A 115,343-nucleotide genomic window follows, 5' to 3' on the forward strand; every position below is an offset into this window, starting at 1 on the left:
AAAAAGTATCTCGAAATGACTGAGTTTCTAGAATGGCGCAAGAACAGGAAAAAAGGAGATTCAAAAGTAGTTCGGATCGGCTAGACAATCTCTGACGAGGATTTTACACACAATAATGGACTTGACCGTCGTGCGGTGATTTTAGTGCACAATGTCACTAAAATTGCTGGCGTGGGTGGTCGAGCGCCGATTTTAATGCACAATGTCACTAAAATTGCTGGCGTGGATGCTTCATGCGGCCATTTTAATGCACAATGTCACTAAAAGCTTCAAGGCTTGCCAAAACCAGTTTGAAGGCCGAGCGGATTTCCCGCGCTCCTCGCTTAGAAAGCCGCAGTGGACGCAAGAAACCAAGGATTCAAGCGAGAAAAGACCGCTTAGCTCCTTGGTTTCTATGTGAAGACCGCTCTATTTTGTTATTAAGGGGTACAGAATTTTACTTGGGGATGCCCTCTTTTGTGCCGCCACAAGCTCGATATCGTCGAGTACGGACATTATTATACTGGAAGTCTATATACTCGAGCTTCATAAGGACGGAGCGTTAATTGCAGCAACTCCTGGAGGTCTATGCCGTTTTGCACCTGCTCTCCATAGTTGGCTAGAAGCAGATCAGCCTTCATCTCCCTGTTCAGCAGCTCAGGGGAAATTGTAAAGACTGCCGGAGAGGCGGAAAGGTTCGTAATGATCAGAAGACGCTCCGAATCCAGTGTGCGAGTATAAGCATATATTTGCTCGTCCTCCGCCAGCAGCAAGTCATAGCTGCCATACACTGCAGTAGCATGAGCATTGCGGAGCGCGATCAAGCTCTTGAAATAATGATAGATAGAGTCCGGATCACGCAGGGACGACTCTACATTGATATCCACATAATTCGGATTGACCTTCATCCATGGAGTGCCGGTTGTAAACCCAGCCTGCGGAGTGCTATTCCATTGCATTGGCGTTCTGGAATTATCCCGGCCGTTCTTCCAGATAACCGGCATAATCTCCTCATGGCTCTTGCCGTTCTCCTTCTCGATCCGATACCAGTTCTTCATCGAGACATCATCATAATCTTCTATGGAAGGGAATTGCACATTCGTCATGCCAATCTCCTGTCCCTGATAAATGAACGGCGTGCCCTGCATCAGAAAATACATCGTAGCCAGCGCCTTTGCGGATTCAATCCGGAAATTGCTGTCATTGCCCCAGGTCGATACAGAACGGGGCTGATCATGATTTTCGAGGAATAAGGCATTCCATCCGGTCCCTTCCAGCTCTTTCTGCCATTTGGTAAGCACCTGCTTCAGGCGAGGCAGATCGAGTCCGTTATCCAGGCTTTTTTGCCAGAGTCCCATGTGCTCAAATTGAAAAATCATATTGAACTTCCCGCGTTCTTCACCGACCCAATGGTCCGCTTCCGACGCCTTCACCCCGCTGGCTTCCCCGACGGTCATAATGTCATGCTTATCGAAGGTCGCCTGCTTCAGCTCGGACAGCAGTTCATGAATCCCTTCACGGTTCATATGTCCTGCCTCTGAAGGGAGATAGCGAAGCTTGCTCGGATTAGGCATATCGGGGAATCCCGTCGTTTTCTTGATATGGGAGATCGCATCGACACGGAAGCCGTCGATTCCTTTGTCGAGCCACCAGTTGATCATTTCGTAAATTTCCCGGCGCATCTCGGGATTTTCCCAGTTCAGGTCCGGCTGACGTCTGGAAAATACATGCATAAAGTATTGTCCAGTGTGCTCGTCATACTCCCAAATCGATCCTCCAAACAAGCTGGCCCAGTTATTCGGCTCCCTGCCGTCCTTCGGATCAGCCCAAATATAATAATCCCGCTTCGGATTATCAAGCGAGGAACGCGATTCAATAAACCAAGGATGTTCATCCGAGGTATGATTGACAACCAGATCCATGATTAACCGCATGCCTCTTGCATGCACCTCTCTCAGCAGATCATCAAAATCCTCCATCGTGCCGAACTCATCCATAATGCCCTGATAGTCCGACACATCGTACCCATTGTCATCGTTGGGTGATTTGTAGATCGGACAGATCCAGATGATCCCAATCCCCAGCTCCTTCAGATAATCCAGCTTGGAGATCATACCGCGCAGATCGCCAATTCCGTCCCCGTTGCTGTCCATGAAGCTCCGCGGATAAATTTGATAGGCTGTTGCCTCTTTCCACCATGTTCTCTTCATGCCGTTTCTTCACTCCTCAAATCTCTTTCTCTATGCCGGTATCTTAAGGGTTGCCCGCTATCTGTATCGGCATTCAATTTCGGCTGTTGTGTCCAACTTATTATAGCGGTTTCTTATGCTTTGCGCAATCGTTTGCGCAAGAGATCGGAAAGATCATTCGGCAAAGGACAAAGTAAAACCCGCCATTTAAACATTGACGGGTTTTACGAGCCTCTACTATTATTTAACTTGCTCTGGACGTTCTGCGTCGGGCTTGGTTGCTTCACTTTCTTCTACCTGAAACACACTGAGCGACTGCTTAAGGGATTCTGACAGCTCCTCCAGGCGATTAGAGAGCTTAACAAGCTCCTCACTGACTCCGTGCTGCTCTGAAGCGACCGAGGCAACCTCCTCCGTCGAAGCGTTCGTCTGCTGTACTACCGAGCTGACATTTGTGATAAAGTCCCTTAATTGCGATTGGGAACGGATTAATTCCTTCACGGAAGCCGAAGAGTTCTCGATTTCTTCGATGAAGCTGTTCATTTCCGTGCTAACATTCCGGAAGATCGACGAAGCCTCCTTCACGGACTCCAGCTGTTCCGCAAACATCGGCGTGACCTCGCCCAGCACATGCAACGTGGACGCAATCGCCTCCTGAATTTCCTCGGTTATGGCGGATACATTCTGGATAGATTCGTTGGAGGCCATCGACAGCTTCCGAATCTCATCTGCAATGACAATAAAGCCTTTACCCGCTGCCCCTGCCCGTGAGGCTTCAATTGAAGCATTGAGTGACAGGATATTCGTCTGCTTGGTCATCTCGATCATTGGCGCCAGGATATTCCGTATAGAATAGGTGCTCTTGCTCAATTTATCGGAATTGTCCTCGATGAGGCTCGTCATTTGAGAAACAGATTCCGTCTTTTCAACTAAATGCTCCATGTATTCCTGTCCCTGGCGGCTGACCTCAATGACCCGCCCTGCCGATTGATCCATCGTGGTATTAAGCTCGACAACACGGTTCATTTGAACACCAATCTCCTCGGCCAACTCGGTTCCTTTTTCCGCCTCTCCGGCTAACCCGGAGGCTCCGCGAGCAATTTCTCCGGTTGCCATGGCAATTTCTTGCGCAGTATTCGCGGTATCCCGAGAAGCCTTCGACAAATTTTCTGCGGTGGACAACAATGCTACTGTCGAGCCCTGGGTATGCTCCACCAACAACGAAATCTGCTCCAGCATCCGGTTAAAGCTATGGCCGAGCCGCCCGATTTCATCTTTTCCTTTAAAGCCAGCACGCACCTTCAGATTTCCTTGCTCCCCCTGCTCCATCAGTGTCGAGAGCTTCTGCAGCGGCTTCCCGACCATCCGGTACAAATAATAACCAATGGCCAAGGCCACCAGAATAGAGGCAACCAACACATACAGCGTAACTCCGATCAGCTTGTCCGCCGCGCTCAGGAAATCACTTTCAGGCGCATAACCGATCAGCCGCCAATTGACAGATTGCAGCTGCCGGAAGACAACAAGCTGATTCGTGCCCGCTTCATCCTTCGCGGTGAAGGATTCCCCCTTGCTGATCCGCTCCTCGCTGACCGTAATGTAGGATTGCGTCTCCAGGAGATTCTTGTCGAAAGCATGCACGATCACCTGCTCCGGGCTCACAATCCGGACCTCGCCGCCATTTCCGATCTTCAAATTCGCCAAGCTCTCGGTAACAGCTTCGCTTTTAATCTCAATGAGCAGCACATACTCCGCCTCCTGATTATTCAGGTTCTGCAACAGCCGCCCCATCGTAATCGTCGGCTCATTGGATGACTCAAAAAAGCCCTTCTGAAGCCCCGGGATCCAGACTGGCTTGCCGCCCGCATCCACGATGCTCTGAATTCGGGATTTGGTAGCCTCCGTGGTCTGAGTTCCACTGGCGCCGGAGGAAAAATAAGTCTTGGACATATCCATGCGATTGATCAGACGAATGCCTGTCAGCCTGTTATCAGAGCCCTTCAATGCATCCAGCTTGTTCTTGATTCGGGTCTCGGCGGCAGTCTTCTTGATAATGTCGATATTTGCATCCGAAACCGCTTCCAAATCGCTTTTCAAGGCTTGGTCTACCGCCAACTGTCTGGAGGAGGATTCATACTGGGCGAACAAGAAATCCAGCTTGTCCGCTGCTTGCTCAATCGCCTGGGATGACGCCAATCCCACCTGCTCGCGGATGATCTCCTTCGACATTAAGTAGGAACTGTAGCCGAGTATTGCAGACAAAAAAACAACCGTAACAAAGAGAATCATAGACACCTTCGTGCCCACGGATTTGAACTGCAGCTTCATCCTGTGTCTCCCCTTTTTAACTCTTGTAAAAAAATTTAACTAATATGGTCCCGGATCAGGCAGGCGTGTGAAAAGATCTTAATCAATATGTATTAAAAAAAGGGTATAGCTCCCTTGTAAGTAAGCTATACCCTGATGGACAAAAGGATGTTTACCCCTTGCTCGCTCCCGAAGTCAAACCTTCGACAAGGAAGCGCTGCATGATCATAAACAAGATGGTAATCGGAACAGCAATGAGGACAGCACCGGCAGCAAACACGGTAAAGTTGGAGTTCTGCTGCGAAGCCACCATATCCCACATCCCGACAGCGAGCGTCCAGTTCTCCTTGGAACGGAGGATCAGACGGGCGAAGATAAAGTCCACCCACGGTCCTACGAACTGAAGAAGAGCCAGATAAGTCAGAATCGGACGGGACAGCGGCAATATAATGTGAGCAAAGATTCGGAAATTGCCTGCACCGTCAATTCTGGCCGCTTCGTCAAGCGAGCGCGGAATCGTATCGAAGAAGCCCTTGGCAATCAGTGTTAGTCCCAGCGGCGCTCCACAGGAGTATACCAGTACCAGGGCATAAGGATTATCCAGCAGCGACCATTCCTTCAAGAGCAGGAAGATTGCGATCATACTCATGAAGCCCGGGAACATCCCGAGAATCATCAGAATGGACAGAAAATTCTGACGATTCTTGAACCGGAAACGGGACAACGCATAGCTTGTCAGGAGCGTTAATGCGACGCCGAGCAGCATGGAGAGCACCGCAATCTTGAGCGTGTTCATATACCATTGCGGGAACAAGATGATGCGGGAATTGAACAGCTCGCTATAATGCTGCAAGGTGAAGCTCTCAGGAATAAGCGTCTTGCTGTAGAGCGATTTCCCCGGACGAACGGAGCCCAGTATGATCCAGAGTGCCGGATACACCGCACAGACCGCAAGGATAATCAGCATAAGATAGCTGAGCGCCAAGCGCACGACGTTTTTTTGTTTGCGATTACTCATTGGATCATGTCCTCCTCTTTAAACGACTTGGTTCTGCGATAGTTATAAATCGAGAACGAGGCAATGATCACGAAGATAATGATCCCGACGGCGGACGCCATATTGTACTTGTTCTGGGTCAGCGTCAGCTTATACAGCCAGGTAACGAGCAGGTCCGTCGCACCTGCATATTGGTAGTCGCCCTTAACCGGATCACCGCCGGTGAGCAGGAAGATCATATTAAAGTTGTTGATATTGCCTGCAAACTGTGTAATGAGCGTCGGCGCAGTGGTAAACAGCACCATAGGCAGCGTAATAATTCTAAATTTCTGATAACCGCTGGCTCCATCAACCTCGGCAGCCTCATAGAGATCTCTTGGGATCGTGGTCAGTACGCCCATAATAAGCAGCATCGAGACCGGAATCCCAACCCACATATTGACTAGGATTACGGTGACCTTAGCCCAGATTTCATGGGTCAACCAAGGAATCTGGTCGATCCCGAAATATTGCAGATACTGATTGATCGGGCCGAATTGGCCGTTAAACATATTTCTCATGACAAGCAGCGAGATCAACTGCGGAATGGCGTAGGGAAGAATCAGGATCGTTCTCCAAAACCCTTTGAACTTGATGCCTTGCTGATTGATCAGCAGAGCTACGAGCAGACCCCCAAAGTAGGTGGTCACAGTCGACAGAACCGCCCAGATAATGGTCCAGGTCAGAACGCCATAGAACGTATGGCTCCAGGTTTTGAGCGCGAGCAGATTTTTAAAGGTATCGAATCCGACCCAATCGACAAGCTTTACCGGCGGAATATGATTAGGTGACGAATAGTTGGTAAAGGCGATCATCACCATGAAAATGATCGGCAGAATCGTAAAGCATAGAATTCCGAGCGTTGGAATGCTTAACATGGCCATCGGGAATTTGTAATCAAGCACATAACGGACCGTCTGAACGAAATTGTTCGACCGATGGCCTTCCTCACGAAGGCGAGCAACCTTTCTTGCATCGCGAATATTCTGAATGTAGACCACAAGAAAGATGATTAAGAATATAATTGTAATCAAGCTCTCGATCATAATGAAGATGGAATGGTCGCCCTCGATCCATTTTCCTTTGACTAATGTCCGGGGAACATCCCCCAAGGTGACAATGCCCCAGAAGGCCCTGCCCAAATTGTTGATAAAGTAACTGACGCAAAAAAATTCAAATACAAGAAACAGTAACCCTTTAATATATTGCCTGTTATATATCTGTCCCAGGCCCATACTTAAAATCGACAGTATCGTTGCTTTGTTCCGATGTCGGTCCATCACATATTCTCCTCTCCCTTGAAAATCAAGGAATTACCCGCCGCCAAGTGGCGGCGGGTCAACTAAATCATTTAGGCTCGCTGAAGTAAGCTTATTCTGCAGCTCCGTTATTCAAATCAGTAATTTGTTGAATTGCTTTTTCCATTGCAGTCTTAGGATCTGCTTGGTTGTTCCAGATTTCAGGCAGAGCTGCATTCACTGGAGACCATACATTAGACATTTCCGGTATCGAAGGCATTGGCTCGGAGTTCTTGGCTTGCTCAGCAAATCCCGAGATAAATGGATCGTTCTTGATTTGATCTACTTCAAGAGCTTCCAGGTTCGTAGGAATGGAACCAATCTTTTCGTTCAACAGTAATTGCGCTTCTTTGCTGGATGCGAACTGAGAATAGAGTTTGGCAGCATTCGGATATTTCGTATAGGAGCTGACAACATAAATCTTAACTCCGGAGAAGGAGATTGCTGGTTTACCTGCAACTGTAGGAATTGGAGCTACAGCCAGGTTGTCACCAAGAGCTTCCTTATAGCCGGCAAGCTCCCAAGGACCGTTAATGTCCATGGCTACGTCGCCCGTATTGAACAAGCCGCGCTTGATATCCGGGTTGATGTCGCCGCTGTTGATCGGCAGAATTTCCTTCAGGCTTTGGAATACCTTCAAGCCTTCAATCGCACCTTCATTGGCAAGACCCATGTCATCCTTGTTCGTTCCGTTGTCGCCGAACAGGTAACCGCCGGTACTTGCGATGAACGGATAGTTGAAGTACATGTTGCCTGTTTCCCACATCAATGCATATTTCTTCTTGGCAGGATCATTGAAAGTCTTCGCGAAGGCAATAACATCATCAAACGACTTTGGCGGCTCAGGAAGCAAAGATTTATTGTAGAACAACGCTGTTGTCTCCACTGCTCTCGGATAACCGTATAATGTCCCTTCGTAAGTAGAAGCAATGATCGATGCTTCCGTGTTATTCTTTGTCGTTTCTTCACCGAACTCGTCGTTCGCAAGAATCATGCCCGATTGAGCTGCGTTACCAAGGTGATCGTGCGGGATAACCATAACGTCTGCACCCAGACCCGACGGTCCGTCCGTCGTAATCTTGCCGACTTGGTCAGGAACCGCGACTTCTTCAATCTTGATCTTCACGCCATATTTCTCTTCAAATTGCTTGGCAATTTCTTCAGTGAAAGCTACTTCTTCTTTACTTTCCCATACCAGAAGCTCAGCGCCTTCTTCAGGCTGAAGTCCTTCTGTTCCGGTGTTTTCAGAGCCTGTATTGGTTTGATTGTCGGCAACCGGTGTATTTGTTCCGTTGTTTGCTCCATTGTTTGCCGTATTGTTGCCGCCGCCACATGCCGTAAGCGATGCAACCAACGTCAGGCTTGCGAGTAATACCATTGTCTTTTTCAACTTCATAAAGCGAACCCCTCCTAAATTTTGTACAAGCTGCCTCAATTAAGGAATTTAACTTTCAGAAACTTGCGCAAACGATTCCAATCAAAAGCAAAGGATTCGTGTTATTTCGCTGAATCCAGGGATCCAACCTTGCTTTTCTGACCGGAAAGCGCTTTATTTCTGAAATCATAATACAACATGAGGTCCATTTTGTAAAAACGTTTGCACACGTGCTTATTGGGTAATTCCCTTTAATTTTCTTCCATATCCTTCGATATGCTCTCTATTTCATAATAAATCATAATAATTATTTGTGCGCTCCTTTCTGTTTCATAGCTTGTACCTTCGAAAAACGAATGTTATAATGCCGTTATTTTCCCCACCCAGAATGCAATTATGCAACTTGGGGAATGCCATTGCTGTCAGCTTGATTATCAACTGAGGAGGTTTCGTTATGCTGCTTGAGGCTGTGTTTCACAGGCCAAAGCTGAATTGGTGCTACGCTTATGATCTTGAAACCATTCACCTTCGCCTGCGCTGTAAAAAGGGGGATTTGACCGAGGTCTTTGCTTGGATCGGCGACAAGTATATGTGGGATCAAAGTAAAGAATTAGTACCTATGTCTATCCTGACGTCCGACGAATTATTTGATTATTGGGAATGTGCAGTTAAACCGCCTTATCGGCGTCTCAAGTACGGATTCCAGCTGAAATCAGGCGATGAAACCGTATGGATGAACGAGAATAAGTTCTTTACGGAAGAGCCCGCCGAGCCGGACCGTTTATTTGAGTACCCTTTCATCAATCCTGCTGATGTCTACAAAGTGCCCGATTGGGTCAAGGATGCGATATTCTATCAGATTTTTCCGGAGCGTTTTGCCAACGGTAATCCTGACAATGATCCCGAAGGCGTGTTTCCATGGGGCGGCAAACCGGAGCGTGACAATTTCTTTGGCGGAGATCTCCAGGGCGTAATGGATCATCTCGATCACCTTTGCGAACTGGGAATAACGGCGATATACTTCACTCCCCTATTTCTTGCTACCACGAATCACAAATATGACACGGCTGATTATATGGAGATTGATCCGCATTTCGGCGATCTGGAGACAGCCAAGCGCTTGGTTCAAGCCTGTCATGACCGGGGAATTCGGGTTCTGTTCGATGCCGTCTTCAATCACTCCGGCAAAACCTTTGCCCCCTTTGTCGATGTACTGGAGAAAGGAGATCAATCTCAATACAAGGACTGGTTCTCCGTTCGGCAGTTCCCGCTGGAGGTAAAGGACGGAATTCCGACCTATGATACGTTCGCCTTTGAGCCGATGATGCCCAAGCTGAACACCCGGCATCCCGACGTTCAGAAATACCTGCTCGGTGTGGCGGATTTCTGGGTGCGTGAGGTTGGAATCGACGGTTGGCGGCTGGACGTGGCTGATGAGGTCGATCATCAGTTCTGGAGAGAATTCCGCCAGACGGTCAAAGCCGCGAATCCGGAGGCGTATATTCTTGGCGAAATATGGCATGAATCCTCTCCTTGGCTTCAAGGCGACCAATTCGATGCCGTGATGAACTATCCGTTCACGGACGCCGTTCTGGATTTTGTGGTTCGAGGTACTCTGGATGCGAAGGGCTTTGCAGAGAGTATTGGCAGACAACTGTCGCGTTACCCGCGTCAGGCCAGCGAGGTGGCCTTCAATTTGCTGGACAGTCACGATACTCCGCGTTTGTTGACCCTGTGCAAGGGAGATAAGCGAAAAATGAAGCTCGCTGCCCTGTTTCAATTCACTTATTCAGGTACGCCTTGCATTTATTATGGCGATGAGATCGGGCTTGACGGCGGGGCTGACCCGGATTGTCGGAAATGTATGCCTTGGGATCCTCGGGACCAGGATCTTGAACTCTACGAGTTCTACCGTACGCTGATTCGGATCCGCAAGGATTTGGCTCCGCTTCGGACGGGCTCTATTCGTTTTCTGAGCGCGGATGCCGGAGGAAGCGCCCTAGTATTTGAACGGAAGCTCGGCAAGGAACGGGTGATCGTGCTGTTGAACAATCTGGATACTGCCCAGACGTTAAAGGTGAATCACGGTGGTGCAAATTGGGTCGATGCATGGACCGGCAATCTCTTTGAAGCCTCTGAGGAGGAAGCCCCGCTGCAGGTTCGTCTTCCTGCCTATGGATACGCGATCTTGAAAAAACAAATTTAACCAAAGCCCGCTACAGGCCGTTCTGCGCGCTTCTTGCCCACGGGCAGCCTGCCCCTGGTTCTCAGTCTCATTTTTCGCGCAAACGTTTGTATTTTTAAAGCACTTTTGTCACATTCAAAGATTGATTGCCCGGTGTATCTATTTACTTTCCTGAGTCTTTAGATTAATATTACAATGTAAAGCAAACGGTTCCACAGAGGAGGTTTTTTATGGCTGTAACTATTAAAGATGTTGCTAAAAAGGCCGGTGTTTCCCCCTCTACGGTGTCCCGGGTGCTATCCAATCATCCAAGAATTAGTATCGAAACTTCGAGAAAAGTCAAAGAAATCATGGATCAACTTGGTTATCACCCCAATATCATGGCTAAGAGTCTGGTCTCCAAGACGACGAACAGCATATGCATTATGCTTCCGAAGTCTGCCGAGGAACTCTTCTCGAACTATTTCTTTATGGAATTGATTCGGGGAATTGTAACCCAGGCGAGCAAGCTTGGCTATGATATCCTGATTAGTTCAGGCGCCAACGAGAAGGAAGAGGTTGAATGTGTCTCCAGGCTGCTGAACGGTCGGCGGGTTGATGGCGTCATTCTATTGTATTCAAGAAAGGATGACCCTGTTGTCCGGTTCCTGGAAGAAAACGGTCATCCCTTCGTCCTGATTGGCCGGAGCGAGCATTATCCCGAATGTCTGTCCGTGGATAATGATAATGTGCAGGCTTCCTATGATGCCACGAAGCATCTTATTTCCTTGGGGCATGAACGTATTGGATTCGTCAGCGGTCCTCCTGATCTTGTCGTATCCAGAGATCGGCTCAAGGGATATATGAACGCCTTGAATGATTCCGGATTGGAAATGCGTCCCGAATGGATTGTCGAGGGAGAGTTTTTGCAGGAAAGCGGCTACCGGGCGATGTCCTTTTTCATGAATTTGCCTAATCGTCCGACAGCCATTGTTGTCATTGATGATGTGGTGGCTTTCGGTGTATTGCGCGGATTGCATGAGCTGAAGTACAAGGTGCCGGAGGATTTATGCCTTGTCAGCTTCAATAACATCCCGATCGCCGAGTTGTCCACGCCTCCATTGAGCAGTATTGATATCGGCATCTACAATCTGGGCTATACCGCTTCCCAGGTGCTGATCCAGGCAATTCAGAACAACAACGACAAAAAGTATCAACGCAGACAGATCATCCCTCATCGGCTGATCGTGCGAGACTCATCGATGTATTCTGTCTCCAAGAAATGACTCCATGACGAATAAAAGGAGCGACAGCCGCTTCTTTTATTTTTCAAGTATTGTTCAAACGTTTGCGCTATAAAGGGGGAAATAAATAATGACAAATTCAGTCAAGGCCTGCCTATTCGATCTTGACGGCGTATTGGTGGATACCGCCAAATATCACTACCTGGCCTGGAAGCGTCTTGCAGAGGAATTAGGCTTCGCGTTTACCGAGCAGGATAATGAGCGCCTGAAGGGTGTCAGTCGAATGGCTTCCTTGGACATACTTCTTAGTATCGGCGGAATCAGCCTTGAAGAAGCTGCCAGACTGGAGCTTGCTGAACGCAAAAACAATTGGTATGTCGACATGATCTCGAAAATGGATCGTTCCGAGATTTTACCCGGGGCCCTTGAGTTTTTGCAGGAATGTCGGAATAACGGAATCAAGGTTGCGCTCGGCTCAGCCAGTAAAAATGCAATGACCATCCTCAATAATACCGGGTTGACACCGTATTTTGACGCGATCGTCGACGGAACCAAGACCGCGGCAGCCAAGCCTGATCCTGAGGTATTCACCCTGGGGGCTGCTGAACTTGGAGTAAGCCCAGAGGAATGCATCGTCTTCGAGGACGCCGAAGCCGGGATTGAGGCCGCGGCTCGCGCCGGGATGCGCAGCATAGGCATCGGATCGGAAGAAACCTTGGGCGAAGCGAATCTGGTCATTCCGTCGCTTGAGCATATGTCCTACCGACGTCTTTCAGAGCTGCAGGCTTAATCGTATCTCTTGTTCAATACCAGAATAAATTTAAAATGCGAGGTCAAAAAGTCGGCTTTTTGAACTACCTCTAAAAGGAGCAGGTTTTCATGAGACAATACTTAAAAATGGATGAATGGTCAATTATCGAGGAATCCTTTGACCCGTCAACCCATGAGATTTCCGAGAGTATTTTCAGCATCGGCAATGGATATATGGGACAGCGGGCTAACTTTGAAGAGAAGTACAGCGGCGCGTCCCTGCAGGGTAGTTATATGGCCGGTGTCTATTATCCCGATAAAACCCGTGTCGGCTGGTGGAAGAACGGGTATCCGGAGTATTTTGCCAAGGTGCTGAACAGTACGAACTGGATCGGTATTCATGTGCTCCTAGACGGAGTTGCCCTGGATCTGGCTCAGTGCGAGGTCAAAGCGTTCGTCCGTGAATTGAATATGAAGGAAGGCTACCTCTCCCGCCGGTTCACGGCTGTCATGGAGGACGGCAAGGAGCTGAGGGTTGAGACCGTTCGATTTGTCAGCATGAAGCGCCATGAAATCGGGGCCATCCGCTATGCGGTCACTCCGCTTAATTTCTCAGGTATGATCACCTTCGTCCCTTATCTGGACGGCGATGTGAAGAACAAGGATTCCAACTATGAAGAGAAGTTCTGGCTTGAGGTTGAGAAAAATGCCGGACCGGAGCGCTCCTACCTGACTCTGAAGACGAAGAAGCTTGATTTCCACGTCACTTCGGTAATGTCCTTTGATGTAACAAAGAATGGAACGGCGCTTGAGCTTCAGCCTGTGCTTGTTGAGAACGAGAAATATGTGTCCTCCGAGGTTTCCTTTGAGACGGCTAAGGATGAGACGCTGACCCTTTATAAATATGTAGCCAATGTCACCTCCCGTGATCATGGTCTGGGCCAACTGGTTGAAGCAGGGACAGCAGCGCTGTCTGCAGCGAAATCGGCCGGATTTGATGTCCTCCTTCAAGAACAGGCTGATGCCTGGGCGGAAAAATGGAAGGGCAGCGACATCATCATCGAAGGGGACGTATCGGCACAGCAAGGAATTCGCTTTAATATTTTCCAATTGAATCAAACCTACACCGGGGAAGACGACCGTCTGAATATCGGGCCGAAAGGCTTCACTGGTGAAAAATATGGCGGCAGCACCTATTGGGATACCGAGGCTTATTGTGTGCCTTTCTATCTCAGCACGGCTGATTCGTCCATTGCCCGCAATCTGCTCATTTATCGTTACAAGCACTTGGAAAAGGCTAAGGAGAACGCCCGCAAGCTTGGCTTCACCAAGGGTGCGCTGTATCCGATGGTTACGATGAACGGGGAAGAATGCCACAACGAGTGGGAAATTACGTTTGAAGAAATTCACCGGAACGGTGCGATTGCCTACGCCATTTATAACTATGTCAATTACACCGGAGACAAAGCTTACTTGGGTCAATATGGACTTGAGGTGCTTGCGGAAATTTCCCGGTTCTGGGAAGAGCGCGTTAATTTCTCCAAGGAAAAGGGCAAATACGTGATGCTGGGCGTTACCGGTCCGAATGAATACGAGAATAACGTAAATAACAACTGGTACACGAACCGGATCGCAGTCTGGACGCTGGAATATACGTTGGAAGTGCTGGAGGAGTTAAGCAAGCATGAGCCGGCGCGTTATAAGGAATTGGTTGAGAAGCTAGGCCTTCGTGAGGAAGAAACAAGCAAGTGGAAGGATATTATCGCGAATATGTATTATCCGTTGGATAATGAGCGCGGCGTCTTCCTGCAGCAGGATGGCTTCCTGGATAAAGAGCTTGTTCCGGTCAAGGAATTGGCGCCGGAGCATCTCCCGCTGAACCAGAACTGGTCCTGGGACCGGATTCTCCGCTCCTGCTACATTAAGCAGGCAGACGTGCTTCAAGGGTTGTATTTCCTCGGAGATCGTTATGATCTGGAGACGAAGAAACGGAACTTCGACTTCTATGAGCCATTGACGGTTCACGAGTCCTCCTTGTCGCCTTGCGTCCATTCGATTCTTGCTTGCGAACTGGGTTACCAGGAAAAGGCTTATGAGATGTACCTGCGTACTGCCCGCCTGGATCTGGACAACTACAACAACGATACGGAAGACGGCTGCCACACGACAAGCATGGCGGGAACCTGGATGGCCGTTATCCAAGGCTTTGCCGGATTGCGTGTACACAATAACGAGCTGGTGCTCCGTCCTTTCGTTCCGTCGCACTGGATGTCGTTCTCGTTCAAGGTGATGTTCCGCGGCTCCCGCCTGCAGGTCAACGTCACCGAAGACAGCATCATCGTCGCCAACGAAACGGAAACGCCGGCGGCGATCCGGATCTACGACCAGAGCTATACGGTCGGCGCCATGGGCGAAGTCAGATCGAAAAAGTCGTCGATGACGGTCTGATCGGCAAAGACAAATCAAAAACAAATCAAGGACAGGTCACGAGAATTCGTGGCCTTGCCCTTGATTTCATAACCTAAAACTGAAGTCATGCATGTAGCGCAGAAGCAAAACCGCCCTTATTTTCGCGGGTAAGGAGTTCATCAACATCGCCAATTCTTCCGCCGATTCCTTTTCCTCCACCTGTTGATCTACCGCTCTGCCTTCGCTAGCTGCAAATAAAGATGGATTGGCTGATATTTTCCGCTCCAGACTGCGGCGCCTGCGCATGTAATTAAGGCAAAGGTTGACCGTAATTCTCATAATCCATGCCTTCATATGCTCGACGTTTTCCCGGTTCTGGCGAAAGAGGGTCATGAACACCTCCTGGGTCAGATCCTCGGCGTCCGCCGCATCATGCAGCATAAAATAGCATGTCCGGTATACGTCTCGACGATAGGTTTCGAACAGCTCTCGATGGCTCTCCAAATTTAAGACCTCCTCTCCTCTGGTTTAACTTTATAACAATTGGGCGGCGGAAAAGGTTCATTCATTCCGTAAGTTCGGAGGCCGGTGGATTTCCCTCGCTCATCATTTGATCAAGAAAGCCGCAGTGGACGCAAGAAACCAAGGAATCAAGCGGGAGAAGGCCGCTTAGCTCCTTGGTTTCTATATGAATATCACTCTATTTTGTTATCAAAGTGTCCCAGAATTTTACTTCGGGACACCCTCTTCTTTTATCATGCCCTATTCCGAATTCAGCAAGAAGTTTATTGCAAATTGGGCCGCTTCAGCTCTTGTTGCAGATTGTGCCGGTGCAAAATGATCCCCTTGGCCTTTAACAAGTCCAAGCTCGGCAGCAGCATGCACACTCGCGCGAGCCCAGGAAGCGATGCTTGAATCATCCTTGAAGCGGGATGAATCAGATGGTGCCGGAGCATCTACATCCTGCTGCAATTCCAAAGCGCGCATCAGAATAGTAACAATTTCCTGGCGGCTGATTTCGGCATCAGGCTCGAAACGGTCCGCTGAGCGTCCGCTGACTAAGCCGAGCTTCACTAATTTGGCAAGGTCATCCTTGTACCAAGCGTCTGAAGGAACGTCATTGAACTTCAACTCGCTCTGCTCCTTCAAGTGCAGTGCTTTGGCAACAAGGGTTGTAAATTCTGCCCTAGTAATTGTTCGGCCGGGCTCGTACTTATTACCCGGCACACCTTGCGTCCAATGCTTCGCCGCAAGGATTTGGATAGCATTTGCCGCCCAATGAGTATCCGAAACATCCTGGAAGTTGACCTTATACTCCAGAAGCGCGTAGGTCCCTGCCTGCTCAACCTCCAAGCCCATCACATTACCATTTCGGGCTCCCCCCAGATAGGTCAATGTGCCATCATTATTAATCAAGTAGATTCCCAAGAGGTCGGCATTCAGACCGGTAGTAATCGGCATCTTGATGTTCAAAGGCTGAATGGTGGGTTCCGTAATTTCTTTTACCGTCACCCCTTGATTATCGACAACCTTCAAATCCAGCTTAACTGTCGAGCCCTTGAGCGATATTTCTGAACTGGCGGTGACCCCAGCCTGATCCAAGGATATCGGTTGGATACCGAGCTGCAATTTATTTGTGGAGAGAGGAGAATCCCCCAACAAATCCTTCATTTGCTTCAGCACTTCCGGCGGAATGTCCAGGGTCAGTATATCCGTTTCAATGCGAAGAATATTTTGCTTTAACAGTTCTCCGGCATTTAGAGGCAAGTCGATGCTTGTAACTTCCGGTTTTACGGTGATGGCTACAACTCCCGCCTCGCTGGCTTTCAACAAATCTTGCCCCGAGACAATCATTTGGGACGGGTTCGCAGGAGGCAATGGCGAAGTTCCATTTTCCGTCTTTGTTCCTCCGCTATCTCCGCCCGCCCCTTCGTTCGTACCTGTGCCTGGGGATACAGGGACATATAGCTTGAGAATACGGCTCCGAGCCTGCATCAAATTCTCATACGCAGTCCGCACTATATCGGCTGGGCTATCTGCCGTTAAGGCAACAGCCGCAAGATACGCTGAACTGGACTTCAACTCGGCAATGGACTGGGCGGTATATACAGCATCATTTTTCAACGCTCTGATTTGGTTAATTAGGGAGGATAACAGACTCCATTCCGCAGATTGTTCTGTCTCCACCGTAAATAGCACTTCATCGCTTTCTTTTACTCCAATATAATCTCGTCCGTACAAGTGAATGGTATGCGTTACTTCAACCTTATAGGCACCCCCGTCGGAAGCGGCTGCACTGTCAATTGTATAATCCGCATTTGTGGCTCCCGCTATAGGAGCTCCATCTTTAAACCATTGATAGCTCAATACTCCCTCGCCGGATGCTTGCACTGTAAAGGTAACTGTATCGCCAACCTCGGCAGGATTTTTCGAAGCCGCTACCGTATGAATTACCGGATCGGCATTCACAACGAGCGGGGTCACATGCAGGAGCAACTCATTGCTAACCGCTGTGGAAGGGTTACTGCCGGCAATGCCCTGCAGCACTACTCTGAACAGAGCGCCATCGTGCTCAGCTTGAGCCGTAAAAGTATAAGTGCTGGAGCCTTCCCCTACCTGGGTCCATGTGTCGGAGTCCTTGAGCTTTGCTTCCCAGACCACTTGCTCTACATCACCGGTGGTGCTTACGAAAAGAGTAACTTCCTCATTCTCCTTCACTGTCTTTCCTGCATCCAAGTTCCTTTCAAAATCAGGAGCTACGGGATCGGCTGACGCCGGTGTGACGGTTATTGCAGTCTCGGCTTCTCCTACTCCTCCTTCCTCATTGGTGACAATTACTTTGTACTTGAATCCTTCCATGTCCAGAGTAACCCGCGGGATCGAATAGACGGTATCGGTCACGGAAATGCCGTTATAGCCGCTTCCCTCATCGACAGCCCACGAATAAGATAATGCTCCTTTACCGGTAGCAACCGCCTTTAAGGCAGCCGCGGCGCCTTCACGGAAGGAGCCCTCCTTAATAAGCACGACTTCAGGATCCTTAAGCTTCCATTTGGCTGTCAGCGTCAGATCCTGCTTCACGCTATCTGCCGCAAAGTTCCACTTGGTATCGCCATTATACCAGCCCAGGAACTCATAGCCTTCTCTGGTCATCATTGTTGAGGGTTCACTGATCTTGGCCCCAAATGCAGACTCCACGGCTGGAACTGCATGCTCTCCCCCATTCGGATCAAAGGTGACCATGTAGCGCTCCTTGCCTCGCAGATATACTGGCGCCGACTTGTTCCCCGCATAGTCCTCCATCACCACATAGATATTTTCTGCAGTGGAGCTGAAGCTCAGGCTGGCTTTGGTGGTTCGCCCGCGTATGATCCGGTCTTTATTGCCGGCAGCACCGCTGATATAGGTTACCGGGAAATTTTTCAATTCACCATCCTCATAGAAGTACATATACCGCCAATCCCTGGTATTCGGCATCGGCAGACTTAAGGTATCTCCGTTCCAGGCCCATGGTTCTGCGTAAGGCTCGGCAATCTTATCGATAAAGCTCCCGCTGGCCATTACAGACTGTCCGCCGGCAGAAGAGACCGTAACCAGGTAATCGTCGCCATTGACCGGCATATTGTTAAACACAGCAGAGGTGGAGCCGGACGGAACGACCGTTTGTTCATTGACGGGTTGTTCCGTTGTGATCCAGTTTCGGGATGTTACGCTGACGGTAATATCGCCGCTAGTACCAGGTGCATTTATCCAGCTTACCTCCAGCACCCCGTCTTCCCGAGAGTCTACAGTTATGTTCGACGGAGCCGACGTCAAGTCGTAAGGAAGCGTAGCAGCCGGGCCCTCGCGTCCATCCGCCCCAACAGCCGCAACCTTGATAACCCCTGAATCGGCAGGCAGCTGTTTTACATAAAACACTTCATCATATTTGCCGCCCATGTACACATCATTTACGTAGACATTGTATTGTTTTACGCTGGAATAATCGTTGTCCATATTCCACTTAATAATCAATTCCTTCGTGTTCGGGTGGAGCTCTGAAATGGATAATCCGGCCGGAGTGTCGGGTACAACAGCAGAACCGTCGGAAATGGAAATTTGGCCAATGTTCATTTGATAGTCATTCACGACGCCTGCGCCAGGATCGAATACTAAACCAAGAACAGCAACAGATTTACCTGTATATGCGCTCAGGTCGAGCTCTGCGGTAACCCAGCCGTTCGTTTCCTTTCCGCTATCCTGCACAGCAACCTTCACTACATTAGCAGGATCATCCTCAAAGATGAGGCCCGCCTGCAGCGTAGATCCGTCATCCTGGGATGATTTGTTATAAGTAATCGACAGCTTGGATCCCGGATTCACGCTTAGATCCGTTTTGTATAGCCGAAGAAAGTTCTCCGCATCCAAATCGCCGTTAATGACCAGAGAACTACCGCCTTGATAAGCTCCAATTTGCTGATAATTAAAACGTTGAGTTGAGGAAAGGCTATACTCCGGCCCATAATCAAAATCAACGGTCAGCCGGTTGCCATCGGTATCCTGCCACCATTGCCAGGTTACCGGAATATCCTGGAGGCTCATATTGGACCATTCGCTGTCATTCGATACATTTCCGTCAACATAGTAAGACAGCCCGTGACCGGTATTGAAATTCGTATAGAAATTGGTATCGCCAATGACTGACCTTTCCGCGATGACGGAGGCGATTCCCGGCCAATAGCGGTTGTCGGCATAGACATCGGTGGCCGTATTTACGCTCGATTTTGCCGGATTTTTCGGATCAATATTAGGGCCCGACCACCATAGCTGTTCCCGTACCTTCGTCATCCATTGATAGTCATTCTCCGCGCGATGATTGACAGGCCAGGCAAGTCCCATGTCTTCATCCAGACCGGCATGAACAAAGTCAGCTCCCAGTGTGGCAATGCTAACTTGTGGTAAGCCGTTGGAGAGCTTGTTTGACAATGCCGTTCCTTGAACGCTCTTGAAGCGGTCGCGCCCAGCCTCCAGGCCGGCAAATCCGACATCGAACAGGTCAAAATCGGTGCCGTACTGTTGGTTCAAATTATTTAGATAGGCTTTGGCGGAAGTGATCAGGGAGCTCCCCATGCCATAGTCGAAAAAGAAGGATTGCGAAACCTGCTCCCCTGCGTTCTTGTCATACAGGAAGGAAATATTATTATCATTAATCGTTCTGGCAAATGTATTGCTGCCGGTCGCTGTATTCAATGAATCATACCACTGAATATACAGTCCGCCCTTTTGCAGCGCTTTCATAAATCCGATGTAATCGGGAATATCTGCTACGGTGACATTGGGCCCTACTTCCTCTTGGTTGATGAAGTAGCCGTCATACCCGAAATACTCGGCCATTTCAATCAGCTTTTCCGCTACAGGATAATTCCCGTCGTCATCCTTCACGATCATTTGCTTGTAAGTTTGCTGACCGCGGTCATTATTGGAGAAAAAAATGCCGGCCAGCGACATTACCCCATTCTTATGGGCGGCATCGGTGTAGGTCGGATTGGGGATATTCAGCATGCCGAACTCAAACCATTTCTGCTGCCAGTCCTTTTGTGCAAGATCATCATAATATTCCGGTGGAGTATAGGCTGTAGCCGTACCATGCCAAGGAGACCAATAGTCTACATACTGCCAGAAGCCGAAGTGATATTGAGCAAATTTATTGGTGTATGGAGCATTCTCAATAAAAGCATTACCGTAATCGCCGCTGACGTTAGTCATTTTGATATTCGGATCCAGGTCGGGATTGCTTTGTGTAGCGGCCAGCGGGTCAATCCGCTGTTGCAATGGCACTCTGGATCTGAGCAGTTCAGCGCCCGGATCACTCTCGGGGCTCCAATTCAAAACATGCCCGCTGGTATAACCATGTACACTTGGCTGGTTTTCACCATGCGCGCTTTCCCCGGTAAACGGCCAAGTGTCACCCGCCTGCACGTAAAGCGGGAAACTGGTTAGCACCAAAGCAAATGTCAGTATAGTCGAGGCTATCTTTATCTTTTTCTTGTTGCCAAAATTCATTACCTAACCTCCAATTCTTAGTAGACTATAATGTCGTTCGAACTGGCCTGAGATCATCCCATGCCTGTCAGCCTCTCTTCGATCCCCCCTCCTCACCAGCAATTCTCATCAAAAATTTATCCAATGAAAGCACTTACAAATAGAGGAAAAACTAAAGATATACTGGACAAATTAAAGAATTTTAATGAAATCAACGCTATGCATGAGCAAAAAAAAGGAAAAGCCGCTAAAACGGCCCTTCCTTCCACTATTATTTCCAGTATTATTCGTTCACGGCTGTTAGCTGCCGCAGCATCAGTTCAACGCTGCCGACATTGTATCCGGCACAGGCGTATATGCCGGTCAGCCCGCCAGACAGTAGAATGAGCACAGGCAGCCGCGCCCCGTCGACGCCCATATCCATCGCTGCAGCCGCGCAAGCCTGCTGGGAATCGTAGCACACCTCGATTCCCGAGAGTGTCTTGAGCACCTTGCCAAAGGCAGCGTTGCTCCGTTCGGCCGGATTCCGCAGAACCAGCAACATACGAGCATTCGTCTCGTTCCAGCGAGAAGCCCCCGCTAACAATTCATTTAAAACATGCTCGGTCGGCTCCGCCCCCACTCCCAAAAATGCCAACAGCGTGGGGCGCTCGTCAGTCAGCTGGGAAAGCTTGATTTGCTCGCCTGATTCCGTTTGCAACGAAACATCGCTCAGCTGGCGGTTCACCAGCAGATTTGCTTCATCGGCTTGCGCCAGCAGCAGTTCTACTGTCTTGCGCTGTCCGCTCGCCAGCCGGAATACCCGCTGAGCCGCGAGCTGGTCGCCGCTAGGTAAGCGCCGCGTGGTGATCAGGCGATAGATCGCTGGATCAAGCCTCAGCTCCAGATCGCCCTGTTCAAAGGAACTGCCTGCATAGTTCAGCGTATCGAAACGGACGCCATCCAGCTTGCTGATTGTCCAGGTCTGACCATACTTCCACTCGCTCGCTTCCATTACCTGCAGCACCAGAGTCGCCGAACCACCCGTGCGCAACGCTTCGCCCTGACCGAGTTCCGCTTGATCCTCGCCACGCGGCTCGACTGCTCCCTGGGCGTACACGCCCGGCCCTATCGCGGCTACTGACTCTGCTGTCGCCCCCGCGCCAAAGCCTGCCGGTACGGCGAACTCGCCGTCCCGCCAATATTCCGGCGTCTGTGTGACCGGATTCAGTCTGGCCGGGATATTCAAGCTGCGGCAGATCGCCGCAAACAAGATCTTCCGTGCGAGCGGATTACCATGCCGCAGCTTCAGGCAGCCAATCGGGGTGGCGCAGATCGCCGGATAATCCGCATCTGAATCATAATCTATGGTATCTGTGATGTACTGCCAAATCTGATCCGGGTTCTGTGCAAACTGTTCCTGCTCTTCTTGTGAAAAATACTGCCTGATAAAGCTGCGGTAAGGGGTTAACTCCTCCAGCCAGATTCGCGGACAAAGTAGAAACCGCTCATAGATTTCCGCAGGCAAGCTGCCCTGCTCACAGCTCAAGTGATCCTCAAGAATCTCGCTGCGCAGGTCTTTGCCGTCCTTGATCACCAGGCTGTTCAGCAATTGCCGCCGGTTCGGATTGTCATCCCGGGTCAGGAATTTTCGCAGTTCTTCGGTGTTCTCACCCGCAACGCGGATCAACTCGGCGGCCTCAGGGTACGCGGCGGCCAGTTGCTCATCATAGAGAGCCGCCAAGCGCTGTTCACGAATTTGGACAGCGGCTTGCATCCGCTGCACTTTCCGCGCGGCTTGCTCCGCCGTCTCCTCACCAAGATGCAGCGGATGCTCCTGCGGTGCGTGCAGCGTCGTCTGCTCCCATTGGTCAGCCGGCCAGCCTGGATCTTCCACAGCGCGTTGAAGCGTCAGCTCGATCAGGCTAGCTGGGGCCGAAGAATCTGTCGCCATCGTCGGATACGCCTGCTGCTCGGCGAACGCCCCATCCTTCCAGGCTCTGATCCGCACATCGCCCAGCCCGATCGTCAGCCGCGCCATTCCTCCGTCGTCCGTCTTCACGGTGGCGGCGGGGTAATACTCCGCCATGTTCAGGATCTCCACTGCAACCGAGGCTCCGGAAACCGGCTGTCCGGATTCATCCTTCACCGCTACGGCGAGTTCTCCCGTACGAGCATAGAAAGCCGTATTATTAACATAACAGAGCAGCCCTTCCCGACCTATGCGCTCTTCTGTCGAGCTTAAGCCAAAATCGGAAAACATCCGGCTGTGGATCAGGATCGCACGGTTAGCGGGTACCGTGAACCACCCGCGATTCAATGCCTCCTCCGGCTCGCAGGCGCCGAGAAAATGCCACTTGCCCTGCAGGTACACCTCCACCCAGGCGTGGTTGTCATCGCAATGCGCCCAGCGCGGTGTGTAGACTTGCCGGGCCGGGATGCCGACGCTGCGAAAAGCCGTAACGGTAAAAGTCGACTCTTCCCCGCAGCGGCCCTTGCCACAGCGGAATAGAGTCATCGGCGAAACCGTGCGCCCATCCGTCGATTCATAGACGACATGCTCCGCGCACCAGTAGTTGATTTCGATCACCGCTTGCTCCGGCTCCATGCCCTCGATTCTATCCTGCAACTTCTCATAGAAAAATTGCCGGCAGTCACTGATCTCCTCCGTATTGATCCGATAATAAAGCACATGGTGGATAAAAATGTCCTCCGCCAGCTCTCGGCACCAAGGCACGTGTGCCCGCAGCCAAAGGGAATGCCGCACATAGCTCAAGAAAACAGAAAAAGTATATTCTCCCGCATCACGCACCGGCATAGTTCCATAAAGATAGCGCATCAACACGGCTTCATCTTCCGTGCATTCACCTAAGGCCGACTCGATCTCTTGCCAGAGCGGACCATAGACTGCCTTCCTGGACTGATACCGCGTCAGTGCGAATTCTTGCAATTGAGCAGACAACATACGCGAAGCTTCTCCTTCCTCCGTCTATTTATCCAGTTCTTCTCTTATGAATGGAATCAACGTCCCGGTCGGATCGGAGCGGTATTCCCAAAACATGATGCCGGCCAAGCCCCGCTCCCGGATATAGGCAACCTTGCCGGCCAGTGACTGCTGATCCTCATAGCTGATGAAGGTGCTGCCGTCAAACAAATAGGGAACTCCGGCTTCCGCATCCCAATAGCGGCGATATTCGCCACGCGGTGCATGATCCTCCGGATTGCCCCGATCCGCCGGGCCGATGTAATCGACCAGACTGCCGTAATCCGGACCATAATGACCGATCGTCTCCGCTTCCTGCCCGAGGCCGTCGCCGCCGCCCTTTACTCTGTCCCATTGACGAGAATAGAACGGCACGCCGACCACCATCTTCTCCGCTGGCAAGCCGGCTTCACCGAATACTCGAACCGCTTTGTCCACACACGCATCGATCAGATTGGTCCTGCCTTGATACAGCGCCGCGTGATGACCTGTCACAGTCTGGAACCCGCCCTGCAGATCATAAGTCATCAGCATGACATAATCGAGATAACGGCAAATTTCCGGGATATCTGTCTGTAAGGTAAAATACGTATCGCCGCCAGCGGCGATGGTTAACATCCGCCCAGGACCGGCGGCATCCAGCGTTTCCCGCAGCTGCTGCAATAGCAGCGTAAAGTTCTGTTTGTCGTCGCGGCAGGCCGCGATCCCCGCAAGGGAGGTCCCTGGATATTCCCAGTCAATATCAATACCGTCCAGGCCATATTCATCCGCCAATTCGGCCGCACTGACAGCCAGCCGCTCTCTTCCCGCCTGATTCGCCGCTGCCTGCGAGAACCCGTCCGCCCCCCAGCCGCCGACCGACAACGCCAGCCTGATTCCGGGATGGATCCGGCGAATTCGCTGCAGCGCTTCGCGACTTTCCTCGCCGCCGGGCCAGACCACACGACCCTCCACCAAGCCGGCAAAGGCAATATTAATAACATCGAGGGAAAGGATATCCTGCTCTCGTACCGTGGAAAGATCCCTCGTACCTACGTAACCAATTACTTTTTTTCTCATCTGTTTACTCATTCCGTCTCCAATTTGTAGACCCGGGCGATCGGAGCGCCTCCCTGCTGTTCGCCAGGGACGTTCACTGTAATCCCTGCCTTATCCGCAGTAAAGGGCAGCTCCTCCCCCGTATCCAGTAAGGTTATCTTGTGCACAGTTCCCAGGTAAGGGATTGTTACCACGGCGGGAACCTTCTCCGTCTCGTGGGCAAACAGCTCCAACACATAGACTGCCTTATCCCCTTTGCGGGTGAAAGCAAGGTTTCCCGCCTTGTACGGTGCGCAGACGCGGGTGCCATAGATCGCCTCGCCATAGACGGCGAGCCATTCGCCCAGCCCGCGCAACGTCGTTACCGCTCCGCGCGGCAACCGGCCGTCCGGCTGGGGACCGACATTGATTGCCAGATTGCCTCCCTTGGCTACGATATCAACCAGCAGGCAGACGACCTCGCGCGGCGACTTGTACGTATCCTCATAGGCAAAGGAGAATGAGGTGCCCAGCGTGATACAACTCTCCCAAGGCACGCCAAGCGGCTCTTCAGGTACGCACTGCTCCGGTGTAATGTAATTCTCGTAAGGACCGCCTACAGTGCGGTCAGCGCACAGCATCCCCGGCTGCCAGGTCCGGACTTGATCGATCACCTCGCCCAAACGAATGTCCTGACCGGACTCCTTGCAGACCCAGCCGGCATCAAACCACATAATATCCAGCTTGCCATACTGGCTGGCCAGCTCCTTAATCTGGTTATGCGTAAACTGAACGAATTTTTCCCATTCTTCAGGGTGCTCTTCCGGCACATAGGCCGGGCCTCTCCACATATAGTCTCCCCGCTGGTAATTCGAGGACCAATAATGCTCATTGTGCCAATCGGCCTTGGAAAAATAGGCGGCAATGCCGATTCCCTTTTTGCGGAATGCTTCAAACAAATGCCCGCAGATATCGGCATACCGATTGGTATGATAGGGACAATCCTCCGCCGTAATCTTGTAATCGGAATAAGCGCTATCCCACATGCAAAAGCCGTCATGATGCTTTGTGGTGAAAACCAGATAGCGGATGCCTGCTTCCGCAGCCAGCTCCGCCCATTGTTCCGGCTGAAAGCGGACAGGATTAAACGTTTTGTTCAATCCGAAATACTGCTGCTTGAATTCCTGTGCATTGACACCCCAGTCGATTCCCGTCCTGGACCAGTCGGCATCGGCGTCGGACAGCGCCCAGGATTCAACCACGCCAAGCTGGGCATACGGTCCCCAATGCATCATCAGAGCCAGCTTCTGATCCTGAAACCACTCCAGCTTTTTCCGAACCTCCGGATCGGTTGGCCAGACATAATCCTCTGCGGCGCTGTAATTGTGCACGCCCTGCTCAATCCGTGCCTCCATCGCTTCCTCCGCCGCTGCCGGGCCCTCCCCTTCTGCTGTATCGATGCCCCCTAATGATAGTTGGCGGCCAAGTTCGTCATTTGCCATTGTCGACTGTCCCTCCGTTATTGCAACCTTTATTTGGCGATCGTTTCAATTCCGCGGATCTTCATCCAGTCCTCCAACCCTAATGAGCTGAGACCTTTTACGTATTCCTCCCATTGAGCGTCATTGTTTACATCCTTCTCCCCGGTCACAAACAAGGCTTGCTGTTGGGTGAAATAATCCTGAAGCGCCGTACTGATATCGGCGTAGCGGTCGACATCGTCGAGGCCGATCCAGGGATTGGTGATGATGGCCTTGGTCAAATACGGCTCATAAGTTTCCTCCATCATATCCTTTTCCTTGTATGCAGGATTGTCTTCGAGGAATTCAAAGCCTGCCGGCAAATACTTCGGCAGCGCCTGCGGCCACAGATTGCTCCAGCTGAGCGCTTCCTGTTCCTCCTTCGGCAGGGTTTCAATATCAATCGACCGATATTGGTCGCCTTCCTTGAAGGTCATCTTTCCCACCGGACCTCTATTAACGCCAATCCCGTTCTCCAGCTCAAACACGTTATCAAACCAGCGAACGATGACTTCTGGATTTTTAGCGTTATCGGTGATCACGGCCTGAGTCTTAAACACGCTGAAGCCATTCGTATCCCGCAGCCAAATTCCGCCCTTATCCGTATTCAGCACCGGCAATACGTCATAGTCGCCTTTATCCTTGCCGGCATACCCGGTGAACTCCTTGCTGCCGTAAGCGATGGATACACCGTAGAGATCCTTGTTGCCCTTGCCCTCCCAGGTCGATTTGTCCTGAGTGAACAGCTCTACGTCGATCAGACCTTGCTTGTTGAGACCGGAAAACCACTTGAGGAAATTACGGTACGCGTCGCTGGCGCCGCCATATACCACCTCTCCGTCCACGATCGCCAGCCCGAACTTATCCATCGGCATACCGAACCAGCCGGCCATCGCTTCAATGTGCTTGTTGTTAGGATCAGTGGAGAACGGAATTTCATCGTTCGGATCGCCGTTGCCGTTAGCATCCTTGTCCTTAAAGGCTTTCAGCACAGCTTCGAATTCCTCTGTCGTTGTCGGCATGCTCATACCGACATTTTGAAGCCATTTACTGTTGATGTAAGGAGAATAGTTAACACTGGTGTCTCCTGTTACGTAAGGAATCGTATAAATATGTCCGTCCGGTGCCGTCATCTGCTCGCGCACACCAGGCAGATCAAGAATTGCCGAGATATTCGGCGCGTATTCCTCAAACAGATCCTCCAGAGGGATAAATACCTTTTGCTGGACACCATAGGTCAGGATCATGCTGTCCGTTAAGGTCCAGCCACCGACCACATCGGCATAATCGCCGGAATTCAGGTCCAGATTCAAGCGCTCTTTGGCTGTTGCATTGGGGAATATACGCAAATCAACCTCGACATTGGTCTGCTTTTGAAATTCATTAAGCATGTAGAACTCACCGGTAGGACTGGAATCATCGACGAAAATGGAAAATTTATACGCACCCTCATCGACGAGCGGCAGCCCTTCTTTGTACATCAGTCCGTTAACCTTGCCCTGTTCATCCACGACTGCCGGCGCGGATGTGTTGGCCGAGCCTCCGTTGTTTGCAGATTTCTTGTTGTCACCGCTGCAACCCGCTAGTGTTGCCGCACCCATGACTACGGCCAAAGACAATGCGATTATCCTTCTCTTCATGCTTAAAACCCTCCTTTTTTATCTAGCAGCCGATACGAGAACTCCGGCACACTATTCCTTACAGCATTGCACTCAACCTTTGACCGAGCCGATCATGACCCCTTTGACAAAGTGCTTCTGGATGAACGGGTACAAGACCAGCACCGGGATGCTGCTAATAATGATAAGCGAGTATTTCATCACAGAGATAAGCTGCTGCTTTTCCCGCAACGCTTCTCTTGCAGCTTCTGAGGTCGCCGTTTGCGACAGCGCTGCCTCATTCGTGATCAGAATGTTACGCAGCACCAGTTGCAACGGATACATGTCCTTATCCGAGATATAGACCAACGCGGAGAAATAGGAATTCCAATGCCCTACGCCGTAATACAGCACTAGGATGGCAATGATCGCTTTGGACAGGGGCAGCGCAACTCTGAAGAAGAATTTCCCCTGGGTACAGCCGTCGATTTCCGCCGCTTCATAGAGCTCTTCGGAGATGTTCATTTTGAAAAAGGTTCTGGCGACAATCATGTTGTATACACTCAGACTGCCCGGAAGTATAAGCGCCCACATCGTGTTGATCATATGGAGGTTTTTAATCACCAGATAAGTCGGAATCAACCCGCCGCCGAAGAACATCGTGATCATGTAGAAGATCGTGATCGCCTTTCTGCCGCTGAAGGTATTGCGGGACAGGGCATAGGCTGTCGGCAAGGTGACCGCTAGATTCACCAATACACCGGCAACCGTGTAGACAATGGAGTTCCAAAACCCGCGCATAACTGCACTATCCTTGAATACTTCGGCATATCCCTGCAAAGTAAACCCGATCGGACGCCACAGGACTTCACCGCTTGATACGGCGCCCGGATTACTGATCGATGAGATGATTACCCAATAAAGCGGGTACGCCACAATGAGCAGAACTAAGGTCAGTACGATAAAGTTGATCGTATCAAACACGACATCTTCCTTGCTGCGCTTGGCTTTAACTTCAAGCTGGTTGGCTACAACCGGTCTCAACATATCTGATCCCCCCTTACCAAAGGCTGTTGCCGGAAAGCTTGTCGGCGGCTTTATTGACCGCGAGCAGCAACACCAGATTGACTACGGTATTAAACAGGCCTATCGCCGTCGAATAAGAAATATCGTTGTTAATCAGACCGACTTTGTACACATAAGTAGAAATAATCTCGGAAACCGTCAAATTCAGGTTGTTTTGCAACAGATAAGCTTTTTCAAACCCGATAGAAAGAATACTGCCGCAGTTCAAGATCAGCAAAATGGTCGCTGTTGGCAATATGGAAGGGAAGTCAATGTACCGAATCAGTTGGAACTTTGTTGCTCCGTCACAGCGCGCCGCCTCGTGCAGTTCGGGGCTAATCCCGGCTAAAGCAGCAAAAAAGATGACGGAACTCCAACCAGCGCTTTGCCAGACGCCGCTCCACACATAAATGTGTCGCCAATACTCTTTCTTTGCCATGAAGTTGACCGCATCAATACCGAAGAATTCCAAAACACTATTGATAACGCCTATCGTAGGTGATAGAAACAGGATGATCATCCCGCACATGACAACGACAGAGATGAAATTAGGCGCGTATGTAATGGTCTGGATCACCTTTCGATAGCGCTTGTGCTGAAACGAATTCAGCAAAAGAGCCAGAATAATCGGGATCGGAAACGACACCAGCAGGCCATAGAGGCTTAAAACTAAGGTGTTCCAAATGGTAGATTCAAAATAAGGCGAATCGAAGAATCGTTTGAAATAGTACAGCCCTTGCCATTCACTCCCCCAGATGCCGGCTCTGGCATTGAACCTCTTAAACGCCAGCAGAATGCCATACATCGGGACGTAACTGAAAATGAACGTCAATATAATACCCGGAATGCAAAATAGCCAGAGAGATGCGTCTCTTTTTAGCACCCGTGCGAGGCGGCTTTTCCGTTTAATCGCCGTAGAATCCATGAACTCCCCTCCCATATTTAAGCTGCTTCATAAATCTTTCAAAAATTCGATGGCTGGTTCATTCGAGCTGCCCTTCCACCCAGTGTGAACTATGTTCTAAATTGTTCATTTTTGTTCACTGTTTTTAAGGTGATTTTATTGAACAAACTTTAACACGCGTCCAAACTATTTGTCAATGATTTTTTGAAAGTGCTTACATACCATGTTACCTCTATGTATATGTTCTGTAATCTATATATACTCCGTTTGTTTTTTCGTTTTATGTCGAGTTAACCAATGTTCATTAATGTTAACTTTTTTATTTTAATAAAACGCTTTCTGTGTTATAATTCAACTCATCATCAACTATATGCGCTGTTGGCGCAGAAGCGAGGTCCCTGTGGCTCCTGTTCGAATTCCTATTCCTGCAGTTGGTTTTAATCCTCCCGTCTATGCCTGCAATCGGGCTACCGTCCCCTTTCAATTAGATGGAAAGCTGGATAAGCCCTTTTGGCAAGACGCTCCCTTCACTGCCGATTTCCTCGATATCGAAGGGACAAATTTGCCCAGACCGCGTTTTCGCACTCGGGCCAAGCTGCTCTGGGATGATGAGCACCTTTATATTGGCGCTCAACTGGATGGCGATGAAATCTGGGGTTCCGTTACCCGGCGTGACGATGTCATTTTTCAGGATAACGACTTTGAAGTCTTCATTGATCCTGATTCTGATACGCAACAGTATTACGAGTTTGAAATGAATGTACTAAATACCGTATGGGATTTATTTCTCCCGGTCGCATATCGCGATAACGGCAGCGCCTTGAATGGTTATGATATCCGGGGGTTGCGCACTGCCGTATTCGTGGACGGGTCGATCAATCAGCCATCTGCCGCTAATCGCAGCTGGTCTGTGGAGATTGTCATCCCTTTTGCTGCCATCACCGAATGCTTGCCTCAGCAGCGTCCTCCGCGAGCAGGCGATTATTATCGAATCAATTTCTCGCGAGTGCACTGGAAAACCGATATCGTCGATGGGCAATACAAGAAGCAAACCGATCCGGTGACCGGCCGGGCGTTGCCGGAAGATAACTGGGTGTGGGCGCCGACCGGTGTGATCAACATTCACTACCCGGAATTATGGGGCTTCGTTTTTTTCGTCGACTCCAGTCAGGAAGCGTCCACGGTCGTCATCCCGGAAGATGAATACTACAAATGGGAGCTGAGAAAGCTCTACTATGCTGAGCAGATTCATCTCGATCTGCACGGATGCTATTGCGATCAACTGGAAAAGTTGACGGATATTTTGACAGTCTACGCGCCGAGCGAGGAGAACCGATCGCTGCTACCATTACCTTATGTCATCGAAACGACGTCCCGCACCTTCGTGATCTCCTGCCCGACTGCTGATCGGCAGAGAACGATCTTAATCTATTCGAATGGAAAAGTAGAAATAAAGTGAGGATTCCAGATTCATGAGGAAGGTTTGGAGGAAAGTATGAGGAAGGTTACAATTCAAGAAATCGCCGATTCACTTGGCGTTTCCCGCACCACAGTCTGGAAGGTCTTTGGCGGTCAGGCAGGGGTTTCCCAGGAACTGCGGAGTAAAGTGATCGCCAAAGCCCGGGAATTGAACTATACTGTCCCGGAAAGCTCCGGTCTGGCTACAGATTCGGTTGCCGACGCGCCGATCAATATCGCCCTTGCCGTATGTCGTCCCGAGACCTCGACGTTCTGGATGACGATCATTCATCAGATTGCCAAGGAGCTGTCCCGGCATGATGTGAACTTGATCTACACGTACCTGCCCCTATCTGTTGACGCAGGTTATACCTTGCCCGCTTCGCTGACCAGCGGCGGTACGCATGGGATCATTATCATCAATGTCTATGACGAACAGCTGCTGCGCCTACTGTCAGCATCACCCATCCCCAAAGTGTATCTCGACACTTCCACCGCAGTTCCTCCCTCAGAGCTGAACGGAGATCTAGTTCTGACGGAGAATCGATTTAGCGTCTCCCGGATTACGGAGCAGTTGATCGCCAGCGGGCGGCAAACCTTCGGGTTTATCGGTGATATCGATTATGCCCAGTCCAACCACGAGCGATTTGAAGGGTTTAGCAAAGCGCTGTTGCTACATGGCCTGTCTGCGGATCCGGAATTTAGCCTGACCGGTCCTATCGGCCGAGATACCTATAAAGAAGAAATATCCGCTTTTCTCGCCGCACTTCACGACCTGCCGGATGCCTTTGTCTGCGCCAGCGATTATGTAGCCTGCATTGTCATGCAGCTGCTCCTGGGGCGCGGCGTGCGTATCCCCGAGGATGTGGCCGTATCCGGATTTGATGCCAACCAGGAGGATTCACTGGCCGAAGACCTGACCACCGTACAGGTATTCAATCCGCATATCGGATTTCGGCTGGCACAACAAATTTTGTTCCGGATCGAATATCCGAATATCCCCTACGAAGTCATCACGATTGCTTCTCAGGTCATTTTTCGGGGTTCAACAGCCGCTTCTTCTCGCGGTAATTGAGCGGAGAGTATTGAGCGGAGAGAGTGATGGCCTCCATCTCCCGGAGCGCCGGGTGAAGGCTTCACCACACATTTCCAACGACTGTCCAGGTCTACTTTGTATTCCATAAAAAAAAAGAGCGGGCTATCTTTTCGATAGGCTGCTCTTTTTCCCTTTTCTTTGATTTCTGTGTATTTTTCTAGTTCAACTTATATAGTTACTCGTCCTTAACACAACCATACCAATTCCGTTCACTCGGAGGATCCCCTTGCCCGCATCCAGGGCCTCCACCCATTCGCTGCCATAGCACACTTCCCATGCTCCCAGATCAGGAAGCTTGAGAGACCGGGACTCCGCATTGGCGTTGTAGAGCACATACAGATGGCGTGCAGGATCTCCGCCTGCATGGTTGCGTAAGGTATAAGCTACGGCATGCTCCGGGGCATCTTCAAAGAATAAATGCTCCCGAATCTCTTGAGCTGTCCGCAGCCGGAATGCCGGATGGCTCTTCCGCAGGTGGATCAGGCTGGCCACATACAGCACATCATTTTGATGTTCCGCACACCGCTCCCAATCCAGCCAGTTTACCTGTACCGGAGATTTATAGCTATTCTCATCGCCATTCTTCGTGCGCATAAATTCCTGGCCGGCATGCAGGAACGGGATGCCTTGGCTGGTGAGCACGATCGCCGATGCCAGCCGATGCATCCAGCGGCGCTGCTCCTCCGTCTTCTGGCTCGAAGACAACTGAAGCTTATCCCAAAGGGTGTGGTTATCATGGCATTCGACATAATTTACATTTTGAACCGGTTCCTGAGCAAATTGTCTGATCGAGCCGCCGTAATCAATTCCACCAACAACTCCCCGCTTCACGCCTTCTTCCATTCCGGCTCCCCCGCTAATGAAGCCTTGAGATCCATGAATAAAGGTGCTGCCCTTCACACTATCCCGAAGTCCATCATTGAAATGGGCAATTCGCGGCATTTTCCAGGCATTTCCTTGATGAGCCCTCTGTTCACCCGGCAGCACAGTCTCCATATTCCAGCCTTCACCGATCATTAAGATCGTCGGATCGATCTCGTCCAGCCTGCGGCGGATTTCATTCATCGTTTCCGTATCCATCAGACCCATCAGATCAAAGCGGAAGCCATCCATATGGTACTCCTGAACCCAGTGGACAACAGAATCTACAATGAATTTCCGCATCATTTTACGTTCTGTTGCGCACTCGTTGCCGCAGAACGATCCGTTTGAGAAGGAACCGTCCGCTTGATAGCGGAGATAATATCCTGGAACCAATTTAGTAAAGTTTACAAGGTATCCGTCGTATACATGGTTATAGACTACATCCATGATGACGCGGAGCCCGCGGTCATGCAGCGCCTGAACGCAGCGCTTCAACTCGGTAATCCGGGTTGCCGGCGTATATGGATCTGTTGAATACGAGCCCTCAGGCACGTTGTAATTTTTAGGATCGTAGCCCCAATTGTAATGAGGCAAATGTAGCTTTGTCTCATCAACACTTTGCGTCGAGTAATCATATATAGGAAGCAACTGAACGTGTGTCACGCCAAGCCCGGCAATATAATCAATTCCTGTTGGAATGTCGTTCGGTCCGCGGGTATCCTTTTCCACAAGACCAAGGTACTTGCCAGGATACAGAATTCCGCTGTCCGGATGAGTCGACAGATCGCGAAGATGAAGCTCATAGATTACTGCATCCACTGGTGAATCCAGTTGAGGCTTCTCCATGTTCCAGCCTTTCGGATCCGTACTCCGCAGATCAAGCACTACCGCTCGATCTCCATTGACTCCAACAGCCTTTGCATAAGGATCGGCCGCCTCGTTCCAATCCAACCCTACTCTGACCTTGTAGGTATAATAAATGCCTTTGCAGTCCCCGGTCGCTTCATGCACCCAGGTTCCTTGAATATCACGGGTCATCGGCATTTCTCTGACCGGCCCGTCGTTCCAGTTATTATAGAAGACAATTTTTGCTTCGGACGCAGTCGGCGCCCATAGACGAAAGAAGGTTTTCTCCGGAGAATAAGTTGCCCCTAGATCATTTCCTCCATAATAGAATGCCTCATCAAAAGCAGGATCAAATACGGAAATCCCGTTCGTTACGGCAAGATCGCCATAATCCGTCACTACCTCAAGCTCTTTCTGTACCGACATGTGATCACTCCCCCATGTACAGATGAAGTCTTTTCAATACTCCCACTGTAATCGCTTCCTTGAAAATGGCTTCCGATATATCATATGGCATGGATTCCTTGAAACGTTCCACGGCCTCCGCGCTGAATACAGGGATTTCTCAGGCAGGACAAGCCCTTCCCTCCTGTATGAGCGCATTATATCATCGTTCTTTTCTATAGGTCAATCGTTTGCACAACAGATAATCCCAGTCGGTACATTTGCTCGGGGGGAAGGAGGGGGACTTGCTCTAACGGACATTACGTCTCATTACAGCCCAATAATGATCAGCCCAGAACTGTAACGGACATTTTGGCTGCTAAGAGAGTAGATTTGAGTCAACCGGAGCCGTTTGAGCGTCCTAAGTGCCGAAAATGTCCGTTACCCTCTAAAATGTGTGAAAAAGTCGGCTAAGAGTCTTAAATGTCCGTTAACGAATCCCAGATATTCCATGGCGAGTCCGGGATTATTCCGTTGGCCAATCCAAGATATTGAATCGGTATATTTGCCTGGCCGTCCCTCTCTTCTCTTACAATCCCGCCTGTTCCATCATGCCGCGTGCAATCCAGACCCCGGCTGCGCCGGCCTGAGCGAGGCCGCGCGTAATTCCGGCGCCGTCTCCTCCGCAGTACAGTCCTTGAATTTCCGTCTCCAGAGAAGCTGACAGCTTCGGGCGAGCCGAATAGAATTTAGCCTCCACCCCGTAGAACAGCGTGTGCTCCGAAGCAATCCCCGGTGTAACCCGGTCCAGCGCCTCAACCATTTCAATCAAGCTCTTCATCGTGTTATAAGGAAGGACAAGGCCCAGGTCCCCCGGAACAGCCTCCTTCAAGGTCGGTTCAAGGAAGCCTTCAGCAATACGTCCGGTCGTGGAGCGTCGTCCCCGTAAAATATCTCCATACTTCTGAATAATGACTCCGCCGTTCGACAGATCATTAGCTCTCCGGCAAATTTCCCGTGCGTACTCGTTCGGCTTATCAAACGGATCGGTAAATTTATGAGATACGAGCAGAGCAAAGTTCGTATTTGCAGAGCCCAGTGCAGGGTCTTTATAGGAGTGTCCGTTAGCAGCCATCACGCCGCTATGATTTTCGACAACTACATGCCCGGAAGGATTACTGCAGAATGTACGAACCTGAGTACCCACCGACGTATTAAATATAAATTTCCCCTCATATAGATGCTCATTAATTTCCCGCATAACCACGTCGGATGTCTCAACCCGGACACCCACATCGACTTGATTATTCGTCATTTTCAGGCGGCGACGCTTCAGGATATCCGTCAGCCATGCCGAGCCATCGCGTCCCGGTGCCACCATGACCTGATCGGCTTCATAGGTGTCCCCATTCTTCAGGACAATCCCGCGCACGGTGTATTGATCTTCCGACTTTTCAGTGATCAGGTCCTCTACCTCAGCCTTATAAATCATGTCAACCCGGGTTTTCAGATATTCATATATCGACTTCAAAATCTCCAGGTTCTGCTCCGTCCCCAGATGGCGCACCTCGGCCCGCAATAGCTTCAGCCCGGCAGCATAGCCCCGTTGCTCAATCCCGCGAATGACATCTGTCATCGGATCGGTAATGACCTCTGTAGCCCCATGCTCCAAATTAATGCTATCCACATAACGGATAAGCTCCAGCACCTTCGATGGTGTAATATAATCGGTCAGCCATCCGCCGAATTCCTTGGTAATGTTGAATTTCCCGTCGCTGTACGCCCCGGCACCGCCAAACCCCGCCGTAATAGAGCATGCCGGCAAGCAGCCTGCAAAGTCTTTTTTGCCTGCGGCAGGCGGACAAAGGGTGATTTTCTCTTCAAGAATCGGACAACGTCTGCGGTAGATGTCATGTCCTTTATCCACCAGCAATACCTTCCAATGCGGAGCCTTTCTTGTCAGCTCGTAACAAGCAAAAATTCCGGCAGGTCCAGCCCCAACAACGATCACATCATACTTACTCATACGGTCGCAGTTCCTCCTAAAGATTGATTTTCAGCAAAAAAAATCCCGGCTATGAACAGGTATGCGAAACACCCCGTTCGTAGCCAGGAATTTATGGTTCCTTGTAGAGACCCTCAAACCGTATCTTTGAGGTTATACGAATCGATCAAGCTATTTGTCATTTGTTGCATTACGGATGTAATATTATCTCTAAATGGCGAATAAGTCAACTCTTAAATTTCTTTTCGTTCGTGTTTAACAAGCTTATACGAGCTATTTTTCCATAATAAAATGTATATATCGACAAAACACGAACGTTGTTTAACCTTTTTTGACGTTCTTGCCCGTTCGCTTTCTCTATCCACATGCTATATAATGAGCATATGTTTTTATATTTTAAATATCTTAATCGACAAAAGGAGTAGATGGTAAGAATGGACAGTGACAGGCTTTTGGTATTAAATTTGGTTTTGGTCGTCGTTTTGATCGCCCTGACGGCATTTTTCGTAGCGGTGGAATTCGCTATTGTTCGCGTGCGGGGCAGCAGAGTCGATCAACTCATTGCCGAGGGGCGCAAAAACGCGCTGGCTGTAAAGCAGGTAACCTCCAATCTTGACGGTTATTTGTCGGCATGCCAATTGGGCATAACGATTACAGCACTCGGACTTGGCTGGCTCGGTGAACCGACGGTTGAGCAAATTCTGCACCCGGTGTTCCACAGCCTCCAAATACCTGAAGCAGTAACCGGTATTCTTTCGTTTCTGATCGCATTTATTGTGATCACTTATTTACACGTGGTAGTCGGTGAGCTTGCGCCGAAGACTATCGCAATTCGCAAGGCGGAAGCCGTAGCCATGCTGACGGCAAAACCGCTGATTCTGTTCACCAAGATTATGCGCCCTTTTATCTGGACACTGAATGGCTCCGCCAACCAGCTTGTCAAGCTGATCGGAATCAAGCCGGCTTCTGAGCATGAAGAAGCCCATTCCGAGGAAGAAATTCAGATTATTATCAACGAGAGCTACGAGAGCGGTAAAATCAATCAAAGCGAATATGGCTATGTAAACCGCATTTTCGCATTTGATAATATGCTGGCAAGAGAAATCATGGTTCCCCGTACCGATATGGTATGTCTTTATACCGACAAGACTCGGGATGAGAACCTTGAGATTATCGTGGAGCAGCAATATACAAGATTCCCGGTTATTGAGGAAAACAAGGACAATGTCATTGGTATTATCAACACGAAGCAATTTTTCCTGGCGCTTAGAAACAATCCGGACCTGGATGTCACCTCGATCCTGCAGCCGGTCATGGCTGTATCGGAAGTAACTCCGGTGAACGAGCTCCTGCAGCGGATGCAGAAGGAAGGTACGCATATCGCGATCCTGATTGATGAGTACGGCGGTACGGCAGGCCTGGTGACCATCGAAGACATTCTGGAAGAGATCGTCGGAGAGATTCGGGACGAATTTGATAAAGAGGAAGAGCAGCCTATCGTGCAGTTGGGCGATAATCATGTTATCGTCGATGGCAAGGTGGGTGTCAATCAGATCAATGATCTGCTATTGTCCGAACTGGACACCGAGGACGTGGACACCATCGGCGGTTGGCTGTACGGTACACATCCGGAGATGAACGTCGGGGAGACACTTGAGCATCAGAACCTGATCTTCAAGCTGCTGGACAAAGAGCCTCACCGCTTCAAACGGCTGGAGATCGTCAAGATGATTCCTGAGACAGAGCAATAAGATAAGCTTGATTGGATAGGAGGCTACTCAGTACTGAGTAGCCTTTTCCAGTGTACTACTCCCATATGCACTATTTGGTATACGGCACTTCAATGCAATGGAACAAGGCTCGCACAGGCAGAACGTGCAATTCCGTGCTTTTCATAACAAAACAGGACCGATGCATGGGATGTATCTGCATCGATCCTATAAAGATAGCTTACAGGTTAAGTTTATCCTCTAGCAAAAAGCTGTAGCCACTCGAGTTGTTACCCGAATGATCAACTGACTGTATGGTTATTGTATAGCCTTCATGACCAGACACACCCGGCAGCAGTACCGTCTGTACCCCGCGCTCGACTTCCAGTGTTGCGCCTGTCTGCTGATTGCACAAATACAATGAAATCAGCACCTTGGAACCGTCCAGATCATATGGGCCATCCCAATACAGGCGAACCTGATTGCCATCGAGTACCGCCCTCACATTCTCAACCTCACCTGGAGGCACGGTATCGGTGACTGGCTCTGGCTCCGGTTCTGGCATTGTGAATACCGCTGGATCACCGAACGTATACTTATCCACATTGAACAGCCAATCCGAGCCCTTGAACAGGAAGAATACGACATGCTCACCTGTGACCTGTGTCTCAAGGTCTGCCGAGAACACCTGGAAATTCTGCCAGCCGCTCGTTCCGGTCACCGGAACATTTGCAATGACAGGCCCCTGCATACTGTCAATTCTTACTTCAACTACGCCGCCAGAGGCATCACTGGCTGCTTGAATGTAGAGCTTCTGCGGACTGGTTGCTCCGAAATCCACATAGTTGTACATAGCGTAAGGATTATTAGGCCCATATAATCCTGCAAGATAAGTCTGACCTCCGCCTGTCTCTTTGCCCAGACTAGCAGCATTCGTGTAGTCTTCAGCTTCTATTTTGCCGGAAGCCTCCCACTCTCTGCCCTTGACCGTTGTGAAGTTGAACCAGTCCAGGTTGCAAGGGAAATCATTGCCATCCTTCCCCTTGAATACAAAGTAGACATCATGCACTCCGACAGCCGACTGATCATCCACAATCCCCATCAGACTCACCCAGCTGTTCCAATCATCTAGCGCCGGAACGGGAATCTTGCTGATGACCGGACCTGTCAGACTATCCAGACGAATCTCAACGCTTCCCCCCTGGTGACCACTGGCGGCGAATAACGTAACGCCTGCAGCCCCGCTGCCGAAGTCTATATCCCGATACAGCGCATAGGCTCCGTTCATCACATGATCCACATATGTTCCGCTTCCATTTATGCTCAGGCCTACCCCATCATCCAGGTTCTCGGCCTGCAATTTCGTATAGGCATTACTTCGTGTTGGATCATTCTTCGTGAATTTGAACCAGTTCAGATTAAATAGGTAGTCATCCTGCGTCTTCTTGAACAGGAAATACACATCATGAACGCCCGTAACCTGTACCGGATTCCCCGATTCGTCCTTCAATAAGGCTGCGGCATCCATAAAATTGCTCCAGCCGCCAGTGCCTTCCACCTGAATCGTACCGACGACAGGTCCCGTCAATCCATCCAGCCGAACCTCTATCGTGCCTCCGCCGGTTCCGCTGGAAGCTCGGGCAATTACGCCGGAAGCCCCATCATTGCCGAAATCCACATTTTTATAAGCCGCATAATGTCCATCCTGAACTCCTCCAAGCTGCAGAGAGCCTTCCGGACTTCCTTCTAATACAAAGCCTTTTCCAATGTTATAGGTACGTACTTCAATCTTCTCATACGCATCCCTGGAGACATAGTTCAGGCTTGCTTGCGCAGGAGCGAATACCGTCAGAGCCTGCACAACATTGGAGGCCGTCCATGAATCATAAGTTCCGGATACCTTCTGACCAATCCAATTGCCATCGACAAGGCCATCTGCATTCCGGTGACTCCAGGCCATCTCCGTATTGAAGGCAAGCCAGTCACTCAGTTCCTCGCCAAACTGCAAATGCGCCGCCGAAATTCCACTTCCCTCCAGAGCCGTCAACAGATACGCAAAATTGCGAAGCAAAATGGTCTTGCCGCCCTTTAAATCTACGTTCGGTCCCTCGTAATTAAGCATACCGTTATCGTCCACCTGATGCTCCTTGACGAATTGAGCTGCTTTAATCGCATCGTCCAGGTAGACCACATCGCCCGTTATTTCATATAAACCTACGGCAGCGCCAATGAAGGTTCCCTGATTGTAATGGGTTGCGTGAGGGATAGGACCCGCTACCGGCTCGATCCGGTCAAATATCTTGCCATTGCCATCGGACAGAATTGTCTTGCCCCAGCGATAGATGTCTGTTGCTGCATCCAGATAATGTGAATCACCAGTAATGTTATACAAGAATACGGCAGCTTGGGCGGCCGGGAAATTGACACAGGCATTCTTGGTCACATGCTCACTGTTCAACCACCAGATTCCCCCGCCGAATTCATCGTCCCTCTGGGTATCATACACAAAGTCAAAATAGTATTTCGCTTTGTCCAGATACTTGCTGTCATTCGTGATCTCATAGGCTCTTGCACTGCCCATAGCCCACCACATAATGTCATCATTAAAGGGGTTATCAAGCCAGTCGGAGCCATACTTCGCCACTGCGCCATCAAAGACATCGTCAATCTGGGCGCGAAGCTCCGTCTTTAGCACCGGGTCAGAGGTGTTAAGATACGCATCCATCACCAGCTCCCATAGCTCCGCCTCAATCCAGAAGCTCTGATACGCATCGCCTTGATTCGTATTCTCCCAGAAATACTTTGCTTGCGGGTCCCAGAACTTCTGATTGAAAGCCTTCATTGCCGTATCGGCATCTGTACTTTGATACGCCTTGACCGGAGCTGCACCTCCGCTGAAAAATGAAGTACCAACAAGCGCTAATGCCAGCAGACAACTGGATACTCGGGGGAACAACCATTTACCCTTCTTCCGATTCATTCGCAACCTCCCGGGACTCGTATTATTTATTTCATTTTAATAGCCAGCCCACACAGACTGAGTACAAATTCAACAAACATGGCATTCGACCAGGAGAACCACTCCCGGGTATACTGGTGCGGATCATCCTTATGGAAGCCCTCATGCACAAGATTGGTGCCCGCATCGGAGCGTTCGAAGATGTCCAGTAATGCCTCCTGTTCGGCTGCATCCGTTGAAGTAATGCCTTGAATCGACAAGGCAATATGCCAGATATAATCCTTCGGTGTATGCGGACTTCCGATTCCCCGAGCACAGCTGCCCTGATAGTAATAAGGGTTCCGTTCGCTAAGAATCATACGACGAGTATTCAGATAGATTGGATCGTCCTTCAGGCAGTAATCAAGGTAAGGCAGGGACAGCAGACTGGGAACATTGGCATCATCCATGATATTGATGCCGCCCAATCCATCCACCTCGTAGGCGTACACCTGTCCGAATTCTTGATCCTCAATAAGAGCATAATCTTCAATCCCTTGACGGATTTCTCCCTGCAAGGAGTCAATTAGCGCCGACATGGCTTCATCCTTATAGAACAGCTCATTAATCTCGCGCAAGTAACCCAGGACAACCACCGCAAACATATTGGAAGGAACCAGATAACCATACTCGCAGGCATCATCGCTGGGACGGAAGCCAGACCAGGTCATGCCGGTATAACCGACCTCCCCGGGAAGCGTATTCGTCTTTCCTCCGTTCGGTCGCTCGAACGAATAAGGGGATAATTCGGCATGGCGTTGCTCGACACGCCAGGTTTGCAGAATCAACTCCGCAGCCTGCTTGAATTCTTCGGAGAAATGGTGGGTAACGCCGGTGTTTTTCCAATATAAATAAGCAAGCTGAACCGGATAGCAGAGGGAATCAATCTCATATTTTCGCTCCCAAATCCAGCCTGTCAGTTCCGTGATATCCTGATGATGACCGTGATAATTATCGAACTCGTTGAAGGCATTAGCGTAAGGGTCCCGCAGAATCGATTGACATTGATAGCGGAGCACGCCCTCTATCACTGCTTGCAGTTCGGCATCCTGGCCAGCCGGGATCAGGTAGGGTCTGAGCTGATTAACCGAATCCCTCAGCCACATGGCCGGAATATCTCCGGTAAGCATGAAGACAGTACCATCCTCGTGACGGTGAATCGTCGTCTCCAGCGTATTTTCATAGCAGTTCTTGAACATCGTTACAATCTTCGGTCTATGGCTCATTTTTTGCTCAACCAGTTGTATAATATCGCGTTGGCTTAATCGTTCAGTCATGCGTATTCTCCTTTATCAGTCTTCATTCTCCGCTATTCCTTCACCGAGCCCAGCACAATGCCGTGGATCAAATAGCGTTGAAGGAAGGGATAGATCATCATGATCGGAATCATGGACACCAGAATTTTTGCCGAGTTCAGTGTCGTATTGGAAATTTTATTGTATTGCTGCAATTGCTCCACGGACAGATTTTGCATCTGATCCCGGGTCAGACTGAGCTGCTGCAAATAGGTCTGCAACGGAATCTTGTTCTGATCGTTGATGAGCACAATCCCATCGAAGAAATTGTTCCAGTGCCCGACAATCACGAACAGTGTGATCGTGGCCAGGCTGGGCAAGGATACGGGCAGGAAGATTCGGAGCAATATGGTAAGCGGACCCGCTCCATCCATAAAGGCCGCTTCCTCCAGTTCCTTCGGAATGCCCTTGAAGAAGTTCATCAGCAAAATAACATTAAATACAGGAACTGCTCCCGGGAGCACCAGCGCCCAGATCGTATTAATCAGCTTCAATTCACTGATAACCATATACCAGGGAACGATCCCCCCGCTAAACAGCATCGTGAATATAATGACCCACATGTAAACGTTTCTTGATCTGAATTGACCTACACTTCTCGACAATGGATAAGCCATCAGAATGGTCAGCACCATATTTATGGCTCCGCCGAGAACCACACGTTCCACTGAGATCAGAAAGGAACCCCAGAACTTGGTATCGTTCAAGATTTTCTCGTAGGATGAGAAATTAATGTCGATCGGCACAAAATTCACTCGTCCTGCATTGACCGCCGTACTGCTGCTAATCGAGATGCTGATTGTATTGAGTAGCGGCGCCAGCGACATGAACGCGATAATAATTAACAAGGTCGTGATGATGACGTTAACAAGTCTTGATGCCAAGGTTTGCGACTGTACCATATAGTCCTCCTAGAAAATCCTGTACCCGGCGTATTTGGAAGCCAGCTTATAAGAGATGATGATGAGCACAAAGCTGATGGCCGATTTCATTAATCCGATAGCCGTAGCAAATGAGTATTGCATGTTGATCAGACCCATTCGATAGACAAATGTATCAATGATATCTCCTGTCTCATAGACCAGCGGGTTATACATGTTGAATACCTGGTCAAAGCCTGCGTTAAGCACATTGCCTAAGCTAAGCGTGCCCAGCAGCACAATGGTCGGGAAAATGCCCGGCAGGGTGATGTGAAGCATCTGCTTCCATCGGTTCGCTCCATCCAGAGCCGCCGATTCATATAGGGCAGGATTAATGGCTGTCAGTGCCGCCAGATAAATGATTGTGCCGTAGCCAAACTCCTTCCAGGTATCCGTGAAAATCAGCAATGGCCGGAACCAGGTGTTACTTGCCAGGAACATGATTCGTTCCATTCCCAGCCATTCCAGCAAATTGTTCACCATGCCATCATAAGAGAAGATCATCGTCAGCATTGTCCCCAGAACGACCCAGGACATAAAGTGCGGAAGATATACGATCGTCTGGACGGTACTCTTGAACACCTTTAGCCGAACCTCATGCAGCAGCAGTGCGAAAATGATCGGGACAATCAATCCCAGGACAATTTTCCCGACTGCAATAACCACCGTGTTGATGAAAATTTGCGTACTGTCCGGAAGCTGGAACATATACGTAAAATTGTCCAGCCCTACCCAAGGGGATCTACTGATCCCCTTGGCAGGAATGAACCGCTGAAATGCCATGACAGCACCGAACATAGGAACAATCGAGAAGATGAACAACATGATCATGCCTGGAAGCAGCATCGCATGATAGGCGAGCCCATTCATCCGTTTCCGGATGCGGCTGTTCCGCAGTGGTATTTGCGTTTTGTGTGTTAATTCAGTTTCGGTCTGAGCCATGCTTATCACATCCTGCGTTCAAAGTCATTAACCATTGATTTCCGCCAAAATCTCGTCTCCGCCTGTGCGGTGCCAGGTCTCAACGAACTTGTCGAACTCGCTGATCGGCGCTTCGCCCATAATAATCTTCAGGATGGTTTCCTCCTCCATCTTCTCCAAGTTGGCCCACTTGAGCTTCATCGTCTCCGTCGTGCCATAGAATCCGCCAAGAATGACTTCAAGGTTCGGGTTATTGGCTTCACGCTGTCCTTCAATACGCGAGATATATTCTCCGTACGTATTCACATCAACGTCATTGCCCTTTTCCTTGAATTCCTGATATGCGCGAAGGGATACGATACGGTCAGCCTGGATGATGGACTCATCGCCAGCTTCGTCAGCCTTGATAATATCCTCGTAGTATCTTTTTAGAACATCGTTATAGTCAACCTGCATTGGAATTTGTGTCGGGTCATTGTTCCAGCGGCTGTTGTCTGTCAAAAGCTCATCCGGATGCTCCTTTTTGTAGTTCACTGCATCATCTGTCAAGGAATATAAGAAATCGGTTGTCAGGTTAATTGACTTCATGATCGCTTCCGGATGTGGATAGCTCTTCTTCACAACTACAATTCCGCCCCCAACCGGGTCCTGACGAATGGTCTTGAACTTGCCATTGTCATCCACAGGAGCCGATACCGCTACCCATTCAGCCTCGGGCGTTTGCTTGATCGAGTCTTTATAGTTCGTATAGCCGATCCACCAAGGGTTGAACAGCATGCCCACCTTACCGTCGATTACTAAAGCTTCCTTCTCTTCATTGGAACGAATAACGAACTGCTTGTCGATCAGACCTTCCTTGTAACGATCGCTCAAATCCTGAAGTGCTTCCTTCATTTCAGGCTGTACAGAGCCATACACAACCTTGCCTTCTTCATTTGTGATCCATTGGGTCGGGAAGGCATTGTACACTGCGAACACCGGAGAGAAGTTCATCGCGTTCTGATCCATAACGAAGCCGCCAGTTTCCCCTGTTCCTGAGACATCCTTCTCAATAAAGGTCCGTGCCAGATTCCACACATCATCCAGAGTCTTAGGAAGCTCTGCGCCTACTTTATCCACCCAGTCCTTTCTCACCCACAGCAGCTGATGCTGGTTACCGATGTTGGTCATTGGCAGACCCATAATCTTGCCATCCACTGTCACCTGATCAAGCAGCAAATCACCATAGGAGCTGTAGAATTCCTTTACACCACTTGAGGCTGTCTTCTCATATACCTCGGTCATATCAGCAATTAGATCGTTATCAACCAACTGATTGAACAATTCACGGTCAACCAGCATAACATCCGGCAAATCTGAAGTTGTCATAGACAGGGACAGCTTTTGCTTCATGTCATCTGTCTCCCAGGCTACCTTCGCTCTAACATTGACTCTGCTCTCTACATAGCGCGTAGCCAGGTTGTTCTCAATCGTGTCGCCTTCAGGCAAATTGTTCACATGGTTGGTGTGACGGCCAATCGTAAATTCAACGGTCTCATCATATTTTCCATAAGGCTCATAATTGACCCCGGAATCTGTCGAGGCGTTCCCCCCGGAAGTGCTCCCTCCAGAAGCATTGCCGCTATTACTGCCTCCACCGCAGCCGCTGACTGCCAGCATACTGAGGCAAATAGAAAGAGCCAAAGCCAGTTTCCACTTTTTCTTCATGTCACTAACCCCTTTATCAGTTGATGCCCTAATTGTAATCGGTTTCAAAAGAGGTTCCTATGCAACGTTTTTTTGATTTATAGCAAGATTTATATCCCTTTTCCAAACCCGCTCATACAGACCTGTACTCTGCATCATAAGGAAGACGAATGATCACCGAAGTCCCTACCATGGCTTCACTAATCAGCTCCAGCCCATAGGCAGAGCCATAATATAGCTTGATGCGTTCATTAACATTGCGAATCCCATATCCGCTGCTCTCTGCAAGCAACAGCCTTTGCTGCTGTGTCACAGACATGCCCATCCCATTATCCGTTACCTTCAAAAAGAGGGCATCATGCTCTGCATGAACAGAGATCACCAATTGATGCTCGTCCTCTCCCGGCTCTGCAAAGCCATGCTTGATCGCATTCTCCACGATCGGCTGCAAAATGAAGTGAATAATGCGATATTCGAGCAGCTCGTCGTCAATCTGATAGTCCACTTCAAAGCTGCCGTCATGCAGTATCAGCTGCAAATCAATATAAGCCTTAATATTCTCAAGCTCATCCTGAATCGTTACCTGCTTCTTCCCTTTATTCAAGGCCGTCCGATAGAACTTGGCCAGAGCGTTAACCATATAGCCAGTCTCGATATCCTGCTTCTTGACCGCTCTCCAATTAATAAAGGACAGGGTATTGTATAGAAAATGCGGGTTGATCTGGGCGATAAGCTGGTTGTATTCACTTTCTTTCTTGGAAATTTCCGCTCGATATACTCGACTGATCAGGTCATTAATGCGTTGCAGCATCTTCCCGATTCCATTCGTCAATTCCCCAAATTCATCTCTGGAATGGCTCTGGATGATGATCCCCAGATTGTTCTGCTCCACCTTGTCTACTTTGTTTTTCAGATGAACAATCCGTCGTGTAAAGCTGCTGGAGAAAATGTAGATCAGGCTGAATGTGATCAATAGACTTAATAAAATGACAAAAAAGGTGATCTGAAAAAACGTTAACGCATTCTTGTAAGCATTGGCATGGGATACTGAAAAGTTCAGAGTCCAGTCATTATTGTTCAGACTCTTCTGCAATTCCGTTGTCCGTTCAGACCGCATAAGCTGATCGCTCGTCTCCGGAAAGATCAACTCCTGCTGATCATTCCGAATAGAGACCGCGATATGATCGGAGATTCCCTCCAGACTGGAGAAGATGCTGTCATAGCTAATGGAGATGACCATATAGCTGCTTGTCTTTCGATTGCCAATTAGTTGTTGCAGCAAATACACCTGCTTGTCATATACAATCCAGCGCGTACTGTCATTCTGATCGAACCAGGGCTTGTTCTGTAAATCACTTAGCGGGTGAATATCGCCCCGAATACCCAACAAATCGCCCGAGGTGTAAAATTCGACCTCTTCAATATCACTATCCATGAACTTGATCTGCGAGATTATCGGGTCCAGCACATCGCGAAAATCCAAATAAATATTAAAGTAGTTGTCCTCGTAGTTCTTCAGAAAAATCCGGGAGAACTCGCGGTTCAATACGATAAACTCACTAAGCATATTGTAGCGATTGATCTTGTAATCGAGAATATTTACCGTCTGTTCCAGACTGGACGTAGCTTCGCTGTTCATTTCTTTCATCTGAATATTGTAGGATTGCGAGAAGGATAAGATCCCCAATAGCAGGATTGGAATTAGTGCGATGATAAGGTGGGATAGCAGCAGCTTGTCACGAAATTTCAGGTCATTGAACACGCCTTTAATCAGCCTGATCATTAAGCATCAGCCTTTCTGTACTGAGCAGGGCTAACACCAAATTTCGTCTTGAACAGCTTGCAAAAGTACGAGGGGTTATCAATGCCTACGAATTCGGCAATATCGTTAATCTTCATATTGGATTGACTGAGCAAATAATTGGCCTTACGCAACCGATAATCCGTCAAATACTTGGAGAAATTCACACCGGTCTCTTTTTTGAACAGAATGCTCAAATACCCCGGAGAGAGATATACCTCATTGGCCGCATCTGATAATGAGATATTCTGTTGAAAATGATTCTTTACAAAGTCCTTTACCTGCTGAATCACCTTGGATTCCTCTGTAGTTCTGTCCGGTTCCACAAAGGCCTTCACTTCTGAAATCTCCTCCAGCACTTCCAGAAATTCATCGTGAATTAGAGGCTTTAACAAATAGTTAACTACCCCGAGCTTGATCGCACTTCTTGCATATTCAAATTCCCCATAGCCGCTGCAAATCACAATCTTTAAATTCTCCTGTACCTTTCTAGCCACCTGGCACAATTCAATGCCGTTCATTAATGGCATCTTCACATCCGTAATCAGGATGTCGATGCTGTTGCGGTTCAATATCTTCTCCGCTGCCTGACCATTCTCTGCCTCCAGAATGCGGAAAGGAAATTTATGCTGTTCAATCAAATTTTTGATTCCTTCTCTCTCTGTGCTTTCGTCGTCAACCACCAATACGTTCATCATACAATCGCCCCCAGAAGATAATGTGAAATTAGAGTTTAATACCAGGTCTCACCTTAAGTTAAGCGCTTTCAGTTGATATAGCATATTATATATTTATTTGTATAATGAAACCATAATAGGAGGCCTCTCATTCAGGCCTCCTGCTCTATTGGCAATCACGTCATGCCATCTATACGGTCGCTACGGCTGTATCTTATCTTTAAGCAATTTAACTTCTTCATCTCCAGGCTGCCGATCACCATAGCGTACCCGGTAATACGCCTCCAGAAGGGGCTCCATTACATCGCGGTTCGTGTACGCCGCTGAAGTTCGTCTTCCTTTTCCATCAGTCAATGATACCCGCCGCCGAAGCTCCTGCTCCTGCTCTCTCGGCGTGAGCGAGAGTTGCTGCGATAGTCCTCTCGCTTCATCCAACTGCCGTTGCTTTCGATAGAGGTAGCGGATCCGATCCCGATTATCGCGAAGCTTATCCCAGGCCTCCCCTTGCTTGAAAAGGCGTGCGGTCCATTTGCCCGCCCATTGTCCCCGGTTCTTTCCTGCCTTCCCCCGGATGGTGAGACGAACTTCTTCATCCTCATATTCCTGCCTGGCAGGCTCTATCCCCTTGCGCAGGAAAAATTTCTTTAACATGCGCAGCAGCCTGGACAACGTTGGACCCGCATATTTATAGATTCCGTATCCTATTAGAGCAAGCACTAGCAGGAACAACACTCCTGCAACGATATTGTAGAGAATGTCCAGCACTTGGGATAACCAGCCTGGCGGTCCCGTCTCCTCCGGCAATACCATTTCAGCAGGCGGACCCTGCGAAGAAGGCGGCTCCGGTTCATTTGCCGGCTCATCCGATGGGCGCAGCAGCCACTGCACGATTCTCCTCAATAAGCCTAACAGCAAATTTCCCGCCCAACGCCCAGCACCAGCAGCCAGTAATAGCGCCACTACAAAAATAGATACAATCCATACGGTATTGTAGCGGCGCACTCCTTTGGGAATTGCGCTTTTCTCTGAACTAGAGGCAAGCGAACTGTAATTCAGAAATTGCCGGTTTGTGGTGAACAACAGGATGGCCAGGCTGAGAATTCCGCATACGGTCACTATCGGTATATTTTCCGAGAGCTTCTCGAAACGCGGAAAGGCTATCCCGGCTATAAAGTAGATGGTGATCCCAATCCAATACAGCTTCAACCGATTATCCCTGCTCGGAGCAGTCATGGCCTGCATAGCCAGAATACCTCCAAGAACCGCATGAAGAACAGGATTGCCGCCCGAAAAAATCACTAGCCCTGCATAACCCAGACCCAGCAAAAGTGCCGCAAGTGCCTGTTTCCATCTAACTCTGAGTCCCAGCACATACCCTCCTGCCCCAAGCAAAGAGACTACAGGGAGCAGCCAGACTGCGGGCCAAGAGTAGTATTCCGGAACCGTGTAGGTGTATATAAGGAGCGCTAAGGGCAGAAAAAATAAATTTTCTGTTAAAGCGGTTATCCAGCCCCGAAACCATGCGGACATGCCACGACGAATACGGATAAAGTTATTCATATCCCACCTCAGATTCACATTCGGCCATTATGCGTTTCCTCCTTCATGAGCGGGAGGCGCTTCCTGCCCCGGCTTACCCGGTAATTCGGGGATATCCATCCATTCTACTCCATTTCCCAGCTGCTCCAGCTTTCTCACGACCTCCTGGAGCTTCTCGCCACGGTGACAGGATATAATTAAATAATCCATATCCGTAGTCCCCAGCTCCACTTCTTCTTCAAGAAGCTTCACCATTGATACAGTACGCTCCAGTATCAGGCCCGCCATAGTCTCAAGCAGCCATTCCTGCTGTCCTGCATGTCCGGACGGTCCAATTCGGACGGAATCCCGTTCTCTCCCCTGAACCCATCCGTTGCATAGCATCCCGGTCTCAATGCCGTTCTCCAAAGCATAAGCGGCAACAGACACTGCATAACGGATACCCAGCTCAATGCGTTCCGGCTCTAGAATGGTACGCCACATGGATTCCGCTGATTCCACGTTCAGACAGATCATCAGCCGATGATCCGCGGTGTATCCGCGTTGATGCACCTGAAGACTTCCTGTTCGAGCCGTTGCCTTCCAATTGACACTTCGAAGCGTGTCTCCGGAACGAAAAGCACGCGTTCCCTGAATCAGAAAGGGATCCTCAACAATCCATCGCCGTACAGCCAGATTTCCGAGCCAGCTGTGATTCGGGAGCGGCAGCTCGGGAATGGCAAGAATCTGCGGATATACAAGCAGCTTCAAATTCAAGGTGAACTGCTTCGCTTTCGAGCTGAGACCCAGGGGATCCCCTCCAGTCATCGTTGCCGTCTCCAGCGAATAATGACCACGTCTTACGCAAGTCAGCCGATGTCTCCGGGTAATTTGTCTGTAAGATCTCAGATGAAACAGGCTGACATGATTCTGATAGATATTCCCTTCGGACACCCCCAGGTTGTCCTGCTCTCCGAATCGAAGAGCCACAGGCATGCTGGACTCCAAACGAAGCCAGGGCAGCGGCAGCAGCTTGGCATTGGAGATAACCTCCACCATATCCAGGGATTCATGCTCAAATATTCTCTGCTTAGAAAAAGTACGGGAATAAGCAATTCCTTTCAGCCCCCACTGGTCATAAACCAGGATCAGAAGGCCTGAAATCAGCAGAATGCTGATGATCATCCAGGTAAGCATGGATCAGTCCACCTGCTTCCCCTTTGCATTCTCCTCCGCAGGTACCGTTACTTCGTTTAAGATCTGGCGAATGATACCTGCTTCTCTGGATTCCCCCAGATTGAGGCCTTGCCGCAGCAATAGACGATGTGCCAGCACCGGAACAGCAATAGCTTTAATATCATCCGGTACAACATAGTCTCTGCCTTGAACGAACGCATAGCCTTTGGCGGCACGTAGAAGAGCTCCGCTTGCACGAGGGCTTGCCCCCAGACGCACCTCCGGATGCTTGCGGGTCGCTTCGGTAAGAGCCACGATATAACCCAACAGATCCCGGGTCACATGAACCTCCGAGGCTCTCTGCTGAGCTTCCGAAATCTCCTTGGCGGAGGCTGCAGGAGTCAATTCCAGCAGCGGATTATGACTGCTATAACGCTCTAAAATATCAATGCCTTCCTGATGGCTCGGATACCCCATAGTGATCCGCATCAGGAATCGGTCCAGCTGAGCTTCCGGCAAGGGGAAGGTTCCCTGATTATCAATCGGATTCTGAGTCGCCATGACAAAAAATGCGCCTGCAAGCTCATGGGTTACACCATCAATAGTAACCTGACGCTCCTCCATGCATTCAAGCAGACTGGACTGTGTTCGCGGGGTTGCCCGGTTGATCTCGTCTGCAAGCAGGACCTCTGTGAACAGGGGGCCGGGCCGAAATTCAAACTCTCCTGATTTTTGATTGTAGAAATTAATTCCGCTCAAATCAGAGGGCAGCAGGTCCGGGGTGAACTGAATACGCCGGAATGATCCGTCCATCGAACGAGCAAGCGCTTTCGCAAGCAGCGTCTTGCCCGTACCGGGTACATCCTCAAGCAGCACATGTCCGTTACCCAGCAAGGCCGCCAGCAGCAGGTCGATCACCTCTTCTTTGCCTACGATCACTTGAGCGATATTAGTGCGAATTCGTCTTGCCATCTCCATAGCATCCTGCATCTTCATGTAGACTGGCACCGCCTTTATGTAATTTTGGTCTATCTAGTTATATATTAATCATATCAAAAAAGTAGAGGTGGACCCAAACGCATTACTTCAACTCATATAGCATTACTAAAAAAAGAGCCGAGCAGGGTGCCGTGGCTTCCCTGTCTCGACTCTTCTTTCGTGTTTCATTTGCTGTTCATTGCATTATGAGAGTCTATAGCAACGTACTAAAGATATCCTCCAACGGAATATCCGCGAACGCCATCACTTCATCTGCCGCTCCATAGTACATACGGATGGTATCTCCGTTCACTAATGCCCCGCAAGAGAAGACAACCCCGCCGAAAAATCCCTTCACCTCATAATCCGCCTCGGGTTCCAAGAATGGACGGGACGAACGGGCGAGCACGATCCCCGGATCGTTCAGATCGAGCAATGCCGCTCCCATACAATAACGATGCTTGGAGTCTGCTCCATGATACAGCACCAGCCAGCCGCGTTCTGTCCGGATTGGGACTGCGCCGCCGCCCATCCGGGCTGAATCCCAGCCCTGCTCGCCCAGTCCCATCAAGAAACGATGGTTACCCCAATGAATCAGATCCGGCGATTCTGCAATCCATATCTCGGGGGCCCCGAACGACTTCGGCACGGGACGGTGCATGGCAACATACTTGCCGTTAATCCGCTCGGGGAACAACATGACATCCTTGTTCTCAGGCGCCAGCATCATGCCGTGCTTTTTGAAGCTGCGAAAATCCTTCGTCTCGGCCAACCCTGCGCCCACGCCCCGGCTAGAGGCCGAGCTGTACGTGATATAATACGTATCTCCGATCTGGGTTACCCGGGGATCTTCGATCCCCCAGGCTTCCAGCTCATGCTCCGGGAACAGCGCCGGCTCGCGCTCAATCTCGAAGTGCACGCCATCCCTGCTTCGTGCTACCCGAAGATGGGATATCGAAGTCAGCATCACCGTTTGCCCGTTTACCGCCACAAACCGGGAATCCGAGAAATCATAACGGGAATCGGATTTATCGTAATGGTGCACGACCACCTTGCCATCTGCATCCAGCAAAGGAACAAGCACCTCGTCCTCCCGCTCAGAGACCGGCGCCTCAGCTACGCGCAGCAACAGGATGGTGTCCTCCCCAACCTTTGCAACACCGGCATTAAACGCACCTAATACTTTAAAATCGGGCCGTGAAGGAGCTACATCTTCGGTCCGGATCACCGGATTTTTCTCACAGCGATATACGTTCATTTTCCCAAATCTCTCCAATCCTTTTCTTATGCTACTTGCCGGCAGTTATCGCATCGATTTGAGCCTGAATTTCATCGATCACCTTCTGGCCGCCGACGCTCATGATCTTGCTATCCAGTTGCTCCTTGCCTTTGTCAGCTGGCAGCAACCCTTGTGCAAGCGGTAAAAATAAGGAATCATGGAACGGCGTGATCTTGGCATACTCGGTCTTGACCTTCTCTGCATCAAATGTAAAGCCGGCGGTCGGACTCAAGGTGAAATTAGCCGGGTCGGTAGAGAAGTCGAACCACTTCTTGTCATCCTCTGTCATCGTATCCGGCGTACGATTCAGCGTCGGGCGCCAGGTCAGCGTATACCCCGGGAAGGAGTAATTCGAGAGCACTTTATAACTGCTGTCGCCGATGGCCTCCCAATCTTTACCCGGAATGCCGTATTCCATCAAGTCATGGTTCTCCTTAATCGACAGCCAGTTGGACACGTCCATCGCCAATTCGGCGTGCTTGGACGATGCAGGAATACAAAGGAAGTTCCACTGCTGGAATGCTGTATATGGCTTGGCCTGATCTCCGTTTGGAATGAAAACCTCAAGCTTGTCGCTGCCATCCTTGAGCATTTCACTATATTTCAATCCTTCAACCCCGTCGGCGGCGTAGTAAGTGGCAGCATATTTTCCTTGTTTGAATAACGTCTCTGCATTTTGTTCTTGAGCGATATTTTTAGATAGAATGCCGTCTTTGTAGTACTTCGTCACCCGTTCAAAAGCATCCGCAATCATCGGGCTCTCCCACTGGCCAACGACCTTCTTGTCCTTGACCGAATAAGCAAACATGTTGACCCCGATCTCCAGCACTTCGTCCAGCGCCATATTTGCCGATTCACTCAGGATGAACGGCAGCTTATCGGCCTTGATCCCGTTAATAACGAACGGTCTGATATCCGTCTCCTGCTCCTTGACGGTGTACAGGAACTTCTCCAAATCCTCCAGCGTCTTGATCTCGGGCAACCCGTACTTCTCGCGCAAATCCTTGCGGATCAGCAAGCCGTATACCGGTCCTTGAGTCGTGCCGAGCGGAATGCCCATAATCTTGCCGTTAAATTTGTTATATTCCCACATTTCCTCCGGGATCGACGACTTCAGCTCCTGGCGCTCCGCTACCATCGCATCAAGCTCCAGAATGGAATTGCTCGCGATCATCTGGTTCATGGACAGCCACGGCGCATCCAGATACATATCGAATTCTTCGCCCGCAGACATTTTAACTGCTACTGAGTTGCCGTAATCGGACCACGGCAGGAAATTGATGTTTAGCTGCGCCCCGATGTTATCATTTTTCAGCTTCTCATTCACCGCTTGCAATACTTCATCGAATCCTACCGGCTTATCGCCGGGAAAATAAGCCTTCAATGTGACCGTTTCTTTAGGCTTTGATGCCGCGGTTTCGGCAGCATTTCCCCCATTGTCGCCATTGCTCTGTCCGGCGTCTCCTGTCTTGCCGTTGCCGCTATTGCCGCCGCAGCCTGCCAGCAGTAATGACAATGCCAGAACCAAAGATAGAGCCATCCCCATAAACTTGTTTGATTTCATTCTTATAACCTCCCTTTCATGTATGAATGCATCTATGCTTAACCGGAGGGTTCCGGCTAATGCCTGAATCCTTGCCTATCCTTTTACGGCACCAACAGTAAGTCCTTTGACAAAATACTTCTGCAGCATCGGATAGAGCAAAATAATCGGTCCGATCGTCAATACGGTCGTTGCCATCCGCACCCCGTAGGTCGGCGGAGTAACCGAGATGGCTGCGCCAGAAGGAATGAGATTCTTGGCAGCCTCCATGTTGGAGACCATTCTGCGCAGGATCAACTGTAAGGGGTACAGCTTCTCGTTGTCTATAAACATCAACCCCATAAACCAGTCATTCCAGTAATTCAGCGCATAGAACAAACCGACCGAAGCCAGAATCGGCTTAGAGATTGGAATCATAATCTGAAAGAAGATCCTCATCTCATTAGCCCCGTCAATCCGCGCCGCCTCTTCCAGCTCCTCCGGAATGGTGCGGAAGAAGCTAACCAGCAAGAAGACGAGAAACGGCTGGCACAACATCGTCAGAATCAGCACCCAGATAGAGTTTTGCAGATCTAGCCATTGACTGACTACGATATAAAACGGAATGATCCCGCCCGAGAAAAGCATCGGCAAGTAACAGAACAGCAAAAATGGCGTTTGCAGCACATTCCGTTTATTAGCCAGAGAGTAGGCCAGCATCGCAGAGATGCATAGTGCGCCCAAGGTGCCTACGAGCGTAACAAACACGGTGACCATGTATCCGTTATACAATACGTCGGATTGAAGTACGGCTTCATAAGCGGCGAGCGATAGTTTTTCAGGAAATAAAGTATAGCCGTGTGCGATCAGTTCTCCTTCATCCGTAAACGAACCTATGACCATCAGCAGGAACGGAAACAGGCAGAATAAGGTGAACAGGATTAGGAATATATAAGCGGTGCCCGTAAAAGCGCGGTCCGAAGCACTCTGTTTCTGTCTCATGATTACCTCCTAGAATAAAGCTGATTCTTTGGATACTCGGCGGGTCACCCAATTGGCAGCCAGCACGAACAGCAGCCCCATTACTGACTGGAACAACCCAACGGCGGAAGACATTCCGAAATCGTGTAACTGCCGCATTGAGCGGAACACAAAGGTATCGATGACATCGGTTGTCGGATACAGAAGAGAATTGTCCCCGATAATCGCATAGATCATCGCAAAATCGCCATTGAAGATTTTGCCCACAGACAGCAAGGTCATAATCATGATGGTCGGAACGAGCAGAGGGAGCGTGATCCGCAGCATAATTTGCAGCTTGGACGCCCCGTCGATCCGGGCCGCCTCATACATATCTTCCGGGATACCGGTAATGGCGGCAAGGAAGATGATAGACAAATATCCTGCCCCCTGCCAGACTCGGATCACCGTCAAAATAGCCGGCCACAGCTTCGCTTCAAACATCCAGTTAACCGGCTCCATTCCCAGCCCCTGCAGCCACGCGTTAATCATGGGTTCTTCCCCGCCGAACAGCGATTGGACGATCATGCCGACTACGATCCAAGACATGAAATAAGGAAGAAAAATGAGCGATTGGGAGATCCGCTTGAAATACTTGTTTCGAATCTCATTGAACATGAGCGCAATCAATACCGCCGTAATGGTCGTAAATACAATAAACAGCAGATTTAGACCGAGCGTGTTGCGCAGGACGATCCAGAAATCGTCAGACGTAAAGAAATAGTCGAAATTTTTAAAGCCAACCCATTCGCTTCCTGTAATTCCTTTGGAAAAGTTGTAATCCTTGAACGCAATCGTAATCCCATAAATCGGGAGGTAACTGAAGATCAAGAAAAACAGTAAACCCGGTACGGCCATTACATATAGAAAAGGATTATTTGCGATTTGTCTCAGCTTCGATCCTCTCCTGGCCTTTCGTTCAGCTTGCATGGTTGTTCAACCTCCTTGTGTCAAGTTGCCTCTAGAAGGGAGGCGTGCGTAAAGCACAGGCTCCCGATGACGCAACCATATCAAGCCCGGGGAAAGCCGGCAATTCCAGCATGCTTCACCCTTTCCTATAAACGCGGATTTCTGCCTTCCCAAAAACAACACGATCCCGGAAATGAACGATTTCTCTGATGAAATCATCCTGTATGCTACAATAATGTGGCTATAGATCTATCAAGTGCAGGGGGTTCCTGTAGATGAAATTCCGATTTCCACTTTTAAAATCATTCAGAAAGCACCCGACTTACATGCGGATTATTTTTTACTTTGTCAGCGCCAACGTGCTGGTTCTGGCTATTTCGTTCCTGGTGCTTTATTCGCAATCCTCCCGTACGCTCGTTGAAGAGATCGGAGAGCATTCAGAATCTCTCCTCGTGAACGGAGCCCGAAATACCGCCCGGTTGATGGAGTGGTCCCTGGACTTCGCGTTTTCTTCCAGCAACGACAGCGAACTTAAAGTATACGCTCTCTCTGACCACTTTAGCGATTATGAGACCTATGAGGTATGGAACCGCCTGCTTGGCATCAAAATGTCCAATCCTTCCATTGATTCCGTCTATCTGATCAATGACTATACAGATACAGTGATCGATTCCAGGCTTGGCCTGAACGAGGCTTCGGGCTTTTATGACCAGGACATTCTGAATCGGCTCCGGGATCCGGCGCAGTCCGACCAAACCGTGCTGATCCCAAGAAAGCTGCCTGAACCGCTCAGCGAGGGCGCCTTTAAGGATGTCATTACAATTGTCAGACTTTATGAAAAAGGCAGCTCCATTTCCGCATTTGTGCTCAATGTCGATACCCGGGAGCTGATGACACTGCTCCAGAACAATTCTCAATACCAAGACCGGATCATCATGGTGCTTAACGACCATAACGAACGAGTGTACAGCAGTATTCCGTTGGATGGAGATCAAATTCAGGAATACAGAGATCGGGCCGATGGCATGAGCGGATGGGAAATATACAAGCCGCGCGATCAGGAGAATCAATTGATCGTGTATTCTAATGCTTCCATTAAAGGGATTCAGAACTGGAGCTTTATCGAGAGCATCCCGAGGGATCTGATTCTGAAGAAGATCGATGTGCTTCGCAACCTCAGCATACTTTTATTTTCGGGGCTGTTCCTGGCCTCGCTTGCTGTCACTGTCTTGATCTCCAAGCGGGTCTACTCTCCGATTCAGGACCTGGTCAGCAATGTCATGAGACAACACCAAGCCGAGACCTTCGGTCATGGACGGTCTGCCGATGAACTGGACTATCTATCCAGCGTCTTTACTGCGCAGCAAGAGCAGATTATCGAATTGACCGACCATTGGAGACATAGCAAGATATTGGGGAGAGAACGATTTTTGCGTGAACTTCTCGGCACGGGGGCACTATCGAGAGAGGAAATAAAGGGGCAATTCGAGGAATGGGCTATTGAGCTGCCGGAGGAGAATGTATCGATCGTCATTTTTCGGATCGACTATTTCCCGGAGTTTATAGACACCTATCCGGAAAAGGATCGCCGATTGCTTCGGTTTGCCATGGGCAATATCGTCCATGAGTCATTGAGAATGGCCGAGCATCACCTTCAAACGGTCGACATGGGACATGATCATATCGCCGTTATCATCTCCGTAAACAGTCAGGCCGAGGATTTTATTGCAAATCTGAAGGTCGCTCAGCAGCTTGTACAGCAATATTTATCGATCGGTACTACTGTTGCTTGGGGAGAAATTCAGCGGTGCCTAAGCGACATCCATGAAGCCTATCTGGAAACCTACGAATTGACACAGGAGCGATTCCGGTTCGGCCACGGAGCCGTAATTGCCAAGACAGGTCTGGAGGGGAATTCAGGAGAGGTTTATCACTTGCCGATTGATAAAGAACGTCAATTGGCCCAAGCGATTCACAAAACGAATGCACCTGCCGCCCTGGAGATTATTCATCAAGCCGTGGATGCGCTGCGGCTGCTGCCTTATTTTGAATGCAAAATGTCACTGATTACGCTGTTCATGGATATGCGCCGGCTGATTCAGGATCAGTCCGCCAAGCCGCTGCCGAGCTCCTTCGGGTTAACGTCGGTGGAGAACCAGATTATCCAGCTTGAAACACTGGACAATCTGGTGCCATGGATAGACCATATGCTGACGAAAGCATTGGACGATCTAGCTGCTGCCCGCAGTCAATCCAAAAATGCCGGCTTTGTTGAGGACGTGGAGAGAATTATCGCAAGTCAGCTTAGCAATCCGAATCTGTCTTCCAAAATGCTGGCCGACGAGCTTGGCTTGTCCGTCAATTATTTGCGGAGTCTGTACAAATCGGAAACCAATCGATCCATCACGGATACGATTTCACAAAAGCGACTGGAGTGCATTTGCCGGGAACTGCTGGCATCCGACTCTCCGATTGAGCCGATTATTTCAGCCTACGGGTTCTCCTCCTTAAACACCTTTTACACGGTATTCAAAAAAGTCTACGGGGTCACACCGGCTCAATATCGAAAAATATATAAAAAAGATGGCAACAAGCTCACTTGAATTTGTTATTCCCGCTTCATGTGATCTAGCAGATGCTCTCTCAACAAATCGCGCAGCCATAGGGTATCCATCCGCAGCTCTCTCAGTCCTGCCGCCTGCGTTACAATCTGAGCCCGCAACACTTCGGGAGCATCTGTCCCATTCAAATATCGACTCATGAAATGAAGGAATACATCTACCTTGCGCAGCCGAAGCAGCAGCGGAATAACGGCAACCTCTTGGGAGGGCAAGCGAAGACGGCTGCCGAAGCCCGCGCAGAATTGTTCCGCCTGCTCTTTTCTGCCGCTGCCAATAAGATCGGCAAGGACGACTGCCGGCTCCATGACCCGGATATCCATCGTACAAAATTCAAAATCTAACAGTGCGCACACTTGTTCAGGATGATGCTCATCGACCAGGAGGTTCGAAGGATTCAGATCCCCGTGAATTAGCTGCTTTGGCAGCTGCTCCAGCTCACTCAGACGGTCAAATACTTCCATGCAAGCCTCGCGCAGCAGTCGAAGCGGCTCTCCAAGATCTGCAAATGCAGCCTCAGGCTGCTCGCAGAAGGATTTGACCGTTTCAGGACTGCATAAAGGATACGCTTTGGTTATCTCGTAGTAGGGCGGATAGGCCGGCTCTAAAGAGGGAACGGTCCGCGCCAAGGTCTCGGATAACTCAGCTGCCGCCAGGCCAAATGAATATGCGCCCCGGAATGCTTCAGGCTTCGGAGATACGCCTTCAATATATTCAAAGAGGCAGGCAAATCTGCCGCTTCCGTCCTCCATGCGAATAATGGTCGTTCCCTCCGGCGTCTTTACGGGCGAAGGAATCTGAAAGCTAAGCGGTTCTGATGCCAGCTTCATCAAAATGTCGTGCTCGAAGGCAACCTTCTTCTCCTCCCGATGCGTCTCATAAATGCGCAGCACGCAGTTCAGTCCATTATTTTCAAGGTAACGGGTTGTATTGTTCCAGCCGCTCGCCCCTTCGCGTGCCTCTCCCTCCCATTCCGGCCAAAATTTCTTTACCGTCTTCTCCGCCATTCAGGCCCACTCCGTTTCTATCATATGTATGTTCAGTATAGTACAAGTTCAAAAGATTAGCTGTTCAAAACAACCTCTATAATATAATCTGTCCAGGAACGCCCGTTCAAGGCCCTACCCGATTCCGGTATTCCCTTGGCGCCACTCCTGTGATTCTCTTGAATATACGAGAAAAATAAAACATATCGTGATACCCTAAATGCTCGGCAATTTCCTTGACGGACAGCTCTGTGTTCAACAAGATATTCCGCGCCTCGGCCACCTTCAGGCGATGTATAAATTCATTGAAGGGATAACCGGTATATTCATGAATGATCCGGCGAAGCGTCGATACTGAAATATGATGCTTGGCTGCGGCAGCAGCTGCAGTTATCGAGGTATCCAGAGACTGGCCCAGATCCTCTATAATTCTCAGCGCAAATTGCTCCCGGTTGCCTGCTGCATGGCCTTCCTTTAGTGAAACAAGCTCATAGAGGAACATTTCCAGTTGCAGCACCGCCCGATCCAGATTATCGGGAGCCCCGCTATCAATCAGTCTGAACAAGCCTTCCATCCGCTGAATCAGCATCTCATCCACCACAACCGGCTGCACCTTTCCATCAGGAAACAACCAGTCCCTGAGCCATTCCTCCAGTCGACTTCCCTCAACGGTGAAATAGTACTCATCCCAATAGCCGCCTTCATCCGGACCATAGTTGAATTCACTGCCTGGATAAAGGCAGAACCAGGAGCCTGCTCTTACCGGCTGAACCTCTCCTTCATCGACCTGATAGTATCCCTGGCCTCCAGTAATGATGACAACCGCCCAGTATTTAAAGACAGCCTTCTCCCTTTGCAGCGTCCGTCCTGGCAGATGCCCTGCGTTTACCATGGAGAGGGTTCTGATTCTTCGCCTCGCTGAATCCACCGCCGGAGCAAATACCCGAATCGGACTTTTGCTGATCATATAGTCCATATACTTTACCATTCTGCACATTCTCTCCTTCAACAAGCTGTGCTAGATTAATCTTAGTTGAATAAATATAACATATTTATATGGAAAGGATGAATCCCGTCATGAAATATGTACACATTGGATTAATCGGCTGCGGCTCCATATCCGAATCTCATTTGAAGGCTTATGCAGCCAATCCCCTAGTTAAACTGGTTGCCGTATGCGACCTCAAGCCGGAACGCGCTCAGGCCATCGCCGAACGCTACCAGATTCCTCATACCTATACGGATTACAGAGAGCTTTTGGCAAACCCTGAAATCGAGGCTGTTAGTATCTGTACCTGGAATAATTCCCATGCTGAAATCAGTATCGCCGCCTTGCAGGCAGGCAAGAACGTGCTCTGCGAGAAGCCCCTGTGCAAGACGGTCGAAGAGGCGCTCGAGATCGAGCAAGCAGTGAGACAGAGCGGAAAGCTCCTTCAGGTCGGCTACGTGCGCCGGCATGCCTCCAACATCGAAGTGCTGAAGCGGTTTATTGATGCAGGCGATCTTGGTGAAATTTATTATGCCAAGGCCAGTCTTGTTCGGCGTCTGGGCAATCCAGGCGGTTGGTTTGCAGACCGGGAACGCTCCGGCGGCGGCCCGTTGATCGATATCGGCGTGCACGTCATTGATCTGTGCTGGTATTTAATGGGCAAGCCTAAGGCAGTGTCTGTAAGCGGCAACACTTACAGTAAACTCGGCAATCGCTCGAACATCGAGAACTATGACTTCTACCAGGCTGCCGATTACGATGCCTCCAAGAATACAGTAGAGGATATGGCCAATGCCTTGGTCCGCTTCGAGAATGGCGCCTCTCTCATGGTCGATGTCAGCTTCTCCCTCCATGCCAGAACCGATTCGGCCCAGGTCAGCATCTTCGGAGATCGCGGAGGAGCAGAAATTGAACCCAAGCTGTCGATTGCGACGGAACAGCACAATACCATCATCAATATTGACCCGCAGATTACCCGTCCCGGATTTGACTTCCAGGACAGCTTCAACCGGGAAATCCATCATTTCGTAGATAATTGTCTCGGCAAATCTCAAAACATTTGCCCTGTCGAAGATGGAGTTGAGATGATCAAGATACTGAATGCGATTTACCGTTCCGCAGCTGAAGGACGGGAAATCCGCTTGGATGGGGAGGATACAAATGCAACTGAACAATAAAATCGGTGTAATTGTAGACAGCTTCGGCCTTGGCGTAACTGAAGGCTTGAGAAAGGCACGCGAGGTTGGAGCAGACGGCGTTCAAATCTATGCCGTCTCCGGCGAGATGGATCCTGCGGTATTGACCGCAAGCAAACGGCGTGAGCTGCGAAGCTTTATCGAAGGCCTGGGCTTGGAGGTGTCCGCCCTATGCGGAGATTTGGCCGGACACGGCTTCCAGGATGCTGCGGCCAACCCGGCCAAGATCGAGAAATCGAAGCGGATTCTGGAGCTTGCCCTGGATCTGGGGACCAACATTGTTACGACGCACATCGGTATTGTTCCAGAGGACAAGAACGGACCGATCTACGCAGCCATGCAGCAGGCTTGTGAAGAGCTGGGCACTTATGCGAAGAGCCTGGACGCTTACTTCGCCATCGAGACCGGACCTGAGCCGGCCGCTCATCTGAAGAGCTTCCTGGATACGCTCAGTACGAACGGCGTCTCCGTTAACTTCGATCCGGCTAATATGGTTATGGTTACCGGAGATGATCCGGTACAGGGCGTGCATTTGTTAAAGGATTATATTGTGCACACCCATGTGAAGGATGGCCGCCGTCATCGCCCGATTGATCCGAAGGAGGTTTACGGCTATCTCGGTTATACGCCCATGGATCATGAGGCCATTGCCGACATGGCTGCTTCCGGCTCTGCCTTTGAGGAGCTCCCGCTGGGTGAAGGAAATGTAGACTTTAACGCGTACTTTCAGGCGCTGCAAGCTATTGGCTATCAAGGATACCTGACGATCGAGCGTGAGGTCGGCGCAGACCCTGCTGCCGATATTTCCAAGGCAGTCCAATTCATTCGGAAATTTCGTTAAGTGAGCCGATCCTGCACGGATCCATAGATGAACGAACAGGGAGATGAGCGAGAATGAAGCTGGGAATCAGCTCGTACAGCCTGTATCAGGCTATGCATCAAGGGCGCATGAATATCGAGGATGTGCTTGCTTGGGCAGCGGAAGTCGGAGCACAGCATGTTGAAATTGTGCCCGGACTAGGCTTTAGCTTCGAAGAAACACCGGAGCTGGTAGAGAAGCTAGTCCAAAAAGCAGCAAGCTTGTCGATAGACATATCCAATTATGCCATCGGAGCCAATTTTATTACTGACAGCGACGAAGCCTATGAAGCAGAGATTCAACGAGTGATCTCTGAGGTTGACCGTGCGGCCCGCTTGGGCGTCAAGCTGATGCGGCATGATGTTGCATCAAGAGAAGACACGTCCATCCTCCGGTTCAATGAAGACCTGGAGCGGATCGCGTCGGCCTGCCGGCGGATCGCCGATCATGCGGCAGGCTATGGAATCACGACGAGCGTCGAGAATCACGGCTATTATGTTCAAGCAAGCGACCGGGTTCAAGCGCTTATCCATGCGGTAGGGCGTCCTAATTTTCAAACGACGCTGGACGTCGGCAACTTTGTCTGTGTCGATGAAAATCCGGTCACTGCTGTGAAAGCCAATTTGCCGCTTGCCTCGATGGTGCATATCAAGGACTTCTATATTCGCCCTTCCCGCCATAATCCTGGCGAAGGCTGGTTCCGAAGCGCAGGAGGCAACTATCTGCGCGGAGCCATTGCCGGTCACGGCGATCTAGACTTGCGGGAAATCCTGCGGCTGATCAAGCGCTCGGGGTATAACGGATATCTGTCGATTGAATATGAAGGCATGGAGGATTGCCTGACCGGCACCCGGATCGCCTTCCAGAATGTGCAGCGCCTCTGGGACGAAGCCTAGCATCTATATAAGTTGAACTATTGATTTTTACGTTTCGGGGCAACGTGTGAAGTGTGCTTACGATCGCTGTTATTCGTAGGTTTCTCTGATTGAACTGAGATATTATAAGGCTGAAATCCACTCACAAAGGCGAACGCTTTCGCTCTATGCTTTCGAAGTGAGAGTGTCCCAAAAGTACACTTTGGAACGCCCACAAGTATTAATAAAAGCCAAGGAGCTAAGCGGTCTATCTTCGCTTAATTCCTTGGCTTTCGGCGCCCGCCGCTGATTTTTTGAGTAGATTGTGGTCAAGAGAAAGCACCCGACCTCAAGGCTTACTTTGGATAAGCCTCGAGGCAGGAACCTTCGATAATGAATTGATGCTCAGTGCCGACCTGGACAGTATAGCCTGGCTTTAGTTGGCCGTTTCGCATGTGGTCTCTTTCATTCGAAGAAAGGTAGCGTCATGATCCGTTTTGCGGTAGCTGTTTCTCTTCCCTAAAGTCGCTGTCGGATATTTTAAACTCGCTAACGGACATTCTAGATCCTTAGCAGACTTATTCTTATGATTCGAAGGGTTAACGGACATTTCGGGCGCTTAGGACGCTCAAACGACTCTGGTTCACTCGATTCTACTCTCTAAGCAGCCAAAATGTCCGTTACAATTCTGGCTCATCCAAAGGCGGATTGTAAGGAGACGTAATGTCCGTTAGACCAAGTCCTTCCTTCCCTTAGATCAAATTTACCGCATTGCCTATATTGGGAAACAGAGTTGATCCTTGTATATCGAATGTGCAAAGAAACCGTCTCCTTTGGGTTTATGGTTGGGTGGTACCTCCATTTTCCCAGAGAGCGGTTTCCTTTTGCTTAACGAAATGAAAGAGGGCAAAAAAGCAAGGGACCTATCCTTGGCAATCATGCAGGGATGGTCTCTTGCTTTTCTTTTTGTCGTATCACATTATTTAGCGGCTCCGTTAATGCCGAGGGTGACAATTTCACAACTGCCGACTGGCAGGGACAGACCGCCGATTGCATTGACTGCCAGCGGCTTGCCTGGTTCCTCCAGAATGGTTGTTTTGTAGATATGATCCGAAGGGATCTCCAGCTTCAGGCTGAGCTCTGTGCCTTGACGGCACATATTGTACCAGCGAAGCAGAAGGTCTCCGGTCTCTTCATTCATTTTCATTGAGGAGAAGGCAAGCTCCGCACTTTCCCAGTACAATGGCGAATAGTTCGGAGCGACCTTTCCTTCATGAACATCCGTCTGGCACACCGTCCAAGGAATCTGGAACTGATAAGCCTCCGTATAAGCACCCAGTGCTCCGCGCTCGCCGCCGCTGTAGGGGATAACTTCCATTTGGAAGGTATGCTCGCCAAGGCATTGCGCCTCCGGCGTCGGGAACAATCCCCAGTCTCCAAGCTCGCCAACAGCGCGCAGAAGAGTGACAGCAATCGTATTGCGTCCGTCACGCAGCACCTCGTATTCATTCAAGCCGAGGTTGGCGACAACCAGCCCTTCTTTTCCGTTGCCAACTTCAACGAAGGCTTGCTGGTGCTGCGTATTGCTCGGATTCTCCCATTCCGGCGCCGGCTTGTTATCGCGCTCAGCGATTTCAAACATCGAGTCCACACGGTGCTGCGAGACCTGGAGATCCGTAGGGAACAGCATGCGTACCCGATGATCCTTCGCTTGATTGTTCAGCTTGGTTTCAATTTGCAATCCCTTGCCGTCTGCCTCCAGCGACAATACCGTTACGATCTCCATCGGAACGAGCGTCTTGCTGCGCTGTGCCTTGCGATTCGGATAATAAACCAGCTCGCGCTGCTCTTGATCCAGCAATTCATCCGCAGAAGCCGGGATGAGCCATTGATGAGCTATTTTCACAGATGCACGGTATGGCTTATCATCCAGCACTGTAATGTCTGCAGGCAGGCCCTTGGTTGTCAGCGGGGACTCCCCTTCCGGCTGTCTGTACATATATTCATTACCAATATCCCCGGTGTTCTCGTAAACCCCGAGATCCCGGTAGACCCGGCCTGAGATCTTGTCTGTCAGTACAAACGATCCGTCTTCGGAAATTTCTATCTTCAGCGAAGTATTCTCCAGTGTCCGGTTACCGGTCAGCAATGTTGAAGCAGCTGATGCCGAACTTTTCGCACTGCGTACCCAGGCATATGCCCGCAAGCCCAATGCCGGAACATCCGCCGCGCGGAAGGTAATCCGAACCTTGCGGCACATATAAGGCTGACGGAACCGGTCATCCGGCAGATCATAACCGAACAGTAAACCGAGGTCTTCTACCGTGCAGTCAACGACATTGCCTTGCTCATCTACCAGTACCCGGCCGCTCAGATCCGTCTCCTTCATTCGGCGGGCGGTTTCTTCAATGGTAAAGCCCTCGCGCAGGTACAATCTTGCTGCATCCAGCTCCAATGTAATCACGCCGCTGCGTGTCCAACCGGTTGTGTTGAAGGCAAGTACCGGAAGCGGGTCCTCCCCATAAGCGGCAAATCCGGAGGTATCAACAGCATCCGCGATAACGGTCTTGCTGTCGTCGATAATTGTCTCCGCCACATCCTTGCTCTTGGCGAACCGCGTAACCATCTCGCGATGCACCTCATCCACGCTGCAGCCGCAAATGCTGTCATGAGGATGGTTCTGCATCAGGGTCTTCCACGCATAGGTGAACAGATGATGCGGGTACTTCTTGCCCAACAGATGCGCCATCGACGCTAGCGGCTCCGCTACTTTCTCCAGCACCGCCTGGCCTTCCTGGTTCATCTGCTTCAAGTAAACCCGCGCCGAGGCGGTATTCACCAGGGTTCCCCAGCCATCCGTTCTTTGGCTGCGCAGCTCTCCTTGTACCGTAGACAAGGTTTTGCCTTCGGATGCCTGTTCCAGCGCCTTTAAGTAATCCGGCAGATTGGAATGGATGAACTCGGTATCCGGATACAGCTTCTCCGCCATAGCAATCGCCTCAGGCAGATCCAGCTGGATCGGCTGATGATCGCACCCGTTCATATACAGCAGCTCGCCAGTCGACGCATATTTCTCCGCATCAGCCAGCTTCCGGTCCCAGTAAGCTCTCGCCGCCTCTTCTTCAACCGGCACTTCATTCCCGTTGGAATACCAGTTCGCGAATAGAATGCCCAATACCTTCGAGCCATCCGGCCCTTCCCAGATCAACTCGGAGAAGGAGGATTCATAGCCCCCGTCCGCTACGGTATTATTGAAGCCCGTAGGCTTTACGCCGCGTCCAAAGAAGGCGTTGCCGATGCCGGATTGCTGCATCAATTGCGGAGTCTGTCCAACCAGCCCGAACGTATCCGGGAAATAACCGATTTTCGCCGGCTCCCCATAGCGTTTGGCGTCCTGATGCCCGATTTGCATATTACGTACATTGGCTTCACCGCTCGTCAAGAAGGCATCCTGCAAGATATACCATGGACCGATTAGAATCCGTCCGTCCCGGATGTGCTTCTCCAGACGCTCCTTGTTCTCCGGACGAACCTGGAGATAGTCCTCCAGAATAATGGTCTGTCCGTCGAGGTAAAAGCTCTTGAACTCTCCGCCCTGATCCAGCTTGTCCAGCAGGGCATCCACCAATGCGATCAGCCGGACATGGTGCTTCTCATATGGCAAATACCATTCCCGGTCCCAGTGTGTATGGGAAATAATATGTGCTCTTCTCTTTTTGGTCATGTCTACGCCTCCCACCCTTTGATTAGTATGCAAATTGCTTTTTTGCGCTCACAAATACACGCGATCACGCAGGGAGAAGCCGCCCTCTTCCTCCGGATGAAGCAAGACAGCGGCTCCTCTAAAGTCCGGACAGGCTTATGCCTCTTCCAGCGGGAACTTCTCCATATATTCGATCAATTCATCTGCAGTTGTGAAGGCAATGCCTGTCACTGTATCTGCACAGCCGTAATAAATAGCGATACGGCCTGTATCGGCATCAGTCAATGCCGCGCAAGGGAACGTTACATTCGGTACGTCGCCTACGCACTCATACAGCTCTTGAGGCCCGAGGATATAGTTCCGCGAACGTCCCAATACCTTCCAAGGCTGATCCTTGTCCAGCAGGGCAACACCCATGCGGTATACAAAGCCATTGCATGTATTAATAACCCCATGATAAATCAACAGCCATCCTTTATCCGTTTCGATCGGAACGGGTCCCGGTCCGATTTTCTTGGACTGCCATGCCGAAGCATCGCCATTGATGGTTCCCATCACATAGCGGTGTTTGCCCCAGAATGTCAGGTCAGGGCTCTCGCTGTAGAAAATGTCGCCGAACGGAGTATGCCCTGTGTCGCTCGGACGGCTGACCATCGCGTAGTTATCCCCGATTTTGCGCGGGAACAGCACGCCGTTACGGTTGTACGGAAGGAACGCATTTTCGAGCTGATGGAAGGTCTTGAAATCTGTCGTATACGCCAGGCCGATTGTTGGGCCATGGTAGCCGTTACACCAGGTAATGTAATAGCGGTCCCCGATTTGGCACACCCGAGGGTCATAACGATACTCCCTTTTGGTGATATACTCGTCGCCTTCGAACTGGATCGGCTCATGATTGATTTCCCAATTGATGCCATCCTTACTGAAGCCTGCAAAAATATCCATGCTGACGGATTTGGAATCACAGCGGAACACCCCTGCAAAGCCTTCTCCAAACGGAATAACCGCGGAGTTGAATACACTGTTCGAGTTCGGAATCGCATCCCGCGGAATGATCGGATTGGCGGAATAGCGCCAAACCGGCGAGTTGGTGCCTGCCGGCTTCTCTTGCCAAGGAATGTTTGGCAGTGCGTTGCCAATAATTTTAGCCATGTTCATATCTCCTTTTTTAAAAAGTTGAACTAATGAATTTACGTTCAGAGGGCAACGTGTGAAGTGTTCTTACGATCGCTGTTGTTCGCGGATTTCTCTGATTGAACTAAGATATTCTAAGGTGGAAATCCACTCACAAAGGCGAACGCTTACGCTTCTTCAGCACACTTCACACTTATGCCCTTTTCAACGTAGCTTTTTATTTCAACTTTTAGATTCAAAAATTCATCTTTTGATCATGAAGCAGATCATCCTTATTACAAAATGCCGTCCTTCATCGCCCGATAGACGAGCTGGGAGAACAGACTGTTCGACCAGGCGAACCATTTGCGGGTGAAGACGGTTGGATCGTCGGCATGGAAGCCTTCATGCATAAAGCCCGTATCCGCATCCGTCGCTTCCAGCATCGAGATCATTTCCAGCTTCTCTTCCGCTGTCGTCGCCGTAATTCCCTGCATCGACAAAGCCATGTGCCAGATATAATCCTTCGGTGTATGCGGACTGCCGATTCCCTTGGCTGCTTTACCTTCAAAATAGAATGGGTTCTCCTTGCTCAGTGCAAAACGTCTGGAGTTCTGGTAAATCGGATCATCCGCTGTGACATAGCCGAGGTAAGGAATCGACATAATGCCGGGCGTTCCTGCATCGTCCATCAGGCAATAGTTGCCGAAGCCATCTGTCTCGTAGGCATAAATCGGTCCGAATTCCGGATGGCGATAAATACCGTACAGCTTGATCCCGTGATCCACTTCCAGCTCGAGCTGCTTCAGCTCCTCCAGGAATTCCAGGTCACGGAATACCCATTCCGCGAACTCCTGCATTTGACGCAGGGCGACTACGGCAAACATATTTCCAGGGATGTTGTAATGGAAATCGCAAGCATCGTCGCTGGAACGGAAGCCGGACCAGATCATCCCGGTATAGTTCACCGGCATGCCGAGTCCCTGGTTCTGCAGCGAGTCCTCCGGAATGCCATTGTTCCGCATGAAGCGGTATGGCGATTGCTCGGCATGATGCTGCTCAGTCCGGAACACGTCATAGATCGTGCGCATCGCTGCCTTGAAGCCGGCATCGAAAATATCGGCGCGTCCGGTCTCCTTCCAGTACGTATAAGCAAGACGAACAACAAAGCACAAGGAATCGATCTCGAATTTGCGTTCCCACACCCAAGGCGACATGTCCGTCTTGTCTGCGGCGTTCCAGTGCCAATCATTAGAGGTTTCATTGAATGCATTCGCATATGGATCGATCTGCACGTACTGAATATGTCGCTTGATCAAGCCTGCTATAATACGCTGCAAATCCGCATCTTCCTTGGCAAGCGGCACATAATGAATGACCTGCTCCACGGAGTCGCGCAGCCAAGAGGCCGGGATATCCCCCGTGATGACGAAGGTCGTGCCATCCTCCATCAGCTTGGTCGTGGTCTCCAGTGTGTTCGGGAAGCAGTTCTTGAACAGCTTGAGCAGCTTAGGGCGATGGGCCAGCTTCTCCTCTGCTTCGGACAGAACGGATTGAACGGCTGCCGGCAACTCCAATGCCGGCATATCTATCTTAGGAAGTCTGAATTGTTCCATGCAGGTTCCACTCCTTTAATCCATAGTTTCCGCTTTTCTTTGTATTACAAATAAATTTTGACCGTCTTGATCTCAAACGGAGCGAAGCTCAGCTCTATACGGCCTTCTGTCGTCGACAGTCCTTCCCCGTCCTCTTCCAATGCATTGGACAGACAAGCTTGCTTCAGACCTGGCCAGCCCAGCGAAACCTGCTCGCGTCCGCCAGCGGATTCATACAAGCGAACAATCACAGCGTCTCCGTCTTCTGCCGGCTTGACCGTATCCAGTACAACATGCTCGCCGGTAAAGTCAATTAAAGATGCTGCAGAAGGCAATTCGCCTGCATGGGGCTCGGCTGCCAGGACAACCGGCGTGTGATTCAGCTCCGCCGCCGCACGCAGGGTATGAGCCGTCTGCCAGTCCCCTTGGTGCGGATACAGCGAATACGTAAACTCATGCTCGCCCAGATCGGCGCTGATATCCGGCCATTTCGGCGCACGCAACAGGGACAGACGCATCGTGCTGCCTTGAATATCGTAGCCGTATTTGCAATCGTTCAGCAGGCTGACGCCATATCCCCGTTCGGAGACATCCGCAAAGCGGTGTCCGCATACTTCGAACTGGGCTTGCTCCCAGCTGGTATTGCGATGCGTCGGACGCTCCAGAGCGCCGAATGGAATCTCATAGGTTGCTTTATCCGTGACAACGTCAACGGGGAATCCGACCTTCAACAGCTTATGGGATTCGTTCCAGTTCACTTTCGTATGGAAATCGATCCGCCGGTCATGATGATACAGAATCATATCCTGAACGATCTCTGACTGCCCCAGACGATAGCGGAATCGCAGCACGTCTTGAACAGGTCCTTTTGCTGCTACTGCACTTTCTATCAGCTTAACATCGCCAGCCGGCTGCTGCTCGTAGCGAGGATCAATATCCCAGGCATCCCACAGCGTCGGACGGTCATGATAGAAATGGAATCGGTTAGCCGCTTCGCCGGCTTTCACAATCTCACGCCGGGCGGTCTTATCCCACAAGCTGACGATTTCGCCGCGCTCGTTGAACTTCAGGCGGTAATAGGAAGTCTCCCATTCCCCCTTTAGCTCCTGCTCCGCCGCTGCTGTCGCAGCTGGCGAAGATGCTCCTGCAGGCTCCTCTTTTCGCAGCCAGACCGTTTTGTAGCCGAGAGCAGGCACGCCAGGCACACGCAGTCTAGCCGTTACATCCCCATCGAGATCTGAACGTACTTCGTATGGAAGACGTACTCCCTGCTCATCATATACAGCCAAGCCGCTTTCGGAAGATAATTCACGAAGGGATACGATCATATCCCGGGACCAGCCAAGACTGTTAAAGATGATATAAGGCTTGCCTTCGCCTGCTGTCGATACTTGGGCTGCCAGTGCTTCCAGACCATGTTGCAGACCGATATTTCCCTTTTCGAAAACCTCCGTATATTCCTTGGTGGAAGTTTCATAGGCTTCGGTAATCGCGGAGCCAGGGATAATGTCATGGAACTGATTGAGCAGAATCAGCTTCCAGCCGTCATGCAGCGAGTCCCGAACCTCGATTTGACGCTCTCCAGACATGGACGGAGCTGCCAGCGTGTTCCAGACCTCGGCTTCACGGTACAGAATTTCCGCCTTCCGGTTGCTGCGCTTGTTGCGTCCGTGCGTTGTATACGTGCCGCGATGCAGCTCAAGATACAGATCACCGTGCCAGGCGGGAAGCTTTGGCTTAGCGGCTTCAATGCCGGCGAAGAATGCTGCGGCTGTACTGTATTCGCTGCCCGGCTGGCCCACCATCAGATCGGCCCGGTCAATGTATTCCAGCATTTCGCGCGTAACTCCGCCGCCGCCGTCTCCATGCCCGTATAAGAGCATCTGCTCCGGATGAACAGCCTTCTCGCGGAAGGACTGCCAGTGCTCGTGCACATCCTTCGGCAGCGTATTTTCGTTAACGCCGTGGTTCAAGTAGGACAGCATCGGCGTTCCGTCAATGCCTACCCAATGGAACAGGTCGTAAGGGAATATGTTGGTGTCATTCCAGCCCAGCTTTGTGGTCATGAAATAACGGATGCCCCCGTGCTGCAAAATTTGCGGCAGCGAAGCGCAGTAACCAAACGTATCCGGCAGCCATTCGATATCCGAGGTCAGCCCGAATTCCTCCCGGTAGAAGCGTTGTCCATACAGCATTTGCCGCATCAACGATTCTCCGCTCGGCAAGTTCAGATCCGGCTCGACCCACATTCCGCCGACCAGTTCCCAGCGTCCTTCTTTGATTCTCTCCTTCACTCGTTCATACAGCTCGGGATCGTTATCCTTCAGATAGGCAAATAGCTGCGGCTGGCTCTGCGCATACCGGTACTGCGGATATTCCTTCATCAGGGCATCCACGGTTGAAAAGGTCCGGCTAGCCTTACGCACTGTTTCCCGAATCGGCCATAACCAGGCGATATCAATATGGGATTGACCCACCATATGAATCAGGCCCTCGGCATTGCCGCCAATTTCCTTTACCCGGGCCGACAGCCGCTGCTCAATCCCGGTTAGCGAGCTGCCTTCGCGGATCGCCGCCTCGTCGAGCGCAACAAATTCATCCATAGCGGTGTACAGCGCCTCGATCAGGCGCGTACGGCGGAAATCTTGCTCAGGCAGCAGAACCGCCGAATCGCGAATAACCGTCGCCGTGTACATTAAGCTCTGTACCGCCCGATTGACGAGCACAAGCTGGCTGTCAACCCGAGTGATCGGAGGCTGAATGACAGCCTGCTTATTCAATGGGTCAACCGGCTCCGGAATCGGGTCATACAGCTCGATCTCCAGCTCCAGGGATTGCCCTAACTCTGCTGTGTTCAAGGTAACAAAGGTATGATTGCGGTCCAGGCCCTGTGCCGATTTGCCGTTGATGCGCAGCAGCCCTTCTCCGCCCGAGGCGAAGACCAGTCCGACATGGCCGGCCTGCCATGGTTCCGGAATGTCCAGCTTCGTCCGGAAGAAGTAGGTTGTGCCCTGTGTACTTGGAAATCTATCCAGTGTTCCGTCCTCGAGATACGGCTTCTCCTCCGTATACTTGCCTGGAATCAGGTAAGTATTGGCGGTAATCTTCCAATCAAGGCTGCGTTGCTCCAGCCACTGAGCCTCTGTCAGCTCCCGGATAAAACGTCTGATCCGTTCCATATAATATTAGTCCTCCCGCACAATAAAATTGGCGCTCAGTAATTCATTCACATGTTTGCCGACATGCACTTGGAACTCTCCAGGCTCGACCACCGGCTCGTAGTTCGCTCCGATGTATTGCAGTTGTTCCGGCCCTACGGTAAACTCAACCGTCTGGGTTTCGCCCGGCTGTAAAAATACCTTGCGGAAGCCTTTCAGCTCTTTGCCCGGCCGAGTAACTGTGCTCGCGACATCCGTCACGTACAGCTGAACCACTTCGGCCCCTGCGCGTTGCCCTGTGTTCTTCACTTCAACCCGCACCTGAACCTCTTCATTCTTATGGATGCTGTCTGAAGAGACACTTAGCTTGTCGTAAGTAAACTCCGTATAGCTGAGTCCGAAGCCGAAAGGATATCTTGGCTGCGAGTCCGCTTCCAGATAGCGTTTGCCGCGCGAGCGCTTGCCGTTGTAGTACACCGGAAGCTGTCCAACATGCTTCGGAATGGAAACGGTCAAGCGTCCGGACGGGTTCACATCACCGAACAAAATATCCGCCACGGCATGGCCGCCCTCTTGGCCTGGGTACCAGGCCTCCAGGATCGCATCCGCATGCTCATCGATCCAAGGCTCGGCGATTGGCCGGCCATTGATATAGACGACAACCAACGGTTTGCCCAGCTTATGAATCTCCTGAATCAGCTCCAACTGAACTCCCGACAGTGACAGCGACAAGCGGTCAATACCTTCGCCGCAGTCCATATCACTCTCGGAGTTGCCGGTTACTTTGGAAGCGCCTGTCTTGAGATCAATACTGCCCTCACCGAAATCCCGGGCACTGGAGCCGCCAACGACCATAACTACCGTATCTGCCTGCTCTGCTGTAGATAAAGCAAATTCAAAGCCTTCCCGGGAATCGCCCTTGATCCGGCAACCCGGCGCATACAGCACTTGCTCAGGCGTATCAGCCAGCTTGGTGCGGATGCCTCCAAGCACCGTCGTCACCTTGTCCCGCGGCTGTGGCGACGTGTAGTCTCCAAGCTGATTATAACCCACGTCGGCATTGGGGCCAATCACAGCGATCTTGCCGGCGCCCGGCGCCAGCGGCAATACCCCTTCATTTTTCAGCAGAACAATACCTTCCCCGGCCAGCTTGCGGGCCAGCTCCACATGCTCTGCACTGCCGATCACCTGCTCGGCCCGATCCGGGTCAGCATAAGGCGACTCAAACAGACCCAGGCGGAATTTCAGCGTCAGGACGCGGCGTACCGCGCGGTCCAGCACTTCCTCTTCCAATTGGCCTGCATGGACAGCCTCGACAAGATGCTTGCCGAACATTTCACCGGACATTTCCATATCGATTCCTGCCCGGATAGCCTGAATGGCCGCGTCACGGCCATCGGCCGCTACATCGTGCCCGGAGGCCAGCATATCAATGGCACCGCAATCGGTGATGACCATGCCGTCAAAGCCCCAATCGTTACGCAATACATCCTCAAGCAGTTCCTGGTTGGTCGTACAAGGTACGCCGTCAATTTCGTTATACGCCGGCATGATCGAAGCCGCTCCTGCCTCTACCGCCTTGCGGAATGGCAAAAGATCCACCTCGAGCAGCTCTCGGCGCCCCATATGCACCGGACCGGCATTTCTGCCGCCCTCGGAGCTTCCGTAGCCGACAAAGTGCTTCAATGTCGCGGCTACGCTATCCTCTCCGTCCAGCTTCTCGCCCTGAAGACCCTCTACGGATGCCACGGCCATTTCACTAATCAGATGCGCATCCTCGCCGAAGCATTCCTCGGTCCGTCCCCAGCGGGGATCCCGAACCACATCAAGCACCGGAGAGTAGGTTACCGCTCCGCCCTGGCTGCGTGTCTCGCGGCCAACAACACGGCACATTTCACGGTACAAATCTACGTTCCAGGTACTACCCAGCGAGAGGGGGACCGGAAAGACGGTCGCACCAATGGCCATGTGACCATGCGAGCATTCTTCTCCGATCAGGATCGGAATGCCCAGCCGCGAATTCTCGATCGCGTAGCGTTGAATTGTGTTGACCGCTTCGGCTCCCTCACGCGGCGAGAGGCCGCTTTCCAGCGTGACCCCTGTCCAGGGATCGGCGCGCAGCACACCGTAAAGCGAACCAACACCCGCTTGCTCAATTTGCTTTTTAAAAGCTTCGGTAAGACGAATTTCTCCGTTTATATGTTCATAGGTCTGCCAACCGAACGGTTGAACCAGCTGGCCGGCCTTTTCTTCCAAAGTCATTAGTCCAAGCAAATGCTCTACTCGTTCCGGAATCGGTTTTGTCCTGTCCTTGTAGATCAACGTCCTCGCTCCTTTTTATTCTTTAACTGCACCTACCGTCAGACCTTGCACGAAGTAGCGTTGGAAGAACGGGTAGGCGAAAATAATCGGCAGTGTTGCAAGCACGACCATCGCCATCCGCGAAGTATCCTGCGGAATAGATTGCAGCGCGGTCAAGCTGAGCGAGCTGTTCTGCGAGTTTTGCTGAATAAAGGCAATGCTTGATTCGATACGCATCAGCATCGACTGCAGCGGTACAAGGTTTGGTACATCGATGTAAAGCAAGGCATTAAACCAGTCGTTCCAATATCCGAGGGTACTGAACAGACCGATCGTGGCTAACCCAGGGAGCGACAACGGAAGCACGATGCGCAAGAAGATATAGAAATCTCCCGCTCCATCAATCCGCGCCGATTCAATGACCGCCTCAGGGACGCTAGTGCTGTAGAACGTCCGTAAAATCATAATATAGAAGGCATTCATAGCCAGTGGCAAAATCAGAGCCCACACCGTATTTTTAAGCCCCATAAGCTGGGAGACTACCATATAGGTTGGGATCATACCGCCGTTGAACAGCATGGTTACGATCGCAAACACCGAGAAAAAGCGCCGGTACCGGAAGCTGTTCCGTGAAATGGCGTAAGCGTACAAGGAAATCATAATCAAACTGATAACTGTTCCGACCAAGGTGACAAAAATGGTCACTCCATAGGAGCGAAGCAGCATATCGCCGCTCTGGAACACATACCGGTAAGCTTCCAAGCTCCATTGAGCCGGAAGGATACGGTAACCATCCGTTGCCAGCGTCTTCTCATCGGTTAACGAGATGATAACGACGAACAGGAACGGAAACACACACAGAAATGCAAATATACCTGCAATCAGGTTCAGCACAACGTTCCAACCTGTACCTACCTGATGAAAGTCCTTATTTCTTCTAATTACTCCCGCCATTGTCTGACACTCCTTTCAGCTGTTTTAGAATAGGGCACTGTCTTTATCGATTTTACGTACAACATAGTTGGAGACCATGACGAGTGCAAAGCCGACTACCGATTGATAAAGGCCAGCTGCCGTACTCATGCCGATTTCCCCGGATGTCTTCAGACCACGGTATACATAAGTATCGATAACGTTTGTAACGGCATACAGCGGACCGGAATCTCTTGGTACTTGATAGAACAGACCGAAATCGGCGTAGAAGATCTTCCCTACCGCCAGCAAGGTCATAATGATAATAATCGGGGACAGCATTGGAATTGTAATATTTTTCACTTGCTGCCATTTGTTGGCGCCGTCAATCATTGCTGCTTCATAAAGCGATTTGTCGATACCCATAATGGATGCAAGGTACACGACGCTGTTGTAGCCAATAGACTTCCACAAGCTTACAAAAATCAAAATATAGGGCCAGTATTTCGCTTCGGAATACCATTGAATTGGATCTCCGCCAAACCAGCTGATAATTTGGTTGAACATCCCGCGATCCATGCTCAGGAAGCTGAACGCAAAATAGCCGACAATAACCCATGACAGGAAATACGGCAGAAACATACCGGTTTGATAAACCTTCGCCAATCTTTTGTTCACAAGCTCGGATAACAGTACGGCCATGGCTACCGACAGCACCAATCCGATAAAGATAAATGCAATGTTATAGAGCAACGTGTTTCGTGTAATTAAAAGCGCGTCATTAGTACTGAACAAAAACTTGAAGTTGTCCCAGCCAACCCATTCACTCTTTGCAAGGCTAGCCCAGAACCCTTCTCTGCTGAAGCGGTACTGTTTGAAGGCAGCGATGGTCCCTACTAGAGGCATGTAAGAAAAGAAGAAAAACCAAAGCGCGCCGGGCAACACCATGAAGAGCATGACTTTGTTTTTGAGCAGATTTCTAAAAAATGCGGCCACCTTATTCCCCTCCTGTCAAAAAATAATGAAAAAGGATCGGGCGATGTTATCACCCGCCCGATCCCGAAACTTCTTTAATTATTACTTGTTGTTCGCAGCTCTCCAGGCATCGAGCTGGGTTTGGGCCTCAGCAATTACCTTGTCAAGACCTGCTTCTTTGAACTTTTCAATCGCTTTAGGCAAGAACTCATCAGGTTCTACAGTACCTGTCATCAGGGAAGACCAGTATTGTTCCTTCACGTTCTGTATAGCCGCCATTTCCGAAGCAACTTTCGTGCTGTCAAAGTTAAAGCTCAGAATCGGCGAGTCAACGCCAGCAGCGTTAAAGGTTTTGAATTGCTCCCATTTATCATCAGGATCGTTAGCATTCAAGTAAAGGAGCATGTTGTTACCCAAGGAGTACGAAGGCATATCGTAGTTCTTCGACTCAGGCAGGTTTTCATAGTGTGTCTCATCCGTCTTGTTGTAGTGAACGCCTTCGATACCGGAGTCAACCATGTTGCGCAATACCGGATCGGTGTTCAGCAAGTTCAGGAATTCCATCGCTTTTTCCGGATATTCGGAGTTAGCGGAGATTGCCATGATCGAACCTTGTACCGATGTGTTCGTGATGATTGCATCACTCGCTGGTGTGGAAACAACTGGGTAGCCATAGCTTTGGGACCAGAGGTTATCCGCAGACGGTTGAGTTTGCGCACGGTCCATGAACCACATCGAAGAAGTCATCAGGTCACTGGTGGAGCCGGTAGTTGCAGCTTCAGGAGCAATGTAACCTGCTTTGTAGTACTTACGCATCAAATCAAGAGCGTCTTTCATTTCTTGGGTTTCAAGGATGTTGACGATTTTATAATCTGTTGTATCAAGCTTTACAGCCATTGGCAGATTTTGAACTACATAGTCGTAAGGGACATAAGGAACGTAGTTCTTATCCATAGCGAACGCTGTGATCGTTGGCTCGTTTTCCTTGATGGTCTTCAACAGCGGCTCAATGCTTTCCAAGGAGCGGACGTTCGAGATGTCCAGGTTGTATTTATCAAGGAATTGCTTGTTAAAGCGCCATACTTCTTGTTGTGGCAGCTCTTTGTTAGCAGGAATACCATAGTTATGTCCATCAACCTTGGATCCTTCGAGGAAGGCAGGGTCGATCGTGTTCTTCAGATCTTGTCCATATTGCTCTAACAGATCATCGAGAACCATGAAGGCTCCCTTTCTTGCATTTTGTACATAGTCAAAGCCGCCGGCGGAAGTGAAGATGATATCCATTGGCTCACCGGAAGCAACGTTTACTTGCATTTTTTGCTGGTAGTCGCCCCAGTCGACCATTTTCATAGTGATCGTTGCGTTAATTTTCTCTTTCGTATACTTGCTGACTTCCTCCATAACGCGATCCACATCTTTTTGCGGTGTCCCGATGGTGTACCAAATCAGGTTAACTGTCTTTTCCGAACTGCCGCCTGTCGACGTGCCCGTGTTACCTTCGGCAGCGTTGTTGTCCTTGCCGCCGCAAGCGCTCAATACGAGCACCAGAGCCATCAGAGTAGCGAGTACGAAAGAAAAGCTTCTTTTACTATTTCTCATGATGATCCTCCCTTTTAGATTGTTTCGTCTAACTTACAATTCAACCTTACCGAATGAAAGCCGTTACAAAAAGAATACAAACTAAATAAATCGAGGTACAAATTAAAGAAAAAAAGCCTACAAGGTATGGAAGACCTATTTTATTAGTGAAGCGCTTTAAAATCGGTCGGCGATATGCCCACGTATTTCCTGAATTGCTTGTAAAAATATCCAATTTCCCAATACCCCACATTTCGGGCGATCTCATGCACTTTATAGTTGGTCACTTTCAAAAGCTCCTTGGCTTTTTCAATACGATATTTGTTGATATACTCCGCGAATGTCCCCCCTGTCTCCTTCAGAAAAAGCTGTCCCAAATAAACCGGATGAATATGATAATGCGCTCCAAGCGTTTTAAGTGAAAGCTCCTCCGCATAGTGACTATGGATATAATTCAATACCTGATGGACAACCGGGCTTTTCACGTCTCTCATCAGTGAGTTGACCGTGATATTCGCCACTTCCTCCAGAATCTCTAGCAATCCGTCAAAGGACTGGCTGTTCTGGATTTGTCCGAGCGCTTGCCTGAAACTATCGGCTTCCTCGGTAAGCTTAATCTCTTGAAGCTCCATCTTGAAGCGAATAATCAATTCCATCGCAGCGCTCTGCAGATCGTCCGGGCGCACACCCTCCCCTTGCTTAAGCTGCTCAAAATCATCTCGAATATTCTTCTTTAGCTCCTCTATATCTCCGGATAAAATCAGCTTGCTGTATTCCGCCCATGGCATAGAATGGCTGGAGAAGGCCATTCCCCGATTTCGTTCCAATTGTCCGTATTCGATAAACAGCCGTTCTGGATAGACGATATAGTATTCCAGCGCTCGTTTGGCCTCTTTATAACTAATCGAGGCTGCTTCCGAGACGGGTTCGACACGGCCCACTCCAATATGAACCGGACGGCTCATGACAGACAGTTCCATTGACAGGTCCTCTACCAAGCGAATAAAGGCTTTTCTCCCATCCTCTTGACCGGACAAGGAAGCAATGAGAACCAGATCTCCATCCACATCCCGGCAAAGGGTGGACTGTTCGTCCCGGGTCTCCAGAAACCCGGCTACCCGCTCAAACAAGACGGACAGGCTTGCTTTTGTCCTCAGGACGCAGACAGCAAAATACGGAGCTCGGAGCTTCAGGTCCAGCAACCCTGCACGCTCGGCGAATTCCGGCGCTGCGATCTGACCGTTCAGCCAACGGTACAGTGTATTATCCTTAAGAATCTGGACGTCATAATCATCGTACTGCTCCTTCGGTTGAATCCGGTCCAGCTTTTGCACGGTATTGCGAAGGGTGGACTCAAGCTCCTCCACATTGATCGGCTTCAACAGATAGTTCTCAATGCCCAGGCGCATACCTTCTTTGAGGTAGTCAAATTCGTTGAATCCGCTTAAGATGACAACCTTCATTTCTGTATGGAGCTTGCGCACTTCAGAAATCAGGCTCAATCCATCCATAACCGGCATCGAGATATCGGTGATCAGCAAATCGGCTGGCGTGGTCTTTAACGCCTCCAATGCCTGCTGTCCGTTCTCCGCGTGCCCTACAATTTCAAGGCCAAACAAGGGCCAGTCCACAATATCGTACAAGCCTTCAACAATAAAAGGCTCGTCATCTACAATGAATACTTTATACATCCTGAGCCTCAGCCTCCATTTCTTCCCGAACCGGGTAGCGTACGATAACGACAGTTCCACTCTCCGGCGAACTCTCAATTTCAATTCCGTACTCAGGTCCGTACAAGAAGCGCAAGCGGCTATGGACACTTCTCAGACCAAACATGCGGCCGGTCTCTTCCTCCCGTTCCAGCTCCTCCCGGATCTCGGCCAATTGGTCAGGCTCAATGCCCTTTCCGTTATCTTGCACCACTACCGTCAAAATATCCCCGTCCTCCTGCACCTGAATCGTTAACCGATTGTCATAGCGATCCGTCCGGATTCCATGAACAATGTAATTCTCAACGATCGGCTGCAAGGACAGCTTCACTACCGATTGTCCGTATAATTCGGGAGCAGCCTGAATCTCATATTCGAAGCGGTCCTTGTAGCGAATCCGGAACAGCTCCAAATAGAGTCGACAAGCCTCCAGCTCATCCTTAAGGGTGTAGACTCTCTTTTGCTGCACCAGGCTTTTGAATAAGACAGATAGACTGTAGATCATCTCCGCAACATCCTTGGCCCCTTGAGAGACTGCACGCATTCGAATGACCTCCAATGTATTGTAAAGGAAGTGCGGATTGATTCGGGCCTGCAAAGCGACAAGCTCTGTCTGCTGCTGCTTGATTTCCGCTTTGAATACCCGGTCGATATACTCATTCAGCTCTTCCAGCATATCGTTAAAGCTTTTGGAAATCTGGCCAAGCTCATCGTCTCTTGTATCCGCAATCCGGGTTGTGAAGTCCCCGTCACGAACCTTTCGGGTAAAGCGAATAATGTTATACATTCTTTTTGCAAAATTGCTGATAAAAAGCGCGGGAATCAAGATGGCGAACAAAATACAGACGGAGCTGATCAGTAGGATCGTATTCCGCAGTCCTTGATAGGTTTTGGCCAATTCCTTTTTCGGCACAGTACTTAATACCGTGAATCCGCCCTGGCTATGGGTTATTTTGGTCGCAATCAAGTCATCCCCCAGTTCATCATTGTCATACACGGTGTTAAGCTCCTCGAAATAGGGATATTTCTTTCCTTGATAAAAGCCCGTGGAGTCAAACAGCACGCTTCCGTCCTGTGACAAAACAAGAATGGAGCCTTTGAGATCCTCTTTATATAGCGCCAGGCTATTCCACACCTTATCCGTATCGTAATAGACCACCAATTGGCCTATATTTTTGAGCGTTAGGGTATTGTTCACCGGAAAACGTACCGAGTAGGTCGAGGTATTCGTCGTCTCAATAGCTCGGCTGACCCAAATATTGGATGGTCCTACCCCAGGGCCTTCCTGCTGATACATCACTTCCGGGATATAAGAGCGAGCTAGGTTGGTCGGGATGATCTTGAACTGCTGCATGTAGTTGTAAAACACATAAAGCTGATACTGATCCACACTGTATAGCATGAGACTGCGGATATCCGGATCATCATCCACCTTGCCGCGGAAGAACGTAACCATATCAGACGAGGAAATACCGTTATCCGTGTAAAACCGCTCCAGGCGATAGTTCACATAGTCCTGGTACGGATGCTCCAGGAAGTAAGACATATTCACAGCCAGCACATCATCACGATAGACCTCGCGCACCGTGGACTGAATAGAATCATACTTTCCGCTAAAATAGTTGCTGACCCTCTCGACCGCTCCTTTCTGGATGTCGAGTTGCCTTTGCACGGCAGATTCGGACATCACCTTGAACATCAGATAGGAAAAGGTAATGATCGTAACGATCGTGATCACCGAGAAGAACAGGATAATCTTCATAAACAAGTTGTTCTTGAAATAATTACGGTAAATGTATCGGATATGCATATCTTTCCTCCTTGGAAGCCTTGTCTCAATTATAGCATTGCCTCTCAAGGAGTTCATGGCACTCCCTTTTGTTGCACGTCTATAAATATCGAACAGCCGGCCTGCCCCGTGAAGAGCAGCCGGCTGATGTTGTTAACTTTTCTTGATTACAGGAATCCAGATCTCGCTTGTATAGTCGGGAACCGTTGTGTCCTTGCCTTCGTTCCAGAGCAACTCCGGCCCTCCCGTCAGTTCGTAGCCTGATGAAGGGAACCATTCTGAATAGATTCTTGCCCAGGTATCCTGCAAGGCTCTCGGGAATTCTCCTGTCGCAGTAAACACCGCCCAGGTGGAAGCTTCTACCGGGAGCACCTCCCAACGGTCAGGAACCGTTTCTGTTGTGGCGACCCCGATATATTGATCCAACTCTCCGCCTTCCTGACGTCCCTCCGCGAAATTGGCAGATACACATACGATGCCTCTAGGTTCCGTATTGGAGATCCGCTTTAATTCAGCATAATCCTCCATCGTCAAACGGGTCCACATCTCGTCGATCTGAGGATTCGTTCCCTCATAAATCAGCGTGATGCGTTCCATGATGCCTGCAATCTGAAAAGGTCCCTTTTCAACAATCCGATACTCCATGGGGTTACCTCCCTTAATCGTTAATTGAAAGGTCATGGGCGGAAAAGACTTCAGCCTGGAAGAACCCTTCCGGGCTTCTGATGGCGTAGTCCCGTGCCAGGCCTGAAACGCCCTGGTGAAGGAGTCCGGTGAATCATAGCCATATTTCAGGGCAATATCAATGACCTTTTCCGTCCGGTTAAGCAGATCCATGCCGGCCAATGTCAACCTGCGGTAACGGATATATTCGCCCAGACTCATCCCCGACAAGAAGGAGAACATCCTGCGGAAGTGATACTCCGAGCAGCCTGCAATTCGAGCGACACTGCGCATATCGATCTCCTCGTCCAGCAAACGCTCTTCAATATACTCCATGGCCTGATTCATTTGCTTCAGTGCTTCCATGCCCTCCAGCTCCTTTCCAGCGCTCCCATAGCTCCAGTTCCTTTCTAGTGTTCACACAGGTCCAATCCATTCCAGTGCCTCCAAAGCTACGATCCATTTCCAGTGCCTCCAAAGCTACGATCCATTTCCAGTGCTCTCGCGGCCCCAGTTCCTTTCCACTGCATCATAACATCCATTATTCGGGCTCCACCCGACATTCCCTCTACGGAATTTGCAGGATCGAAGACAAAAGTTACCTGCGCAGCCCGGATGGAATTAAGCAATGGAGAGTTTATATTCGCATTAATTCGTATTAAATAAAAGCGCATATTCGTATGAAATATTGGATGTTAATCGTCCATTAACAAATCACATTCATACTTAACCTAAGCCGCACAAATTCATACTTCATCTCAGCCACGCAAATTATCACGGGTACAGAAAGGGATTCACATATGGGAATTCACACCTACTTCTATTCATTAAACGACTTGGAGCGGATCATTCGCTGCCCTGGCCGATTCAAGCTTCAGGAGCACAGTGTATCTGCGCATTCCTGGAAGGTTGTTCAATACGCCAAGACCTTGGCCGATATCGAGGAAAGCCACGGGGTAACGGTGGACTGGAAAAAGTTATACGAAATTACCAGCAGCCATGATTATGGCGAAATTTTTATCGGAGATATCAAAACTCCTGTGAAGCATTATTCGTTGGAGCTTAGAGCCATGCTGCAGCAGGTTGAGGAGGGCATGGTCGCTCACTTCATCGACGAGCATATTCCGGAGGAATTCCAGGCCATCTTCCGCAGACAATTGCGGGAAGGAAAAGACGACTCGGTGGAGGGGCGTATCCTGGAGGTAGCCGACAAGATGGATCAGATCTACGAGGCCTTTGCAGAACTGCAGTTAGGCAACACGGAAAAAGAATTCATCACCATGTACCGAAATGCGCTTATCAAGATCAAAGGCATCAAGCTGCACTGTGTAGATTACTTTCTGCAGCATATTCTTCCCGATATCGTCCGAGAGGGGTCGCGCTCCCCGGTCGACATCGAGAAAATCACCAACGAAGCGTTATCGTCTTGATGCTCGGAAGAAGTTGCTGTCCATTAAGGCCCCAAAGCTATCCAACACGTTCCCAAATTAAAAAGTCGGGCGAGAAAAGTGGCGATCCCCATCTTACAATCAGGGGTCAGTCCCAGGTTTTTCGTCCAACTTTTATTGTTCCTTCTCTTTTGGCTTTCTGCGATTAATGCCTTTCTGCACTATAATCGCCGCACGAGCACCCGCACCTGCAATTATAGTGACTTTCTGCACTATAATCATCGCATGAGCACCCACGCCTGCAATTTTAATGCCTTTCTGCACTATAATCGCCGTATGAGCGCCCACGCCTGGAATTATAGTGCTTTTCTGCACTATAATCATCGCACGAGCACCCGCACCTGCAATTATAGTGACTTTCTGCACTATAATCATCGTATGAGCGCCCACGCCTGCAATTTTAATGCCTTTCTGCACTATAATCATCGCATGAGCACCCACGCCTGCAATTTTTAATGCCTTTCTGCACTATAATCATCGCATGAGCGCCCGCACCTGGAATTATAGTGACTTTCTGCACTTATTTCCGTAGCGCACGATGTGGCTTTGGTGAAGAAGGGGGACCCTCTTCTACTCCAACTGCAAACACTCTTGGGTCCCCACAGTCTGCTATGCGGATTAGCCGCGGAACTCTTGCAGCCCTTCATTCAGCGAACGGGTAGCCGCATACACTTGCTGATAAAGCTTGAACAGGCGGCTATAGGTTTCAACATTGGCCGGTACCGGCTCATAGGTTTGCGCATAGCCGATAAATTGATCGGCGCAATCCTTGAGGCTGGCGAACCAGCCGCTGCCGACCGCTGCCATCATGGCTGCGCCCATCGCCGGGCCTTGTTCGTTCTTCAGCGAGACGACCGGTATGCCGAAAATATCGGCTTGCATTTGCAGCCAGACCGGATTCTTCGCACCGCCGCCGATGGAGATCATCCGATCCACCTCGATGCCCGCCTCGCGGAACAAGGCAAGGGATTCAGCCAGCGAGAAGGTGATGCCCTCCATCACGGCGCGGGCCAGATGCTCCCGGCGATGCGTGCCGGACAGCCCGATGAAGCTGCCGCGAATGACGCTGTCTGCATGAGGCGTGCGCTCGCCGACCAGGTATGGCGTGAACAGCAAGCCGTCCGCTCCAGGAGGTAGCGAGCCCACGGGCGCAAGCAGCTCATTGAAGCCAAGCTCCGGCGCCAGCGAATCCTTGAACCAGCTCAGGGAATAGCCTGCTGCCAGGGTAACCCCCATGGCATAAAAGGCTCCTGGATGAGCATGGTTGAAGAAGTGCACCTTGCCGCCGAAGTCCTTGCTCTTGTCCTCCTCGTAGGTGAGGACAACGCCCGATGTGCCGATGCTGCACAGCGCATCGCCCTTGCGGACAATGCCGGCGCCTACTGCGCCGCAGGCATTGTCCGCGCCGCCGCCGAACACACGGGTGTTCGGCGAGAGGCCGCTCTGCTGCGCGAACTCCGGCAGCACCGTGCCGGTGTCCTCCGTGCTGCCGACGAGCGGCGGGCAAAACCCGGCCGGAAGTCCGAAGGCCGCGGTGATCTCTTCGCTCCACGCCCCTTCCGGCACATTCAAGAGCAGCGTGCCTGCGGCGTCGGAGATTTCCATCGCGACCTGCCCGGTCATCCGATAGCGCAAATAATCCTTCGGCAGCACAAAGCGCGCCGCCTTCGCAAACAGCTCAGGCTCATGCTTTTGCACCCACAAAATCTTCGGCAGCGTAAAGCCCTCCAACGCCGCATTCCGGGTAATCTCCAGCAGGCTGTCTCCCAGCTTCGCCTCGATCTCCCGGCATTCCTTCGTCGTGCGGGTATCATTCCACAGGATCGCATTGCGAAGCACCTGGTTCTGCTCATCCAGCAGCACCAGACCATGCATTTGCCCGGAGAAGGATACGCCTTCGATATCTTCGGCCGCCGCCTGCTTACTGTCCAGCAGTTCCTTCAGACAACCAAGCGTTCCCTTTACCCATTCCTCCGGATCCTGCTCGCTGTATCCCGGGCGTTCCTGAATCAGCGGGTAAGAAGCTGTAGCCTCGCCCACAATATCTCCCTGCTTGTTCACCAGCACCGTCTTTACCGAGCTGGTTCCCAAGTCGATTCCAATTACGTACTTCATCGTCCGATACGCCTCCCTTAATCATGTATATAATTCAAAGCTATCTGAATTGAACAAAAGAAGATAAATAAAGGGCATAAGTGTGGAGTGTTCCTCCATCGTACAATTATTAGTCCAACTTATTATGAACCGAAAAAAGGGGACGACCAGGCGCCCCCTTTTTTTAACGTTCATTCACTTGCAGCTTAGCACCAGCTTATTTGGTAGTGAAGATCAATTCGTTCAGACGCGCCTTCACCAGCTCAAGGTGGTTGGACTTGTTGCGGATGTCGCTATGCTCCAATGCATAAGCTTCCAAGGTCTTGAAGTTCGCTTTGCCGGACAAAATGTCTGCACCGATGCCGGACTTGAAGCTTGCATAACGCTCGTCGATCAGACAGTCGATGAATTTCTCTTCCTTCATGCGGGCCGCAACCTTTAGACCCTTCGCGAAGGTGTCCATGCCGGCGATGTGGGAGTAGAACAAATCCTCAGGCTCAAAGGAAGAACGTCTAACCTTCGCATCAAAGTTCACGCCGCCGGATCCCAGTCCGCCATTTTCAATAATTTCGTACATAGCCAAAGTTACTGCATACAGGTCTGTAGGGAATTCATCTGTATCCCAGCCCAGCAGCATGTCGCCTTGGTTCGCATCGATCGAACCGAGCATATTGTTGATGCGCGCTACGCGCAGCTCATGCTCGAAGGTATGTCCTGCCAGTGTCGCATGGTTCGCTTCCAGGTTAAGCTTGAATTTATCTTGAAGACCATATTTTTGCAAGAAGGAGATCGTAGTAGCTGCATCAAAATCATATTGGTGCTTGGTTGGCTCTTTTGGCTTAGGCTCGATCAGGAATTGGCCGGTAAATCCGATTTCCTTCGCATAATCAACAGCCATTTGGAAGAAGCGAGCCAGGTTATCCAGCTCCAAGCCCATATCTGTGTTCAGCAGGGATTCATAGCCTTCGCGGCCGCCCCAGAACACATAGTTCTCTGCGCCAAGCTCAACTGCAGTTTCCAGGCCCTTTTTCACTTGCGCAGCTGCATAAGCAAATACGTCGGCATTGGAGGTTGTTGCCGCCCCGTGGACATAACGCGGGTTAGAGAACATGTTGGCTGTATTCCACAGCAGCTTCACGCCGGATTGCTTCATACCTTCCTTGATCTTAGCAACGATTACGTCCAGGTTCTCATTGGATTCCTTCAACGTAGCACCTTCCGGAGCAATGTCCACATCATGGAAGCAGAAATAAGGAGCGCCAAGCTTCTCCAGGAACTCGAAATTCACTTCCACGCGTGCCTTCGCCAGATCCAGACCGGATACAGTCTCCCACGGGCGAACCATGTTGCCTTGACCGAAAGGATCGCTGCCGTTCATTGTCAGCGTATGCCAGTAAGCTACTGCAAAGCGAAGATGCTCCTTCATCGACTTGCCGAGCACCACTTCATTCTCGTCATAGTGCTTAAATGCCAATGGATTGTTCGAACCTGCACCTTCAAATTGAATCTTGCCAATGTTCTTGAAATAACTCACGTTACGTCCTCCTTACAATATAATGATCTTTTTAGTAAGCCCTTACATCAGTCTTGCCTTAATGATTTTGTCTCATGCTCTTTTCAACTCAATCCTATCACGTTATACTTAGTTTGTCTAGTCAACTAACTAAGTAATTTAGTAAGCATTTTTTATCTATATAAAGTTGAACTAAATAAGATGGCTTCGTTCAATTAGAGAATTCCGCGGACAACAGCGATCGTAAGAACACTTCACACGTTGCCCAGAACGTAACATTCATTAGTTCAACTTATATATGATATGATGGCGAATAGAAAAGCATGTTACCGGAGGAACTTCAATGAAAATTACGGGCGATCAGCAACTGATCAAGAAGATGAATAAAGGCATAGTCCTGGATACTATTCGGCAAATGCAGCCGCTCTCCCGGGCAGATATCTCCGCGGCGATCGGATTAAATAAAGCTACGGTATCCTCCCTGGTCGCAGAGCTGATTGACAGCCAGCTGGTTACCGAGATCGGGCCGGGCGAATCCAGCGGCGGCAGGAAGCCCACCTTGCTGCTTTTCAACAAACAAGCCGGCTATGCGGTCGGCGTGGACATTCGCGTTCACGATCTTCTTGTCGTTATTGTTGATCTGGAAGGCCATATCATTCGCGAGCAGAGCACCCCGCTTGCTGACTATACCACAGAAAGCGTAACGAATCAGATCAAATCCACGATCTCCAAGATCTGTGTTGATCTTCCCGCTACCCCTTACGGGGTCATCGGGATCGGGATCGGAGTTCCCGGGCTTGTAGATGAGACTCAGCAAGTCGTCTCCGCTCCCAACCTGGGCTGGAACAATTTTGATCTGGCAGGACATCTTCAGCAAGAACTTGCTCTGCCGATTTATATCGATAATGAAGCAAATGCCGGAGCCATCGGGGAAAAGCTGTACGGTGCCGGGCTGCATACCAGTGATCTCGTCTATTTAAGCATCGGGGTCGGAATCGGCTCCGGGATAGTCGTCGGCGGCCAGCTATACCGCGGTACGTCTAATTTTTCCGGTGAGGTCGGCCATATGACCATCGCCGAGAATGGACCGCTCTGCCGGTGCGGCAACCATGGCTGTTGGGAGACGCTGGCTTCCGAGAAGGCCCTGCTCGATCAGGCTGCAGCAATTTGGGGCGAGCAAGTCTCCACGATTGAAGAAGTGCTGGCAAAAGTAGAAGAGGGCAACAGCCAAGCTGTCACCCTCCTGAATGAGATCGGCACTCAGCTCGGCATCGGGCTGGCGAATCTCGTTAATATTCTGAACCCCGAAATGATCGTCATCGGCAACCGGCTGTCTCTGGCAGGCAAACAGCTTGAGCAGGCCATGCTGCACTCGATCAAAAACCGCAGCCTGTCTTATCATCGGAAGAAGACTCAAGTCGAATTTGCCAAGCTGGGAATCCGCTCCACCGCTCTGGGGGCGGCGTCCATGCCAATTACGGCCTTCCTGGCGGATTCCGACGTCTCCGTGCAAGCGGAAGCCTGAAATAAGTGCAGCGGCAGCATGATGCGCTAAATATCCAGTCGCAGACTGCTGCCGGCAAGCGCCAATGCATCTTGCTCCGGCACAGGCCGGCTGATCAAGTAACCCTGAATCACATCACATCTCGAACGCTTGATATACTGGAGCTGCCGCTGGGTTTCCACCCCTTCCGCAACGACCTTCAGCCCCATTTTTCTTCCGATCAGCACGATGGCTCTCGCCAAGGATCGACTATCCCCCTCGTCCGGAACCTGCTCAATGAAGGATTTATCAATCTTCAGAGTGGTGATCGGCATCTGCTTCAGGTAACCAAGTGAAGAGTAGCCTGTCCCGAAATCATCCAGCGCAATGCTTATTCCAAGCTCCCTCAACACGGTCAGGCTAGCCACCATCTCGTCAAAGGACTCCATGATCGTGCTTTCCGTAATCTCCAGCTCCAGATACTGCGGTTTTAACCCGGTCTCTCTTAGCACTTCCTGCACATGATCTGCAAAATCATCCTGCAGCAGCTGAATCACGGAGATATTAACTCCGATCAGGAAATCTCCATATCCTTCATCCTGCAATCTTTTCCCGAACCGGCACGCCTCCTTTAACACCCAGGCCCCGATCGGAATAATGAGCCGGCTGTCCTCGGCCACCTTGATAAAATTTAAGGGAGAGACAAACCCAAGCTCCGGACTGTTCCAGCGAACCAGCGCCTCAAAGCCGGAAATTCGCTCGGAATTCAGATCGACCTGCGGCTGGTAATGCAGCAACAGCTCCCCGTTCTGCACTGCTTGACGCAGATACTTTTCTAATTGTACACGTTCATAAAAGGCATGCTGGAAAGCCGGAGTAAAGACCATATACTTCCCTTTTCCGGCCTCCTTCGCTGCATACATCGCCATGTCCGCATTTTTCAAGAGCTCCTCCGGATCGGTTCCATTCTGCGGATATAGAGAAATCCCGATGCTCACCGATATATACAGTTCACTGCCCTGGATATAGAACGGCTCCTTGAACATCTCTATCAGCTTCTCGGCGTAGCGTTCCGCCTGGGCAGCCTCTCTGATGCCCTCCAGCATAATTACAAATTCATCTCCGCCCAGGCGAAACAGCATATCTCCACTGCCAATCACCTCGGACAAGCGTTTGCTGGTCGCTGCCAGCAGCAGATCTCCTGCCTTATGCCCCAAAGTATCGTTCACATACTTGAAATTATCGGTATCGATGAAAAATAAGGCCGCATGTCGATCAGGTGTCTCGGAGAAATTCTCCAGCTCTCTCATAAAGTAATGACGGTTCGGCAAACCGCTTAATTCGTCATAATAAGCCATATAATGCAAGCGATCCTGGGAAAGCTTCAATTCATGAATGTCAATAATCGAGCCTGTCATTCTCTGCGGTTCTCCATTGGTATCGAATACAATTTTTCCACGGGCAAGGAACCAATGATATTCTCCATGTTTCATCCGAAGACGGAATTCGCATTCCAGGAGAGAACGAAGCTCCGCACAAGCCTTCCCGATCTCGCTCGCATAGACCACTGCATCATCAGGATGAATGAGATCCGAGAGCATATCCCGATTTACCTGGTCTTCCTCCTCATAGCCCAACAGTTGAAACCATCTAGGGGAGTAGTAGTTCTTGTTATGTATTAAGTCGATCTCCCAAATGCCTCCGTTCGAGGCCTCAGTTACCAGTCGATATCGCTCCTCGTTCCGCGCCAGCAATTCCTGATTATCAAGCAGCTTCTTGTAATTATCGGCCAGCTCCTCCTGGGCTGCTGTCAGTTCCTCGTAAGTTGCCTCCAGCTCCTGGTAACTGTTCTGCAGCTTGATCTCGGATTCCTTTCGCTCTTGAATATCCATCCCCGCAAGAACAAAGACATCAAGATCACCTTCCAGCCCTTGAATAGAGGTGGTTCGGAACAATAAGGCAATCTTTCCCTCTCCTTCCGAACGCTTCAGGATCACTTCCCGGTCGACGGCAAATTGCATATTCAATGCTTCATCCAGCATTTGCAGCAGCTCCGGATAGTTGTCACACATGCCCTCCAGCTCATCATATGGACGATCCTCTGCCTGTTCCTCTGTAATCCCGATCAGTCGTTCGGCATATTGATTCAACCTAACCGTCCTGCCGTCAGCCTTGACCGCCCAGATAAACAGATTTGCATGCTTCAGCACATCATTTGAGAATTCCCGTTCGCCTTGCAGGGTTCTTCGCAGCCGATTGATATACAATCTGATCAGGATCGAGCCAACGATAGCCGAAATTACGATCAGGACGGCCGCCGTTATATATCGGTTGCGGATTTTCTCATTATAGTGATCGGAATGGGTAAAGAAATATCTCTGATATAGCTCCTCGAACAAAGGATCGCCTTGAACCTGAGTTATCCGCGAATTCAAATAAGATACAAGCTCGGGAGAATCCTTCCGGATTCCATAAGCGAAGTCAACCGGATAGAGTCCTCCCAGCACCATCCGGATCTCATCACTCATGGCTTCCCGAATCATCAGATAGTTAACCACATGCTGATTCTCAAACAGTAGGTCGATCTTCCCTTCTCTTAACGCATGCATCCCTTCCTGAACGGTTAGGAATGTCGAATAATCGGTAATTCCCAACTCACTCTTCAACTGCTGCTCCGTATATTGTCCGGCACCTACACCAATCCTGTAGCTGGACAATGTGTTCAAGGTGACTTCTTCCTCAAAATGAGTCCTGGCAAAAATACCTGTCGTTGTCTTCATGATCGGCTTGGAGTAACTGACCTCGCCCTTTCTTTCATCCAGAACGGCCATGAGGCCTACCGTGTCTAGTTCCTTGTTGTTCAGCTTTGCGTAAACCTTCTCCCAGGCATCAAAGGAATAATAAATCGAGTATTTGTCTTCTTCAAATAAAAGGCGGGTCAGATCGAGGTCAAATCCGGCAGGATAACCATTTTGGTCATACTTGAAGGGCGGGTAGTCCAGCTCGGATTGGTAGAGAATATTTTCTCGAGAGGCGTTTGCGGATTCGGGGTTTAGCAGAAATGAAGTTACCACACTCATTAACAGGAATACTGAGCTTACGAGCTGTTTCATCCTTAACCCTCCCAGGCAAGATCGTCGTGGCACTTTGGTCATAGATTAAAATTTAGTTATATTTTAACATAAATCCCTAACCCTACATAGGTTTCTTATCCTAATTTGTCGAAGAGTGCAGCGCTTGAAGACTCATTCTCCAATCTTAAGTCATTGATTTTTTCTCCAAATAGTCTCCTTGTATTTACAAACCAAAAATTATTGTGCATAATGATAAATATCACATTTGATAATGATTATCATTATTATCTTGTCCTCATATTGGATATAAGTTTATTTAATAAGGAGTATGAAGCCCATGAAAGTATCTGCCCGCAAATCTTCCCTGCAAATCGATGACTATCTGGACCTTCTGAACTTGGCTACCAACCTCGGTGATCTGAAGTGGCGGAAGGAAATTCTCCGCAAGCTGGAATGTCTGCATACCGAATTACAGCTTCCCGAGCCATTGTGTGAGTTGTCCGAGTAATTGACATTTAAGGGATTTTAAAGTATATTTTTTGAAAATAGAATTCTGGAAATTTGGGAAGCACCCGTAAGCTGGCAGTGAATGCCGTCTTGCAGGTGCTTTTTTCTGTATCTCCAGGTTCTATGCCTGCTCAATCCCTAAAAACCATGTAAACAAAGGAGCGATAGGATGAAGAAGTTTCTAATTTTGCTGGTGACCGGATGTCTCTTGTTTGGTGTACCTCCAGTCTCCATACTCGGAGCCTCCCCGGAATTTACGGATTCTGTGAAAGACCAGTTGAAGCTCGCCGTAGAAGACGCAGGTACCGCCCGAAAGAAATCGTTGATCAAATCGTATGATTCACTGTCAGCCCTGCAGAAGGAGCACAAGACTTGGGAGAGCAAGAACACTAGCCTCCATAATACCAATGAGGCCAAATTAAGCGGCGTAAAGAAGAAAATTACCGAACTGGATTCCGCAAAAATCCGCCAATTGGAGCAAAAGGTCAGTACGGTTAAGCAGAAATATCAGCCCCTATTCGATTCATCGGCATTAGCGAATAAGCAGCTCGCCTCTGCCAAGAAGCTGAAGGATAAAGCGTTAACTAAACTGCTGCAAACACAAGCCAACGGATTGAAAACAGCATGCACGCTGGCACGGCAGGAGATTCGAACGAGAGAGGCGGAGCTAAAGGAAGCAAAGGCAGCACGAACGCGGAAAAGTGCAGAAATTCGTAAAATATTGGGAGAAATCGATACGTGGAAAGCCAGGATCAAAACCGAAAAAAGCTCCATCTCAGCAGCGAATAAATCCTCAGCCACCGAGTGGAGCAATTTCAAAGCTGCCTTGAAGAAAAAAGATACCGACCGGATTGCCGGTGCGCTGACCCGGCTGGATACCTTATTCTCGCAAGGATTAAAGTCCCGTAAAAATATACATGTCTACGAGGTTAAAATTGCAGAAATTCTGACCAAGGCGGAGGCAAAATTGAAGTGAAAATTAGGCGCGTAGCAGCCGGTCTGCTGTCAGGTATCGAGTAACAGCCTTGGCCGCTTGCCGGCCCTCTTGAATGGCCCATACAACAAGACTCTGGCCGCGGCGCATGTCTCCTGCTGCGAACACACCTTCCACATTCGTGGAATACGTCCCCTCCGCCGCCTTTACATTGGACCGTTCATCCCTTTCAATACCAAGCTGTATCAGCAGACCATCCTCCGGGCCGGTAAATCCAAGCGCAAGCAGCACCAGATCGGCCGGAACCCTACGCGCCGTCCCTTCGATCTCATGAGGAACGAGCCTGCCCTGAGCATTATGCAACCACTCGATCTCTACAATTTCTAACCCGGTAAGTTGCCCGTTATCATCACTCAGGAATTGGCGGGTGGAAGTTAAGAAACGGCGCGGCTCCTCACCAAATACTTCGACTGCCTCCTTCTGTCCATAGTCCGTCTTCATTACCTTGGGCCACTCCGGCCATGGATTGTCCGGCTGACGGGATAGCGGAGGCATCGGCATAATTTCCAATTGATTCACGGAATTACAGCCATGCCTGATTGCTGTCGCCACACAGTCCGTCCCGGTATCGCCTCCGCCAATCACAATTACATGCTTATCCTTGGCAGAGATGTGTCGTCCATCCTCCAGACCGGAATCAAGCAAGCTGCGGGTATTCAGGGTCAGAAACTCCATAGCTTGATAGATGCCGTCGGCCTCTCTTCCCGGTATAGGCAAATCACGGGCAAGGGTAGCTCCCCCGCACAGCACAACAGCATCATAATCCTTCTTCAAGGCATCGACCGGAAGATCTTTGCCTACCTCACAACGAGTCACAAACTGGATTCCCTCCGCTTCAAGCAATCGCACACGTCGTTCCACGGAACTCTTCTCCAGCTTCATGTTAGGGATGCCGTACATTAGCAAGCCACCGATTCGATCGGCCCGCTCGAAGACGGTTACCATATGCCCCGCCTGATTCAATTGGTCTGCGCAGGCCAGACCGGCAGGACCAGATCCGACAACAGCAACCTTGTAGCCCGTCCTTCTCTCCGGTGGCTCAGGCTGAATCCAGCCTTCCAGGAATCCACGGTCAACGATCGACTTCTCGATATTCTTAATCGTCACCGGCGCTCCATGCTTGCCAACCGTACATGCGCCTTCACAAGGTGCCGGACACACTCTGCCAGTAAATTCAGGAAAGTTATTTATCTTCTGCAGCCGCTTGAGAGCCTCCTTCCAGTTCCCCCGGTATACAAGGTCATTCCACTCGGGAATTAAATTGTGGAGCGGACAACCTGAAGCCATCCCGGAGAGCATGCGTCCAACATGGCAAAATGGGGTCCCGCAATCCATGCAGCGCGCTCCTTGAGTTCTTAGCTGCTCCTCATTCATCGGAACGGAGAACTCCGCCCAAGAGGATATCCGCTCCAAGGGTTCCAATTCCCCGGGAACCTCCCTCTCATATTCCATAAATCCAGTTGCCTTGCCCATACGATTCATCCCCTTATAGATTCGATGTTTAAAGTTCCAGCCTCACTGTCGCTTCCTTGCTATAAAGCGTTAAAATATCAGGGTGCAGATAGACCCGTTCCTTCTAAATGTAATTATGGTAGCATCGCAGCGCTTCCCTGAGTAATGAAGAATATCACTGTTCTTATCCGCTCTGCCGGCAATCGCCCTATAATCTATATAACTGTACTTGCCAAAAACGACTTCCAATTTACTGGAACAAACAAGAGCTAGAAGCATGGTGAACCCTGGGAGCCTGCGTCCGGTATGGGCTTACACTCGCTGTTAAACCCGGATTTTTTGAACGATTTGAACCTGACGAGGTGAAAATCCGGGTTTAAAGGCGACCGCTGTCGCTGTTTCAGCTCCATACCGGACCTCCGGCTACTTGTTCACCACTCTTCCAGGCGATCCGTAATTGTTGTTGCACCTACTCAAACGGAATTCCCTTTCGCCCTTATTCATAAATCCAACGGGCTTGGTGGGCAAGATGCTCTTGGTGAAAAGCTTGTAGGCCTTCAAGAAGCTTGCCCTCAGAGTGGTAGAGAAGAAAGGTGCACGCAAAGGCAAGCACCGTCCAAAAGCGATCCAATGAAGTTGCAGATCGGACCTGATAGTGGTCCAGCCCCAGCTTTATTTTAGTGGTTCGAAAGGTATCCAAATGTGCTACCTTGAACGTATGAGACATGTCTTGTTCTCCTCTGCGTAATGGTGGGTGGTACTTCCATTGTACAAGGAAACACGAGACTGTCTCTATTTTTTTACAAATTATGGATCGAATATTGGCAAGTACAGTATATAAGTTCAACTAAAGAGTGCACAGAAAAGGCATAAGTGTAAAGAGTTCTGAAGTAAAAGCTTTCTGAAAGAAAGCTGCTTCGGGAGCATACGCTCGACAGCGTTCGCCCTTGAGAGCGGATTTCTTCCTTTACATGGCCTAGTTCAATCCAAGAAATTCGCGAACAACAGTGATCGTAAGAACACTTTACACGTTGCCTCCAGTGCATGTTCATCAGTTGAACTTATCTAGACCGGCATTTTCGTGGTCTGCTCATTCGTCTTCTGGTACCTCGCGTTCCCCAAAGCGTTCATTGCCTACAAAAAGCTTGCCGCGATATTCAAAGGGAGAAATACCTTCCAGCTCCTTGAACACCCGTGAAAAATGCCGTGTATTCTCAAAGCCGACTGCTGCACTGATCTCCGACAGCTTGAGCGAGCCCGTTCCGATCAGTTCCTTTGCCTTACGAATTCGGACCCTCTTCAGATAAGTGACAAAGCTCTCGCCGGTATAAGCCTTGAATGCCTCACTGAAGTAGGAATAATTCAAGGATACATAGTTGCTGACAATGGCCATGTTCAAGGGACGATGATAGTTGTTCTCGATATAGTCCACCGCATCCTTCATGTCCCCATTCTCGCTATGTGCGGAACGAATCTCCTTGATATACTCGTTCAGGCTGAACAGCAGCTGCTCCAGCGAACGAAAATAATCATGGAAATGACGGAAGTTGAACAGATCTCCCACTTTGCGGTAGAGCTTGATGACCTCCACCGATGCCTCTCCGTACATCCGGAATACCTCATCAAGGACCTGTTCGTTAATTCGTTTGCTAACCGCGGATAAATAGTCGATGTCTAGCCCTGCCAGTTGATCAATCCGGAAAATCTCATGGAGCAGCAGGCCGATATCCTTATCCTGATTTGTGCCCAGGATATTACCCAGCTTCCGGATATCCTCCTTCGGAACACTATAGCGAGGCCGTTCCGCAGGCAGCTCTTTGAACCAGATCAAGCGCGTCTTCGGAAATACAAAGGTGTAGCTAAGAGATTCGGCAGCCTGACGGTAACACTCGGCAAGGTCCTCCAACCGGCTTCCTTCTTTGCTGATTCCGATCAGCAGGCCGTCAAGCTCCTTTTCGGCAGCCAGATTGGACAGTTCCGCAAACTTAGACTGCGGCCCGCCTACCAGCACAACCCTTCCTTCCCGATCGAGCAGGCAAGCGTTCAGTTGACCATTGACACTCTCAAACATATGCTCGGCCAATGACTTCAGCTCATCTTTCTTCATACGGGTGCCATCCTCGTATTTATAAGTCAGCACCGCCACAGTGAATGGTGAGATATAACGGTCAAAGCCTATTTCCGCGCTCCACAGCTTTACTTCCTCATCCGTGAAGTCCTTCAACAGCATTAAGTCAAGCAAAATTCCCGACTGAACCTGCTGCCGATAGCTCTCCGTTACAGAAAGCTGCTCGGCCATCTGGGAACGCTTGGTTAAAGTATCCTTACATTTACGCAGCGCTCCGAACAATTCGTCCCTGCGAATCGGCTTCAGCAAATAATCTACCGCTTGATACCGGATAGCCGCTTTAGCGTATTCAAAGTCTTCATATCCGCTCAGGATAATAACCAGCGGTCTTCCGGCTTGGGCATTCGGCAATGGTTCGGAAGCAAGCCGCTCAATCAGCGTAATTCCATCCATGATCGGCATGCGGATATCGGTCACAACAATTTCCGCTCCTTCAGTCCGGTATAATTCAAGTGCTTCAGCCCCCTGGGCCGCGGTAATCAATTCAAATTCCTCAGAGAACTCACGTTCAATCATCGTCTTAAGTCCGAGACGGATATTTTTTTCGTCATCAACGATCATCAGTTTTGTCATTCGTGCCTACCCTCCCTGTTAACAGCACTTTCGGCAAAGTCATCTCAACTCGTGTAAATTCACCTTGCTCACTAAATACGCTCAGACCATATTCTTGACCGTAAAAAAGTCGGATTCGCTCCTGTACATTGCTCAGGCCAATTCCATATGGGCTTGGCTCCGGTCGGAAGCCTCTCGGTACCTTATCGGTAAGTCCGACCATTTCCAGCTCCTGGTTCAACTCCTTCAGCACCTCTTGTTCAATCCCCACGCCGTTGTCTGTCACGATCATCCGTACCGCATTCTGCTCCCGGCTCTCCACCCGGATTTTGATCTCTCTTGTTCCAGGCTCTTCTCCGGTCCAGGCATGTTTAACGGCGTTCTCAACAATAGGCTGAAGGGACATCTTTAGCATTTCCATCTCCATGTACTCTTCCGGAATATCCAGCTGAAGCTGGATCGGCTCATCAAAGCGTATATTCATGACCTCGGTATAATTCTCGATATGTCGAATCTCATCGTAAAGCTTCACATACTCGCCAGACCATTTAAAATTGTATCTCATCATTCCGCCAAGCGAGGTCAGTGCGTCTGATATTGCCCGCTGGTTCTCGATCTCCGCTAGCATCTTTATATTCTCCAAGGTATTGTACAGAAAATGCGCATCAATCTGATTATGCAGCGTGCGGAGTTCCGCTTCTTTGGTTAGAGCCTGCTTGTATACAGCTTGGGCTACCAACGTATTAATCGTATTCATCAGCTTGGAGAAATGATGCGCCAATTCTCCGACCTCGCCCCCGCCACGAATAACAATTCCACTGTAAGTTTCCCCTCTGCGAACCTTCTTCATCTCTTCGGTCAGCAGACGCAGGTTTTTCAAAATAAATGCATTTGAAACATAAGCAATCAGGGTTACGAGCGTGATAAACCCGATATTGGCACCGATGAGTATATTTCGTGTATGTGATATTTCCTCTAGTACACTGTCCATCGAGACGATATTCAGCAAATCTGCATTAATGCGTTCAATCGGCTTATGCAGCAGAAGAAATGAGTTTCCGTTTTCCGTGTAATTGATATCCCAATTTCCTGTAGCTTTATATTGTTGCAGCCTTTCCTCAATGACCGCGCTCATCTCGGGATTAGCAGCCAGGAAAGAATCCTGAGCCCGAGTGAAAATTTGGAATTCGTTATCCACAATAAGCATTTGGGACTGGCTGTCTTGAATCACGGAGTATGTCCTTGGACTGAATTTTTCCAACAACATATCCACCTGCACCATCCCGACATGATGAATATTCCTCGGAATACTCATTTCACGAAGCAACGACACCTTAGGCGTCTCCGCCGGGGTCTGCCCATGATATCGATAGATGATGTCCGCATCATTATATAGAAAAGACCACGATTCCATTCCCTTCATCTCGATGGCCTTTTGATACCAAGGCTCATTGACAACACGGCTTTCCCTGAAAAAGATCGGCCAGATCTCGGTTACTTTGCTGCTGGAGAACAGACGGAGATGCTCCACATTCGGATTGTAATACTGGATACGTGTCAAACTTTTAAAGACGTTATTATTGAAATTAACCAATTCTTCCGCATCAGGCTCATTTGTATTGGACAAATACTCTTGTACATCGATATCATCGTAAGCAACCTGAACTGCTCGGACCATCGATTCGATCTGGGTTTGAATATGGAGCTCTTCCATATCCAGTAAGGACTCATTCTTTTCTCTGGCGTCACGTATGTACATATTATTAATCAATCCAAAGGAATAATAGGACACCAAGACGCTGGGTCCTAAAATAATAAAAATATAGGCAGCAATAAGGCGGCTCTGCAAGGAGCGGCGTCCAAACCAGTATTTAAATGAATCCCACAATGATATCGAGCGCTTGGTTCTCTTCATGGACCTAACTCCTTTTAATAAACACCCAAAAGCCCGCGAACCGCGGGCGTTTTGGGAAGAACTATAGAATTGATATTTACATACCGAGCTTCGTTTTGTTCTCTTCGTATTTCGTTTGTTGGAAAGCCTCAACTTTTGCGAGTCCCAGATCTTCTTGTTTCTTGATGTAGTCTGCCCAGATCTTGTCGAACTCTGCTTCGGAAGAAGCCATCAGGAGCTTAGGCAATGTCTTGCCGCGCAGATCCTTGATCTTGCTCAGAATGATACCCTCATCAGAGTTAGCCAGTGGATCGATTTCGTTGTATTCGGAGATACTTACCGTCTTGCCACGAGTCCAATCTTCCAACTGTTTGTAAGGCTCAACCGATTGAGGAGTCCATTGATACGTAATATTCGTATCTTGCATCATCCAGAAGGTGAACGAGGAACCGTATTGCTTGTCGAACGCGGAACGGTCTGTGTTCATCAGATCAAATACTTCTGGCTTGAATTGATCTTTGCCGTCAATTGTATCATAGCTTACGCCTTTTTCTCCAAGGTAAAGGTCTTTCTGTCCTTCTTCACTCATCAGGTAGCTCAGGAACTTGATGGCACGCTCTTTATCCTTAACATCCTTGGAAATCAGAGTTACTGTCCATCCGGAAATGGCTGGGCCGTTAAGTGTTGGAGCATCCAGGTTTGTATTTGCAGGACCGTCTACAGCAATGTAGATCTTATTAGGATCCTGTTGGTACAACGTACCCAATTGAGCTGCAAAGTCAGTGCGTTGGTACAACATCGCAAAGTAACGTCCCTGCACGATTTTTTCTTCCATTTGAGCGCGCTTGTCAATGAAGATATCCTTCGCCAGCAAGCCTTGCTCGTTAGCATCGCGCAATGTCTTCAACCAGCGAACATATTCAGGATCGGTTTCACGATTATACAGCTTGCCGTCTTTTTCTCTCGGAATAGCCAGGAAGTTTTGAATGTAGCCTTCCAGAGAGTCGTTGCCTGTTTGAGTGAACTCATGCAACCCAAGTGGAATGATCGGTTGCCCATCGATTTCCGGGAACATTTCTTTAGCTTTCTTCAGTGCTCCCACAAAGCCTTCTGGAGTCCGCATATCCGGGCTGCCGATGGCTTCATAGATGTCCTTGCGAACTACGAATGTTTGGTTGGATACATAAGTGTCTCCGTATTTCTCGTAGTCTTTAGGGGACGAGGAAGAGTTAGGGTATCCATATACATTACCGTCTGCTTGTGTATACCAGCCCAGTTTGTCAGGGTCTGCCACTTTGAAGAAGTACGGATCATATTCTTCAGCAAGTTTGTTCAGCGGCTCAACGAGACCGCCTTCGATCATTTTCTTCACACCATCTTCATACCAGCCGAGCGTAATGAAGTCTGGCAGTTTACCGGAAGCAATCAGTGTGTTTAACTTTTCGTTCTCGTTACCAGCTGGAACGATGAAGTCAATATTAACACCCGTCTTTTTAGTCACATATTGGGATGTCGGGTCAACGCCCCATTTGTTAGGGAACCAAGCAAAGTTCAGGTACCATTCAAACGTAATTGGAGAAGTGTCGGATTTCCAGCCCGGTTCATCAGCCGATGGTGTAGCAGCCGGCTCGGACGGAGTATTTGTATCCGTCGTTGCTGCGTTGTTAGCGTTTTCTGTTTTGGCCGTGTTATTGCTGTTGCTGCCACATGCCGCCAGAGAAAGAACCATGATACATGCCATCAGAAGCATCATCATTTTTTTGGACTTACTTTTCATGCCCATGCTTTTTACCCCTTTTCTGAACTTATATAATGTAGTGCTATAATGTGCAACTCCAAAGCCGCCGCAAGGCGGCCCGGAGGAGTTACTGAAGGTATTCGGGCCTTTCTAATTAGCCCTTGATGGAACCGATCATCATTCCTTTAACAAAATAACGTTGCAGGAACGGATAAGCAAACACAATCGGCATTGTTGTAACAACCATGGTTGCTAGCTTAATTGATTGCGAGGTAACCGTCTTGGTTACCGCACTTCCTTGAACCGCTGTGGTCATAATGTTAGAGCTGGACTGAGCCACGACCCGGTACAAGAAGGTCTGAATCGGTTGCAGTGATTCCTTATTCACGTAGATAATCCCTGCAAAGTAGTCATTCCATTGGTATACCCCGTGGAATAGGGCAATCGTAGCGATAACGGGCATCGATACTGGCAATACAATTTTCAAGAAAATGGTCCAGTCGTTGGCTCCGTCGATTCTTCCCGCTTCCTCGAGACCATCCGGAATTTCCCGGAAGAAGGTCATGAAGATAATCAGATCAAAAAAGCTAAACAGTACCGGTATAATATAAACCAAGAAGTTATCTAGCAGGTTTAAGTCTCGAATCAGCAAGTAAGTTGGAATCAGACCGCCGGAGAAGATCATCGTGATCGTTCCCATGATAATATAGAAGCGCCCTGCAATCAGCTCTCTGCGCGAGAAAGCATAAGCAACCATGGCGGTGAAAAATACGTGTGCTACTACTCCAAGAATCGTCTTCGCAATGGTAAGCCCCATGGCGGTCATGATCCCCGGGTTAGCGAATACCGCCTCAAAGTTCTCAAGGCTGAACACCCGCGGCCACCAATAAATACCGCCCAGCATCGCATCCTTACCATCATTGAAGGCATTAATCAGTACGTACCAAATGGGATACAATGTGACAAAACAGATCAGAAGCATCCCTAAATTATTAACGAAATCGAAGACAACTTCGCCTTTTGTTCTGCGGCTAGATAAAAACATGTGCGGATCCTCCTTTGCCTAAAACAACGAAGTGTCGTTGAGTTTTTTGGATACTTGGTTTGCTATCAGCAGCAAAGTGATTGCGATAACTGACTTGAACAATCCCACAGCCGTTGAATAGGAGAATCGGCCCTGTGAAAGTCCCGTATAGTATACGTAGTAGTCAATAACGTTACTTGCGCTGTCATTCAATGAATTTCGCAATACCAAGATTTGGTCAAAGTTGGAATTCATCACACCGCTGACGGCGAGAATAAACAGGATGCTGATCGTTGCTTTAATTGCCGGCAGCGTAACGTACCACATTTGCTGGAACCGTCCGGCACCATCAATTCTTGCCGCTTCATACATTTCAGGAGAGATACTCGTAATCGCCGCCAAGTAAATAATCGCGGACCAACCAAGCTCTTTCCAGATATCCGAGGTAATGACGATCGTCCAGAAATATTTAGGCTCGGCCAAAAACGAAATCGGCTGATCGATGAGATTCAATGCCATAAAGATCTTGTTAAAGATCCCTATATCCGAGAGCCATGTTGCTAAAATTCCGCCTAATACAACCCAGGACAGGAAGTGAGGCAGGTAAGAAATCGTCTGAATGGACTTCTTGAATCGTAGGGAACGCACCTCATTCAGGAAAAGTGCAAAAATAATAGGAAGAGGGAATGTCGCTAGCTTCAGCAAGCTGATCCCGAGTGTATTCCTCATAACGTAGCCGAAATTTTCATCAGCCAGAAACTCTTTAAAATGCTCTAGCCCCACCCAAGGAGCTTCTGAAATTGTTCTGATAATGTCATAGTCCTTAAATGCAATAACAACGCCGTACATTGGAATGTAGTTAAAAATAATCATCCACGCGATGCCGAGCAGCGCCATAATTTGAATATGCCGCTGTGTGTAGAGCTTTCTCAGCCATTTCCGCCTCTTATCGGGCGGCGTATTTGTTTGTATCGCGGCTGTGGGCTGTGAAGACTGTTGTATGTCCATCCCCTTTGACCTCCAAGCTGTCTATTTCTGATTTGAAAGCACTTTCACCTATCACACTAATATTGTACTTGGGATGGATTGCTAGGGTAAGGCATCAGATTTCGTATCCAAGGTATCATTTTTCGGGTTGACTTCATAAAAGTATCATTTGATTTCCTGAAGAAGCAGCATGTATGATGGGTACAAAGATGTACTCCCATACCGGACAGCATCAGAATTATACATATTCGGTCTCATTTTCAGGGGGTCTTAGATTGGAAAAGGAACTCAACTACTCACAAATTGAGAGTATTCTCAACTCTTCCGCATTGCTCCGTTCCATCGATTTGATGGGCGTCGGGCTTGCCGTAACCAATCCGAATCTTAAAGACAACCCGCTTGTTTACGTGAATAAAGGCTTTGAGATGATCACCGGTTATACCAAGGAAGAAGTTATAATGCGCAATTCACGGTTTCTCCAGGGTGAAGAGACCGATAAGGATCACTTGGATGTTATTAGAAATGCAATAAAACAAGGAAAAGCCGCTACGGTAACTATTAAAAATTACCGGAAAGACGGCACAACCTTTTGGAACCAATTTATTATTAGTCCTGTCTATGATTCCGAAGACAAGCCTGCTTACTTCATCGGGCTCCAATTCGATGTGACGAACGAGGTTGAGGCGCAGCAGGAATCCAGACAGCAGATCCGTCAACTCTCCTACTTTGATCCTGTTACCGGACTTTTGAATATGGGACGGTTTCAGGAAGCGGCGCAGGAGGATCTCGCTATCCTTGAACACGAACATCGAAGCGGCGCTGTGTTACGAGTTAACTTGAATCGCTTCCGTTACATAAATGAAAGTTATGGAGAAGCCGCAGGTAATGAATTGCTGATCGGCGTAGCCGAGCGAATCAGCAGCGAGGTCGACGAAGACGCGCTTGTATGCCGCAGCTTTGCAGATGAATTCATTATTTTTCTCAATCAAATTAGCAATCCCCTTCAAATACATACTATAGCCAGTAAATTATACGACTCTTTGAAGCAGCCGTTTATCATGGCCGACGATGAAATGAGCATCAGTTTTGCTATGGGCATCAGCATCTTTCCGGACGATGGGGCAGATGTCTCCCTATTGCTGAAGCATGCGGAGCTCGCCATGAAAGAAGCCAAGACCGAAAATATAAGCAACCCTCATTATTTTGACTATTACTTAATGGACAAGCTGAACGAACGGGTAAATATGGAGAAGAGGCTGCCGCGCGCGCTTGCCGAAGGAGAATTCGAGCTCTTTTACCAGCCGAAGATCCATGCGGTCACGATGGAGATTATCGGGATGGAGGCTTTGCTGCGCTGGAATGATCCGGAGGAAGGAATGATCTCTCCCGCTTCCTTCATTCCGGTTGCCGAAGAATGCGGCTTCATTGTCGAGCTTGGCGAATGGGTGCTGTGGGAGGCCTGCCGAACCAATAAGCGCTGGCAGGATCAGGGACTGCCGAAGCTGCCTATCTCCGTCAATGTATCCGCCGTCCAATTCAAGCATCCGCAGTTTGTACAGACCGTGGGGACTGTACTGGAGAAGACCGGACTGGCTCCGGAATTTCTTGAGCTTGAGGTTACGGAATCGCTGCTCAACGAGCCTGCGCTAATCAAGGACCGGCTGGATTCCTTAAAAGGGCGCGGCATAAACTTGTCCATTGACGATTTCGGAACAGGCTACTCCTCGATTTTTTACTTAAAAGAACTGCCCTTGCAGATTTTGAAGATTGACCGGACCTTCATACAGAATACCCCGCACTCACAGCGCGACAGCTTGCTGCTCCGTTCAATCATTCAGCTTGGCAAGTCCTTGGGCTTGACCGTCCTCGCAGAAGGCGTGGAGACAGAACAGCAGCTCCAATTTTTGCGGGAAAATGAATGTGATCAAATTCAAGGCTATTATTATAGTCGACCGGTAGATTGCACGGCGATGACTCGGATGCTGGAAGACGAAAGCACGAACCATAATCTTTGCTAAATATAATAGATAGTTCTCTCAGACAGACATTCTGATCTGCCATGGACGACTGGAGGTAATTGAAATTGATTGAGCTAAAGGCGGAAGACTATAGTCAGGCAACCGCGCTTCTGAAGCAGGTGCCGTTCAACACCTGGTTTGCCCAAGCTGTGCTTCAAGGGTTAAGCCCAGGCCGGGTATTTGTTGATCAACTGGAGCATCCGGAAGCCTGCTACATCCAATCGGCCTACGGCATGTCACTCTTGTGCGGCGAGAGTCATACCCCTGAATTTCTGGAAGCCTTGACCGGGTATCTCGGAAATGAACACAAACAGCGGGTAGAACGGGAATGGCTGCAGGTTTACCCTGATTCATGGAACGTTCTGCTTCGGCGTCTTGCCGAGGATGGCCCAGTCGAGGAGAATACCCGGGTCAACTTTACGTTTAATCGTGCTTTTTTTCAGAGCTTAGTAGACCAAAGCAGTTCGATTCAATGCGAGATTGTAGCTATTGACGAGAAGCTCTTCCATGAATTCGATGGAGCGGTGGTTCCCCGCCACTTCTGGAAGAACGCCGATCAGTTCGTTGCTGCGGGAGCCGGATTTTGCGTCCTGCAACAGGGCCGTCCGGTATCCGCGGCCTTCTCCGCTTATCGGGTGGAGAATTGTCTGGAGATTGGAATCGAGACCGTCAAAGAGGCTCGGGGTAACGGCTACGCTATCCAGGCCAGCATTGCGCTGATCCATTATTGTCTGGAGCATCACCTTGAACCGGTCTGGGCCTGCCGTAGGGAGAATGAGGGCTCCTACCAATTAGCCCAGAAGCTCGGATTCGTTCCAACCTTATGTATTCCTTATTATCTTCTTAAGCCATAGTTAAAAGCACCAAGCTTACCATTGGCAGGCCTCGTAGCTTTAGTGACATTCCGATTATAATCGCCTCACGAGCACCCACGCTCGTCGCATAAGCACTCACACCAGCAATTTTAATGCCTTTCGGCACTTATTTCGCAACGCACGGCGTAACCTCACATTGAAAAAGGTGTCCCTAATCATCTACGATGACTTCGGGACACCTTTTTCTCTACTTCTTATTTATTTGCTCAGACGTTGTCAGGGCTTGTCGCGCCACCGTTAGTCTCGGTCTCTGCCGGTTCGACAGGGGCTGGACTGATCTTGAATTGAGCAGTTGGTGCGGATAGTGCACTGGTATAACCTGATTTCCCTACAGACAGGACAAAGACCTGGTAAGTCTTATTAGCTTCAATCGTTGCACCGAAGGCATCCTGGCTTTGTACCGGCTGATTGGACACATTATTGCCGGTTGCAGCAACTGGCGTGTAATTACCGGCCATAACGTTATTCGCACTGGACAAATTGAAGTTATTTACTTGTTCAGCTGGAACAACTAAAATCCGATAATGGTCAATATTTGTTTCATTAGCCGGCTTCGTGAAGCTTACCTTAATATCACTTGCTTGGCCTGTGCTCGTATCCGTTATCGCAGTTACATTCGTAACAGCCTGCACTAAAGAGCTGTCAGTCAGCGTAATCAATGCCGGGTTAGATAATGCATTACTACCGGCGTAACTGCCGCTGCCCAGAGAAAGTACATAGACACGATAGGCCGTATTATTTTGAATAGTATCTCCGTCAGTATCTCTTGAAGAATAGCCAAAGGCCGCTGTCAATGGATTCGTACTGCCTGATTTGCTTACTGTTTCATAATATCTGTTATCTATTGCCTGCGCAGTTGTTAATGTCTTCGATGCCTTTACAACATACACGCGGTACTGACTGATATTCGATTCTTCTGTGGCGCGATAGAACTGAACTTGAAGATCTCTTCCGTCACCGTAATCACCGATATCCGCAGCAGTCAGTCCACTCACCGTACCCACGCTGAAATTGTTAGTCAATACAACGGTCGAAGAGGATTCGGACAAGGTATACTCGCCAGTATAGCTTCCTCTACCGACGGATAGTACAAACACACGGTAGCTCACTCCGGTCTGGATCTTCGCGCCATCTACATCGCGCGCACCGGAAGGAAGCACATCGCTGAAATCCCGTCCTACACTTGCCTGGATATAGTTGCTGCCGGATACGTTAATGGCCTTGGCTAGCGTAAAGCTGTTTGCGTTGGCAGCCTTCACCACCATGATCCGGTAATGGCTAATATTCGATTCATCCGAAGCCCGTTTGAAGGATACGAACAAATCCCGGCCATCATTATAGTCATTCACATCGCTAGCATACAGATTGGATACGGCACCAACACTGTAGTTATTCATAAGTGTAATCAGATTGGAAGCATACGATAATGCATTGCTTCCGGTGTAAGCGCCGCTGCCAACCGCCATAACGAACACACGGTAATTTACTCCGTTGCGAATTGTAGCACCATCTACATCGCGCGCGTTGGAGGACAGGATTTCACTCTGATTGTATCCGGTTTTGCTCACTTCTTTATAATTGGAGCTAGATACTGCATTGGCACGGGCAAGTGTAAAGTTGCTGTAATCATTTGCTTTGACGACAAAGATCCGATATCCCGAGATCTTCGATTCATCAGCAATTTTCGTGAAGCTAACCCGCAAATCCCGTCCATCTCCATAATCTGTTATATCCTGCACCAGCGTAATGACCGGTGCTGCCACGGTACCAGCAGCCAGAGTTACAGATGGGGAAGCTGTTGACAGCTTATTCGAAGCCAAGCTTGTATTGCTGACCGACAGAACGAATGCCGTATAGGCCACATTGTTCTTGATCAGGTCGCCGGCAGTGTCTCTTGATGACGCGGAAAAGGTTCCGGTCAGTGTCGATCCGCTGCTTGATGTCTTGCTAACCGTGGTGTAGTACTGATTCGACAGCGAGTTTGCCCGAGACAGGCTGAAGCTGCTTGCATCCTTTGTTTTCACCAAAAATACACGGTATTCAGAAATGTTGCTCTCATTCGATGCACGAGTGAATGTTACTGCCGCATCGCGTCCATCCGCATAATCGCTAACGTCGTTGATTCGTACATTTGTCACCGCCGAGACGGAAATACCTGTATCCAACGTTAACGAGTTAGAAGACGTTGATAGTGCGCTGCCGTAAGTGCCTTTCCCTACTGTTAATACATAACCTACATAAGCCTGATTCGATTGAATCAGCGCTCCGTCCACATCACGGGCTGACGAGGACAGCGTGACTGCCTGATCGGTGTTGTTCGGTTGTACAGTTGTGTAATTTGCCGAGCCAACCTTCAGCGCCGCAGTCAGGTTGAATGCAGATGCATTCGATGCCTTTACAATCAACAAGCGGTAGTGATCCACCAGCGATTCGGTTGTCGAACGAGAGAAGCTGACCTGCAGGTCGCGGCCGTCTCCCGTATTGGCCACATCCCGGAGTGTTACATACTGCGCAGCTTTTAAGCTGGAGGTATCTGTTCCGCCGGATCCGGAGAAAATAGTGACCGACCTCGAGGAGGAATTCCAGTTCACTGTAGCTCCAAGAGCTTCACTCACGAAGCGGACAGGAACCATAGTTCTTCCGCCAATCGCTTGGGCAGGAACATCCAGCGATACCGTCTGATTATTAATCGTTGCCGTTCTTGACTTCATCTTCAGCACAACGGTCGTATTGCCCTTCGTTGCCGTTACCGTCTGCTTGGACTGGTTCCAGTCCACCGTCGAACCGAGGCCTTCAAATATGGCCCGTAATGGCAGCAGTACACGTCCTTGCACGGCTACCGGAGCCTGATCAGTCGACAGTCTCGCACCATCGATGTAAATGCTAATGGCTGTCGCAGCCGACGCTGAAAGCGGGGCTTGAAGAAGCATAGGCAGAGCTAGAATAACAGCCAAAAAAGTTATTCCGATTTTTTTCACAGTTTCATCCTCCCTAATATGATGGATCAGTATAAATCCTATTGTCATTACAGACGCGGCGGCAAGGGAAAAAGTTTCTAATGTGCGAAGCTTATTTTACGGAGCCGCTTCAACATGATTAAACCAAATACCCGCCGTATAAACGAAATTCGTCCCAATTCCCCTATAGTGAGAACTATTTCCGTTTCGGGAGCAGCTTTACATACTCGTCCGACAGCTTCATTAACTGAAGCACGTATTCATAATCATTTCGATAGGCGGAAAGATCGGTGACCGGCTCCAGTGTATCCAGAGATACCGCGGTCCCATCCTCAAAGCCCTGACCCGGAATAAACATAACCTCATTGTTAAAGAACGAACCGGTCGGCAAATAATACCGCATCCCGATCACATTCTGCCCGATGCTCAGCAAATCCTGGCCTAAGGCAGTGAAGGATTCCTGCTCCAGCGAAATCCCCAGCAAGCCTGCCATGGTAGGCAGCAAATCCACTTGTCCGCCCGTCACTTGAGAGACTACTCCACCCTGCCTGCCTGGAATATGCGCAATAAATGGAATATTAAAGCGGCTAACCCGGTCATCGTATGGAATTCCGAGCTTCTCCGTGATCTCGGCCGCACTCGTCTCGCTAGGCTGCAGTCCAAAGTGATCCCCATACACAACGAGCATCGTCCGCTCCCACATGCCCTCCGCCTTAAGCCGTTCGATCAGTTGTCCGATCGCATAATCCGTATAATTTACTGCGGTCAAATAATTGCCCAGATTAGTCCCCTTCAGGTTGTCCGGAAGTTGAAGCTGAACCTTATCCTCCGGCACAATAAACGGTGAATGGCTGGAAGTCGTTACAAACTGGGCATAGAAGGCAGTTCCTGCCTGATCGAGCTGCTTGAGCTCCTCTACGCCAACCCGGTACATTTCTTCATCCGAGGCTCCGAAGTCATTAAAATGATCATTCGTAAAGGCCGGCTTATCAAAATACTTATCAAAACCCAGCGCAGGATACAGCCTGTTGCGGTCCCAGAAGGTCACATCGTTGATATGGAATGTCGTCGTCGCATAGCCCTTCTCTTGCAAAAGACGCGGCAGACTCGGAAGCTCCCGGCTTCCAAAGCCGGTGGACATCGCCACGGAAGCCGTCGGATAGATCGAGGTGTTAGACATGAATTCCGCATCGGAGGTGTTGCCCGGACCGATCTGTTGATAGATCTTTGGAAAATAAAAGCCTTCATCCGCCAGCTTGTTCAATACCGGTGTTATTTCGGTCTCCCCTACTTTCAAATGAATCGGGAAGTTCTGGAAGGACTCCATCTGAATGACGATCAAATTCCTGTTTTGAGCAGCTCCGAAATAGGACGCCTCTGCTCCATCCGACTTCACATAAGGATAGCTCGCCTGAAGATGATGAATCTCCTGTGCTACCTCCTGCAGGTTTCCTTCCGCAATCATCCGCTCTTCCTCCTGATTTCTTAACAGGGCGTCTCCCTGAAAATTGAGAAATCCGATCGATTGCGCCCGAACCAGTTCATTATCGATGCCCTTACCGGAGGACAGGAACAGACCTGAACCCCCAAGGGACAGCACCAGCAGGGAAGCAATAATCACCTTCCAGCGGGTACTTGTTCCGTGTGATCCACGACGGTCTGTCCGGAAGCTGAGCGTCCTTCTCCTTCTTCTCCAACCGGCGGTAACCGCCAATATCAGTCCATATAGCGCCCACAGCGCAAAATCCGAAAAATAAAGAAATTGCTCCGGACGAATCAAGGCGTTCACACTTGCTCTCACCTGCGGAATCTGGTTAAGGCCGCTGAGCACCGCATAAGTGGGCACCGTACCAAAATGAGCAAAATATAAGGTGACAGCAAACAGCATGAAAGAATAGATGGCATTTACAATCCCAAATACAAGCCGGAACCTCCGAACCGGAAGCAGCAGCTCAACTAGACAAAGCAAAGCGAGCACCGACAGCCCTTCTGCCAGCATGCCTCGGCCATGTAGCCCGCCAAACATAAAATGCTGCAATAGGGCTATTTTCAGAATCAGGACAAGCCATGTATAGAAAAAGACTCCCTGGCGGGAGGTACGGAAAACTCTCAACATCTGAAACATCAACTCTTCTCTAGGAAAATTTACAGTTTCAAGGATACCCCGTTTGCGCCAGGGATGCAATATTGCATCTATTCTATTCGATCAAACAATATAATCACACATCGATGTAACTGTCACTTCTCCTGCAGTACCAGGACGATAAATCGGGCCGCCGCTCTTTTCGCTTCGATAGAATTCAACCGTGACCGGAAGGCCCGGAATCAGATCAAAGTAATTGTCAGAGAAAATCCCTTCCGTCTCCGTATGCAGCCAGACCTGTCTAGCCACAGCCGTTGTCTCAACGATATAACGAGTTCCCTCGCTGCCTGCTTCCTCCCGAATGGTCACCGAGGGTTTAGGCCAGGAAATGTCACGGCCTGGGGCAAAGTAAGCATGCGCCTTGGCAATCTCGGCACCGTTCTCTTCAAGTGTAGCGAGCAGGATAACCGATTTCGGATCTGCCCCGCCTAACAGGTCAGAGGCCGGCAGCGTACAGATTATCCGTGCAGAATCGGCCGGCATTGTAATGGATTGCGCTCTCGATGCAAGCAGTTCCCCATTAAGATCATATAGAGCCAGCTTCAGTTCCCCTTGTACCGGGCTTTGACGGTCTGATACCGCATGCACCTTAATTTCTCCGTTCACATCGCTGTCCACAGATAAAATCACTTCTGCAAATCCGCGCCGCACGGTGTATTGCAGGGACTTCCATCTTCCGTAGTAATCAATCCCTGCCCAGGATGCAACCGGCCAGCAATCATTCATCTGCCAGTACAAGGTACCCATGCAATAGGGCTTGCGCTTCCGATGGGCCTCAATTGCCGTCTGGATCGCCTCTGCCTGAAGCACCTGGCTCATATACAGAAAAGAAATAAAGTCTTTCGGCTCCGGCAAATATTGATCCATATATTGCTTGATCAGCCGATTCCCTTGGCCGTTCTTCTGATGAGCAAGCATCACCTTCGACTCCAGCTCAAGCTGATCCCGGTCTGCGTATTTCAGGACCGAAGACAGCTCAGGGAACGACTGGAAGCCATATTCGCTCATAAAGCGTCCGACACGCTCGTTATAATTGGAGAAGGGCTCTACCGCATGCCATACTCCCCAATAATGAATGTCTCCTTCTCCGGTTACCGTAGTCGCATGCTGCCGCTGATCCCCGGTTACTTCCCGGATTGGCGATGATGGCCAGTAATCAATCCCTCCGCCAAGACGTTCTACTACCTCTGGAAGCAGATCATGGAATATAGCTTCATAATCAGCCCAGATTTTCTCCCGTTGCTCTAAAGTATAGTCCTTCTTCCAGCCCCAGCCGCCGTCTTCCACATAATGAGCCCAAGCCGAATCGATCTCATTGTTACCGCACCAAAGAGCAATACAAGGATGATTGCGCAGGCGAACCACATTATATTCCGCTTCGCCCTTTATACTCCGGAGGAAATCTTCATCACCAGGGTACATGCTGCAGGCAAACATAAAGTCTTGCCAGACCAGAATGCCGTGCTCATCACACAGCTCGTAGAAAATATTCTCCTCATAAAATCCCCCGCCCCAAATGCGAAGCATGTTCATATTGGAGCGAACTGCAGATTCAATCTCCCGGCGATAACGGGCTTCCGTGACATCGGGAATGAAGCTGTCGTTAGGAATATGATTGGCTCCCTTGGCAAAGACGGCGACTCCATTTAATTCAAAACGGAACGAGACCCCCGTCTCATCCTTCTCCCGTACCAGCTTGATCGAGCGCAGCCCAGTTGTTACGGAACGAGCAGCAATCTCCTTTGCATCCTGCTTCAAGCTTGCTTCAAATGTATAACGTTCCGGACTTCCAAGACCGTTGCACCACCACAGACGCGGTTCGCTAATCTCAAGCTCCACTTCAACGGTCTGAATCCCCGAATTCAAAGCAAGCTCCTTCTTCCAGTTGAGTTCTTCCGTTCGAATCTCAAGCGCGCCTTGCCAATCAGCTGTCACATCCACTTCCACAATCGCTGTCAACCGAGCCTTCTCAGATGAAATCTCATTTTGCCGGATAAATAAATCTGTTATTCTCGGACCTGACCACGCCTCCAGCCTTGCTTCTCTCCAGATCCCGCTAGTCACGAAGCGCGGGCCCCAGTCCCAACCATAATGATAGGGCGCTTTACGGGCAAAAACGCTAACCCGGCGATCGCCGAGACCGCCCAATTCGGATTGGTCATTCGCCGCCGGAAGACTATAACCCAGCGCCTCCAATTTGGGCAGATCCTCATTTACCGGAGAGCGGAATCTGATCCTGATCGTGTTATCTCCAGCCTGAAGAACATCCTTCACCGGAACCGACCAGGCACGAAACATGTTGTCGGCCGACAACACTCGAGTCCCGTTCACATAGACATCTGCATAGGTGTCCAACCCGTCGAAGGAAAGCTCCACCCGTTCCTGCTCCTGCCAAGCCGGAGGAAGTGAAAGGACCGTCTCATATTCCCAATCCTTCTTATCAATCCATTGCAGATCATGCTCATTCGTCCCAAAGAACGGATCAGGAATGAGTCCATTCCGCAGCAGATCCGTATGCACATTTCCAGGCACAATCGCCGGATACCATCTCGATTCATCACATGC

Annotated in this window: 74 protein-coding genes and 1 riboswitch (1 of these 75 running past the window's edge); of the genes, 17 read left to right on the forward strand and 57 right to left on the reverse strand. The window is 49.8% G+C overall.

Annotated features, from left to right (window positions below):
• Nucleotides 1-497 precede the first annotated feature (497 nt).
• The 5 genes from KI362_RS04775 to KI362_RS04795 form a co-directional block, all read right to left on the reverse strand.
• Nucleotides 498-2,189, reverse strand: a complete 1,692-nt coding sequence (locus KI362_RS04775) for a glycoside hydrolase family 13 protein (protein ID WP_301625290.1) — start codon at nt 2,187-2,189, stop codon at nt 498-500.
• A gap of 219 nt (nt 2,190-2,408) precedes the next feature.
• Nucleotides 2,409-4,496, reverse strand: a complete 2,088-nt coding sequence (locus tag KI362_RS04780; RefSeq protein ID WP_301625292.1) for a methyl-accepting chemotaxis protein — start codon at nt 4,494-4,496, stop codon at nt 2,409-2,411.
• Between the two features lie 151 nt (nt 4,497-4,647).
• Nucleotides 4,648-5,493 carry a sugar ABC transporter permease gene (locus tag KI362_RS04785; protein WP_301625294.1) on the reverse strand — a complete coding sequence of 282 codons (846 nt, stop codon included), beginning with the start codon at nt 5,491-5,493 and terminating at the stop codon, nt 4,648-4,650.
• Nucleotides 5,490-6,791 (reverse strand): carbohydrate ABC transporter permease, encoded by a 1,302-nt coding sequence (locus KI362_RS04790; protein ID WP_301625296.1) that lies wholly within the window; start codon nt 6,789-6,791, stop codon nt 5,490-5,492. Before KI362_RS04790 ends, KI362_RS04785 begins: the two co-directional genes overlap by 4 nt.
• A 91-nt stretch (nt 6,792-6,882) precedes the next feature.
• A complete protein-coding gene (locus tag KI362_RS04795; RefSeq protein ID WP_301625297.1) occupies nt 6,883-8,205 on the reverse strand; it encodes a sugar ABC transporter substrate-binding protein in 1,323 nt (440 codons plus the stop codon).
• Between the two features lie 433 nt (nt 8,206-8,638).
• On the opposite strand from KI362_RS04795, the gene KI362_RS04800 reads away from it, so the two are divergent.
• From KI362_RS04800 to KI362_RS04815, 4 genes are all read left to right on the forward strand, one after another.
• Entirely contained in the window at nt 8,639-10,390 is a 1,752-nt protein-coding gene (locus KI362_RS04800) for an alpha-glycosidase (protein WP_301625299.1), read from the forward strand.
• Nucleotides 10,391-10,599: 209 nt separating this feature from the next.
• Nucleotides 10,600-11,634, forward strand: coding sequence for a LacI family DNA-binding transcriptional regulator (locus KI362_RS04805; protein WP_044480361.1), 1,035 nt, complete (start codon nt 10,600-10,602; stop codon nt 11,632-11,634).
• Between the two features lie 88 nt (nt 11,635-11,722).
• Nucleotides 11,723-12,382, forward strand: coding sequence for a beta-phosphoglucomutase (gene pgmB, locus KI362_RS04810; RefSeq protein WP_301625302.1), 660 nt, complete (start codon nt 11,723-11,725; stop codon nt 12,380-12,382).
• Between the two features lie 89 nt (nt 12,383-12,471).
• On the forward strand, nt 12,472-14,790 hold the full coding sequence (locus KI362_RS04815) for a glycoside hydrolase family 65 protein (RefSeq protein ID WP_301625304.1): 2,319 nt from the start codon (nt 12,472-12,474) through the stop codon (nt 14,788-14,790).
• Between the two features lie 66 nt (nt 14,791-14,856).
• Here KI362_RS04815 and KI362_RS04820 read toward each other — a convergent pair whose 3' ends face one another.
• The 8 genes from KI362_RS04820 to KI362_RS04855 form a co-directional block, all read right to left on the reverse strand.
• Nucleotides 14,857-15,255, reverse strand: a complete 399-nt coding sequence (locus KI362_RS04820; protein ID WP_301625306.1) for an RNA polymerase sigma factor — start codon at nt 15,253-15,255, stop codon at nt 14,857-14,859.
• Between the two features lie 258 nt (nt 15,256-15,513).
• Nucleotides 15,514-20,793 carry an endo-beta-N-acetylglucosaminidase gene (locus KI362_RS04825; RefSeq protein ID WP_301625307.1) on the reverse strand — a complete coding sequence of 1,760 codons (5,280 nt, stop codon included), beginning with the start codon at nt 20,791-20,793 and terminating at the stop codon, nt 15,514-15,516.
• Between the two features lie 262 nt (nt 20,794-21,055).
• Nucleotides 21,056-23,716, reverse strand: a complete 2,661-nt coding sequence (locus tag KI362_RS04830) for a transglutaminase domain-containing protein (protein WP_301625309.1) — start codon at nt 23,714-23,716, stop codon at nt 21,056-21,058.
• A 24-nt stretch (nt 23,717-23,740) separates the two neighbouring features.
• Nucleotides 23,741-24,793: a glycoside hydrolase family 18 protein gene (locus tag KI362_RS04835; protein WP_301625311.1), complete on the reverse strand. Its 1,053-nt coding sequence runs from the start codon at nt 24,791-24,793 to the stop codon at nt 23,741-23,743.
• 8 nt (nt 24,794-24,801) lie between these two features.
• The gene (locus KI362_RS04840) at nt 24,802-26,166 is read right to left on the reverse strand and encodes an alpha-L-fucosidase (protein WP_301625777.1); all 1,365 of its coding nucleotides are present in this window, start codon (nt 26,164-26,166) and stop codon (nt 24,802-24,804) included.
• 116 nt (nt 26,167-26,282) lie between these two features.
• A complete protein-coding gene (locus tag KI362_RS04845) occupies nt 26,283-27,911 on the reverse strand; it encodes an extracellular solute-binding protein (RefSeq protein WP_301625312.1) in 1,629 nt (542 codons plus the stop codon).
• 72 nt (nt 27,912-27,983) lie between these two features.
• Entirely contained in the window at nt 27,984-28,916 is a 933-nt protein-coding gene (locus tag KI362_RS04850; RefSeq protein ID WP_044480367.1) for a carbohydrate ABC transporter permease, read from the reverse strand.
• 13 nt (nt 28,917-28,929) lie between these two features.
• Nucleotides 28,930-29,859, reverse strand: a complete 930-nt coding sequence (locus KI362_RS04855; RefSeq protein WP_301625314.1) for an ABC transporter permease — start codon at nt 29,857-29,859, stop codon at nt 28,930-28,932.
• Nucleotides 29,860-30,238: 379 nt separating this feature from the next.
• Between KI362_RS04855 and KI362_RS04860 the strand changes: the two genes are divergently transcribed.
• Nucleotides 30,239-31,297, forward strand: coding sequence for a carbohydrate-binding family 9-like protein (locus KI362_RS04860; RefSeq protein WP_301625316.1), 1,059 nt, complete (start codon nt 30,239-30,241; stop codon nt 31,295-31,297).
• Between the two features lie 36 nt (nt 31,298-31,333).
• Complete coding sequence (locus tag KI362_RS04865) at nt 31,334-32,371, forward strand: LacI family DNA-binding transcriptional regulator (protein WP_374705621.1); 1,038 nt, start codon at nt 31,334-31,336, stop codon at nt 32,369-32,371.
• A 183-nt stretch (nt 32,372-32,554) separates the two neighbouring features.
• Here KI362_RS04865 and pulA read toward each other — a convergent pair whose 3' ends face one another.
• On the reverse strand, nt 32,555-34,528 hold the full coding sequence (gene pulA, locus KI362_RS04870; protein ID WP_301625318.1) for a type I pullulanase: 1,974 nt from the start codon (nt 34,526-34,528) through the stop codon (nt 32,555-32,557).
• A 547-nt stretch (nt 34,529-35,075) separates the two neighbouring features.
• A complete protein-coding gene (locus KI362_RS04875; RefSeq protein WP_301625320.1) occupies nt 35,076-36,512 on the reverse strand; it encodes an NAD(P)/FAD-dependent oxidoreductase in 1,437 nt (478 codons plus the stop codon).
• Between the two features lie 60 nt (nt 36,513-36,572).
• Nucleotides 36,573-36,672, reverse strand: a riboswitch (purine riboswitch).
• Nucleotides 36,673-36,925: 253 nt separating this feature from the next.
• On the opposite strand from KI362_RS04875, the gene KI362_RS04880 reads away from it, so the two are divergent.
• Nucleotides 36,926-38,242, forward strand: a complete 1,317-nt coding sequence (locus KI362_RS04880; protein ID WP_301625321.1) for a hemolysin family protein — start codon at nt 36,926-36,928, stop codon at nt 38,240-38,242.
• Between the two features lie 199 nt (nt 38,243-38,441).
• Here the strand turns inward: KI362_RS04880 and KI362_RS04885 are convergent, their stop codons facing one another.
• The 14 genes from KI362_RS04885 to KI362_RS04950 form a co-directional block, all read right to left on the reverse strand.
• Nucleotides 38,442-41,180, reverse strand: a complete 2,739-nt coding sequence (locus KI362_RS04885; protein ID WP_301625323.1) for a carbohydrate-binding protein — start codon at nt 41,178-41,180, stop codon at nt 38,442-38,444.
• Between the two features lie 26 nt (nt 41,181-41,206).
• Complete coding sequence (locus KI362_RS04890; RefSeq protein WP_301625325.1) at nt 41,207-42,475, reverse strand: glycoside hydrolase family 125 protein; 1,269 nt, start codon at nt 42,473-42,475, stop codon at nt 41,207-41,209.
• Between the two features lie 32 nt (nt 42,476-42,507).
• Nucleotides 42,508-43,395, reverse strand: a complete 888-nt coding sequence (locus KI362_RS04895) for a carbohydrate ABC transporter permease (RefSeq protein ID WP_044480376.1) — start codon at nt 43,393-43,395, stop codon at nt 42,508-42,510.
• Nucleotides 43,396-43,404: 9 nt separating this feature from the next.
• Entirely contained in the window at nt 43,405-44,283 is an 879-nt protein-coding gene (locus KI362_RS04900; protein ID WP_301625780.1) for an ABC transporter permease, read from the reverse strand.
• Nucleotides 44,284-44,382: 99 nt separating this feature from the next.
• Nucleotides 44,383-46,041, reverse strand: coding sequence for an extracellular solute-binding protein (locus KI362_RS04905; protein WP_301625327.1), 1,659 nt, complete (start codon nt 46,039-46,041; stop codon nt 44,383-44,385).
• 112 nt (nt 46,042-46,153) lie between these two features.
• Nucleotides 46,154-47,803 carry a sensor histidine kinase gene (locus KI362_RS04910; protein WP_301625329.1) on the reverse strand — a complete coding sequence of 550 codons (1,650 nt, stop codon included), beginning with the start codon at nt 47,801-47,803 and terminating at the stop codon, nt 46,154-46,156.
• Nucleotides 47,803-48,519: a response regulator transcription factor gene (locus tag KI362_RS04915; RefSeq protein ID WP_301625332.1), complete on the reverse strand. Its 717-nt coding sequence runs from the start codon at nt 48,517-48,519 to the stop codon at nt 47,803-47,805. Before KI362_RS04915 ends, KI362_RS04910 begins: the two co-directional genes overlap by 1 nt.
• A gap of 180 nt (nt 48,520-48,699) precedes the next feature.
• Nucleotides 48,700-50,058, reverse strand: coding sequence for a DUF4129 domain-containing protein (locus tag KI362_RS04920; RefSeq protein WP_301625334.1), 1,359 nt, complete (start codon nt 50,056-50,058; stop codon nt 48,700-48,702).
• 27 nt (nt 50,059-50,085) lie between these two features.
• The gene (locus KI362_RS04925; protein ID WP_301625336.1) at nt 50,086-51,201 is read right to left on the reverse strand and encodes a DUF58 domain-containing protein; all 1,116 of its coding nucleotides are present in this window, start codon (nt 51,199-51,201) and stop codon (nt 50,086-50,088) included.
• Nucleotides 51,202-51,216: 15 nt separating this feature from the next.
• The gene (locus KI362_RS04930) at nt 51,217-52,188 is read right to left on the reverse strand and encodes an AAA family ATPase (protein ID WP_301625337.1); all 972 of its coding nucleotides are present in this window, start codon (nt 52,186-52,188) and stop codon (nt 51,217-51,219) included.
• 196 nt (nt 52,189-52,384) lie between these two features.
• Nucleotides 52,385-53,428: a glycoside hydrolase family 130 protein gene (locus KI362_RS04935; RefSeq protein WP_301625339.1), complete on the reverse strand. Its 1,044-nt coding sequence runs from the start codon at nt 53,426-53,428 to the stop codon at nt 52,385-52,387.
• 31 nt (nt 53,429-53,459) lie between these two features.
• Nucleotides 53,460-55,013 carry a DUF3502 domain-containing protein gene (locus tag KI362_RS04940; protein WP_301625341.1) on the reverse strand — a complete coding sequence of 518 codons (1,554 nt, stop codon included), beginning with the start codon at nt 55,011-55,013 and terminating at the stop codon, nt 53,460-53,462.
• A 75-nt stretch (nt 55,014-55,088) separates the two neighbouring features.
• Nucleotides 55,089-55,973 carry a carbohydrate ABC transporter permease gene (locus tag KI362_RS04945; RefSeq protein ID WP_044480397.1) on the reverse strand — a complete coding sequence of 295 codons (885 nt, stop codon included), beginning with the start codon at nt 55,971-55,973 and terminating at the stop codon, nt 55,089-55,091.
• 9 nt (nt 55,974-55,982) lie between these two features.
• On the reverse strand, nt 55,983-56,921 hold the full coding sequence (locus KI362_RS04950) for an ABC transporter permease (protein ID WP_044480398.1): 939 nt from the start codon (nt 56,919-56,921) through the stop codon (nt 55,983-55,985).
• A gap of 254 nt (nt 56,922-57,175) precedes the next feature.
• On the opposite strand from KI362_RS04950, the gene KI362_RS04955 reads away from it, so the two are divergent.
• Nucleotides 57,176-59,503 (forward strand): helix-turn-helix transcriptional regulator, encoded by a 2,328-nt coding sequence (locus KI362_RS04955; RefSeq protein ID WP_301625345.1) that lies wholly within the window; start codon nt 57,176-57,178, stop codon nt 59,501-59,503.
• Between the two features lie 5 nt (nt 59,504-59,508).
• Here the strand turns inward: KI362_RS04955 and KI362_RS04960 are convergent, their stop codons facing one another.
• On the reverse strand, nt 59,509-60,525 hold the full coding sequence (locus KI362_RS04960; RefSeq protein WP_301625347.1) for a phosphotransferase: 1,017 nt from the start codon (nt 60,523-60,525) through the stop codon (nt 59,509-59,511).
• A gap of 106 nt (nt 60,526-60,631) precedes the next feature.
• Complete coding sequence (locus KI362_RS04965) at nt 60,632-61,492, reverse strand: helix-turn-helix transcriptional regulator (RefSeq protein ID WP_301625349.1); 861 nt, start codon at nt 61,490-61,492, stop codon at nt 60,632-60,634.
• An 89-nt stretch (nt 61,493-61,581) separates the two neighbouring features.
• Between KI362_RS04965 and KI362_RS04970 the strand changes: the two genes are divergently transcribed.
• The 3 genes from KI362_RS04970 to KI362_RS04980 are packed head-to-tail and all read left to right on the forward strand — an operon-like array spanning nt 61,582 to nt 64,443.
• Nucleotides 61,582-62,670, forward strand: a complete 1,089-nt coding sequence (locus KI362_RS04970; RefSeq protein WP_301625351.1) for a Gfo/Idh/MocA family protein — start codon at nt 61,582-61,584, stop codon at nt 62,668-62,670.
• The gene (locus tag KI362_RS04975) at nt 62,654-63,529 is read left to right on the forward strand and encodes a sugar phosphate isomerase/epimerase family protein (RefSeq protein WP_301625353.1); all 876 of its coding nucleotides are present in this window, start codon (nt 62,654-62,656) and stop codon (nt 63,527-63,529) included. The genes KI362_RS04970 and KI362_RS04975 overlap by 17 nt, the downstream gene beginning before the upstream one ends.
• Before the next feature lie 53 nt (nt 63,530-63,582).
• Nucleotides 63,583-64,443 carry a sugar phosphate isomerase/epimerase family protein gene (locus KI362_RS04980; protein ID WP_301625356.1) on the forward strand — a complete coding sequence of 287 codons (861 nt, stop codon included), beginning with the start codon at nt 63,583-63,585 and terminating at the stop codon, nt 64,441-64,443.
• A gap of 937 nt (nt 64,444-65,380) precedes the next feature.
• Here the strand turns inward: KI362_RS04980 and KI362_RS04985 are convergent.
• The 12 genes from KI362_RS04985 to KI362_RS05040 form a co-directional block, all read right to left on the reverse strand.
• A complete protein-coding gene (locus KI362_RS04985) occupies nt 65,381-68,125 on the reverse strand; it encodes an alpha-mannosidase (protein ID WP_301625358.1) in 2,745 nt (914 codons plus the stop codon).
• 135 nt (nt 68,126-68,260) lie between these two features.
• A complete protein-coding gene (locus tag KI362_RS04990; protein WP_301625359.1) occupies nt 68,261-69,256 on the reverse strand; it encodes a glycoside hydrolase family 130 protein in 996 nt (331 codons plus the stop codon).
• Nucleotides 69,257-69,513: 257 nt separating this feature from the next.
• Nucleotides 69,514-70,833, reverse strand: a complete 1,320-nt coding sequence (locus KI362_RS04995; protein WP_301625361.1) for a glycoside hydrolase family 125 protein — start codon at nt 70,831-70,833, stop codon at nt 69,514-69,516.
• Nucleotides 70,834-70,877: 44 nt separating this feature from the next.
• The gene (locus KI362_RS05000; protein ID WP_301625362.1) at nt 70,878-73,991 is read right to left on the reverse strand and encodes an alpha-mannosidase; all 3,114 of its coding nucleotides are present in this window, start codon (nt 73,989-73,991) and stop codon (nt 70,878-70,880) included.
• A gap of 6 nt (nt 73,992-73,997) precedes the next feature.
• Entirely contained in the window at nt 73,998-76,232 is a 2,235-nt protein-coding gene (locus tag KI362_RS05005) for a glycoside hydrolase family 3 N-terminal domain-containing protein (RefSeq protein WP_301625781.1), read from the reverse strand.
• A 75-nt stretch (nt 76,233-76,307) separates the two neighbouring features.
• The gene (locus KI362_RS05010; RefSeq protein WP_044480411.1) at nt 76,308-77,225 is read right to left on the reverse strand and encodes a carbohydrate ABC transporter permease; all 918 of its coding nucleotides are present in this window, start codon (nt 77,223-77,225) and stop codon (nt 76,308-76,310) included.
• A 24-nt stretch (nt 77,226-77,249) separates the two neighbouring features.
• Complete coding sequence (locus tag KI362_RS05015) at nt 77,250-78,179, reverse strand: ABC transporter permease (protein ID WP_101781173.1); 930 nt, start codon at nt 78,177-78,179, stop codon at nt 77,250-77,252.
• 81 nt (nt 78,180-78,260) lie between these two features.
• Complete coding sequence (locus KI362_RS05020) at nt 78,261-79,757, reverse strand: ABC transporter substrate-binding protein (protein ID WP_301625365.1); 1,497 nt, start codon at nt 79,755-79,757, stop codon at nt 78,261-78,263.
• 143 nt (nt 79,758-79,900) lie between these two features.
• The gene (locus KI362_RS05025; protein ID WP_301625367.1) at nt 79,901-81,427 is read right to left on the reverse strand and encodes a response regulator transcription factor; all 1,527 of its coding nucleotides are present in this window, start codon (nt 81,425-81,427) and stop codon (nt 79,901-79,903) included.
• Nucleotides 81,420-83,255 (reverse strand): sensor histidine kinase, encoded by a 1,836-nt coding sequence (locus KI362_RS05030; protein ID WP_301625369.1) that lies wholly within the window; start codon nt 83,253-83,255, stop codon nt 81,420-81,422. Before KI362_RS05030 ends, KI362_RS05025 begins: the two co-directional genes overlap by 8 nt.
• 132 nt (nt 83,256-83,387) lie before the next feature.
• Nucleotides 83,388-84,263, reverse strand: a complete 876-nt coding sequence (locus KI362_RS05035; RefSeq protein ID WP_301625370.1) for an AraC family transcriptional regulator — start codon at nt 84,261-84,263, stop codon at nt 83,388-83,390.
• Nucleotides 84,220-84,360 (reverse strand): hypothetical protein, encoded by a 141-nt coding sequence (locus tag KI362_RS05040; RefSeq protein WP_301625372.1) that lies wholly within the window; start codon nt 84,358-84,360, stop codon nt 84,220-84,222. The genes KI362_RS05035 and KI362_RS05040 overlap by 44 nt, the downstream gene beginning before the upstream one ends.
• Before the next feature lie 337 nt (nt 84,361-84,697).
• Between KI362_RS05040 and KI362_RS05045 the strand changes: the two genes are divergently transcribed.
• Entirely contained in the window at nt 84,698-85,327 is a 630-nt protein-coding gene (locus KI362_RS05045) for a YfbR-like 5'-deoxynucleotidase (RefSeq protein WP_044480417.1), read from the forward strand.
• Between the two features lie 132 nt (nt 85,328-85,459).
• On the opposite strand, the gene KI362_RS05050 is transcribed toward KI362_RS05045, so the two are convergent.
• The 3 genes from KI362_RS05050 to xylA all read right to left on the reverse strand — a co-directional run bounded on the left by KI362_RS05050 (nt 85,460) and on the right by xylA (nt 88,973).
• Nucleotides 85,460-85,771, reverse strand: a complete 312-nt coding sequence (locus tag KI362_RS05050) for a hypothetical protein (RefSeq protein ID WP_301625374.1) — start codon at nt 85,769-85,771, stop codon at nt 85,460-85,462.
• Nucleotides 85,772-85,963: 192 nt separating this feature from the next.
• Complete coding sequence (gene xylB, locus KI362_RS05055) at nt 85,964-87,460, reverse strand: xylulokinase (protein ID WP_301625375.1); 1,497 nt, start codon at nt 87,458-87,460, stop codon at nt 85,964-85,966.
• Between the two features lie 196 nt (nt 87,461-87,656).
• Nucleotides 87,657-88,973 carry a xylose isomerase gene (gene xylA / locus KI362_RS05060; protein ID WP_301625377.1) on the reverse strand — a complete coding sequence of 439 codons (1,317 nt, stop codon included), beginning with the start codon at nt 88,971-88,973 and terminating at the stop codon, nt 87,657-87,659.
• 322 nt (nt 88,974-89,295) lie between these two features.
• On the opposite strand from xylA, the gene KI362_RS05065 reads away from it, so the two are divergent.
• Entirely contained in the window at nt 89,296-90,477 is a 1,182-nt protein-coding gene (locus tag KI362_RS05065; RefSeq protein WP_301625378.1) for an ROK family transcriptional regulator, read from the forward strand.
• Nucleotides 90,478-90,503: 26 nt separating this feature from the next.
• Here the strand turns inward: KI362_RS05065 and KI362_RS05070 are convergent, their stop codons facing one another.
• Nucleotides 90,504-93,548: an EAL domain-containing protein gene (locus KI362_RS05070; protein ID WP_301625380.1), complete on the reverse strand. Its 3,045-nt coding sequence runs from the start codon at nt 93,546-93,548 to the stop codon at nt 90,504-90,506.
• A gap of 298 nt (nt 93,549-93,846) precedes the next feature.
• Here KI362_RS05070 and KI362_RS05075 point away from each other — a divergent pair, with 298 nt between their 5' ends.
• On the forward strand, nt 93,847-94,017 hold the full coding sequence (locus tag KI362_RS05075) for a hypothetical protein (RefSeq protein ID WP_187375166.1): 171 nt from the start codon (nt 93,847-93,849) through the stop codon (nt 94,015-94,017).
• A gap of 168 nt (nt 94,018-94,185) precedes the next feature.
• A complete protein-coding gene (locus tag KI362_RS05080; RefSeq protein WP_301625382.1) occupies nt 94,186-94,992 on the forward strand; it encodes a hypothetical protein in 807 nt (268 codons plus the stop codon).
• A 3-nt stretch (nt 94,993-94,995) separates the two neighbouring features.
• Here the strand turns inward: KI362_RS05080 and KI362_RS05085 are convergent, their stop codons facing one another.
• The 7 genes from KI362_RS05085 to KI362_RS05115 all read right to left on the reverse strand — a co-directional run bounded on the left by KI362_RS05085 (nt 94,996) and on the right by KI362_RS05115 (nt 104,806).
• Complete coding sequence (locus KI362_RS05085; protein ID WP_301625782.1) at nt 94,996-96,483, reverse strand: glutamate synthase subunit beta; 1,488 nt, start codon at nt 96,481-96,483, stop codon at nt 94,996-94,998.
• Between the two features lie 475 nt (nt 96,484-96,958).
• Nucleotides 96,959-97,189 carry a hypothetical protein gene (locus tag KI362_RS05090; protein WP_301625383.1) on the reverse strand — a complete coding sequence of 77 codons (231 nt, stop codon included), beginning with the start codon at nt 97,187-97,189 and terminating at the stop codon, nt 96,959-96,961.
• Between the two features lie 363 nt (nt 97,190-97,552).
• Nucleotides 97,553-99,163 carry a response regulator gene (locus KI362_RS05095; RefSeq protein ID WP_301625384.1) on the reverse strand — a complete coding sequence of 537 codons (1,611 nt, stop codon included), beginning with the start codon at nt 99,161-99,163 and terminating at the stop codon, nt 97,553-97,555.
• Entirely contained in the window at nt 99,141-101,057 is a 1,917-nt protein-coding gene (locus KI362_RS05100) for a sensor histidine kinase (RefSeq protein WP_301625385.1), read from the reverse strand. The genes KI362_RS05095 and KI362_RS05100 overlap by 23 nt, the downstream gene beginning before the upstream one ends.
• A gap of 76 nt (nt 101,058-101,133) precedes the next feature.
• A complete protein-coding gene (locus KI362_RS05105; protein ID WP_044480495.1) occupies nt 101,134-102,819 on the reverse strand; it encodes an extracellular solute-binding protein in 1,686 nt (561 codons plus the stop codon).
• 109 nt (nt 102,820-102,928) lie between these two features.
• Nucleotides 102,929-103,819, reverse strand: a complete 891-nt coding sequence (locus KI362_RS05110) for a carbohydrate ABC transporter permease (RefSeq protein WP_301625387.1) — start codon at nt 103,817-103,819, stop codon at nt 102,929-102,931.
• Nucleotides 103,820-103,837: 18 nt separating this feature from the next.
• Nucleotides 103,838-104,806 carry an ABC transporter permease gene (locus KI362_RS05115; protein WP_044480497.1) on the reverse strand — a complete coding sequence of 323 codons (969 nt, stop codon included), beginning with the start codon at nt 104,804-104,806 and terminating at the stop codon, nt 103,838-103,840.
• 254 nt (nt 104,807-105,060) lie between these two features.
• Between KI362_RS05115 and KI362_RS05120 the strand changes: the two genes are divergently transcribed.
• Nucleotides 105,061-106,803: a GGDEF domain-containing phosphodiesterase gene (locus KI362_RS05120; RefSeq protein ID WP_301625389.1), complete on the forward strand. Its 1,743-nt coding sequence runs from the start codon at nt 105,061-105,063 to the stop codon at nt 106,801-106,803.
• Between the two features lie 65 nt (nt 106,804-106,868).
• Nucleotides 106,869-107,657, forward strand: coding sequence for a GNAT family N-acetyltransferase (locus tag KI362_RS05125; RefSeq protein ID WP_301625390.1), 789 nt, complete (start codon nt 106,869-106,871; stop codon nt 107,655-107,657).
• A gap of 227 nt (nt 107,658-107,884) precedes the next feature.
• On the opposite strand, the gene KI362_RS05130 is transcribed toward KI362_RS05125, so the two are convergent.
• The 3 genes from KI362_RS05130 to KI362_RS05140 all read right to left on the reverse strand — a co-directional run.
• Nucleotides 107,885-110,656 carry a copper amine oxidase N-terminal domain-containing protein gene (locus KI362_RS05130; RefSeq protein WP_301625392.1) on the reverse strand — a complete coding sequence of 924 codons (2,772 nt, stop codon included), beginning with the start codon at nt 110,654-110,656 and terminating at the stop codon, nt 107,885-107,887.
• A 175-nt stretch (nt 110,657-110,831) separates the two neighbouring features.
• Nucleotides 110,832-112,760, reverse strand: coding sequence for an LTA synthase family protein (locus KI362_RS05135; protein ID WP_301625394.1), 1,929 nt, complete (start codon nt 112,758-112,760; stop codon nt 110,832-110,834).
• Nucleotides 112,761-112,841: 81 nt separating this feature from the next.
• On the reverse strand, nt 112,842-115,343 hold the 3' portion of the coding sequence (locus tag KI362_RS05140; protein ID WP_301625395.1) for a beta-mannosidase. The gene runs 36 nt beyond the window's last position; only the last 2,502 of its 2,538 coding nucleotides appear in the window; its start codon lies beyond the right edge, outside the window; it ends in the stop codon at nt 112,842-112,844.

Source organism: Paenibacillus apis, assembly GCF_018333295.1.
Taxonomy (GTDB): Bacteria; Bacillota; Bacilli; order Paenibacillales; family Paenibacillaceae; genus Fontibacillus; species Fontibacillus antibioticophila.

Excerpts from the sequence above, each read along its gene's own strand:
- KI362_RS04855 (WP_301625314.1), bottom strand. The coding sequence starts at position 29,859 with ATGGATTCTACGGCGATTAAACGGAAAAGCCGCCTCGCACGGGTGCTA.
- KI362_RS05010 (WP_044480411.1), bottom strand. The coding sequence starts at position 77,225 with ATGGCGGGAGTAATTAGAAGAAATAAGGACTTTCATCAGGTAGGTACA.
- KI362_RS04815 (WP_301625304.1), top strand. The coding sequence starts at position 12,472 with ATGAGACAATACTTAAAAATGGATGAATGGTCAATTATCGAGGAATCC.
- KI362_RS04945 (WP_044480397.1), bottom strand. The coding sequence starts at position 55,973 with ATGAGACAGAAACAGAGTGCTTCGGACCGCGCTTTTACGGGCACCGCT.
- KI362_RS04875 (WP_301625320.1), bottom strand. The coding sequence starts at position 36,512 with ATGAGTAAGTATGATGTGATCGTTGTTGGGGCTGGACCTGCCGGAATT.
- KI362_RS04800 (WP_301625299.1), top strand. The coding sequence starts at position 8,639 with ATGCTGCTTGAGGCTGTGTTTCACAGGCCAAAGCTGAATTGGTGCTAC.
- KI362_RS04840 (WP_301625777.1), bottom strand. The coding sequence starts at position 26,166 with ATGGAGGCACGGATTGAGCAGGGCGTGCACAATTACAGCGCCGCAGAG.
- KI362_RS05025 (WP_301625367.1), bottom strand. The coding sequence starts at position 81,427 with ATGTATAAAGTATTCATTGTAGATGACGAGCCTTTTATTGTTGAAGGC.
- KI362_RS04850 (WP_044480367.1), bottom strand. The coding sequence starts at position 28,916 with ATGTTGAGACCGGTTGTAGCCAACCAGCTTGAAGTTAAAGCCAAGCGC.
- KI362_RS04830 (WP_301625309.1), bottom strand. The coding sequence starts at position 23,716 with ATGTTGTCTGCTCAATTGCAAGAATTCGCACTGACGCGGTATCAGTCC.
- KI362_RS04805 (WP_044480361.1), top strand. The coding sequence starts at position 10,600 with ATGGCTGTAACTATTAAAGATGTTGCTAAAAAGGCCGGTGTTTCCCCC.
- pulA (WP_301625318.1), bottom strand. The coding sequence starts at position 34,528 with ATGTCGGTACAGAAAGAGCTTGAGGTAGTGACGGATTATGGCGATCTT.
- KI362_RS05090 (WP_301625383.1), bottom strand. The coding sequence starts at position 97,189 with ATGTCTCATACGTTCAAGGTAGCACATTTGGATACCTTTCGAACCACT.
- KI362_RS04980 (WP_301625356.1), top strand. The coding sequence starts at position 63,583 with ATGAAGCTGGGAATCAGCTCGTACAGCCTGTATCAGGCTATGCATCAA.
- KI362_RS04900 (WP_301625780.1), bottom strand. The coding sequence starts at position 44,283 with ATGAATGGGCTCGCCTATCATGCGATGCTGCTTCCAGGCATGATCATG.
- xylB (WP_301625375.1), bottom strand. The coding sequence starts at position 87,460 with ATGAAGTACGTAATTGGAATCGACTTGGGAACCAGCTCGGTAAAGACG.
- KI362_RS05040 (WP_301625372.1), bottom strand. The coding sequence starts at position 84,360 with ATGGATCGTAGCTTTGGAGGCACTGGAATGGATTGGACCTGTGTGAAC.
- KI362_RS04835 (WP_301625311.1), bottom strand. The coding sequence starts at position 24,793 with ATGAGAAAAAAAGTAATTGGTTACGTAGGTACGAGGGATCTTTCCACG.
- KI362_RS05005 (WP_301625781.1), bottom strand. The coding sequence starts at position 76,232 with ATGACTTTGGAAGAAAAGGCCGGCCAGCTGGTTCAACCGTTCGGTTGG.
- KI362_RS04915 (WP_301625332.1), bottom strand. The coding sequence starts at position 48,519 with ATGATGAACGTATTGGTGGTTGACGACGAAAGCACAGAGAGAGAAGGA.
- KI362_RS04955 (WP_301625345.1), top strand. The coding sequence starts at position 57,176 with ATGAAATTCCGATTTCCACTTTTAAAATCATTCAGAAAGCACCCGACT.
- KI362_RS05115 (WP_044480497.1), bottom strand. The coding sequence starts at position 104,806 with ATGGACATACAACAGTCTTCACAGCCCACAGCCGCGATACAAACAAAT.
- KI362_RS04920 (WP_301625334.1), bottom strand. The coding sequence starts at position 50,058 with ATGAATAACTTTATCCGTATTCGTCGTGGCATGTCCGCATGGTTTCGG.
- KI362_RS05085 (WP_301625782.1), bottom strand. The coding sequence starts at position 96,483 with ATGGGCAAGGCAACTGGATTTATGGAATATGAGAGGGAGGTTCCCGGG.
- KI362_RS04795 (WP_301625297.1), bottom strand. The coding sequence starts at position 8,205 with ATGAAGTTGAAAAAGACAATGGTATTACTCGCAAGCCTGACGTTGGTT.
- KI362_RS04845 (WP_301625312.1), bottom strand. The coding sequence starts at position 27,911 with ATGAAGAGAAGGATAATCGCATTGTCTTTGGCCGTAGTCATGGGTGCG.
- KI362_RS04975 (WP_301625353.1), top strand. The coding sequence starts at position 62,654 with ATGCAACTGAACAATAAAATCGGTGTAATTGTAGACAGCTTCGGCCTT.
- KI362_RS04885 (WP_301625323.1), bottom strand. The coding sequence starts at position 41,180 with ATGAATCGGAAGAAGGGTAAATGGTTGTTCCCCCGAGTATCCAGTTGT.
- KI362_RS04995 (WP_301625361.1), bottom strand. The coding sequence starts at position 70,833 with ATGGAACAATTCAGACTTCCTAAGATAGATATGCCGGCATTGGAGTTG.
- KI362_RS05050 (WP_301625374.1), bottom strand. The coding sequence starts at position 85,771 with ATGATTATAGTGCAGAAAGGCATTAAAATTGCAGGCGTGGGCGCTCAT.
- KI362_RS05075 (WP_187375166.1), top strand. The coding sequence starts at position 93,847 with ATGAAAGTATCTGCCCGCAAATCTTCCCTGCAAATCGATGACTATCTG.
- KI362_RS05135 (WP_301625394.1), bottom strand. The coding sequence starts at position 112,760 with ATGTTTCAGATGTTGAGAGTTTTCCGTACCTCCCGCCAGGGAGTCTTT.
- KI362_RS04890 (WP_301625325.1), bottom strand. The coding sequence starts at position 42,475 with ATGACTGAACGATTAAGCCAACGCGATATTATACAACTGGTTGAGCAA.
- KI362_RS05105 (WP_044480495.1), bottom strand. The coding sequence starts at position 102,819 with ATGGGCATGAAAAGTAAGTCCAAAAAAATGATGATGCTTCTGATGGCA.
- KI362_RS04790 (WP_301625296.1), bottom strand. The coding sequence starts at position 6,791 with ATGGACCGACATCGGAACAAAGCAACGATACTGTCGATTTTAAGTATG.
- KI362_RS04960 (WP_301625347.1), bottom strand. The coding sequence starts at position 60,525 with ATGGCGGAGAAGACGGTAAAGAAATTTTGGCCGGAATGGGAGGGAGAG.
- KI362_RS04990 (WP_301625359.1), bottom strand. The coding sequence starts at position 69,256 with ATGGCTAAAATTATTGGCAACGCACTGCCAAACATTCCTTGGCAAGAG.
- KI362_RS04930 (WP_301625337.1), bottom strand. The coding sequence starts at position 52,188 with ATGAAGATGCAGGATGCTATGGAGATGGCAAGACGAATTCGCACTAAT.
- KI362_RS04950 (WP_044480398.1), bottom strand. The coding sequence starts at position 56,921 with ATGCAAGCTGAACGAAAGGCCAGGAGAGGATCGAAGCTGAGACAAATC.
- KI362_RS04965 (WP_301625349.1), bottom strand. The coding sequence starts at position 61,492 with ATGGTAAAGTATATGGACTATATGATCAGCAAAAGTCCGATTCGGGTA.
- KI362_RS04910 (WP_301625329.1), bottom strand. The coding sequence starts at position 47,803 with ATGATCAGGCTGATTAAAGGCGTGTTCAATGACCTGAAATTTCGTGAC.
- KI362_RS05100 (WP_301625385.1), bottom strand. The coding sequence starts at position 101,057 with ATGAAGAGAACCAAGCGCTCGATATCATTGTGGGATTCATTTAAATAC.
- KI362_RS05045 (WP_044480417.1), top strand. The coding sequence starts at position 84,698 with ATGGGAATTCACACCTACTTCTATTCATTAAACGACTTGGAGCGGATC.
- KI362_RS05080 (WP_301625382.1), top strand. The coding sequence starts at position 94,186 with ATGAAGAAGTTTCTAATTTTGCTGGTGACCGGATGTCTCTTGTTTGGT.
- KI362_RS04895 (WP_044480376.1), bottom strand. The coding sequence starts at position 43,395 with ATGGTACAGTCGCAAACCTTGGCATCAAGACTTGTTAACGTCATCATC.
- KI362_RS04775 (WP_301625290.1), bottom strand. The coding sequence starts at position 2,189 with ATGAAGAGAACATGGTGGAAAGAGGCAACAGCCTATCAAATTTATCCG.
- KI362_RS05065 (WP_301625378.1), top strand. The coding sequence starts at position 89,296 with ATGAAAATTACGGGCGATCAGCAACTGATCAAGAAGATGAATAAAGGC.
- KI362_RS05110 (WP_301625387.1), bottom strand. The coding sequence starts at position 103,819 with ATGTTTTTATCTAGCCGCAGAACAAAAGGCGAAGTTGTCTTCGATTTC.
- KI362_RS05020 (WP_301625365.1), bottom strand. The coding sequence starts at position 79,757 with ATGAGAAATAGTAAAAGAAGCTTTTCTTTCGTACTCGCTACTCTGATG.
- KI362_RS04925 (WP_301625336.1), bottom strand. The coding sequence starts at position 51,201 with ATGATCATCAGCATTCTGCTGATTTCAGGCCTTCTGATCCTGGTTTAT.
- KI362_RS04905 (WP_301625327.1), bottom strand. The coding sequence starts at position 46,041 with ATGAAGAAAAAGTGGAAACTGGCTTTGGCTCTTTCTATTTGCCTCAGT.
- KI362_RS04985 (WP_301625358.1), bottom strand. The coding sequence starts at position 68,125 with ATGACCAAAAAGAGAAGAGCACATATTATTTCCCATACACACTGGGAC.
- KI362_RS05095 (WP_301625384.1), bottom strand. The coding sequence starts at position 99,163 with ATGACAAAACTGATGATCGTTGATGACGAAAAAAATATCCGTCTCGGA.
- KI362_RS05000 (WP_301625362.1), bottom strand. The coding sequence starts at position 73,991 with ATGGAACGGATCAGACGTTTTATCCGGGAGCTGACAGAGGCTCAGTGG.
- KI362_RS04785 (WP_301625294.1), bottom strand. The coding sequence starts at position 5,493 with ATGAGTAATCGCAAACAAAAAAACGTCGTGCGCTTGGCGCTCAGCTAT.
- KI362_RS05070 (WP_301625380.1), bottom strand. The coding sequence starts at position 93,548 with ATGAAACAGCTCGTAAGCTCAGTATTCCTGTTAATGAGTGTGGTAACT.
- KI362_RS05035 (WP_301625370.1), bottom strand. The coding sequence starts at position 84,263 with ATGGAAGCACTGAAGCAAATGAATCAGGCCATGGAGTATATTGAAGAG.
- KI362_RS04935 (WP_301625339.1), bottom strand. The coding sequence starts at position 53,428 with ATGAACGTATATCGCTGTGAGAAAAATCCGGTGATCCGGACCGAAGAT.
- KI362_RS04865 (WP_374705621.1), top strand. The coding sequence starts at position 31,334 with ATGAGGAAGGTTACAATTCAAGAAATCGCCGATTCACTTGGCGTTTCC.
- KI362_RS04970 (WP_301625351.1), top strand. The coding sequence starts at position 61,582 with ATGAAATATGTACACATTGGATTAATCGGCTGCGGCTCCATATCCGAA.
- KI362_RS05030 (WP_301625369.1), bottom strand. The coding sequence starts at position 83,255 with ATGCATATCCGATACATTTACCGTAATTATTTCAAGAACAACTTGTTT.
- KI362_RS04880 (WP_301625321.1), top strand. The coding sequence starts at position 36,926 with ATGGACAGTGACAGGCTTTTGGTATTAAATTTGGTTTTGGTCGTCGTT.
- KI362_RS04780 (WP_301625292.1), bottom strand. The coding sequence starts at position 4,496 with ATGAAGCTGCAGTTCAAATCCGTGGGCACGAAGGTGTCTATGATTCTC.
- pgmB (WP_301625302.1), top strand. The coding sequence starts at position 11,723 with ATGACAAATTCAGTCAAGGCCTGCCTATTCGATCTTGACGGCGTATTG.
- KI362_RS04825 (WP_301625307.1), bottom strand. The coding sequence starts at position 20,793 with ATGAATTTTGGCAACAAGAAAAAGATAAAGATAGCCTCGACTATACTG.
- KI362_RS04940 (WP_301625341.1), bottom strand. The coding sequence starts at position 55,013 with ATGAAATCAAACAAGTTTATGGGGATGGCTCTATCTTTGGTTCTGGCA.